The following is an 83,069-nucleotide window of genomic DNA, read 5'->3' as shown; positions in this document are numbered from 1 at the left end:
CCCGAGGGCACCGAGATGGTGATGCCGGGCGACAACATCGCGATGGAAGTCACGCTGATCGTTCCGATCGCCATGGAAGAGAAGCTGCGCTTCGCCATCCGCGAGGGCGGCCGCACCGTCGGTGCCGGCGTCGTCGCTCAGGTCATGGATTAATTAGAGGATCAAAGGAGCAGGCCGGTTTCGGCCGGTCTTCTCCCTTGCTGAACAGGTCAACCCATGAACGGTCAGAATATCCGAATTCGCCTTAAGGCGTTCGACCACCGGATCCTCGACGCTTCGACACGGGAAATCGTGTCGACCGCGAAGCGGACCGGCGCCCAGGTTCGCGGGCCTATCCCGCTGCCGACGCGCATCGAGCGCTTTACGGTTCTTCGCTCGCCTCACATCGACAAGAAGTCGCGTGAGCAGTTCGAGATGCGCACTCACAAGCGCGTTCTCGATATCGTGGACCCCACCCCCCAGACCGTGGACGCGCTGATGAAGCTCGACCTCGCGGCGGGCGTGGACGTGGAGATCAAGCTCTAAGCCCTCAAGGGTTTGGAGCTATCGGTAGACACGTCGAGAGGATACGCACATGCGCTCAGGCGTCATTGCACAGAAACTCGGGATGACCCGCATCTTCACGGATGCCGGTGAGCATGTCCCGGTCACGGTTCTTAAGGTCGACCAGTGCCAAGTGGTCGCCCATCGGACCAAGGATAAGAACGGCTACACCGCGCTGCAGGTCGGCGTCGGCAAGGCCAAGGTGAAGAACGTTTCGAAGGCCGAGCGCGGACGGTTCGCCGTCGCCAAGGTCGAGCCGAAGCAGAAGCTCGCGGAGTTCCGCGTCTCCGAGGATGCCGTCATCCCCGTGGGCGCCGAGATCACCGCCGATCACTTCGTCGCCGGTCAGTTCGTGGATGTCACGGGCACGACGACGGGTAAGGGCTTCGCCGGCGGTATGAAGCGCTGGAACTTCGGCGGTCTGCGCGCCACTCACGGCGTGTCGGTCTCGCACCGTTCGATCGGTTCGACCGGTGGTCGTCAGGATCCCGGCAAAACGTTCAAGAACAAGAAGATGCCTGGTCACCTCGGTGTCGAGCGCGTGACGACGCAGAACCTGCGCGTCGTGTCGACCGATGTCGAGCGCGGTCTGATCCTGGTCGAGGGCGCCGTTCCCGGCGTTGCCGGCGGATGGATCTACGTTCGCGACGCGGTGAAGCGCAAGCTGCCCAAGGAAGTGCCGATGCCCGGCGCATTCCGTTCGGGTGCGAACGATGCTGCGCCGGCCGTTCAGGCTGAGCAGGCCCAAGAGGAGAATGCGTGATGAAGCTCGAAGTCACCACGCTTGAGGGCAAGAAGGCCGGTTCGGTCGATCTGAACGAGACCATTTTCGGTCTCGATCCGCGCGCCGATCTTCTCGCCCGTTGCGTCCGCTGGCAGCTTGCCAAGCGCCAGGCCGGTACGCACGCCGTGAAGAATCGTTCGGATATCAACCGCACGACCAAGAAGCTCTACAAGCAGAAGGGCACCGGTAATGCCCGCCATGGCGCCGCGAGCGCTCCCCAGTTTCGGGGTGGCGGGCGTGCCTTCGGTCCGGTGGTGCGCAGCCATGCGCATGACCTGCCGAAGAAGGTGCGTGCGCTTGCTCTGAAGCACGCTCTGTCGTCCAAGGCCAAGGATGCTTCGCTCATCGTCGTCGACGAGGTGCAGCTCTCCGAGCCGAAGACGAAGGCGCTGATCGAGCGTTTCGGCAAGCTCGGGCTCGCGAATGCCCTGATCATCGGCGGCGCCGAGATCGAGGCGAACTTCCAGCGGGCTGCGCGCAACATCCCGAACATCGACGTCCTGCCGGTGCAGGGCATCAACGTCTATGACATTCTCCGTCGCGAGAAGCTCGTTCTCACGAAGGCGGCTGTCGATGCGCTGGAGGCGCGCTTCAAATGAGCCTGGACCCGCGCCATTACGATGTGATCGTAAGCCCGGTGATCACCGAGAAGGCCACGACCCTGTCCGATCAGAACAAGGTCGTCTTCAAGGTATCGCCGAATGCGACGAAGCCGCAGATCAAGGAAGCGGTTGAGAAGCTGTTCGATGTCAAGGTGAAGAGCGTCAACACGCTCGTCACCAAGGGCAAGGTGAAGTTGTTCCGCGGCACCCGCGGCCAGCGGTCGGACGTGAAGAAGGCGGTTGTGACCCTCGAAGAGGGCCAAACCATCGACGTCACGACGGGCCTCTGATCGGTTGAGAGAGTGATCCGATGGCTTTGAAGACTTTCAAACCAATCACCCCCGGCCTGCGCCAGCTGGTGATCGTCGACCGCAGCGAGCTCTACAAGGGCAAGCCGGTCAAGACGCTGACGGAGGGCAAGTCGTCCTCCGGCGGCCGTAACAATCTGGGCCGCGTGACCGTCCGCTTCCGTGGCGGTGGTCATAAGCGCACCCTGCGCAATGTCGATTTCAAACGCCGCGCGCGTCTGGGCGATGCCGCGACTGTGGAGCGGATCGAGTACGATCCCAACCGCACGGCCTTCATCGCGCTGATCCGCTACGCCGATGGCGAGCTGTCCTACATCCTGGCCCCGCAGCGTCTTGCGGTGGGCGATCGGGTGTCGGCGGGCGAGCAGGTTGACATTAAGCCCGGCAACGCCATGCCGATCGGCAACATGCCGGTGGGAACGATCATCCACAATATCGAGCTGAAGATCGGCCGTGGCGGCGCTATCGCCCGCTCCGCTGGCACCTACGCTCAGATCGTTGGTCGCGACCAGGGCTACGTCACCGTCCGCCTCAACTCGGGCGAGCAGCGCATGGTCCATGGCCTGTGCTTCGCCAGCGTCGGCGCCGTGTCGAACCCCGATCACATGAACACCTCGATCGGTAAGGCCGGTCGTAATCGCTGGCTCGGCAAGCGCCCGCATAACCGCGGTGTCGCCATGAACCCGATCGACCACCCGCACGGTGGTGGTGAGGGTCGCACCTCGGGCGGTCGCCATCCGGTGACGCCGTGGGGCATTCCGACCAAGGGCAAGAAAACCCGTTCGAACAAGCGGACCGACAAGTTCATCGTGTCGAGCCGCCACGCACGGAAAAAGTAAGGACAGAGGCACGTCATGGCACGTTCGCTTTGGAAGGGTCCGTTCGTCGACGGTTACCTCCTCAAGAAGGCCGAGGCTGCCCGTGGTGCGGGCCGCAGCGAGGTCATCAAGATCTGGAGCCGCCGCTCCACGATTCTCCCGCAGTTCGTGGGCCTCACTTTCGGGGTCTACAACGGTCAGAAGCACATTCCCGTCTACGTGAGCGAGGAAATGGTGGGTCACAAGTTCGGCGAGTTCTCGCCGACCCGCACTTTCCACGGTCACGCGGCGGACAAGAAGGCGAAGAGGAAGTAAGATGGGTAAGGCCGCGACTCCTCGCGCACTGAGCGACTCCGAGGCTCAAGCCGTCGCTCGCATGCTGCGCGTCAGCCCCCAGAAGCTCAATCTTGTTGCGGCCCTTATCCGCGGCAAGAAGGTTTCCAAGGCGCTCGCCGATCTCGAGTTCTCGCGCAAGCGGATTGCTCGTGATGTCAAGAAGTGCCTCGAAAGCGCCATTGCCAATGCCGAGAACAACCACAATCTCGATGTGGATGATCTCGTCGTCAGCCAGGCTTTCGTGGGCAAGGCGCTCGTCATGAAGCGCTTCCACGCCCGGGCTCGTGGCCGGGGCGCCCGTATCATGAAGCCGTTCTCGAACCTCACGATCGTGGTTCGGGAAGTCGCCGAACAGGCGTAAAGGAGAACCAGATGGGTCAGAAAGTTAACCCGATCGGTCTTCGGCTCGGCATCAACCGGACCTGGGACTCGCGCTGGTTCGCCGGCAAAGGCGAGTACGCCAAGCTGATGCATGAGGACATGGCGATCCGCGATGCTCTCATGAAGCAGCTGAAGCAGGCCGCCGTTTCGAAGATCGTGATCGAGCGTCCGCACAAGAAGTGCCGCGTCACCATTCACTCGGGTCGTCCGGGCGTGGTGATCGGCAAGAAGGGTGCCGACATCGAGAAGCTGCGCAAGCTCGTCAACAAGATGACGGACGCGGATGTGGCGATCAACATCGTCGAAGTCCGCAAGCCGGAAGTCGATGCGACGCTGGTGGCCGACTCGATCGCTCAGCAGCTCGAGCGCCGCGTGGCCTTCCGCCGCGCCATGAAGCGCGCCGTTCAGTCGGCGATGCGTCTGGGCGCCGAGGGCATCCGTATCAACTGCTCGGGCCGTCTCGGCGGCGCTGAAATTGCCCGTCTTGAATGGTACCGCGAAGGCCGCGTTCCGCTCCACACCCTGCGTGCGGATGTCGATTACGGCACGTCGACGGCCTTCACGACCTACGGCACTTGCGGCATCAAGGTCTGGATATTCAAGGGCGAAATCCTTGAGCACGACCCGATGGCGCAGGACAAGCGCATGAACGACGAGGGAGGCCGCTCGGGTGGCCGCCGCGAGCAGGCGGCGTAACCGAGAGGTCAGGAGAGGTTTGCCATGTTGCAACCGAAGAAAACCAAATTCCGTAAGCAGTTCAAGGGCCGCATCTCCGGCACCGCGAAGGGCGGCACGGATCTCAACTTCGGCCAGTTCGGCCTGAAGGCGATGGAACCCGAGCGTGTCAACGCTCGTCAGATCGAGGCGGCTCGCCGCGCGATCACCCGCGCCATGAAGCGTGCGGGCCGCGTATGGATCCGTATCTTCCCGGACGTGCCGGTGTCGTCGAAGCCGACCGAAGTGCGTATGGGTAAGGGCAAGGGCGCCCCGGAATTCTGGGCCGCCCGCGTCAAGCCGGGCCGTATCATGTTCGAGATCGACGGCGTGCCGGAGGATGTCGCCCGCGAGGCGCTCCGTCTCGGCGCTGCCAAGCTCCCGATCAAGGTGCGCTTCATCCAGCGCATTGCAGAGTAAGGAGGGAATCATGAAGTCGAATCAGAGAACCTCTGATCTCAAGGCGATGTCGACGGACCAGCTGTCGGATGAGTTGCTGAACCTGAAGAAGGAACAGTTCAACCTCCGCTTCCAGCGCGCGACGGGGCAGCTCGAAAACACAGGACGCGTCCGTGAGGTCCGCAAGGACATCGCCCGCGTCAAGACGCTGCAGCGCCAGAAGTCGGCGTCGGCGAAGGCTTAAAGGGGATCAAGATGCCGAAGCGCGTTTTGCAGGGCGTCGTTGTCAGCGACAAGCAGGACAAGACGGTCGTCGTGAAGGTGGAACGCCGTTTCACGCACCCGGTCATGAAGAAGACCGTGCGTAAGACGAAGAACTACCACGCTCACGACGAGAACAATGTAGCCAAGGTGGGCGACACGGTCTTCATCGAAGAATCGAAGCCGCTCTCCAAACTCAAGACCTGGGTGCTCGTCGACCAGTCGAAGGCCTAAGGGTTTTCGTTTGGGACTTGTCTAACGAGGGCGGCTCGTGTATACGGCCGCCTTTCTCGACATGAGGGCTGGGGACGTCAGATCCCCATCAGGCGTAGTCCGGGAAGGCAATCGTGCCTTGGCCCGGAAACCTGTCTGAAACAAAGGAAAGGATCAAAGCCATGATCCAGATGCAGACGAATCTTGACGTCGCCGATAATTCCGGCGCCCGTCGCGTGATGTGCATCAAGGTTCTCGGTGGTTCGAAGCGTAAATACGCTTCCGTCGGCGATATTATCGTCGTCTCCGTCAAAGAAGCCATTCCGCGCGGTCGCGTGAAGAAGGGTGATGTCATGAAGGCGGTCGTCGTTCGCACCGCCAAGGACATCCGTCGCGCCGACGGATCGGTCATCCGGTTCGACCGGAATGCCGCCGTTCTGATCAACAATCAGAAAGAGCCCGTGGGCACCCGTATCTTCGGCCCGGTTCCGCGTGAGCTGCGTGCAAAGAATCACATGAAAATCATTTCGCTGGCGCCGGAGGTGCTCTAATGGCCGCGAAGATCAAGAAGGGCGATAAGGTCGTCATTCTGGCCGGTCGCGACAAGGGCAAGACCGGCGAAGTCGTTCAGGTGATGCCGAAGGAGGAGCGCGCGCTCGTCCGTGGCGTGAACCTGGTGAAGCGTCATCAGCGCCAGACGGCAGCCCAAGAGGGCGGCATCATCTCGAAAGAGGCGCCGCTGCATCTGTCCAATCTGGCTTATGCGGACCCGAAGGACGGCAAGCCGACCCGGGTTGGTTTCAAGGTTCTGGAAGACGGCCGCAAGGTCCGTTTCGCCAAGCGTTCGGGAGACCTGATCGATGGCTAAGGCTCAGGTGGACGGCTACACGCCGCGTCTCCGGAAGCACTACGAGGAAGTGGTGCGTCCGAAGCTCATTGAAGAGTTCGGCTACAAGAACCCCATGGAAGTTCCGAAGATCGAGAAGATCGTTCTGAACATGGGTATTGGCGAGTCGACCGCCGATTCGAAGAAGGCCTCCGTGGCCGCTGCGGATCTGGCGCTCATCGCCGGTCAGAAGCCGGTGATCACGAAGGCCCGCAAGGCGATCTCGCAGTTCAAGGTCCGCGAGAACATGCCGATCGGCGCCAAGGTGACGCTCCGCAAGGCTCGCATGTACGAGTTCATGGACCGTCTCGTGACGATCGCTCTTCCCCGTGTCCGCGACTTCCGGGGCCTGAACCCGAAATCCTTCGACGGTCGCGGCAACTACGCTCTTGGCATCAAGGAGCACCTGGTGTTCCCTGAGATCAACTACGACAAGGTCGAGCAGGTTTGGGGTATGGACGTCGTCATCGCCACCACGGCGAAGACCGACGAAGAGGCCCGTGCACTCCTGCGTCACTTCAACTTCCCGTTCCGGCAGTGAGGACAGCAGTCCTCAAACGCGGACACTGGAGAAAATCGAATGGCTAAGAAAAGCGCTATTGAGAAGAACAAGCACCGTCGTGAGCTCGCGAAGAAGTACGCGGGCAAGCGCGCCCGCCTTCTGGCGACCGCGAGCGACGAGTCGAAGTCCATGGAGGAGCGCTTCGAGGCGCGCCTCAAGCTCGCCGAGCTGCCCCGCAACTCAAGCCCGACACGCATCCGCAATCGGTGCGAGGTGACGGGCCGTCCGCGGGCTTACTATCGCAAGCTCGGCATGTCGCGCATTGCTCTGCGCGAGCTCGGCTCCAACGGCCTGATCCCGGGCCTTGTGAAGTCCAGCTGGTAAGGGAGGGCGTTATATGATCAACGATCCGTTGGGCGATATGCTCACCCGTATCCGCAACGCGCAGATGCGCCGCCGCGGTACTGTCTCCACGCCCGGCTCGAAGCTTCGCGCCCGTGTTCTCGAGGTTCTCAAGACCGAGGGTTACATCCGCGACTATTCGCAGACTGAGTTCGGCAATGGCCGTACCGAGTTTTCGATCGAGCTGAAGTACTACGACGGCCAGCCGGTGATCCGCTCGATCGAGCGCGTCTCCAAGCCGGGCCGCCGCGTGTACGCGTCCGTCGACGCCATGCCCCGCGTGGCCGATGGCCTTGGCATCACCATTCTCTCGACGCCCCAGGGCGTGATGGCCGATCATGAGGCCCGGGAGAAGAACGTGGGCGGCGAAGTGCTCTGCAAGGTCTTCTAAGGCCGTAGCAACAGCACAGAACCACGGAGATCCAGAAAATGTCTCGAGTAGGCAAAAAGCCCGTCCCGGTTCCGTCAGGTGTGACGGCCTCGGTCGACGGCCAGACGGTGAAGATGAAGGGCGCGAAGGGCGAACTCTCGTTCCTTGTGCCTGAAGAAGTATCGGTTGTCCTTGAGAATGGCGCCGTGTCGGTGAACCCGCGCGACGATTCCAAGGCGGCCCGTTCGAAGTGGGGCATGTCCCGGGCTCAGGTGGCGAACCTGGCCGAGGGCGTGTCGAAGGGCTTCGAGAAGCGTCTTGAGATCAACGGCGTCGGTTACAAGGCAGCCGTTGCCGGCAAGGTGCTGAAGCTCTCGCTCGGCTACAGCCACGATATCGACTACGAAATCCCGGCCGGTGTCACGATCACGACCCCGAAGCCTACGGAAGTCATCGTTGTTGGCATCGACAAGCAAAAGGTCGGCCAAGCTGCTGCGGAAATCCGCGATTTCCGTGGTCCCGAGCCCTATAAGGGCAAGGGCGTCAAGTATGCCGGCGAATTCATCTTCCGCAAGGAAGGCAAGAAGAAGTAAGGACGACGTATCATGGCTGAGAAGAAGGGCGCTGAAGATCGCCGCAAGGCCCGTGTGCGCCGTGCGATCAAGAAGGCTGCGAATGGCCGTCCGCGTTTGTCGGTCTTCCGTTCGTCGAAGCAGATTTATGCACAGATCATCGATGACGAGCGCGGCGTGACCGTCGCGTCTGCATCGACGATCGAGAAGGACCTTCGGGGCAAGCTGAAGACCGGAGCCACCGTCGAGGCGGCGAAGGAGATCGGCAAACTCGTTGCCGAGCGCGCGACGAAAGCCGGCGTGAAGCAGGTTATCTTCGATCGTTCGGGCTACCTCTTCCACGGCCGCGTCAAGGCTCTGGCCGACGCTGCCCGTGAAGGCGGTCTCGATTTCTAAAAGCATGATCCGGACAAGTGGAAACCGGTTGTCCGACAAGATTATGCGGCTCTATAACGGCGGGTAGTTTAAAAACATCCTTAGCGAGCGGGCCCGCCGCCCGCGCAAGTGAGAGGTCTCATGGCGAGAGAACCTAGAGAACGTGCTGATCGCGAAGAGCGCGACAGCGAATTCGTCGATCGGTTGGTCCACATCAACCGCGTCGCGAAAGTCGTGAAGGGCGGCCGTCGCTTCGGCTTTGCCGCCCTGGTGGTCGTCGGCGACCAGAAGGGCCGCGTCGGCTTCGGCCACGGCAAGGCCCGCGAAGTGCCGGAGGCGATCCGCAAGGCTACGGACGCCGCAAAGCGTTCGATGATCCGCGTCGCCCTTCGTGAGGGCCGCACCCTGCACCACGACGTCAAAGGCCGTCATGGTGCCGGCAAGGTCATCCTTCGCTCCGCTCCGCAGGGTACCGGCATCATCGCCGGCGGCCCGATGCGCGCCGTCTTCGAGACGGTCGGCATGCAGGACGTGGTTGCCAAGTCGCTCGGCTCGTCGAACCCGTACAACCTCGTCCGCGCGACGTTCGACGCGCTGAAGAACGAGGATAGCCCGCGTTCGGTCGCCGCTCGTCGTGGCCTGAAGGTCTCGACCTTGCAGGCTCGCCGCCGCGACGCCTCCGACGCCGATGTCGGCGCTGAAGCGTAAGGGGGGCTGATCCATGGCGAAGAAGCCTGCCGCCGCTACGGCGAAAACCATCACCGTTGAGCAGGTCGGATCCCCGATCCGCCGCGAGGGCAAGCAGCGCGAGACGCTGATCGGCCTGAAGCTCAACAAGCTTCATCGGACCTCGACGCTTGTCGACACCCCTGCGGTGCGCGGCATGATCGAGAAGGTCAAGCACCTCGTGCGCGTTGTCGACGGGCAGTGAGGAGAGCGTCATGAAACTCAACGAAATTCGTGACAACGAAGGCGCTACCAAGAACCGGATGCGTGTCGGCCGTGGTATCGGCTCCGGCAAGGGCAAGACGGGCGGCCGTGGCGTGAAGGGTCAGACGTCCCGTTCGGGCGTCGCGATCAAGGGCTTCGAAGGCGGTCAGATGCCGTTGCATCGTCGTCTGCCGAAGCGCGGCTTCAACAAGCCGAACGCGATCGAGCTGAACGAGGTCAATATCGGCCGCATTCAGCAGGCCGTCGATGCGGGCAAGCTCGACAAGAGCGCGACCGTCACCAACGAGGCCCTGGTCGCAGCCGGAGTGATCTCCAAGCCGCGCGACGGCGTGAAGATCCTCGGTGTCGGCGAGCTCAAGGCCAAGCTCTCGTTCCAGGTAGCCGGTGCTTCCAAGTCGGCTGTCGAGGCGATCGAGAAGGCCGGTGGCTCGGTGACTCTTCTGAGTGCCGTTGCAGAGGCGTAAGCCAAGGCTTACATCGATAGAGATCCAAGCGGCGGCCCGCGTCTGATCGTGAGGCCGCCGTTTGCGTGATGACGATCACGTGTTCAGGTATTTCAGGGACGAGAACCATGGCTTCAGCAGCCGAGCAACTTGCCGCAAATATCAATTTCGGCGCGATCGCCAAAGCCGAGGAATTGAAGAAGCGCATTTGGTTTACTCTCGGTGCGCTGCTGATCTACCGGCTCGGCACCTATATCCCGCTCCCGGGCATCAATCCCGAGGCCCTGCGTCAGAGCTTCCAGAGCGCCAGCGGCGGCGTTCTCGGGCTGTTCAACATGTTCTCTGGCGGTGCCGTCGAGCGCATGGCGATTTTCGCCCTGAACATCATGCCCTACATCTCGGCCTCGATCATCGTGCAGCTGCTGACCTCGGTTCTGCCGTCGCTCGAAGCCTTGAAGAAGGAAGGCGAGGCGGGCCGCAAGATCCTCAACCAGTATACCCGCTATCTGACGGTCTTCCTGGCCGTGTTCCAGTCCTGGGGTATCGCGGTGGGCCTGCAGAGCTCAGGAGCCATCGTGCAGGCGCCGGGGCCGTTCTTCCTTATCTCGACCGTGATCACGCTGACCGGCGGCACCATGTTCCTGATGTGGTTGGGCGAGCAGATCACCTCGCGCGGCATCGGCAACGGCACTTCGCTCATCATTTTTGCCGGCATCGTGGCCAACCTGCCGCGGGCGATCGCTGGAACCCTTGAGCTCGGCCGTCAGGGCGCGATCTCGACCCCGATCATTCTCGGCGTCATCGTGATGGCCGTGGCCATCATCTATTTCGTCGTGTTCATGGAGCGTGCGCAGCGTCGCCTGCTGATCAATTATCCGAAGCGCCAGGTCGGCAACCGAATGTATGAGGGCCAGACCTCGTTCCTGCCGCTCAAGCTGAACACCTCGGGTGTCATCCCGCCGATCTTCGCCTCGTCGCTCCTGCTGCTGCCGGCGACCATCGCCAGCTTCCAGACCAGCACCGACGGCACGGGCTTCATTGCCATGCTCACCGCCTATCTGGGCCATGGGCGTCCGGCTTACATGTTCATGTATGCGGCGCTGATCGTGTTCTTTGCCTTCTTCTACACCGCCATCGTCTTCAATCCGCAGGAGACCGCGGACAACCTGAAGAAGCATGGCGGCTTCATACCGGGCATCCGTCCGGGCGAGCGGACGGCCGATTACATCGATCAGGTGCTGACGCGCATCACCGTTCTCGGCGCGGCTTACCTCGTTATCATCTGCTTGATACCGGAGCTTTTGGTTTCTTATGCGGCTTTGCCGTTCTATTTTGGCGGAACCTCGCTTCTGATCGTGGTATCCGTGACGATGGATACGGTGGCGCAGGTTCACGGCCATCTGCTGGCGCACCAATATGAAGGCCTCGTGAAGAAAGCGAAGCTCAAGGGCGCGCGCCGCCGTTAAAAATATAAATCCTCGCCGATAGGCGGGGATTCTCGACGAAGTCAGGGGGGACGTCGATGAGAATGATTCTGCTGGGGCCGCCGGGAGCCGGAAAGGGCACTCAGGCCGTGCGTCTGGTCGAGCGTTTGGGGATTCCCCAGCTTTCGACCGGCGACATGCTCCGCGCAGCCGTAACCGCCGGGACACCGGTTGGTGTGAAGGCGAAGGAACTCATGGACCGGGGCGATCTGGTGCCGGACGACGTGGTCGTCGGCATCATTGCCGACCGAATCGAGCTGCCGGACGCCAAGAGCGGCTTCATCCTCGATGGATTTCCGCGCACGGTGGCCCAGGCGGAGTCTTTCGATGCCATGCTGGCGGAGAAGGGCCTGAAGCTCGACGCTGTGATCGAGTTCAAGGTGAACGAAGCCGAGCTGGTCGACCGGATCGTCAAGCGCGCCAAGGAAACCGAGGCGCGAGGCGAGCCTGTCCGGAAGGACGACAACCCGGACGTGTTCAAGACCCGGCTTGAAGCCTACCGGAAGCAGACGGCCCCGCTTTCGGTCTACTATTCGGAAAAAGGCCAGCTGAAGACCGTGGATGGGATGAAACCCATCGACGAGGTCACTGAGGCGATCAAGGGCATTCTGGGGCGTTGACGGGCAGGGGCGTTCAGTCCCTGCCAATCATCCCTCGAAACTGGCATCGTCTCCGACAAGCATGTTTCGTGCATTCTTCGGCACCGGAAAGCCATAGCCGGACCCGGGCTTTTCAAAATAGATCTGGCCGGTCTTGTGATAATCGCTGAAGTAAATGCGCGCCGATCGTCTGAAGCGTCAAGATGAGGGCTTGCATCTGGTCGAGGCCATAGGCGGCGCTTTCTTGTATTCCGTCCGGCCAACCAATCGTGAAGCGGCAGCGCCAGTCCTGGCCGGTATCTTCAGGAGCATACAGACATATCGGGATCCGTATGACCGTTCCGTCGGTCGGTGCGTATTCAAGATCTCGCGTGGCGATGAGCATCTGTAGGCCTCAGTCATCAGGGGGCGTGATGGGGTTTTTCCCTTGCAATCCATATGGGTTCAAAACCTGCCTTGAGGTCTGATGGAAGCAGGCAGCGCCGCTTTCCGCCTCTTGCAAGGCCAAGCGCAAGAAGGCCGTCGACGGCATAAGGTCCATCGACGCGACGAAGAGATCAAAGGGATCGAGGCGGCAGAGGCATTGTCGCGATGCCGGCACGCCACGTTACCCATCGAATTCCTTATCGTAGCCTATGAGCAGGTCACGGGCGTTCTTGGTCACGGGAAAGCCATACCCGTTGTTGGGCTTTCCCCATTTGAGCCGGCCCGTCTTGTGGTAGTCGCTAAAGTAAAGGTCGTTTCCGATACTGTTGATGGCCAAGACCAATGCCTGCATCTGGTCAAATCCATAGGCCGCACCTGATTTGATCCCATTGGCCAGCCTATCGTGTAGCGGCAAGCCCAGCATCGATCATCTTCCTCCGGAGTAAAGAGCCGGATCGGAACTGACACGACGGTTCCGTCTTCTGCAGTATATTCAAGATCTCGTTGCGCGATCAGCATGACAACTCTCAATAGTTCAAGGGTGGAATGGGATGTCCCTTCTCGCAAGCGATCTTCCGGACGAAAGCTTGCGCTCAGCAAGGCTCACTTCTCAGAAGCTTGCACTGGAACCCATCACGTTTGTACTGTTCCTCGCACTCTGCGAGCGTTCGTAGCCCAGCCAAGGTCATCCGCCCCGCAGAGCTGCGTAACTTTGCGCGATCACCTTCCGGCAGGACCTCCTGATCGTATCTGACGTCGCCGTTCGTGGTCTCGCCCGTAGCCCACCGACCGCCGCCTGGGGTTCCGGCAGGAGCACGCGGTTGGTTTGGATCGTAGCGGCGCTCGAGAGCGCGGCGGGTGCGGATGTCTGCTACCTGCCTGCGAAGCGTATCCAGTTTCGAGTGAAGACGGAGAAGGCGTCTTCGGAAGTGAGTATCGTGTGGCATCGTGCTCCTCAGCAATCATCTCACGAAACAATGATGCATAAGGGAATAAAATCAAGAACAAAAAAGGAACAATTTTTGAGAATGCTTCACTTTTTGAAAGTGAGCACGAAAAAGGAGGAGGGCGCGGCGGCCCTGAAATGGCTTGACCTCGGGGCATCAATGCGCTAGGCAACCGTTTCTCGCAATGGAAGACGCGATCCGGAGGGCTTCGTCAGGGGCCGCTCCGTATTGTTGTGTTCATAAACCCGCGCAGGGGCCGGCCTCCACCGGACGCGCGACAGTATCACCTGAAGCGCAAGCTTCGCCACATGGAGATGGACGATGGCCCGTATAGCAGGCGTCAACATTCCGACCAACAAGCGCGTCGTGATCGCGCTTCAGTATATCCACGGCATCGGGCCCAAGAAGGCTCAGGAGATCGTGGAGAAGGTGAACATCCCGGCCGAGCGCCGTGTGAACCAGCTCACCGACGCCGAAGTGCTTCAGATCCGTGAGACGATCGACCGCGATTACATCGTGGAAGGCGACCTGCGTCGCGAAGTCTCCATGAACATCAAGCGCCTGATGGATCTTGGTTCGTACCGTGGTCTGCGTCATCGTCGCAGCCTGCCGGTTCGCGGTCAGCGGACGCACACCAATGCCCGCACCCGTAAGGGCAAGTCGAAGCCGATCGCCGGTAAGAAGAAGTAACCGCAGGGCGGTCTTCCGCCCAAGGTCATCCCCGGGTCTGGCCCGGGGATCTCGTGCCGAGTGCGGCACCTCAATTTGAATGCGCTGGCCGGGACCGACCCGGCCAGACACAACAAAATCTCCCGAGCGCCTGGCATCACGGGCGCGTTTGAAGGATCTGAAGAATGGCTAAAGAAGCTACCCGCGTTCGCCGTCGCGAACGCAAGAACATCGTGTCCGGCGTTGCGCATGTGAACGCCTCGTTCAACAACACGATGATCACCATCACCGACGCTCAGGGCAACACGATCTCGTGGTCGTCCGCCGGTGCGATGGGTTTCAAGGGTTCGCGTAAGTCGACCCCCTATGCGGCTCAGGTCGCTGCTGAAGACGCTGCCCGCAAGGCTTCCGAGCACGGCATGCGCACCCTCGAGGTCGAGGTTTCGGGTCCCGGCTCCGGTCGTGAATCCGCTCTGCGCGCGCTCCAGTCGGCCGGTTTCACCGTCACTTCGATCCGTGACGTGACCCCGATCCCGCACAATGGCTGCCGCCCGCGCAAGCGTCGTCGCGTCTAAGATCATCCAGCGCGTGGGCTCGCCCGCGCGCGTTCCGGTTTCAAGGGCTGGCTGAAGCTTCCCTTCAAGCCGTACCTTCGAGAGGTGTGGTTGTGATCCAAAAAAACTGGCAAGAGCTGATTAAGCCCAACAAGCTCGAAGTCGCCCCTGGTGACGATCCGAAGCGCGTTGCGACGGTCGTTGCCGAGCCGCTCGAGCGCGGGTTCGGTACGACGCTCGGAAACTCCCTGCGCCGCGTATTGCTGTCGTCCCTTCAGGGTGCGGCGGTGACGTCGATCCATATCGACGGCGTGCTGCATGAGTTCTCCTCCATCCCCGGTGTCCGCGAGGACGTGACCGACATCGTCCTCAACGTGAAGACGGTCGCCATCAAGATGCAGGGCGAAGGTCCGAAGCGCATGACGCTTCGCAAGACCGGCCCCGGCGCCGTGACGGCGGGCGACATCAACACGGTCGGTGATGTGCAGATCCTGAACCCCGAGCTCGTGCTCTGCACCCTCGACGAGGGCGCGGAAATCCGCATGGAGTTCACGGTCGATACCGGCAAGGGCTACGTTCCCGCCGAGCGCAACCGCGCCGAGGACGCCCCGATCGGCCTCATCCCGGTGGACTCGCTCTACAGCCCGGTGAAGAAGGTTTCGTACCGGATCGAGAACACCCGCGAGGGCCAGATTCTCGATTACGACAAGCTGATCATGACGGTCGAGACCAACGGCTCCGTGACCCCGGAAGACGCGGTGGCCTATGCCGCCCGCATCCTGCAGGACCAGCTCCAGGTCTTCGTCAACTTCGAAGAGCCCCGCAAGGAAGAGGCTGCCGCCGCCGCGCCGCAGCTGCCCTTCAACCCGGCTCTGCTCAAGAAGGTCGACGAGCTCGAATTGTCGGTCCGTTCGGCGAACTGCCTGAAGAACGACAACATCGTCTATATCGGCGACCTCATTCAGAAGTCGGAGGCGGAAATGCTCCGTACCCCGAACTTCGGCCGCAAGTCGCTCAACGAGATCAAGGAAGTTCTGGCCAGCATGGGCCTGCACCTCGGCATGGACGTGCCGGGCTGGCCGCCTGAGAACATCGAAGATCTCGCGAAGCGCTTCGAAGAGCACTACTAAGTTCAATCGGGGCCGTCTGCGTTCCACGCGGCGGCCCCGTCGTCTGCCCCGCCTCAAGAGCGGTTCATAAGAGAGACGGTCGTCCCTTGGCACGGCGGCCGGAAGATCAAGGAGAAAGCCATGCGTCATGGATTCCGCGGCCGTCGGTTCAACCGCACGTCCGAACACCGTAAAGCAATGTTCGCCAACATGGCGGCTGCGCTGATCAAGCACGAGCAGATCGTCACCACGCTCCCGAAGGCGAAGGACCTGCGTCCCGTCGTCGAGAAGCTGATCACCCTCGGCAAGCGCGGCGACCTGCACGCTCGCCGTCAGGCGATGTCGCAGATCCGCGACGAGGACATGGTGAAGAAGCTCTTCGCCGTTCTCGGTCCGCGCTACAAGGATCGCCAGGGCGGCTACACCCGCGTTCTCAAGGCCGGCTTCCGCTTCGGCGACAACGCTCCCATGGCCGTGATCGAGTTCGTCGATCGCGATATGGATGCGCGCGGTCAGGATTCCGGTCCGACCCAGAAGGAAGAGGTCGTCGAGGCGGCATAGCCGTCCGACCCATCCGGTTTCATCGAGGGCGGCCTTGGGCCGCCCTTTTTGTTTTCGCGTCCGTTCCCGGTTACGGAAGCGGGGCCACCTTACCCGGAATACGGTGCGGCATGGAGTTCGCGGAACGCGGCGGCGCCATGCGCATGTTCGTAGGCCCTGATCGCAGCTCCAGCGGCATGACGGGTTCGACCGGGCAATCGTGCAGCCAGAAATAGAGCGCCATGGCAAGCCACGCGTCTTCCAGTGCGCCATGCCTCTCGCCCAGGCGCCTGATGCCGATCCGTTCGCAGGCGGTTCCCAGTGAGGCGGAGCCGCCAATGCCACGCCCCCGGTATTCCTGCATGGTGCAGAACAAGGGGCGTCCGATGCGGGAGCATCCTGACGCCGACAGCTCCCGGTCGATGAACTTGGCATCGAAGCCGATATTGTGGCCGGCAATGACCGGTGCGCCATGCAGGAAATTCCACACCTGATCGGCGTGATCCTTGAATGGGTCCTGGCAGCGCAGGCTCCAGTCCGAGTAGCCATGCACCTGTTCCGCACGCGGATGGCTGTTGCGGCCCGGATCGAAAACCAGATGCATCCATTCGATATCGGGCGTCCCGGCTCGGACGGCGTCGACCGTCACGCGAATGGCTCCGATGGAAACGACACGATCCTCATGGCCGAGCCCTGTCGTCTCGACATCGGCAAAAACGATTTTGGCTGGGGTCATGAGGCCAAGTTCCGGAAAAGGGATGCAAACATGATTTTCGGGGTTGGAAAGTCCAGTCGACGGAAGGCCGGGATCATCCTCTCGTCGAGGTCCTTGTCTTATATGAAAACGAGATTATGCCAGTGCTATCAAATTTGAGCGGAAAGTCATGCGCATCACAATTCTTCGCTTAGCCTCCGTCGTCGCCGGCCTGTTTCTGGCCTGCGGGCTCGTCCAGGCGCAGACGCGGGCCGTTCCCGAGAGCAAAGCCCAGGTTCAGTTATCCTTCGCGCCCATCGTCCGCGAGACGTCGGGGGCGGTGGTGAATGTCTATGCCACCCGCTCCGAGCGCCGCCAGAACGCGGGCATGGAGGAGTTCTTCCGCCGCTTTTTCGGGGAGGGTGGGCCTAGCGTGCCGCCCGGCCGTTCGCAGAGCTCCCTCGGTTCCGGCGTGATCGTGGATCTGGCCGGTCTCGTGATCACGAACAACCACGTGATCGAGAACATGAACGAGGTGAAGGTGGCTCTTGCCGACCGGCGGGAATTCGAGGCGGAGATCGTGCTGCGCGACCCGCGCACCGACCTCGCCGTTCTCAAGCTCAAGAATGCCTCCGACCTCCAGGTGCTCCAGCTCGGCGATTCCGAGGCTCTGCAGGTCGGGGACCTGGTTCTGGCCATCGGCAACCCCTTTGGAGTCGGCCAGACAGTGACGCAGGGCATCGTCTCGGCGCTTGCCCGGACCCAGGTCGGGGTTTCGGATTATCAGTTCTTCATCCAGACGGACGCCGCCATCAATCCCGGCAATTCGGGTGGCGCTCTCATCGATATGAATGGCCGGCTGGTGGGCATCAACACGGCCATCTTCTCGCGCTCGGGCGGCAATATCGGCATCGGTTTCGCCGTGCCTTCGAGCATGGCGCAGGTGGTTCTCAATTCGGCGCGGAACGGCTCGCCCAATGTGGTCCGTCCCTGGCTCGGCGCCCGGCTGCAATCGGTGGATGGCGAAATCGCCGCGAGCCTGGGCCTTCCGCGCCCGACCGGCGTTCTCGTGACCTCGGTCTATGACAAGGGGCCCGCGATCGAGGCCGGATTGAAGCGTGGCGATGCGATCCTCGCCGTGGATGGGCAGCCGGTCGATAATCCGGATGCCTTCGGCTATCGCTTTACCTTGAAGGGAACGCACGGGCAGACGCCGCTCACTGTTCTGCGGAGCGGCAAGCAGATCCCCATTCAGGTCAAGCTTATGCCGCCGCCGGAAACTCCCGCCCGGAATCCGGTGCGCGTCAGCACCCGCTCGCCGCTTTCCGGCGCAACGCTTGTGAACATGTCCCCGGCGGTCGCCGAGGAGCTGCAGGTCGATATTTCGGATGATGGTGTCGTCGTGGCAGATTTGGACGAGAACAGCGTGGCGGCCAGCGTCGGCTTCCGGAAGGGCGACCAGATCGTCGCCGTCAACGGGGAGCGCCTGGCCTCCACCAAGGATGTCGAGCGACTGGTTCAGCGTGGGGGCGGCTATTGGGAAATGACCATCAACAGGGGCGGGCGGGTCTTCACGACGGTCCTCGGCCGATGAGCGCCTGGACCGTCTCGAACGAGCTGTCGCGTGAGGATGCCGATACCGCCTATCGCTGGATAGGGACAGAAAGCTATTGGGCGAAAGGCTTGCCGCGCCCGCTTTTCGATAAGTCGCTCGCCAATTCCCTGTGCTTCGCCCTGCGGGATGGTGGGGAAGCCTTGCGGGGTTTCGCACGCGTCATCACCGACAAGGCCACCTTCGCCTATCTCGGCGATGTGTTCATATGTCCCTCTGTGCGCGGGCAGGGGGCGGGAAAGGCGTTGATGCAGGCGATCATGGACCACTCGGATCTGCAATGCCTACGCCGCTGGATGCTGGTGACGCGGGACGCTCACGGGCTTTATGCCCAGTTCGGCTTCGAGCCGCCAGCCAACCCGGAGCGGATGATGGTTCGTGTCGACCCGGATCTCTATGCGCGCCTGAATGCGCAAGATATGGCGTCGTGAACGAGCATGAGCGACCTTTTTTCATCTGCAGGTCTCGATCGGAGCGCACCGCGGCCGCTGGCCGACCGGATGCGGCCGACGAAGCTGTCCGAAGTCGTGGGCCAGGATCATCTGGTCGGGGATGACGGCATCCTGACGAGGCTCATCGCCTCCAGATCCCTTGGCTCGTTGATCTTCTGGGGCCCTCCCGGTACCGGCAAGACGACGGTCGCGCGGCTTCTGGCCCATGAGACGGACCTGCATTTCGAGCAGATCTCGGCCATCTTTTCCGGCGTCGCCGATCTCAAGAAGGTGTTCGAGACCGCGCGGGGCCGCCGGTCCACCGGCAAGGGCACGCTTCTCTTCGTGGACGAGATTCACCGCTTCAACCGCGCGCAGCTCGATGCCTTCCTCCCCGTTATGGAAGACGGCACGATCACCCTGGTCGGCGCCACGACGGAGAACCCGTCCTTCGAGCTGAACGCGGCGCTTCTCTCCCGCGCGCGGGTGCTCATCTTCAAGTCGCTCGATGAGCAAGCGATTCAGAAGATCCTGCTAAGGGCTGAGGAAATCTCGGAAAAGCCTCTACCGCTTGACGATGAGGCGCGGGCCTCCCTCGTCCGCATGGCGGATGGGGATGGGCGCGCGGCCCTGACCCTGGCGGAGGAGGTGTGGCGCTCGGCCAAGCCCGGCGAGATCTTCGATGCAAGGCAATTGCAGGAGATCATTCAGCGCCGCGCTCCCATCTACGACAAGGGGCAGGAGGGACATTACAACCTCATCTCCGCCCTGCATAAGACCATCCGGGGCTCCGATCCTGACGCGGCGCTCTATTATCTGGCCCGCATGCTCGATGCCGGCGAGGACCGGCTCTTCATTGCGCGCCGGCTGGTGCGCATGGCGGTGGAAGATATCGGTCTTGCCGATCCGCAGGCCTTAGTCGTCGCCAACGCCGCCAAGGACGCCTTCGACTTCCTCGGTTCGCCGGAGGGCGAGCTGGCCCTGGCCCAGGCGGCGGTCTATCTGGCGACCGCGCCGAAATCGAATGCGGTCTACACCGCCTACAAGGCCGCGACGGGCGTGGCGAAGGAGCACGGCTCCCTGATGCCCCCGAAGACCATTCTCAATGCGCCGACGAAGCTGATGAAAAACATCGGCTACGGCGCGACCTACCGCTACGACCACGATGAGCCCGATGCCTTCTCGGGGCAGGATTACTGGCCGGAAAAACTCGAGCCGCAGAGGTTCTACGAGCCGGTGGATCGCGGGTTCGAGCGGGAGATCAGGAAGCGGCTCGATTGGTGGGCGCGACTGAGGGTAGAGCGTCGGAGTGATTAAGCCCTTCCGCAGCAGCGCTGTCCGAAAGTAAGTTGATCCAATGAAATCCTATCTTCTCGTCTTCATCGGCGCGGGCATCGGCGGCGCTCTCCGTCATGGAGTGAATCTCGGGTGCGCCCGCTATTGCGGGATTGGATTTCCATGGGGCACGCTGACGGTGAACGTCGTCGGCTCGTTCATCATGGGGGTGCTCGCCGGGTGGCTGGCATTCAAGGCTGGGGCAGGCTGGAGCCAGCCTTTGCGCCTGTTCCTCACGACAGGCGTTCTCGGCGGATTCACGACCTTTTCCGCCTTCTCCCTCGACGCCATCCTCATCTGGGAGCGCGGGGAGGCCGGTCTCGCCGCCGGTTATGTCGCGGCCTCGGTCCTGCTTTCCCTAGCCGGGCTCGTGTCGGGACTGGCGCTCATCCGCACGATGGCAGCCTAAAGCCTCGGATCCAGAAGGGGCCTCCACTTCTGGAACCATCCGATGCTTTCTTCCTTCGAGAGCGCATCGTTCGGCGTGAACCGAAGGTCTGCGTCAGCGAAAAAGCAGGGACCGTTTCCGCACGATGCTCCAGCGTCACGATGTCCCGTCCCTGAATAATTCATCGTCAGAAGTGTTCTTCGAGGCAACGTCAGGACGGCCTGATCGGAGGATATGATTATGATCTTCGCATCCCAATCTAAGACCAAATTCAAGGCTTTTCTTGCCGCTACTGTGCTCTGCGCCGGCACCATCGCGCTTGCAGCGCCGGCGGACGCGCGCATGGGCATGGGAGGTGGGTTCCACGGCGGCATGGGCATGGGCGGATTCCATGGTGGCATGGGAGGGTTCGGCGGGTTCCATGGCGGAATGGGAGGTGGTTTCCGTCCGCCGATTTTCCATCAGGGATTCCGCGGAGGCTTCGGAGGCTTCCACCCGGGCTTTGCGGGGCGCCCCTTCGTTACAAACCGGGCGTTCTTCAATAACCGGGGAGCCTTCAACAACAGGGCGTTCTTCTTCCGCCGGAACCACTTCTTCAATAACAACGCATTTGCGACCGGGCTTTTCGTCGGTGGTTTGGGTGGTCTGGCCTATGGCTATCCCTATTATGACTACGGATACGACTACGGATACCCCTATTACAGCACCGCCTACTATGGCGGGGATTGCTATTACGTGCGACGTCGGGTCGTGAATCCGTGGGGACACATCGTCGTGCGCCGCGTGGCGGTTTGCGGCTATTGAATGGAGAGGCCCTAAAGCGGGTCACCGGGCATCTTGCGTGGTGCCCAGTCTCGGTCTTCCTCACATCCGCGCGGCCTTTTCATCGCCCGGCGCTTTCCTTTGCGCCGGGCGAACTTCATAGCGGCTTCCGGTTTTCTGGCCGGAGAAGTTGGAAAGATCCCCGTCGCTTGATTGCCGCCCGCGCGGCGCTCTGTTACCCACTAGCGCATGAGACAAAGCGGTTCAGGACGAAATGGCGCCCGTGGCGGGCGGGCGGGATCACGGCAGGGCTTTCGCTCCCGTGACGATAAGCCCGTGCGCCAGAGCGAAACGACGAAGCAGCGGGCTCCGAATAAGCCTGCCTCAGCCAAAGCGCGTCCGGCTTCACCGCCGCGCGTGAAGCCGCCGACGGACGCACCGCGCCAGCCGACGCGGGCCCAGGCCAAGGCGGCGGCGCAGGAGACGCTTGCGACTGGCGTGCAGACCCTGGTGGTCGAGCCGGATGAAGCGGATATGCGCATCGACCGGTTTCTCGTCGCGCGCTTTCCGCAACTGGCCTTCACCCATATCCAGCGCATCGTCCGGAAAGGCGAATTGCGCGTCGACGGCAAGCGGGCGAAGCCGAACGAGCGGCTGGTGGCGGGCCAGAAGGTCCGCGTTCCGCCCCTGAAGCTCGATCAGCCGCGGCCTGTCGCGCGCTCTTCCGCCAAGGACCAGGACGATCGCGATTTCTTGAAATCGATCACGCTCTACGAGGACAAGGACGTTCTCGTCATCAACAAGCCGATGGGCCTTGCGGTCCAGGGTGGTTCGGGCACCACGCGCCACGTGGACGGCCTGCTCGAGGCCCTGCGTGACGACGAGGGGCAGAAGCCGCGTCTCGTGCACCGCCTGGACAAGGATACGGCGGGCTGTCTCGTCATCGCCAAGACGCGGTTTGCCGCCTCCACGTTGGCCAAGTCCTTCCGCTCCCGCACCACGCGCAAGATCTACTGGGCGCTCGTGGCCGGTGTGCCACGCGTGCGCCAGGGGCGCATCTCGACCTATCTCGCCAAGGAGGAGGGCGGAGAGGGCGATTCCCGCATGAAGGTCGCCCGTCACGGGGACGAGGGCGCCAGCCATGCGCTGACCTATTACGCCACCGTCGATACGGCAGCCCACAAGCTCGCCTGGCTCTCGTTGAAGCCGGTGACGGGACGCACCCACCAACTGCGTGCCCATGCCGCACATATCGGACATCCGATCGTCGGCGATCCGAAATATTTCGATATCGAGAACTGGGAATTGCCCGGTGGGATTCAGAACAAGCTGCATCTTCTTGCTCGGCGCATCGTCATCGCGCATCCGCGAACCGGCAAACCCATCGACATCACCGCGCCATTGCCGCCGCACATGCAGCAGAGCTTCAACCTTCTGGGCTTCGACACCAGTCGCTACGACCCCATCGTCGATGCGCCCGAGGCTTAAAGACGGCCCATCACAATTTTCGAATTCTTCCTTGTAGAAGTCGCACTTTTGCCGCTCCGTGAGCGTAGCATCGGTCGTCTCGGCAAGTCTTTGTGGCAGGCCGGGCCATTGCAAGGAGAAAGATCAATGGAACATAAGCATCTTGATCAGCTCCGTAGCGTAGCCGATGTGCAGCCGAGGTCTATGACCCGGCAGGAGCGTCTTCAGCGTTGGGTCGAGCTTCTTGAGCGCAACCCTACGCGTCGTCTCAATTCCCTTGGCGAAATCGAATACAAGCCGCCGGCAGAGCGGGCGTTGATCCGCGTCGACGACTCGCCGCTTTCTGTCGCTTACGAAGATCCGGTCCTTCGGGCTGAGGGTCTGGCGAGCGACAAGCTTGGCGATGCCATGAACTTCTTCGAGCTCTCGGACGGTCAGGCGCACTATGCGTTGTGCTCTTGCCTTAGCGGACGCACGATGGAAGCGGCTTCTTTCGCCCAGCGTCTTCGCAACACGACGGACGGCACCGGCTGGCGGCCGGTTGCTGGGGCTTGGGCCTTGGCCGGCTTGGCAATGACCCTGCCTGGATTCGTCTACCTGTTCACTTAAGACAGAAGACGTCTTCGCCGCCGAAAAGACATGATCAGGAGACCTCCGGGTCTCCTGATCGGAGCCTTTGACTGTTGCATCGTGACCGTCGATATCCGATGAAGATCACGCAGCAGATCATAAGGCAGCAGCACTATGCTTCATATCGCGCCGGTTACGCTTGCGACCGACCGTCTCGTCTTGCGTCCCATGAGCCTTGACGATGTGCCCGCCTTCGCAGAGGCGGCAAAGGACGGCGCGTTGTGGGAGAAAAAGACCACGACCGTACCCCGCCCGGAGGATTTCGACTCTTATGTGAGCAAGGCCCTCGATCTTCAGGCGGCGGGCCTCGCGCTTCCGTTCACCACGGTGGTCCGGGACGGCGACAAAGTCGTCGGTTCGACGCGCTACATGAATATCGACGCCACAAATCACCGGGTCGAGATCGGCACGACCTGGATCGCGCGTTCCTGGCAGCGCAGTTTCGTCAACTCCCATGCCAAGTTTCTCATGCTCCGGCATGCCTTCGAGGAGCTGGATTGCAACGCCGTCGAGCTGCGGACGCACGTCCTCAACGATCAGTCCCGCGCCGCCATCGAGCGCCTGGGAGCCAAGCTTGACGGCATCCTGCGCCGGCACATGATCATGCCCGACGGGCATATCCGCGACACGGTCGTCTACAGCATCATCCGCGAGGAATGGCCCGCCGTGAAAGCCCGCCTCGAAGACCGGATCGCCGGGACGAGCGTTGGAGCCGCGTGAAACGCGCCCTTTTCGCCGCCCACCGCATAACGGTCAAGAACCGCAACAGGTAGCATGGGCCGATTGCAAGAGCCGTTGCGGCGGGAGTCCAATCCTGCCGCAGATCTGGGCGGCCCTCACGCCGCCCGTGCCGTCTCGAGGAATTGGTCGATGTCGTGCCGCAAGCGGTAGAGTTGCTGATCCAGGGCATGCTTGGTGCTCGAAACATGTTGCGCTGCCGCCGCGGCCGAAGCCGTTGATCCGTTCAAGGTCTCGATGCTTCGCACTACGGCCTGCGTGTGGCCGCTGGTCTGCTGAACGTTCATCGCGATCTCGGAGGTGACCGCGGCCTGTTGCTCGACCGCCGCTGCAATCGCGGTAGCGATGCTGCTCACCTCCTCGACAATGTGAGCGATATCCTCGATTTCGATTGCACTCTTCCGGGTCGCCTCCTGGATCGCCCCGATGCGGGAGCCGATTTCCATCGTCGCCTTGGCCGTCTGGGTCGCAAGGGTTTTGACCTCCTGGGCCACCACGGCGAACCCCTTGCCTGCCTCGCCAGCATGGGCCGCCTCGATGGTGGCGTTCAAGGCCAGAAGATTGGTCTGGGAAGCGATCTGATCGATCAGATCCACCACGTCCCCGATCTGTTTGGCCTGCTCGGCCAGACCTGCGACGGAAGCCTTCGTATGTTGCGCACTCTCGAAGGCGCGCCGCGCCACGTTCGCCGAACGGCTGGCCTGCTCTCCGATATCCCGAACGGACGCGGCAAGCTCCTCGGTTGCCGCTGCACCGGACTGCATGTTGAAAGCGGTCTTCTCTGCAGTGCTCGCCACTTCGCCGGCGAGCATACTCGCCGCACCCGTTGCCGTATCGAGTGTGGTCGCGCTTTCCGACAGCGCGTCACTGGCCTCGCCAGAAATGCGCAGGCTCGCCTGAACGGCACCGGAAAAGGAGGAAATCGCGTCGGCCAGCACCTTGCCCCGTCTCTGACGCTCTTTCACGAGGGCTTCCTGATAGACTGAAATTGCGTAGTCCATGTCGAGCATGACGGCCTTGTTCATCGCCGCGATCTTACGGGCAAGGGCCGCGCCGCTGAACCGGTGCTTGGCCGAGAGAACGAGCACAAGCTCGTTCAGGACAAAGGAATAGCCTCCGATATACCACCGAGGCTCCAGGCCGATCTTGTTGTGGATGAGGCCGATGCGACGGATGCCTTCCACGTAGGCCGCATCGAACTTGCCGCTGAAGAGCCTGCTCCAGTGCTGCGACTGTGCCGAGACGAGCCGGGATTGTTGCGAGCCGATCAGGCTGGACAGGGTGGGCACCTGATGAAGATGGGCGTAGAAACGCTCCAGGATTTGAGGCAGGGCAGGGGAAATGACCTGCCACACGGATTGAAGCTCCCGGCACACATCCCCGTCGATACCGAGAAAACGGAGCCGTTCGGCGAGCGCAGCATCGTCCTGCATGGTTATCCCCCAAGTCTTGAATCTTCGGGGACATCTAGAACCGTAAGGTTAACCTGGGCTTACGCCATCCTTGTATCGACGGGATCTGTCAGATGCCTTTGAGTTAGGAGTGTCATGGATGTCGCTAATACTCATGCCGTGTCGGAGAAAGGCGCTTTCGATATTGACGGTGACCGTTTCACGTAGGGTTCATCTCGATTAAGTTCTGTGTGGGGAGCCCCATCAGGGCCCTCGTGCTTTGCCTTGCAAGCTTTCGGCGGTGCCTATCGACAGCACCGGACCATTGTCCGCCGACGGTGCCGCTCGACGATGAGATGAATGCCGAGGGCATGAATGCGAATTTTTTAGATCGATGACAGGGGGAACGTGCAATGACCGGTCGCGCAGCACAGCACAACGGCGCCCCGTGCGGATTGATAGGGCCGAAAGCCGAAAAGTCCGTGTCCCTGGCCCTGCAGGGCGGTGGGGCGCATGGTGCGTTCACCTGGGGCGTTCTCGATTATCTTCTCGAGGATGGCCGGCTCGCCATCGAAGCGATCACGGGCACGAGCGCCGGAGCCTTGAATGCGGTGGTGCTCTTCGAAGGCTGGCTGGAAGGTGGAATAGACGGAGCGCGTGCGCAGCTGCGCCAGTTCTGGAAGCGGGTCAGCCTCGACGGCAGCCTTTCGCCGCTTCAGCGCACGCTTTTCGATCGTTTCCTGAGTTACTGGAGCGCAGATGGCTCTGCGGCGCCTTCCTGGCTCGATGCCTGGTCGCGGATGGCGAGCCCTTACGATCTGAATCCGCTCGATATCAACCCGCTTAAGGATGCGCTCGATGGGTTGATCAACTTCGAGCGGGTGCGGGCGTGCGTGGACGCGAAGCTCTTCGTCGCGGCCACGAATGTCTGGTCCGGGAAGATCCGGATCTTCAAGGGCCCGGAACTCACCGTCGACCACGTCCTGGCATCCGCCTGCCTGCCCATGATCTTCAAGGCGGTCGAGATCGACGGCGAGCCTTACTGGGATGGCGGCTATACCAGCAATCCAGCGCTCTTTCCGCTTTTCTACGAGACCCGGACGGACGATATTCTTCTGGTTCAGATCAATCCGATCGAGCGCCGCTCGACGCCGCGCACGGCTCAGGAGATCCAGAACCGCATGACGGAAATCACGTTCAACGCGAATCTGCTGCATGAGCTCAGGACAATCGAGTTCGTCACGCGACTCATCGACGACGGCAAGCTTTCGACCAAGGATTACAAGCGGGTCCTGATGCACCGGATCCATGGCGGCCGGAAGCTCGACGAGTTCACCGCTTCATCCCGTCTCAATGCAAGGTGGGAGTTCTTCAAGGAGTTGAAGGATCTGGGCCGTGCGACAGCACGGCAATGGCTCTCCGACAATTATCAGGCTATCGGACGAGAGAGCACGCTCGATCTGCGCGCGGCCTATTCTTGACCGCATCGGCGGCGCTCGTGCATGAATGCCCGGCATATCCAGGGCCGCTGCATCGAAGCGTTCGAACGATTCCGGCTGAAATCGTCTTTCCGAACCGGATCGAGAACGCGAGCATCTGCCTCGCCGGGTCCGGATCAGTACTTAGATGTGGGAAAAGCTTTGAAACTCGTGCTCTTCGATGTCGATGGAACGTTGGTCGACAGCCAGAATATCATCGTCGCCGCGCAGCACATGGCTTTCGCCGCTTTCGGACTCGAGCCGCCGAGCCGGGAGCGGGCGCTTTCCATCGTCGGCCTCTCTCTCTTCGAGGCCTTCACGGTTCTTGTCGGCCCCAAGGCCCCTATCGAAGGGCTGGTCCAGGCCTACAAGGATGCTTTCGGAGCCCTGCGCCTGGACCCCGCCAATGCCGAGCCGCTGTTTCCCGGCGCGCTCCATTGCCTTGACTGGTTGAGCGGCCGCGACGACGTTCTCCTTGGCATTGCGACCGGGAAGTCCCGCCGTGGTGTAGCGCATCTTCTCGAGAGCCATGACTGGCACAGCCGGTTCGCCACGATCCAGACGGCGGACGATGCCCCGTCCAAGCCCCATCCGGCGATGATCCGACAGGCCATGGAAGAGGTTGGCGCCTTGCCGCACGAGACGGTGATGATCGGCGATTCCAGCTACGACATGGCCATGGCCCGGGCGGCCGGGGTGCTGCCGGTCGGCGTTTCATGGGGGTTCCAGCCAATAGAGTTACTGACCGAGGCAGGAGCCGAGCATATCGCCGATTCCTATGCGGAGCTTCAGTCGGTCTTGAGAAAATTCCTGACCCAGCTCTCGCCTACGGCGGCCCGACCGACTATCTGATGCCCATGAGCGATAACGATTGGTTCCCCTCGGCGGATGAGCCGACCCCGATGCGTGCGGCCCAGGCCGGCATGAAACCTGCCTTGCCGAAGCGTTTCTACAAGGAGGCAGGCGTCGAGGAGCGGGATGGACTTCATTTCCTGACCCTTGACGGCAGAACCGCCAAGACGCCGAACCGGCAGACGCTTGCCGTCCCATCCCGCGATCTCGCCCAGGCTCTGGCGGATGAATGGGCTAGGCAGGGGGCGCAGATCGATCCCTCGACCATGCCGATCACCCGGATCGTCAATTCCGCCATCGATGGCGTCACGCCCCGGCGGGCGGAAGTGGTCGACGACCTGGTCCGCTATGCGGGCTCGGACCTGCTTCATTACCGGGTGAGCGAGCCGGAGCGTCTGGCGCAGGCGCAGGGCGCCGCCTGGAATCCGATCCTCGATTGGGCGAGGGACAGCCACGGGGCGCGCTTCGTTCTAGGGGAGGGTGTGATGCACGTGGCGCAGCCGGAAGAGGCTATCGACGCAATCCACCAGGCGGTGGAGCGGATTCAATCACCGATCGCGCTAGCGGCCCTGCATGTGATGACCACCCTGTCCGGATCGGTGCTGATCGCCCTGGCTCACGCATCGGGGCGGATCGAAGCGGATGAGGCCTGGAAGGCCGCCCATGTGGATGAGCTTTTCCAGGAAAGCATCTGGGGCGAGGACTACGAAGCCTCGGAACGCCGCAAGCGCCGCGAGGGCGATTTCCTGGCCGCCTCGAAGGTTTTCAGGCTCTCGCAGCCATGAAAAATCGCCGGGGCGAAACCCCGGCGATTTCACGAGCGGGCACTCGCCCTGTCAGGCGCGCCGGAAGCTGATCCCGCATTTCTTCTGGACCGAGGCGCTCTCGATGGCCTGCATATGGCCTTTCAGGCGCGCGAGTTCCGCCGTCTGGGCGTTGTTGCCGCCGACGAAGAAAGCGGCCGGCCAGAAGATGACGACGGCGGCGGTAGTCGCCACCGCATCCTTCGTGCGCTGGGAATCCTGGGCGCCCGCAGCGGCAGCCGCTGCGCTGCTGACCCGCTGCGCTTCCTGGCTCAGTTCCTTGCAGCTATAGCCCTGATAGGCATTCGCCGACACATAGGACGCCGCAACGTCTTCCGAGCGGCTGGCGCAGCCGGCGGCTGTGAACGATGCAATGACGGCGACAGCCGCGAGTTTGGAGGGTTGCTTCATAGTCCGCCTCAACGAATGTTGTTTCGTTCCGTTGTCTATCCGTTGATCGGGCCCGTGGGAAGTGATGTAAAGCACATCAAAAGGGGGATTTTTCGTCCTCTTCCGGCTATGCTAAGCGAAATGACCTTTTTCGACGTCCAGAGTACCCCTCCATGAAAGATATGCTCGAACGGCTTGAAGATCGGCGCGCGCAGGCGCGGCTCGGTGGCGGCGTGAAGCGCATCGAGGCGCAGCACGGCCGCGGCAAGCTCACGGCGCGGGAGCGCATCGAGCTTCTGCTCGATACCGGCTCGTTCGAGGAATTCGACATGTTCGTCGAGCATCGCTCGACCGATTTCGGCATGGAGAAGGCCAAGATCCCCGGCGACGGCGTGGTGACCGGCTGGGGCACGGTCAATGGCCGCACAATCTTCGTCTTCGCCAAGGACTTCACCGTCTTCGGCGGCTCGCTGTCCGAGGCGCATGCCCAGAAGATCATCAAGATCCAGGACATGGCGCTCAAGATGCGCGCGCCCATCATCGGCCTGTTCGATGCCGGCGGGGCCCGCATCCAGGAGGGCGTGGCGGCCCTTGGCGGCTATGGCGAGGTGTTCAAGCGCAACGTGATCGCCTCCGGCGTGATCCCGCAGATTTCCGTCATCATGGGTCCCTGCGCGGGCGGCGACGTCTATTCGCCGGCCATGACCGATTTCATCTTCATGGTGCGCGACCGCTCCTACATGTTCGTCACCGGGCCGGAGGTGGTGAAGACCGTCACCAACGAGACCGTGACCTCGGAGGAACTCGGCGGTGCCAAGATCCACACCACCAAGTCGTCGGTGGCGGACGGCGCCTACGACAACGATGTCGAGGCGCTGCTGCAGGTGCGCCGCCTGATCGACTTCCTGCCCGCGAACAACATGGACGGCGCGCCGGAATGGCCGAGCTACGACGATCCGAACCGGGTCGACGACAGTCTCGACACCCTGATCCCGGACAATCCCAACAAGCCCTACGACATGAAGGAGCTGATCCTGAAAGTCGTGGACGAGGGCGACTTCTTCGAGATCCAGGAAGCCTACGCGCGGAACATCATCACCGGCTTTGCCCGCATCGAGGGCCGCAGCGTCGGCATCGTCGCCAACCAGCCGATGGTGCTGGCGGGCGTGCTCGATTCGGATGCCTCCCGCAAGGCGGCCCGCTTCATCCGGTTTTGCGACGCCTTCAACATCCCGGTCGTCACCTTCGAGGACGTGCCCGGCTTCCTGCCCGGCACGGCGCAGGAATATGGCGGCCTGATCAAGCACGGCGCGAAGCTGCTCTTCGCCTATTCCGAAGCCACTGTGCCGCTGGTGACGGTGATCACGCGCAAAGCCTTCGGTGGCGCTTACGACGTGATGGCCTCCAAGCATGTGGGCGGGGATGTGAACTATGCCTGGCCGACCGCGCAGATCGCGGTGATGGGCGCCAAGGGCGCGGTCGAGATCATCTTCCGGCAGGATATCGGGGATGCCGATAAGATCGCCGCCCGCACCAAGGAATACGAGGACCGCTTCATGTCGCCCTTCGTGGCCGCCGAGCGGGGCTATATCGACGAGGTGATCATGCCGCACTCGACAAGGCGGCGCATCGCCCGGGCGCTCGCCATGCTGCGCGCCAAGGAAGTCGAGCGTCCCTGGAAGAAGCACGACAACATTCCGTTGTAGGTATGAGGTTAGGCCTGCCCGCCATGAACATACCCTGCAACCGCTCCTGGGTCTCCACCGCCATCCAGATCATCGAGGCGGATTTCAACCGGTCGTCGGATACGCATCTTCTGACGGTGCCGCTGCCGGCCGTTTCGGGTATCGCGCTCTATCTCAAGGACGAGTCGACCCATCCTTCGGGCAGCCTCAAGCATCGGCTGGCGCGCTCGCTGTTTCTCTACGGATTGTGCAACGGCTGGATCGGGCCGAGCACGACGATCATTGAGGCATCGAGCGGATCGACGGCGGTGTCGGAGGCCTATTTCGCCCGGATGCTGGGGCTTCGTTTCATCGCCGTGATGCCGCGCTCCACCTCGGCGGAAAAAATCGCGCAGATCGCCTTTTATGGGGGCGAGAGCCACTTCGTCGACAGCCCGGCCGAAATGTACACGGAAAGCGCGCGGCTCGCGGCGGAACTGGGAGGCCATTACATGGACCAGTTCACCTATGCGGAGCGGGCTACGGACTGGCGCGGCAACAACAACATCGCCGAGTCCATCTTCAGCCAGATGGCGCACGAGGAACACCCCGTCCCGAGCTGGATCGTGGTCGGGGCCGGCACCGGCGGAACCTCGGCGACCCTAGGGCGCTATATCCGCTACCGGCGCATGCCGACGCGGCTGTGCCTGGCCGATCCGGAGGCGTCCGTCTTTCACCGCCACTTGATGGACCGGAATGTGTGCACCGTGTCCTGCGCGCCATCGGTGGTCGAGGGTATCGGCCGCCCCCGGTGCGAGCCCTCATTCGTTCCCGACCTCATCGATCACGCCTACGCGGTGCCGGACGCGGCCAGCATTGCGGCCGCGCGAGTCCTGTCCCGCCGCATCGGACGTTCGTGCGGTGGCTCGACGGGGACCAATCTGTGGGCTGCGGCCCAGATCACCGCCGGGATGGCGCAGCGCCGGGAAAAGGGGTCCATCGTCACCCTCCTGTGCGATTCAGGAGATCGCTATCGCAGCACGCTTCTCGACGATGCATGGCTTCGCGAGCGCAAGATCGACATCAGGGCGGCCGAAGACACCATGGAGCGCTTCTTCGAAAGCGGCGTCTTCAGCCCGCCCGTCTAGAGCATGATCCGGACAAGTGGAAACCGGTTGTCCGTCAAGATCATGCAAAGACAAGGAACCTAGGGTCTGATCATGTTTCAAACCGACATGATCAGACCCTAGGATTGTCCGCAGTGGCCCTGTCTTCGGCCAGCCACTTGGTGAGCCCTTGGAGGTCCATCTGCGACAATCCATGGCCGACGGGCAGGGTCCGATGTTCGATCAGGGCGCCGGATGCCGTCAGGCCGGTGGCAAGCCGCGCCGCATTCTCCGCCGGGATGATCGGATCCATCGCGCCCGATAGCATCAGCACGCGCTTGCCCGCCAGATCCACCTTCGGCATCTCGCTCAAGGGCACCATCGCACGCAGCAAGGCCGCGCCCGCCAGCGCTTCCGGACGCAGCAGGAGCATGGCGGCGGCGATGTTCGCACCGTTGGAGAATCCGACCGCGATGGGGGCTTCGAGCCCATAGGCCTTGCGCGCCTCGGCGACGAAATCAGCGAGCTCGTTGGCGCGCTTCCTCACATCCGCCTCGTCGAACACGCCCTCCGCCAGACGGCGGAAGAAGCGGGGCATGCCGTTTTCGAGCACCTTGCCGCGCGGGGAGAGCAGGGCGGAGCCGGGGGAGATCGCCTTTCCCAGAGGCAGGAGATCGTCCTCGTTGCCGCCCGTGCCGTGAAGCAGCAGCAGGGGAGGTCGGCCCGGCTCGGTGGCGGGGATATAGCGATGGACGAAGGAAAACTCGGTCATGATTTCAACTTTCTCCCTCTCCCGCAGAGGGGAGAGGGTCAGCGGTGGCTTATACAAGCTCGGGCAACGTGGCCTCGATCTCGCCGCGGTGAGATTCGAGGAAGGGCGGCAGCTTCAGATCGTGCCCCAGCGCATCCACGGTTTCGTCCGTCGCGAAGCCGGGAATGTCGGTGGCGATCTCGAAGAGGATGCCGCCCGGCTCGCGGAAGTAGACCGAGCGGAAATAGTTGCGATCGCGCTGCTCCGTGGTGTGGATGCCGTGGTTTTTTGCCAGGCGTTTCACCATCTCGGCCTGCGCGTCATCGTCCGCGGCGCGGAACGCCACGTGATGGACCGACCCGCCGCCGAGGTGCCCCGGCAGGAAGCCTTTCGCGCTGCGAATATCGACCGTTCCGCCGATCGTGGCATCGCCCTTGTAACGGATGAGCGAACCGTCCCGCGCCGCTTCCTGGAAACCGAAGACATCGGTGAGGATGGCGCCCGTCCGCTCGGCATCCTCCACGAGGAGCGTAACGCCCTCCAGACCCTGGATGGTTGCATCCGCAGGAATGTCGCCTTGGGTCGAAGCCGGCCCGGCACCGATTTCCGGCACTCCGACAAGGGCGAGGCTCGTCCCATCCGGATCCTTGAAGGTCAGGACGCTTTGCCCAAAACGCTTCTCGGGCGCGCCATGCACCACGCCCTTCTCGATCAGGCGATGGGTCCAGTAACCGATGGAAGCCTCGGGAACGCGAAAGGCGGTTTCCTGGGGCGAGCCGACCCCGGCGCGACCGGGCGCGGCATGCTCCCAGGGAAAGAAGGTCAGGATCGAGCCGGGCTCGCCGGATTCGTTGCCGTAGTAGAAATGATAGGTGCCCGGATCGTCGAAGTTGACGGTCTTCTTGACGAGCCGCAGGCCGAGAACCCGTGTGTAGAAATCGACATTGCGGCGCGCCGGGCCGGCAATGGCGGTGACGTGATGAATGCCGTGATGCTGCATGATGTTTTCCTCCGTAAGGGAAGGCGGGCCCATGCCCTGTCTTGCCGGAAGATAAGAATGCCGCCGGTCAAACCCAGGCCGGAAAGGGTGAGCTTGCGGGAATGCAAAGCCGATGCTGTCGGAGAGAGATGGCCCTGGCGCTCATGTGAAAAAATTCTCCGTCAAGATTCCGGCAACCAAAGAGTCTCAACATCGCTTAACCTCAACGGCGATTCAGAATTTCCCGTTAACTTTTTAGGCCCTGCCCCCGTGTGAAGGTCGTCCCCGGATAAGAGATCAACCGGCATTCGAAAAAGCCGGGGGAGTCAAACGGATGATTAACGCTAAGCTTCGCGAATTCATCGAGAGCGTGATCGATAGTAAGTCTATCTCGGCCGATGACGTGAAAAGACTTCAGCGGGATGTTCTGGCGGACGGTATCGCGAGCAAGTCCGAAGCCGAGGCGCTTCTGGCTCTCGACCGCTCTGCCGAAGCGGATGCGACCTGGGGCCCGGCGCTGACCGCGCTGATCGTCGATTTCGTGGTATGGGGCCGGCGGCCGACCGGTACGGTCGACAACGACGAAGCGCATTGGCTCGCCACGGCGCTCGACGTGGTCGGCCCCACCGGGACTGCCTTAGCCATCGCCTATGCCGTTCTCGATGAAATGCGGCACGTGGACGCCGCGCTCCTCGATTTCATCATGCGGGGAAGGCAACAGGAGCGGCAACAACGCATTGCCGCGTGATTTTTCCTTTACGGCACAAAAACTAAATGCTGAATCAGCCTCGCTTCCCGAATGCGCCGATGTGCAGTAACGGAGGTAGGGCTTAATTTTTGGGTGGAAGCGTTCGAGGGCTCATGTTCGACAAGATCCTGATTGCCAACCGGGGCGAGATCGCCTGCCGCGTCATCAAGACCGCCAAGCGCATGGGCATCAAGACGGTCGCCGTCTATTCCGATGCCGACCGTGACGCGCTCCACGTGGCGATGGCCGACGAGGCGGTGCATATCGGGCCTGCCGCTGCCGCCCAATCCTATCTCGACATCGACAAGATCGTCGCCGCCTGCAAACAGACCGGTGCCCAGGCGGTCCATCCCGGCTACGGCTTCCTGTCCGAGCGCGAGGCTTTTCCAAAGGCGCTCGCCGCAGCCGGCATCGTCTTCATCGGCCCCAATCCGGGGGCGATTGCCGCCATGGGCGACAAGATCGAGTCGAAGAAGGCGGCCGCCGCCGCCAAGGTCTCCACTGTCCCCGGCTTTCTCGGCGTCATCGAGAACCCGCATCAGGCGGTGAAGATCGCCGACGAGATCGGCTATCCGGTCATGATCAAGGCCTCCGCCGGGGGCGGCGGCAAGGGCATGCGCATTGCGTATTCCGCCGACGAGGTGGCGGAAGGCTTTGCCCGTGCCAAGTCCGAGGCCGCCTCCTCTTTCGGGGACGACCGGGTCTTCATCGAGAAGTTCATTACCGATCCGCGCCACATCGAGATCCAGGTGCTCGGCGACAAGCACGGCAACGTGATCTATCTCGGCGAGCGCGAATGCTCGATCCAGCGCCGCAACCAGAAGGTCATCGAGGAGGCACCAAGCCCGTTGCTCGACGAGGCGACCCGCAGGCTGATGGGCGAGCAGGCCGTCGCACTTGCCAAGGCGGTGGGCTACGACAGCGCCGGAACGGTGGAATTCGTTGCCGGGCAGGACAAGTCCTTCTTCTTCCTCGAGATGAATACCCGCCTGCAGGTCGAGCACCCGGTCACTGAGATGATCACCGGCATCGACCTCGTCGAGGAGATGATCCGGGTCGCTGCCGGCGAGCGCTTGAGGCTCAAGCAGGCGGATGTGAAGCTCAACGGCTGGTCGGTGGAAAGCCGCATCTATGCCGAGGATCCGGTGCGCAACTTCCTGCCCTCCACCGGGCGGCTCGTTACCTATCGCCCGCCGCAGGAAGGCGGGCAGGGTGGCGTGAGCGTGCGCAACGATACCGGCGTCTACGAGGGCGGCGAGATCTCGATCTATTACGATCCGATGATCGCCAAGCTCGTGACCCACGCCCCGACCCGCGAGAAGGCGATTGCGGCGCAGGCCAAGGCCCTCGATGCCTTCGCCATCGAGGGCATCCGCCACAACATCCCGTTCCTGTCGGCGCTGATGCAGCATCCGCGCTGGCAATCTGGCAAACTCTCGACCGGTTTCATCGCCGAGGAGTTTCCGCAAGGCTTCAAGGCTCCCGCACCGCAGGGCGAGATCGCGCGGCGCATCGTGGCCGTGGGCGCTGCCATCGATCATCTGTTCAACGAGCGCAAGCGCCAGGTCTCCGGCCAGATGCGACCGGCTTCCGCCGTGAAGTTCGATCGCGAGCGGGTCGTCATGCTGGGCACGGAGCGGCATGACGTGGTGATCGAGGACATCGACGGCGGCATTACGGTTCTCATCGACGGGCAGGCTTGGCCGGTCTCGTCGTCCTGGAAGCCCGGCGAGCCGGTCTGGACCGGCGAGGTCGGCGGCGAGATCATCGCGGTGCAGGTGCGGCCGATCCTCAACGGCGTGTCCCTGGCCCATGCGGGCGCTTCCGCCGAGGTGCGGGTCTATACCCATCGGGAGGCGGAACTGGTCGCCCTGATGCCGGCGAAGATCGAGGCCGATACCGGCAAGAAGCTGCTCTGCCCGATGCCTGGCCTGGTGAAGGCCGTCAACGTGAAGGTCGGGCAGGAGGTGAAGGCGGGCGAGCCGCTCTGCATCGTCGAGGCGATGAAGATGGAAAACGTGCTACGCGCCGAGCGCGATGCCACAATTTCCAAGATCCACGCCAAAGAGGGCGACAGCCTCGCCGTCGATGCGATTATCATGGAATTCGCTTAAGCTCCGGATCTCCAGGCGCAGACCTCATCCATGCCCCTCTATTTCGCCTATGGTTCGAACATGGATCGAGCCGCCATGGCCCAGCGCTGCCCGGCTACGAAACCGATCGGTGTGGGGCGGCTCATGCGCCACCGCTTCTTCATTTCCAGCGACGGCTATGCATCGGTGATGCGCGACCCGCGCGGCATGGTGTGGGGCCTCCTGTGGGATCTGGCCCTGGCAGACGTACCGGCTCTCGACCGCTATGAGAGCTTGTCGACGGGCCTCTATACCAAGGTCATCCAGCCCATCCTTACGGATAAGGGGCCGCGCCGGGCGATGGTCTATATCGGCCGAAGCACCAAACCCGGTCTCCCCAAGCCGGGATATATGGAGGGCGTGCTGGAAGCTGCGAGCGGTATCGGCCTGCCGAAGGATTACGTGCAGGGCATGGGGATCTGGCTGCCGCAGGCGAAAACTGCGGCGCAGGCTCCCGTCGAGCGGCCCGCCGTCCGCCCGCGCTGGAGCGCTCCCGGCGGTTCCTTCATCCCGATCCGGCGAACCTGATCGTCCCATTCCCGACGCTCTCGATCTCTTTGCCGGGTGGAACCGGGAAAACTGGCAGGATTTGGCTCTGGCGCATCGTGCGGAAAAGTGGACCCGGTTTTCCGCATCGGACGATGCGCCGCTTATAGGGTTGAGCATCGGATCAATCCCAAAAGTGGAAGCCACTTTGGGGTCCGATGCTCTAAGCATGAAGGCGGGATCCGTCTATGATGCGATATCCTGCGGCCAGGAGATGTTCGATGAGTTCAAGCCGGAGCGTTCATGTCATCATCCACGGGCGTGTCCAGGGTGTAGGCTTTCGCGCCTGGGCACATCATCAGGCTCAGCTGCACGGGTTGCAGGGCTGGGTTCGCAATCGCCGTGACGGCAGAGTGGAAGCGGTCTTCGCCGGTCCCGGTGAACTCGTCGAGGTGATGCTGAGGGCCTGCTGGCAGGGACCACGCGGGGCATCCGTGGAGTGTATCGAGGCCGTCAGCGACCCGGACAATCCGGAGGGCGCTGAAGGCGAGGGTTTCCAGGTCCTGCCGACGGTCTGAATATGTTTCCTGCCCCATTCGGCATATCGATCGATGCGGAACCGTCCGGTTCGGCGTGGCGTTCCGTCCCGGTGAACGGAGGCATCGATGGCAACATCTCGCAAGACGGAACGGCGCATTCTGAGCCGCGACGAGTTTGAAGTCGTCCAGAATACGCATCATCCGACCCTCGGCAAGTTGGACAAGCAGGAGTTCGATCAGGTTACCAAGCTCCTTCGGGAGCGCCGCGATCGTGCCCGGGACATCCTCAACCGGCAACGGCGGGAGATCCGCGCGAAAGGGCTCGGGCGGACGACATTCGCGGACGAGGAACGGGGCATGCGCCGAAGGAAGGCGGTTCTGCGCGAGGCGCTCGGACGCGTCAGCAAGGAGCAGTCGAGGCGAAACGCGAAGGACAACCTCAGGCGGAGCGCCCGCAAGGCCCTTGAAATGAAGCAGTCCGCATCCTCTCCGAAACCGCCCTCTCAGCGGACGCCGCGCAAGGGGATGCAGCCGAAGGAGAGCACGAAGTCTGATCAGATCGGCAGCCCGATGGATGCCGGCCGCATCTCACAGCGGACCAAGGTGGCGCAAGCCAAGCGCGATAACCGCTGATCGTCAGGTGACCGACGGGCTCCCGCTGCGTCCATGTCCATAGGCAGCGGTCCTTCGCTCCTGGGAGAGGAGAAGGTCTAAGACTGTTTCGGCGGCTGGGTTTCCACCGGTCCACCTGCAGCCTTCCAGGCCGTAAAGCCGCCCTCGATATGGGCGACCGGCTTCAGGCCCATATCCTGCGCCGTCGCGGCCGAGAGGGCGGAACGCCAGCCTGCGGCGCAGAAGAAGATGAAGGTCTTGTTCTGAGCGAAGGCAGGCTTGTGATAGGGGCTTTCTGGATCTATCCAGAACTCCAGCATGCCGCGCGGGCAGTGGAGGGCACCGGGAATTCGGCCTTCCCGTTCAAGTTCCCGTGGATCGCGCAGGTCGACGAAGACCATGTCGTCCCGACCCTGCCTGGCGATGGCTTCTTCGGCGGAGAGGGTTTCGATCTTCGCATTCGCCTCATCGAGCATGGCCTTGTAACCGCGGGTGATTGTCTGGGCCATTGCCATTCCTTCCTTTGAGGTTGCGTCAAAACTGGGCATGATGGGGGAAGAGTCAACCGGAGATAACGGTGCTGGGTTTCACCATTCTCGACATTGTGGCGATGGGTTTCTTCCTCGTGGCGTGGCTGGGCTATTACGCTGCCGTCGAGCTCACCCATGCGGGGGAGAAGACCCTGAATACGGTGATGAACCGCTATCGCTATCTCTGGATGGAGCAGACGGTGGTGCGCGAGAACCGAATCGTCGACACCACGATTCTCGGCGCGCTCATGAACGGCACGGCGTTCTTCGCTTCCACGTCGCTCATTGCGATCGGCGGCGTGCTGGCGCTGTTCCGGTCGGCCGATGCCGTTCTGCCGATTTTCGCCACTCTGCCGTTCGGGCCTGCAACGACCCCGCTGATGTGGGAGATCAAGGTGATGGGGCTGGCGGTGATCTTCGTCTATGCTTTCTTCAAGTTCGCCTGGTCCTATCGCCTGTTCAATTACATGGCGATCATCGTCGGGTCGATTCCTGTCCTGAGGGAAGGAAACCGGGAGGAGGCCGCAGCCGTCGCGCGGCAGGCGGCGGCGATGAATGTCGTCGCGGGCAAGCATTTCAACCGCGGCCAAAGAGCCTTCTTCTTCTCTCTCGCCTATCTCGGATGGTTCGTGAACGCCTATCTCTTCATGGCGGCGACGGCTTGCGTGCTTTATGTGATGTGGCGCCGTCAGTTCATATCGGATGCCCGACTGGCGGCGTTGGGCAAGAATAACGTAGAGGAATGATGTCGAAGAGCGCAACGCCGGAAGAGCTTGAAACCACTATGCTGGCGCTTGTCGCCGAGCGCGGCGCGGGCAAAACCCTCGACCCAACAGAGGTCGCACGCGCTCTTGGAGGTGATCACCCCGACGGCTGGGGACCTTTAATGCAGCCTGTCCGGCAGATGGCGGTGCGCTTGATGAAGGAGGGCCGCGTCCTCATTCTGCGCAAGGGCCGTCCGGTCGATCCGGACGATTTCAAAGGCATTTATCGCCTGACGCTGCCGCCGAAGCCCGAAAATTAAGGTGCCGGAAGAAGCTCCGTCGTGCGGCCTGCCGCGTAATAGCCGATCAAACCGGCCCATTCCTTCGTGGCCACATCGAGCCGCCGCAAGCCGTCCGAGATGAAGGCGAAGAGGCGCTGCGTCTCCGAGCGCGCGCTCGTGCGGAAATCCACCGGGTAGGGCAGCACGGTCAGTCCGACCTTTCGGAAAGCGCCCATGGCGCGGGGCATGTGCCAAGCGGAGGTCACGAGAAGCCAGCGGCCGCCCTTCTCGGGATCGATCAGCTCGCGTGAGAAGGTCGCGTTCTCGGCGGTGGTCCGCGAACGGTCCTCGATGATGATCCGTTGAGGATCGATGCCGACGGTCTTCAGGAAGTTTGCGATGATCGGCGCTTCCGCGGTCCCGTCCCCGAAGACGTTTCCGCCGCCGCCGGAAATCAGGATGCGGGCATCGGGATAGCGATGGGCGAGGGCTATCGTATCGAGCAGGCGCTCCGCTGACTCATTGGCGACGATGCGGCCCCGGGACGCAGATTCCGACGCTTCGACGGCCCCGCCGAGCAGAATGATGCCGTCGACGGGTTTTCCATCATCGCGGAACGGTGGGAAACGCTCCTCCAGCGGCATCATGATGTAGCTGGAGATCGGAAGCAGCCCGAGCCCGGCGGTGGCAAGCGTCGTCACCAGGGCGAGCCCGAGGCCGATGCGCCGCCAGCGTCGGGTGAGCGCAAGAACGAGGCCGAGGAGAATGAGGCTGATCAGCAGGTTCGACGGCGTTGCGAAAAACCAGACGAACTTCGATGCGTAATAGAACAAGAGCCGTCTTCTCCCCGATCAGGTCTTACGGTTTGCCGGTTTCAGCCTCGTACCGGGCCTTGGTTTCCGCGTTGGGCGGATAGAGGCCGGGGAGGGGGACGCCTTTCTCGACTTCGCGCATGATCCAGAGTTCGAGCCGCTCCTGCTCGACCGCCGCCTTGGCGACCTCTTCGACCAGGGCTGCCGGGATCACGACGACGCCGTCTCCATCGGCCACGATCACGTCGTCAGGATAGACGGCGACGCCGCCGCACCCGACGGGCTCCTGCCAGCCGACGAAGGTAAGACCCGCCACCGAGGGCGGGGCCGCGACGCCGGAGCACCACACGGGAAGCTCCGTGCCTTCGACACCGGACCCGTCCCGCACGACGCCGTCCGTGATGAGGGCCGTGACGCCGCGCTTCTTCATGCGCGCAGTGAGGATGTCGCCGAAGATGCCCGCATCGGTAACGCCCATGGCATCGACCACGACCATGCAATCCTCGGGCATATCTTCGATGGCGGCGCGGGTGGAGCGTGGAGACGACCAGGATTCAGGCGTTGCCAGATCCTCTCGCGCCGGCACGAAACGCATCGTGAAGGCACGCCCGACGAGCCGCTCGGCAGCGTTGAACATGGGCACGGGACCCTGCATCCAGCAACGCCGGATCCCCTTCTTCAGGAGGACTGTGGTGAGCGTTGCTGTGGTCGACGCGCGCAGGGCGTCGGCGATGGCTTTGTCGAGGGTCATGGCGGCCTCACTGGTGTTGAGCTTAGATCTCATACCCTCCGAAGAGTTTGTTTGCCAGCAGGCAATGGCGCACACGGATACGTTGCTGAAGCCGCCGATCCGTCACTAAACTGATATCGCCCGCTCGCTAGAAGCGGTCATGAATGTTGGAGGAAGATCGATGCGCCGAGTTTCCAAATGTCTGATTGCACTCGCCATTACCGCAATGGCTCCAGCCGCCGTGGCTGCGGATAGCAACCGCGATGTCCTTGCCGAGCGGGTGACGAAGCTCTCCCGCGGCACGCAGTGGAAACCCGTTTCGGCCGTACAGATCAACTTTCTCACTCATCATCCTCAGGGCATGGTGAAGATCGGGGACATGCTCTTCGTATCCTCCGTCGAGATCAAAGTGCCGACCAAGCGCTTTCCACAGCCGGTGGATGGGTATGACCGGGATACGGGCGAAGGGGTTGGCCATCTGTTCAAGGTCGACATGAAGGGAAATCTCGTCGCCGAAATTACCTTGGGCGAAGGGTCGATCTATCATCCGGGCGGCATCGATTATGACGGCCGCTATATCTGGGTTCCCGTTGCGGAGTATCGCCCGAATAGCCGCTCCATTGTCTACAGGGTCGATCCCGAGACCATGCAGGCGACCGAGATGTTCCGCTTCGGCGATCACGTCGGCGGTCTCGTTCGCAATACCGACGACAATTCCCTGCACGGAGTCAGCTGGGGCTCCCGCCGGTTCTATCACTGGCCCTTGGGGCAGGATGGAAAGCCGACGAATGCCGGCGAGGCTCCCGAGAAACTGAGGGCGCTCAACACCTCGCATTACCTCGACTATCAGGACTGCAAATATGCAGGCAGCCATCGCATGCTGTGCTCGGGCGTAACCGAGATGCGCGTAACCCCGGATGCGCCCCTGTTCCGGCTCGGAGGTCTCGACCTTATCAGCCTCAAGGATGGCCGTCCGCTCTTCCAGACCCCAGTGCTGCTATGGACGGCAACCGGGTTCGACATGACCCACAACCCGGTTTGGATGGAGGCGAGCGAAGCCGGATTGCGCGGCTATTTCATTCCGGAAGACGACAAGTCGACGTTGTATATCTATGAGACCGAAGTGAAGTAGCGCCACATAAGAGAGATGGAGGGGGCGGTCAAAACCCGGTTTTGACCGCGCTCTTTAGGGCTTGGTCATGTCTCCTTGAGGCATGACCAGGCCCTCAGTTTTGGTGCCGCACGATCATTGCGGACAACCGGATTCCACGTGTCCTGACCATGCTCTAGCGTCACGCCGTCTTCTCGGAACAGCTTGTACCCGATCAGCTTGCGCTTGGCCGCGCTTAAGCCGGCTCTGGTCTCGTAGAGCTTCGCATCCGCAGGAGGGGGCCTGTCGGATAGTCATTGCTAGATCCGTTGACGCCCAGAAGCTGGGTGACACACATTGACGCTGCAACTTTGGCCCATATAGGCCCAGCCGACCGACTCGAATATAACTTTATTTCATCAACGAGACGCTCCCCCAAAAAGCGAGACTGCGACGTGACCGCAACGCAAAGCATCGGCCGCACCGCGCCGCTTCCTGCCGAGAAAAAGTCCGAACACCCCTTGGCGGTGGTCTGGCAGACAGGTCTCGTCGCGGCGCTGATCGTGCTGCCCCTGATCTATACGCTCGTTCCGCCGCTGGAGGACTATCCCAATCACCTGGCGAGGACGTTCGCCCTGTCGAGCCTGCCGGGAAACGCGTTCCTGTCCCGATTCTATGAAACCGAGTGGGCGGCAATTCCAAACCTCATCATGGATCTGGTGGTGCCGCTGCTGACGCCACTTTTCGGCATCTATGCGGCGGGGCGCACCTTCATCGGCATGACGCTCCTGCTCATGCTGCTCGGCCCCATGCTGCTGCAGCGCGCCCTGTATGGACGCTGGTCCGCCTGGCCGCTGGTGGGGGGATTGTTCGTCTATAACGGATTCCTGTTCGTCGGCTTGATGAACTACCTGTTCGGTGTCGGCCTTGCGGTCTTCGGCCTCGCCGCATGGATCGCATTGTCCGGACGGAATACTCTTCTGAAAGCGTTCGTAAGCCTTGTCTTCTGCGCGGCGCTCTATGTCTGCCATCTCTCCGCGCTCGGCCTCTACGGCCTTGGCCTCGCGAGCTTCGAGGCCTGGCGCCTGTGGACGCAAAAGTCATGGCGCCCATCGGCCCTCATCGGCCGCGCCCTGGTGCTGGCCTTGCCCTTCCTGCCTTTCCTGTACCTCCTCGTCAAAAGCCCGACTTGGGGCCTGTCGCATGATTTCGACTGGCAGTCCCAGGGCAAGCTCGAAGCCGTGACGATGATGGTCTCGGTCTATTCGGATCTCACCGACATTCCCTTTCTCGTCCTGCTCGCGGCGGCCGTCTATTTCGGTGTTCATCGCAAGCTCGTGCGGATCCATCCGGCCGGTGTCGTCGTCGCCATCGTCCTGTCCGCCGCCTTCCTGGCGATGCCTCGCCTCGCCTTCGGCTCCTGGATGGCGGATCAGCGGCTCGTGATCGGCATCTTCTTCATGACCCTGGGGTTCATTTCGGTGGATCTCAGAAAGCTGGAGCACAACCATGCTTTCTTCGTCATCTGCCTCGTGGCCGTTGCCTTCCGCGTGGTCGACGTGTCGGTCAACTGGGCGGCGATCTCGCAGCCGCTCATGGAACTGAGAAGTGCCGTTCGCTCGATGGCGCCGGGGTCACGCCTGCTCGTGGCACAGGCGGATGAGACGGATCAGGGCAGGGTGATCGAGGCGGCCCTGGCCCATGCGCCCAACCTCGCGGTCATCGAGCGCTCGGCGCTCGTCTCGCGCCTGTTCGTCGTGCCCGGAAAGCAGATCCTGCATGCCCGGCCAGGGTTTCGCGAGCATGTCGATACGGAAGACGGCGATACGCCGACCGTCAGCCGCATCCTGACGGCCAGCGACGAGCCGGAGCCTGGTGGGGCGCATTACTGGGACAATTGGCCCGAGAACTACGATTACCTGATCGTCCTCGGCACGAATCCGGACGAGTCTGCGAACCCCGACCCCGATCAGCTGCGCCTTGTGCATAACGGGCGGGCGTTCCAGCTCTACAGGATCAGGAAACCCGCTCCTTAAGGAGGCCTATCATTGCCCTCCCGCAGGGTTCAGGCCGATTTCTCGAACAGCTCGCGCCCGATCAGCATGCGCCGGATTTCGCTCGTGCCGGCTCCGATTTCGTAGAGCTTCGCATCGCGCAGGAGGCGGCCGGTCGGATAGTCGTTGATATAGCCATTGCCGCCCAGGAGCTGGATGGCGTCGAGGGCGCATTGGGTCGCCTTCTCGGCGGCGTAGAGGATGGCGCCGGCCGCGTCCTCGCGAGTGGTCTCAGCCCGGTCGCAGGCCTTGGCGACGGCATAGACATAGGCCTTGCAGGCATTCATCGTCACATACATGTCGGCGACCTTGGCCTGCACGAGCTGGAAGTTGCCGATGGCCTGGCCGAACTGCTTGCGCTCATGGATGTAGGGCATGACGATATCCATGCAGGCCTGCATGATGCCGAGGGGCCCGGCGGCTAGCACGGCGCGCTCGTAGTCGAGGCCCGACATGAGCACGTTCACGCCCCTGCCGACCTCACCGAGCACGTTCTCCTCCGGCACCTCGCAATCCTCGAACTTCAATTCGCAGGTATCGGAGCCGCGCATGCCGATCTTGTCGAGTTTCTGGTGCGTGGAGAAGCCCTTGAAGCCTTTCTCGATGATGAAGGCCGTCATGCCGCGGGAGCCCGCTTCCGGATCCGTTTTGGCATAAACCACCAGGACATCCGCTGTCGGGCCGTTGGTGATCCACATCTTGTTGCCGTTGACGATATAGCGGTCGCCACGTTTCTCCGCGCGGGTGCGCATGGACACCACGTCGGAGCCGGAACCGGGTTCGGACATGGCGAGCGCCCCCAGATGCTCGCCGGAGATCAGCTTCGGCAGATAGCGGCGCTTCTGCTCCTCGCTGCCGTTGCGGCGGATCTGATTGATGCAGAGATTCGAATGGGCCCCGTAGGACAGGCCGACGGCTGCCGAGCCGCGGGAGATTTCCTCCATCGCAATCACGTGCTCGAGATAGCCGAGCCCGATGCCGCCATATTCTTCCTCGACCGTGATTCCATGGACGCCGATCTCGCCCATCTTGGGCCAGAGGTCGCGCGGAAACTCGTTGGTCTGGTCGATTTCCTGTGCGCGAGGCACGATGTTGTCCTGCGTGAAATCACGCACGGTTGCCCGAATAGCCTCGGCGGTCTCGCCGAGGTCGAAATTGAAGACTTTGGCGGTATTCCGGAACATGCCTTCCTCCAACCTCCGCACGTCGATCCGGAAGGGGCGGGATCGCGACGGATGCTTTGTTGTTATGTCTGTCCATTTTGGTCAGCATTGCTGCCCTTTTCAAGCGGGGTTCAAAGGAAAAATTTGGTGCGGCATGCCTCCCGCGCATAGTGAAAAGCCCGCCGGTGCAAGCATCACCGGCGGGCTTCGCAAAGGGATGGCCGCGGACAGTCTCCGCCCCGAGCGTTTCGTTCCCAGGCGTGCGGGGAGCGGGGACCTCTCCTCGCGCGACCGATCAGAGAATGAAATCGCTGAGCTTGAGGGCAGCGGGCTTGTTCTTGAGATGGATCTCAAGTTCCGCCGCCGCGTCCTTGTCGGTGTTGCCGTAGAGGATGCCCTTCTTGGCGTCGTAGCGCAGTTGCCCGGCGGCCGTGAACTTCTCTTTGGCGGACAAAAGGGTGGCGAAGGCGTCGTGCCCCTTCTTCCTCGTGTTGGCGTCGATCCCGCTGAGGTCGATCCGGTCGACTCCCACCGCGAAATCAAGGATGACGTCGCGGTTCTTGCCGGGGCTGGTTTCGCCCTTGCCGCCGAAGCGGAAGACGTCGGCACCTGTGCCGCCCACCAGCGTGTCCTTGCCCACGCCGCCGTCGAGCAAGTCGTCACCGTCGTCGCCAAAGAGCTTGTCATTGTCCCGGCCGCCAAGGATACGATCGTCGCCGCTGCCGCCGCGCAGGACATCATTGCCCTTGCCGCCGTCGAGCGTGTCGTTGCCAACTCCGCCGACGAGAACATCCTTGCCCTTGCTGCCGGTGATGATCTTGTCCGGTTCGGTAGGCATCGGCGGATCGCGGTCCAGCGCCGCGAGGACTTTCGCGAGGTTCCAGGACTCCCCATCGGAGAAGGTTATCGTTTCGATATGCCCCGCCTCGTCGTCCTGTGCTTCGGCGGTGACGAAGTACTTGTTGATCTTCAGCCGGGCTTCGCCCTGCGAGATCACCAGCGTATCCGTATCGCCCGTATCGCGCGTCAGGACCACTGACGTCGAGGCGGCCTTCACGATGACCGTATCGTTGCCCTGGTGATCGACGATCAAATCCTCGCCGCCATCCGGAGTCCAGATGAAGGTGTCGTTGCCGTGGCCGCCGATGAGCAGGTCGTTGCCCTTGCCGCCGTCCAGGGTATCGTTGCCGCCCTTGCCGTCGAGCACATCGTCGGCGTCGGTTCCCTGCAGCGAGTCGTTTCCTTCCGTTCCCACCGGGGGAGGCGGGTTCTCTGGTGGCGTGTGCGGCAACCGTTCCAAGACGTCTTTGCGGGTCAGGATGTCACCATTTGAGAATGCGAAACGCTGGATGCTGCTCGCTGCATCGAAGAAGCCCTTGACGGTGAGGTAGTCGCCGTTGTCAGCAGCAAGGAAGAGATCGTCGGATCCGACTTGGTACGACCAGGTGATGTGATCGTCGAAATCTATTCGGATCGTATCGTCGCCACTGCTGTCATCGATCGTATCGTTGCCGCCGTTCCAATGGTAGGTGTCGTTACCGGCACCTCCCAGAAGCAGATCGTTACCGGCGCCGCCATCGAGCGTATCATTGCCAGCGCCGCCGTGGAGAGTGTCATTACCGTCCTTGCCGTCGATAAGTTCGCTTCCAGCCGAACCCGTGAGGACATCGTTGCCGTCCGTTCCGACGATAATGGGGCTCGGACCGGGATCCGGTTCGGGCTTGGGCTCCGGATCGCGCGTCTCGAGCGCGTGCAGCACGTCGTTCCGAGTCCAGACGGTACCATCTGAGAAAACGATGTGCTCGATACGACCATAGTCCGTCTCGCTGAAATAGTCGCGGACCGCGACGCCGCTATCGCCGAGACGGATTAAGAGATACTGGCCGCTCACTTCGAAGGTGACTTCGCTTGAGAGCGCATCGATGACGATAGCGTCATCGTCCCCACCCGCATCGAAGATTTCGCTATGGCGGGTATCGCGGCCGAAAATGTAAACGTCGCTGCCGCTGCCGCCGAAGAGCTTATTGCGCCCGCCGCCGCCGTCGAGTGTGTCGTTGCCCGCGCCGCCGATCAGCTCGTCGTTGTTGGCGCCGCCAAGGATCGAGTCGTTGCCGCCGCCACCGTTCAGGTTGTCGGTGCCACCATTGCCGATAATGGTGTCGTTCCCGGCTCCGCCGGCGAGGGTTTCGCTATCGCCCGTGCCTTCGATCAGCCGGCCTTCCGTGTCCAGAGTCGCGCTCATTGGTCCTGCCCCCAGGTTTCGGCGGCTGCGGGCTTCGAGGCCTCCTCAGGCGCACTGGCCACGCAGCGAGCCGATAATGCGTTTCGTTATATAATAACATATAACGTAGCGCAATCGGTTGCAAGGAATTGTGTCAACGGCTCAGGGTTGTCCTGGCGGGTGAGCCTTTCGGGAGGCGAGGGCCCGTATCAGAGGAGGCCGGCGCCTCTTCTCACTCGTCGACGCTCGCCGTCTGCACAGGATCGAGCGCCCCGCAGACACCCACGGATTGAAGACGCCTGTGGTCGCGCGGGTCGCAGGCGCTTTGCACGAACATGCGCCACTGGTTCTCGGTGCCGTAGAAGGTGTTGCGGTCCACGTCGCCGCTCACGCCCGGTACCCGGCCCGTCGTGGTAAACTGCCAGAAGGTCCAGCGGCGGTCGGCGTAGCGCTCGTGCGGCTCGGCGGCGACGCTGCGGATCCAGTAGGGGTAATCGTTGAACTCGCCTTCCAGGATTTCCTTATGGAAGGTGATGTCGGTGTAGATGATCGGCCGCTTGCCCGTATGGGCCTGCATCTCGCGCAGGAGCACCTCGATCATCGCCAGGGCCTGCTCGCGCGGTACCTTCCTCGGGCAATTGACCGATTCCCCGTTCCATTCCACGTCGAGAACCGGGGGGAGGGCCTCCGGGTCCTGAGGGACGTTCTTCTTGAACCATGCGGCCTGCTCGTGGGCCGAGCGGCACCAATAGACGAAATGGTAGGCGCCGCGCGGGACGCCGGCGCTCTTTGCGCCCCACCAGTTTTCCAGGAACCGGTTGTCCACATGGTCGCCGCCTTCGGTCGCCTTGATGAAGGCGAACTTGGTGCCCGCCTGGCGCAGGGCCGCCCAATCGACCTTGCCCTGCCACTTGGAAATATCCACGCCGTGGATCGGAAGCCGGTGAGCCGAGGCGACGCCGGCGTGAGGTTTGATATCGCTCTTTGCGGGATAGCGGCTCGTGGGAGCGATGGCGCAGGAGGCCAATCCCATGGCCAGGGCGGTGACTGCGGCGAACCGGACGGTGCGAAGGAGCCGTGGGAGCGCGGAGGTTTTCGAGCGGCGGTTGGGGCGGCGGCGGGACATCGGCTTCACTGTAAGGACACGTTACCTATCAGATCACCGATGCCCCAATGCCCTTAACAGATCATTGCGAAAACGGATCCGAAACGAGATTTACAGACGAAACCAAAGCGTAGCTATACCCAAGAAGGAGAAAAATCCGACGATATCGGTGATGCTCGTCACGAAGGGGCCTGAGGAGACGGCCGGATCGACGCCAAGTCGGTCCAGGGCGAGCGGTACGAAAATCCCGCCGAGCGCTGCAAAGAGCAGCACGCTGATCATTGCCAGCCCGATCACGAAGCCGATCTGGGCGGTCTGGAACCAGATTGCGGCGATCATTCCCATGATGAGCGCAAAGACCACCCCGTTGAGCAGGCCGACCACCGCCTCGCGGCGGATGATGCGCCAGGCATTCGCGCGCCCGAGTTCGCGGGTGGCCAGCGCGCGGACGGCGACCGTCATGGTTTGCGTGCCCGCATTGCCGCCCATGGAAGCGACGATCGGCATTAGGATCGCGAGCGCCACCATCCGTTCGAGCGATTCCTCGAACAGGCCGATGACATTGGCGGCGACAAGCGCGGTGCACATGTTGGCGAAGAGCCAGGGAAAGCGGCTCCGCTGGGTATAGAGGACGGTGTCCGAGAGTTCTTCCTCCGAGTTCACGCCGCCGAGCGCCTTGATGTCCGCGTCGGCCTCTTCCTCGAGAACGTCGACGATGTCGTCGACCATCATGACGCCGACGAGCCGGTTGGCCTCGTCGACCACGGCGGCGGAGACGAGGTTGTAGCGCTCGAACAGGCGCGCCACCTCTTCCTGGTGCTGCGTCGCCTCGACCCGGTCGGGCTCGTCGTCCATGATCTCCTGGATCGTGACCGGGCGCTTGCTGCGCAAGAGTCTGTCGAGAGCGACCGCGCCGAGGAGATGGCCGGCCGGGTCGATGACGAAAATCTCGTAGAAGGTTTCCGGCAGATCTGCCGTGTCGCGCATGAAGTCGATCGTCTGCCCCACGGTCCAGAAAGGGGGCACGGCGATGAACTCGGTCTGCATGCGCCGGCCGGCGCTGTCTCCCGGATAATCGAGGGAGCGCTGGAGCGCGACGCGCTCTATGGCCGGAAGCTGGTCGAGAACCTCCGCCTTTTCCTCTTCGTCGAGACTTTCGAGAATCGTGACCGCATCGTCCGAATCGAGCTCGCGGACGCCCTCGGCCACGGTCGAGGTTTCGAGCTCTTCGAGAATCTCCTCGCGGACGGCGTCATCGACCTCGGTGAGGGCGGTGAAGTCGAAGGCGGAGCCGAGAAGCTCGATCAGGCGCGGACGGTATTCCGCCGCCAGGGCCTCGAGGAGGTCGCCGAGATCGGATTCGTGAAAATCCTCGACAAGATGCTGAAGCCGATCCGAGTCCGATGCCTCGATGGCATCGGTCATGGCTTCCAGGAAGTGCGGGTTGATGTCGCCGCTCTCGTCCCTGAAGTGCAGAAGCTCGACCTCTGTGCCATGGGGCGGCGTCTGGTTTTCGACGTCCTGCATGAGCCTGTCCTCAGAAGCGATCCGGGGCCTTTTAGGCGTGCGCCGCGACCAGCACAATGCGCCGTAAAGACGAGATGGATGAGTCGGTTAGGAGCAGTTTCTGCGAAGCTGATTCAGTCTTTTCAGGAAGCTGCGCCGGCGGGCGAGAGATTCGGGTGAAGCGATTGTGAATGCTAGAGCATCGTGCGCAAAAGTGGACCCGGTTTTGTGGCCACACGATACTCTCATCAAAGGAGAAAGCATCGGATGATCCTAAAAGTGGAAGCCACTTTCAGGTCCGAGGCTTTAGTGAAGCGGCTTCACGCCAAGATGACAACCGCGCACAGGCAACAAAAAAGGCCCCGCTTGCGGGGCCTTTTTTGTTGTGCCCTAAGGCATCTTGAAGGTTTGGTGCGGTCGAGAGGACTCGAACCTCCACGGGTCTCCCCGCTACCACCTCAAGGTAGTGCGTCTACCAATTCCGCCACGACCGCGAAACCTTCAAGGCCAAGGTTATTTCCCTGGCGAGGCGGTGGCTATACAAGATCGGTTGCGCCACCGCAAGTCCATCCGGCGAAGACTTTCAGCACTATCGAAGACTGGCTCCGAGAGGCCGTGCTGCGCCGAGCGAACGGGGTCCCTATAGCTTCCCGATTTCGTTTCGTCCACCGGGAAAGGCATGGTTGACCCCAATGTGGTTCCGGGACCAAAACGTTCTTAATTTATCGTTGACGATGAGGGGTGTTTTTACGTGTCGAGCCTTCGCGACAATCTGGCCGATGCCTTCCTGGCCGAGAGCGGTTCCGAGCCGGTGGACTGGGTCGTCGCGGAGGGTCTGACGGGCTACGAGGAGGCCGTTGCCTTCATGGAGGCCCGCGCGGCCGCGATCGCCGAGGGGCAGGCCCGCGAGCTGGTCTGGCTCGTGGAGCATCCGCCGCTCTATACGGCGGGCACCTCGGCCAAGGGGAGCGATCTCGTCGAGCCCGATCGGTTCCCAGTGTTCCAGTCGGGGCGCGGCGGACAATACACCTATCATGGGCCGGGCCAGCGGGTGGCCTATGTGATGCTCGACCTCAAGCGCCGACAGCCGGACCTGCGCCGCTTCGTGGCGGCGCTGGAGGCTTGGCTGATCGCAACGCTGGCCGAGTTCAACATCCGCGGCGAGCGGCGTGACGACCGGGTCGGCGTATGGGTGCGGCGACCGGACAAGGGCGAATCCGTCGAAGACAAGATCGCCGCCATCGGCATCCGAGTCCGCCGCTGGGTCAGCTTTCACGGCATCAGCCTCAACGTGGAGCCCGATCTCTCGCATTTTTCGGGAATCGTACCTTGCGGGGTGCGTCAGCACGGGGTCACGAGCCTCGTCGATCTCGGGATTCCGGTGACCATGCCGGAGGTCGATGCAGTGATGCGCAAGACCTTCGAAGGCATCTTCGGGCCGACCGAAAGAGCGGGTGCCCCGTTGCTTTCGGGCAACTGACGCCCGGTTTTCCACTCCCGATGTTACATGGCTTCTCGTCAAAGCCGCTTCGTGCTCTAAGCTTGTCCAAAGGGTGACAATCGGCGGACAACGACATGCATCGCGCAATCCTTGCTTCTCTCCTCGCTCTGGCCGCCTCGGCCTGCTCCTTCAACCCAAGTCCGGCCGAGCGCGTTCTCATCGTCGATTCTCCGGCTGATGTGCGTCACTGTACCCGCCTTGGCGAGGTGAGCCCCACTACTCCCACCGTTCCCGGTTTCGGCTCCGCCCTGGAGGGCATGCTGGAAACCACTTTCGTGATGAACGGCACCCATCTTTATCTGGAGAAGCGCTCAAACGATTGGCTGCTCGTGCGCGGCATCGCCTATGCATGCGGGAAGAAGGTCGTTCGCGAGCCGGTGATCCGCGCAAAGGGGTAAGGCCCCCGGAGCCGGGCATGCTCCACGTGCCTCGGGCCGTGATTGTCCATTCGTGCCCTTGGAATGAACCAGGGTTTCAGCGCCAGGGAGCCTGACGACGTGCCTGTCATCGCTACATCCGCCGATCTCGCATCGGAAGCCGCCCGGGCGAACCGGGACGCCTGGGCCGACCTGTCCCGCGAACTCGCCGCCAAACGCGCGGCGGTGGCGGAAGGCGGTCCCGCGAAAGCGCGGGAGCGGCATCTCGCGCGGGGCAAGCTCCTGCCGCGGGAGCGCGTGACACGGCTTCTCGATCCCGGCGCTCCGTTCCTCGAACTCGGCGGACTTGCCGCCCACGGCATGTATGACGACGCGATCCACGGGGCCGGCATCATCACCGGCATCGGGCGCGTTTCCGGCCGCGAGGTCATGATCGTCTGCAACGATTCGACCATCAAGGGCGGCACCTACTATCCGATGACGGTGAAGAAACACCTCCGTGCTCAGGAGATCGCCCGGGAGAACCGTCTGCCCTGCATCTACCTGGTCGATTCGGGCGGCGCGAACCTGCCGCACCAGACCGAGGTTTTTCCAGATCGGGAGCATTTCGGGCGCATCTTCTACAATCAGGCGACCCTGTCCTCGATGGGCATCCCGCAGATCGCCTGCGTCATGGGCTCTTGCACGGCGGGCGGGGCCTATGTGCCCGCCATGTCGGACGAGACGATCATCGTCAGGCGGCAGGGCACCATCTTTCTCGGCGGGCCACCCCTCGTGAAGGCCGCCACCGGGGAGGTGGTCTCAGCCGAGGATCTCGGCGGGGCCGACGTTCACGCCCGCCAATCCGGCGTGGCGGATCATTATGCGACGGACGATGTCCATGCGCTGGCCATCGTGCGTCGCATCGTCGGAACGCTGAACACGCGAAAGACGGTTGATCTCGATCTCTCAGAACCGGTCAAGCCGAAATATGCGATCGAGGATCTTGACGCCATCGTCCCGACCGACCTCAAGAAGCAATACGATATCCGCGAGGTCATCGCGCGCCTCGTGGACGGCTCCGAGTTCGACGAGTTCAAGCGCCTCTACGGCACGACGCTGGTTACGGGCTTCGCGCGTCTCTGGGGCATGCCGGTCGGCATCATCGCCAATAACGGCATCCTGTTCTCGGAGAGCGCGCTGAAAGGTGCGCATTTCATCGAGCTGTGCTGCCAGCGGCGCATCCCGCTGCTCTTCCTGCAGAACATCTCCGGCTTCATGGTTGGCCGCCAATACGAGGCGGGCGGCATCGCCAAGGATGGCGCGAAGCTCGTCACGGCAGTGGCCTGCGCCCAGGTGCCGAAGATCACGCTGCTCGTCGGCGGCTCCTTCGGCGCAGGCAATTACGGCATGTGCGGCCGGGCCTATTCCCCGCGTTTCCTCTTCACATGGCCGAATTCGCGCATCTCGGTGATGGGCGGGGAGCAGGCGGCGAGCGTTCTCGCTACCGTGCGGCGCGACAATATCGAGGCCGAGGGCAAGACCTGGAGCGCGGAAGAAGAGGAGGCCTTCAAGGCGCCCATCCGCGAGAGATACGAGGAGGAGGGCAGTCCCTATCACGCCACGGCCCGCCTTTGGGACGACGGCATTATCCTGCCCTCCGAGACCCGGCGCGTCCTGGCGCTGGCCTTCTCGGCCACGCTCAACGCACCCGTGCCGGAGACGAAATTCGGCGTGTTCAGGATGTAAGCACCCTCCTTACGCAAGGGCTTGGGCGCGTTCGGAACAAGCTGGGCCGGGCGGGCTTTTCATGGAATGGCCACGACGTTGCCCGACAGCACCCGTCTTCGCTACGCCGAGCGGATCACGCGGATGGGCGGGTGTGATGATCCCCGTATCGAGCAGGCTTTCGCCGCGGTGCCTCGCGAGAACTTCCTCCCACCGCCGCCCTGGACCCTCATCTGCGCCGGCACCGCGATTCAATCGGCCGAGCTGGCGGATGTCTACGAAAACGTCCTCGTCGCCATCTCCCGCGAGCGCGGTATCAATAACGGCGAGCCGGCGCTCCATGCCGCATGGCTTTCGGCCGTCAGCCCGCAACCGGGCGATACCGTGATCCATGTCGGGGCGGGCACGGGCTATTACACCGCCATTCTCTCGCTGCTTGTCCAGCCCGGCGGCCGTGTGGAGGCTTACGAATACCAGCAGGACCTCGCTGACGCCGCCGCTCGTAACCTTAAGGCTCATGCCGATATCACTGTTCATGCCGCATCCGCTCTCGGGAGAACGATGCCGGATGCGGATGTCATCTATGTCAATGCGGGCGTGGTGGCGCCCGATCCTGAATGGCTGAAGGCGCTCAGGCCGGGCGGACGCCTGATCTTTCCTTGGCAGCCGCATGGCGGGTGGGGGCCGGCCATACTTGTAATTCGCAAGCCGAACGGCTTTACGGTGAGCCGCCTGATGAATGTGGGTTTCATATCGTCCAGCGGCCAAAAGAAGATCCCGGTCAAGGGGTACGGCCCGATGGAAGGGGACATCGCCAGGACGCGATCGGTCTGGCTCACGGCCGATCGGCAGCCCGACCACTCGGCGACGGCAGTTTATGACGCCGTCTGGTTTTCATCTGAAAGTATTGATTAGAAGACGGTTTCGTCTCGACAAAAATGTTGCTTGTCGGCAACACCTTCAAACCTTCCACATCATGCCGCTCTTGGCCCGAGCTCTGCCAAGATGCCGCCATAAACGAAGCTCAACCCAAGAGCCTGATTAAACTGCTTCCAGTCCAACGCTTTAGAGCAAGGCGACCCGAGAAAGCAGAGCATTAAGCCTGATCGGCTTTTGCTTTTGTGAGTCGTTGCGTCGATGGCGTGGCACGTGGCAGATCACGATGGTTCCGTAACCTTTCGAAACCAACGTAAAAGGCCTGGTGGGGAAGAGCTTAAGTCTATGGATGCGCGCCTGATCGACAAGTCGAGATTGCCCAGCCGTCATGTGACGGAAGGGCCGGCTCGTGCGCCGCATCGCTCCTACCTCTATGCGATGGGTCTCACGAAGGAGCAGATCGGCCAGCCGCTCGTCGGCGTCGCCACCTGCTGGAACGAGGCCGCGCCCTGCAACATCTCCCTCATGCGTCAGGCCCAGGCCGTGAAGCAGGGGGTCGCCGCCGCCCGTGGCACACCGCGCGAATTCTGCACCATCACGGTGACCGACGGCATCGCCATGGGGCACCAGGGCATGAAGTCGTCGCTCCCGTCCCGCGAGGTGATCGCGGATTCGGTCGAGCTGACCATGCGCGGCCACTCCTACGACGCGCTGGTCGGCATGGCCGGCTGCGACAAGTCCCTTCCCGCCATGATGATGGCGATGGTGCGCCTCAACGTACCGTCGATCTTCATCTATGGCGGATCGATTCTTCCCGGCTCCTTCCGCGGACGCCCGGTGACCGTGCAGGATCTGTTCGAGGCCGTCGGCAAGCATTCGGTCGGCGAGATGTCGGACGAGGATCTGACGGAACTCGAGCAGGTCGCCTGTCCCTCTGCCGGCGCCTGCGGTGCGCAGTTCACCGCCAACACCATGGCGACGGTGTCCGAGGCCATCGGCCTCGCGCTGCCCTATTCGGCCGGTGCGCCCGCGCCCTATGAAATCCGCGACCGGTTCTGCTTCACGGCCGGCGAGATGATCATGGGACTCCTCGCCAGGAACATCCGCCCGCGCGATATCGTGACTCGCAAGGCGCTGGAGAACGCGGCGACGGTGGTCGCAGCCTCCGGCGGTTCCACCAACGCGGCCCTGCATCTTCCCGCCATCGCCCACGAGGCGGGCATCAAGTTCGACCTCTTCGACGTGGCCGAGATCTTCAGGCGCACGCCTTATGTGGCCGACCTGAAACCGGGCGGACGCTATGTGGCGAAGGATATGTTCGAGGTCGGCGGCATTCCGCTCCTCATGAAGACCCTGCTCGACAACGGCTATATGCACGGCGACGTGATGACCGTGACCGGCCGCACCATGGCGGAGAATCTCGCCTCCGTGAAATGGAACCCGGACCAGGACGTCGTCCGGCCCGCGAACAAGCCGATCACCCCGACCGGCGGCGTCGTCGGCCTGAAAGGAAACCTTGCTCCCGAGGGCGCGATCGTGAAGGTCGCGGGGATGCCCGTCGAGAAGCAGACTTTCCGCGGTCCGGCTCGCGTCTTCGATGGGGAGGAGGCTTGTTTCGAGGCCGTGTCCAAGCGCCGATACAAGGAAGGCGAGATTCTTGTGATCCGCTACGAGGGTCCGCGCGGCGGGCCCGGCATGCGCGAGATGCTGTCCACCACCGCGGCGCTCTATGGCCAGGGCATGGGTGACAAGGTTGCTCTCATCACCGATGGCCGTTTCTCGGGTGCAACCCGTGGCTTCTGCATCGGCCATGTGGGGCCGGAAGCGGCTGTCGGCGGGCCGATCGGCCTCCTGAAGGATGGGGACATCATCGTTCTCGACGCGATCAAGGGCACGATCGACGTCGAACTCTCTGAAGAGGAAGTGGCCCGTCGCCGCGCCGCATGGCAGCCGCGCGAAACGAGCTCGACCTCCGGCTACCTTTGGAAATATGCGCAAACCGTGGGGTCCGCGCGGGATGGGGCCGTAACCCATCCGGGCGGCGCCGCAGAAAAAGAAACCTATGCGGACGTCTAGACTCATCGCCGCCGTCTTTGGCGTGGCCGTCTTCGGCCCGGGCGCGGCCTTCGCGCTCGATGCCGCGCCGCGTCCGCAGCCACTGACGCCGGCCACCAAATACGGTTCGGCGCGCGAGGCGCTGCGCAACGGCATGCGCGACTACAATGCCGGAGACAAGCGGGGCGCGGCCCTGGCGCTGGAATACGCAGCCGGGCAGGGGCATACGCTCGCCTTGTGGAAACTCGGTCGCATGTATGCCGACGGCGACGGCGTTCAGCACGACGATCTGAAGGCCTTCGAGTATTTCTCCAAGCTCGCGGATCAGAACGCGGAAGAGAGCCCCGATTCCCCGAACGCTTCGGTGATATCGAGCGCTTTCGTGGCGCTCGGCACCTATTTCCTGGATGGCATCAAGGGCACCTACGTGAGCGCCAATCCGGTTCGCGCCGTCGAGATGTTCAACTACGCGGCCTCCTATTTCAGCGATTCGAACGCCCAGTACAATCTCGCACGGCTGTATCTCGAAGGGACCGGCGTCGATAAGGATGTCCGCCTCGCGGCCCGGTGGTTCAACCTTGCGGCGGAAAAGGGCCATCACGCATCCCAGGCGCTGTTGGGGCACTTGCTGATGAACGGCCAGGGCGTTCCGCGCCAGCGCGCCCGCGGCCTGATGTGGCTGACGCTTGCGCGCGAATCCATCGATCCCTCAAAGGACCAATGGATCGTGAAGCTCTATGACGAAGCTTTCGAGAATGCCGGGGAGAATGACCGTAAGCTCGCCCTTGCGCTGCTCGAGCAATATATGCAGTCCCGCCACTAGCGCATCGTGCGGAAAAGTGGACCCGGTTTTGTGGCCACACGATGCTCTCATCTGATGCTTTGGACTTCACGGCTGCCGGTCCCCAGCGGACCGGCTCCTAACAAAGCCCCCGGGCGGATCCGTCAGTCGATGTCGAGATCGACCATTACCGGCACATGGTCCGACGGCTTGTCCCAACCGCGCAATTCCTTGCGGATCGAAGCGGTCTTGAGCTTATCCTGAGCCTGCGGGGAAAGCAGGAGGTGGTCGATGCGGATGCCGTTGTTCCTCTGGAAGGCGCCAGCCTGATAATCCCAGAATGAATAGAGGCCGGGCTGGTCGTTGCAGGCGCGGACGGCGTCGCCCAGACCCAGATTCAGGAGTTCGCGAAACTTCGCCCGGCTTTCGGGCTGGTAGAGAGCATCGTTGAGCCATGCCGCCGGATCGGCCGCATCCTTCGGCTCGGGAATGACATTGTAATCGCCGCAGAGAACGAGCGGCTCTTCCAGGGCGAGGAGGCGGCGCGCATGGGCCTCGAGCCGATCCATCCAGGCAAGCTTGTAATGGAATTTCGGCGTGCCGATGGGGTTGCCGTTCGGCAGGTAGATCGATGCCACCCGCACCACGCCCGTCTCCGTCGAGACGACGCCTTCGAGATAACGGGCCTGCTCGTCGGTATCGTCTCCGGGCAGGCCGCGGCGGATGTCTTCGAGCGGACGCTTGGAAAGGATCGCGACGCCGTTATAGGCCTTCTGGCCATGGGTGGTGACGTTGTAGCCGAGCGCTTCGATCTCGCCACGCGGAAAGGCCTCGTCGACGCATTTCAGCTCCTGCAGGCAGACGACATCGGGCTCGGCGCTCTTCACGAAGGTGACAAGATGGTCCAGTCTCTGCTTGATAGAATTTACGTTCCAGGTCGCGATCCGCATCTTCTCTCGCTCTCGTTTTCAGACTCTCCTGTTTCATCGGACGTTCGCCAAAGACTGGCAAGGTGAAACCCGGATTCATCCCCACGGTTGCTCACATGGCCACCTCCTGGTTCTCGCCTGTCGACAATTACTGCGAGCGAATCGATGCCAGTTTCTGGTCCGAGCCGCTGAACGCCCTGACCAACGCCGCCTTCCTGATCGCCGCGGCTTTTGCCTTCGTGCAATGGCGACGAGCGGGCGCAAGGGATTGGCCGGCCCTGTGGCTGATCGCCGTCACAACCATCGTCGGCATCGGCAGCTTCCTCTTTCACACCTTTGCCGAGCGCTGGGCGCTTCTGGCCGATGTGCTGCCGATCGCCGTATTCATCTACAGCTATTTCTTCCTCGCCATGCGCCGATATTTGCGCCTTGGGGCGATTGCTGCGATTGCGGTGACGGTTCTGTTCGTTGCCTTGAACATATCTTTCGACCGCCTGTGGTTCGGCCTATTCCCGGCCTTCACCCTCAACGGTTCCGTCGGTTATCTTCCTGCCGCCCTTGCCCTGCTGGCGGTCGGAATGCTGTGCCTGATGAAAGGTGTCCTGGACGCTGGGAAGGCCCTTCTTCTGGCGGCGGGCGTATTTGCCGGATCTCTGGTTTTCCGCTCCGTCGACAGCGCCATCTGTTCCACGCTGCCGATGGGAACGCATTTTCTCTGGCATATGCTCAACGCCCTGGTTCTTTGGATTCTCATGAACGCTGCCATCGCTCACCGCCCCGGACACGACAGATGATCGAGGTTCACGGCTACGCCATCGTCTCCGATGACGACCGCATCGCCGATGAAAGCGGGCGGACGCCGGACATCCTGCGCAACGATGCCGACTGGGCCTATTTCCAGAAAGAGCTCGACAAGGCGGCCGTGACGGTGCTCGGGCGGCTCGGACATGAGGCCAATCCAAATCCGAGGGGACGCCGTCGCCTTATCCTGTCGTCCTCTTCATCCGGGCTGGAACAGCGCAGCGACGGTTGGTGGTGGAATCCGCAGGCCCTGTCGTGGAACGAGGCGATCGGCACCGTTCTTCCTGAAGGCGGGCGGGTCGCCGTGCCCGGGGGGCGAAGGGTCTTCGACCTCTTTCTCGATATCGGCTACGAGGCTTTTCACCTCTCGCGTGCCGAGGGCGTGAGGATTCCCTCTGGCGTCGCCGTTTTCTCCGCCTGCGAGCAGGGCTTGAGCGCCGACGCAGTGCTGTCGGGGAGGGGGCTGAAACCTAGCGCACGCGAGGTCCTGGATCCGAAAGTTCCGATCAGCTTGACCATATGGCGGCGCTGACCGGAAACCCTCGGCAAGTTTCGGGCGTTGACCCCTGCAATCCGATGTCGGGAGGGGTTATGCGATATCTCGCGATTTCAGCTGCGCTTGCGGCCAGTCTCATCGCAGGTGTGGCGCTTGCACAGTCCGGCGGGGGATCCGGAGGCGCTGCCGGAGGTGCCTCTTCCGGCGCAGGCTCGCCTTCATCCTCCGGTCAGTCCATGTCTCCAAGCCAGCCCATGTCCCCAGGCCAGTCCATGGCGCCGGGCTCCTCCGGCACGACGCCGCTTCCCCCTCCCGGAACCCAAGGAAGCAGCGGCCGCGCGATGGGCCCCGGCGCTACCGGGTCGGTAGCTCCCGGCACCAATAATCGCCCGACGGATCCTTCTGCCCTCGGTCCGACTGCTCGCGAGGATGAGATGGCCCGTCGCAATCAGGAGATCGATCGCCGGATCAAGCGTGGAATCTGCGTCGGCTGCTGAATTCACTCCGCGCTTGCCCGGTTGAGCTGCTCGATCGCGGAAGCGTCGAGCTTCAGCCGTGTGGCGGCAATCAGATCGTTCAATTGTTCGAGCCGGGTCGCGCTCGCGATGGGGGCGGTGATGCTCGGGCGCGCCATGAGCCAGGCCAGGGCGACCTGTGCGGGGCTGGCGTTGTAATGCAGGGCAACCTCATCGAGCGCCGCCAGGATGCGGTGCCCACGATCGGTAAGGTACTTGGTCATTCTGGCCCCGCGGACACTTTTCCCGAAATCCTTTTCCGAACGGTATTTTCCGGTCAGGAAGCCGCTGGCGAGGGAATAATAGGGAATGACATCGATTTTGTTTTCGACACAGACCGGCTCAAGCTCCTGCTCGTATTCGGCGCGGTCGAAGAGGTTGTAGAGGGGTTGCAGGCTATCGTAGCGCGGCAATCCCATCTTCGCGCTGATGGCGAGCGCTTCCTTCATTCGTGCGGCGCTGAAATTCGAAGCGCCGATCACGCGCACCTTGCCGGCGGCGATGAGATCCGCATAAGCACTCAAGGTTTCCTCCTGAGGCGTCTCGGAATCGTCCCGGTGGGACTGATAGAGATCGATATAGGAGGTCTGGAGGCGCTTCAGGGAATCTTCCACCGCTGCCTTGATACGGTCTTTCGACAGGCCTTTCTTGCTGGGGCCCATCTCCGAGCCGACCTTGGTTGCGATCACCACCTGATCCCGGTTGCCGCGGGCCTTCATCCACTTGCCGATGATGGTTTCCGACTCGCCGCCCTCGTGACCGGGGACCCAGCGGGAATAGACGTCCGCCGTATCGATGAAATTGCACCCCGCTTCGACGAAAGCATCGAGAATCTTGAACGAGGTAGGCTCGTCCGCCGTCCAGCCGAAGACGTTTCCGCCCAGGCAGAGGGGTGAAACCATGAGGTTCGAGCGGCCCAAACGACGCTTGTCCATTGTGATCTCCTGTTCGCAGCCGATCTGTATCAGGGGGAGAATATCTCAAGTGGGTATGAACTTGAGCAGCTTGGAACCCATGTTCTCTCAACCATTCGCGAATGCGCAATGACTCATTCCGGCCCGTCGTCGAAATCTGTGGGTTGTTGCCGGCGGCGTTTTCGAGCGGGGCCCTTCAGAAATCACCCTTGGAGAGGGCGAAGGAATGGGCGTCGGTCAATCACTGGGCCTGCTGTTGATCCCCAGCATAACGCCGAGCGCGGGTGGTAACGAGGCGACGGCGATTTCATGCGCGGAATGAACGGCATCACGAAGCAGAACGAGATTGCTGCGCTCTTTCGGATCGGCAGCGGCCTTACCGATGTCGGCAGGTGCGTGCTCTGCCAGCACGCGCGCGGTATGAAGCGCAAGGATGAGCGAAGCCCCCCTATCGCTTTGCGGGTTGACCATGAGCTGCCCCATGGCTTCCGCAGCTTTGAGATTGACGGCGATGGCCCGCATGGCACGTCCGCTGCGCCAGTCCTCCGCAAGAGTGGGGCGCACTTTGTCGATGCTCTTGCCCATGACGAGCCCGAGCTTCTGATTGTCGATGGTTTCGAACAGGGAGATGTAGTCCGTCGCGAGGCGGGTGAGAGCTTCGTCGACCTTTTTGGCATCGCCCTTCTCCAACTGGACGAGGGTGCCGTCCGGGCGATCCCATTCGTCCAGAACCTGGGCGCTGATGCGGGCAAGATTGCCCGCAATGGCCATGGCAAGGTTACAGCGATGCTTGGCCTCGTTCGATCCGCCCATGAAGGCGTGTACGGAATCGGGATCGTAGAGCAGCCGCTCCAGAGCCGAGAGGCCTTGCACGGCAGCGCTTGTCTGGGCGAAGTGCTCCGGTATCAGATCGTCGCTGCCTCTTCGCGACAGCAGAATGAACAACCCTCGTCCGACGACATTCCTGCGCTCGGGCCAGTGGGCCATGCGCTCGGCGCGTAAGTCCATGCCGATCGGGCCATAGTGCACGAATTCGACCCCCGACCAAGCGTCCGACGCCTTCTGATAGGCGATTTTCAGATTGCCGACCGCGCTCATGCGGGGCGCGGCACAGAAGCCGTTCCAGAGATCCTGTTCGGCCTTGGTTGTCATCCTCAGGTTTTCGTAACCGGGAACGATGAAGTCCTGTGCGACACGCATAAGCGTATCGTGCTGGCTGGAGTTGTCTTGGGCCAGGGCAGGACACGTGAGAGACAGGCAGAACACAGTGACGATTATCGGCAGACGCATGGCGCTTCTCACAACGTTTGCAGGAACTCGGTTTGCAGGAACTCGACCGTTTTATTCCTCTCCGCCCCAGACAAAGACAGAAAATTGTCCTTGATAGGGCGGCTTCTCCTTCATGAAAGCGGACAGCCTGGTTCATTCACGCAAGGAGGCTTGAGCTCTCGGCCGTTATGCCAAAGCCTTCCAATCATCCATGCTGTCGGAAAGGTATCATGCACCCTCTCCGGATCGCGCAGGATGAGGCCGAGCGTCGCTCGCCTACAAGCTCGCCATGGAAGAGCCTGGATGCTTCAAAAGGGCTGCGCTGAAACGGGGGGCACAAACGCCTCTGGGATCACGTCTTTTCCTCCGCGGGATACGTTTGAGAGTAGAACGGCGCGGAAGGCCAGCGGTGCTTCAGCAGAGCTCATGATATGATCGTCGAACCGGCAATGTCTTAAACAGTCAGGTGTCCAGTTGGAGATGACGATGCCAGAACTGGTTCGCGAGTGGCCCCGCCTGCTGGAGCGCGTCTTGACTCAGATTCGTCCAGTCGCCGGCTGTGCGGGCCGTTATATGGCTGAGGTCGATTTGTCGGAGGACGAGTTGCGGGCGCTGAACTTGTTCGAAGCCAGCGCCCGCCATGAGCACGTCTCTTTCAAGGATCCACTCACCTCCGAGGAATATTTCGCCTATCTCAACACGCCGATTGGTCTGGGCAAACCTCAGAATGAGGGTGGCTGCATCGCCCGTGTGCGCATATCGTTCACGGCGGTGCAACGCATCAGGCCGGTGGAGGCACGTTCGGACGTTCTGCGCGAGTCCTGACGAGGTAGGGCCTCCACGGCCTGTCCATCAGATTATTGGACAATTTCGATCACCTGCCGGGTCTGCGGATCGACCAGGACAGTCTGCCCGTTCACGATGGTATAGCTGTAAGGGGTTTGCAGGCCGACGCTGGCCGGCACGGGATAGACCCTCACGCGGGTCGGCAATGCTTGGCCGATTGCCACCGGTTCCTCGACGCGGATCGAGGGGCGGCGTTGAGCGACCACAAGAGTGCGGACCCGCGTAGACTCCTCGGCGCTGAGAACTCCGCCCGCCGTTGCGCCCGCGACACCGCCCACGACAGCACCGACAGGGCCGCCGACGACGGCGCCTGCCACCGCACCGCCTGCTGCGCCCGTAGTGGGGCCCGATTGGCAAGCAGCCAGGGGAAGAGTGAGAATGGCGAGCGTCGCGGCCGCGTGTAGGACATGATGGCGCATGGCGGATTCCTTTCCGATTGGCACGGGGCGAACGCCCCGTGATGAGGTCGGTTCCGCCGCCGTGAAAAGAGGAGATTCCCTGAAGAGTGCGCTTCTGCCCGCTCTGAGGTATGATGAGGGGCAATCCGATGCTGAGGCTGCATGTCGTCCGGTCATGCGCCTGAGCCGAGCATGGAGGCGGCCATGGGACGGAAATTCATCGATTGCCGTGAAGTACCCAGCGACGTGAAATGCAGCCTCGCTCTTGTGGCGGATACGGAGGGCGAATTGCTGGAGGCGGCGGTTCAGCATGCGGTGACCGTGCATCACCACCAGGATACGCCCGAATTGCGCAGCCAGATCAGAAGCGCCATGCATGACGGTTCGCCTCCGGCAGCAGCGCCGCGTCGCTCCGCTTGAGCCGGGAAGAACGATTCCAGGCGTTCTCGATTGGCCTCACGTCCGCCGAGCGTCCCCTTCGATGGCGGCGGTCATGACCGCCACCATCGCAGTGATGGGTCTGCTTATGTGATGACGTCGGGCGCAGTGCGGCCGGTGCGCTCGCGGATGCCGGCGATGGCATCGGCCGCGGCGATCACGTCGGAGAGCATCTCTTGCGGGTCGTGGTCGTGGCGTGAGGGATCGGACTCGAATGTCTCGAGATACACACGCAGTGTCGCACCTTCCGTCCCAGTGCCGGACAGGCGGAATACCGCCCGCGCGCCGTTGGCGAACAGCACCCGCACGCCCTGCTGGCGGGTCACCGATTGGTCGGTCGGATCCTGATAGGCGAAGTCGTCTGCTGCCTTTACGGTCAGGCCGGCGAAGGTCTTTCCGGGCAGGCTCGCCAGGCTGGTACGCAGATCCGCCATGAGCCTGTCGCCGGTGGCAATGTCGATGCCCTCGTAATCGTGGCGTGTGTAATAGTCCCGCCCATAAGTCTTCCAATGTTCCTTCAGAATCGCGGCGATCGGCTCGCCGCGCGCGGCGATGATATCGAGCCAGAGCAGGATAGCCCAGAGCCCGTCCTTCTCGCGCACATGGGCCGAGCCGGTACCGGCGCTCTCTTCGCCGCAGATCGTGACGCGGCCGGCATCGAGGAGGTTGCCGAAGAACTTCCAGCCGGTCGGAGTCTCGAACAATTCGACCCCGCGCTTCTCCGCCACCCGGTCGGCGGCGCGGCTGGTCGGCATCGAGCGGGCAATGCCCTTGAGGCCGCCCGCATAACCCTTGGTATGATGGATGTTGGCCGCGAGCACGGCAAGGCTGTCGGAGGGCGAGACCGAGATGCCGCGGCCCAGCACGATATTGCGGTCGCCGTCGCCATCCGAGGCTGCGCCCATATCGGGCGCCTCGGCCGAGAACATGAGGCGAAACAGCTCCGCGGCATGGACCGGATTGGGATCGGGATGATGGCCGCCGAAATCGGGCAGGGGAGTGGCGTTGATCACGGTGCCTGCGGGGGCGCCGAGCGCGCCCTCGAGGATCGCCTTGGCGTAGGGGCCGGTGACCGCATGCATGGCGTCGAAGCGGAGCGTGAAGCCGGAGGCGAACAGCTTGCTGATCCGGTCGAAATCGACCAGTGTCTGCATCAGGGTGACGTAATCGGCGACCGGATCGACGATCTCGACGATCATGCCGCCGAGCCTGCTTTCGCCGAGCGTGCCGAGCGCGGGCGCGTTCTCGTCGAGGATGCGATATTCTGTGAGCGCCGTGGTGCGGGCGAAGATTGCATCGGTGGTGGATTCCGGCGCCGGTCCGCCATTGGCGATGTTGAACTTGAGGCCGAAATCGCCGTCTTCGCCGCCGGGATTGTGGCTCGCCGACAGGACGAGGCCACCGAAGGCTTTGCGCTTGCGGATCAGGTTCGAGGCCGCCGGCGTGGAGAGCATGCCGTTCTGGCCGACGATGGCGCGTTCGGCGCCATTGGCGGCGAGCATGCGCAGGATGATGGCGATGGCCTGATCGTTGAAGAAGCGGCCGTCGCCGCCGACCACGAGGGTGCGGCCCTCGACCCCGCCGACGCCCTCGATCACGGCCTGGACGTAGTTCTCGAGATAGCCCGGCTGCCTGAACACGGCGGTCTTCTTGCGAAGGCCGGAGGTACCGGGCTTCTGACCTGCGATCGGCGCCGTGGAAACAGTCGCGACACTCATTCCTCGTATCCTTCCCATCGGCCTCTCGCAGGCCCGTTCGATATATGATCCGCCGAAAAGGTTACGGCTCGGCGACAAAAATCATATGCTCCTTCAATAAGTGAGAGCGGGACCGGACGCAAAACCGGATTCCTCTTTTCCAAGGATCCCGTCGCCCGTCTTCCTCGCTATGGTTTACGGCTCGGCCGAGGGCGATCCTCTCAGGTCCAATTCAGCCGGCCACCGGGAAAAGCACTGTCATGGTGAATGCCGCTCGCCCCTGTCCACCTCGCTCATCAACCGCGTGACTTCCGCGTCGGAAAGCTGGTGGAATTCCTGATAGAAGGGGCTGAGAGCATAGAACACTTCAGGCACGGCGAGGCATATCAGGTCGTCGACGAGAGGCTCCAGGGCTGCGACCGTCTCGGCGGGAGCCACCGGCACCGCCAGCACGAGGCGAGCGGGGTTGCGCCGTCGCAGGGCCGTAAGGGCCGCTCGCATGGTCGTGCCGGTGGCAATGCCGTCATCGACCACGATGGCGGTTCGCCCCTCTACCGAAACCGGGGCGCGATTCTGCAGATAGGCATGTCGGCGCCGCTCGATTTCCCAGAGTTCCGGCTGGGCCAGATCGTCGATCTGGTCCTCGGTCAGGCCGACGAGAGAAATCACTTCCCTGTTCAGGACGAGGTCGGGGTGCTCGCCATCGACGATGGCGGCTGCGGCAAGCTCCGACTGCCCTGGGACGCCAATCTTCCGCACGAGAAGGAGGTCGAGCGGTGCCCGTAGCGCGTCCGCAATGTGACGAGCGACTGGAATTCCACCGCGGGGAAGGGCGAGCACCACCGGATCGGCGAAATGCATGGAGGCGAGCCGGGCTGCGAGTTGCGCGCCCGCATCATCGCGATCTCTGAAGAGAACGGTTCGCATCATGCCGCCCTCCCATCGCGATAGAGATGACCATTCCGGCCAGCCCATTTCCATGCAAGGCGCAAGTAGGCATTATGCGGAGCATCATACCATACCAGGCTCCCAATGTATGGTCGGGTACTCCGGATAGGTACGAGGTCTCTGCAGGAGATCTGTCACGGGCCTTTCCCATGGCGGCCGGGACGGGGATCGGATAACCTTTTCCTGTTGCAACGACGGGCCCCGCGCGAGGAGGCTGCTCAGATGCGACCCGGGTTCTTCGCTTTCGCCGTCGCGTGTGCCTTCGTCGGTGCTGCGCTCTATATCAATGTCGTCGAGCAGCCGGCCCGGCTGATGCTCGATGCCCGCTCGATGATTCAGGAATGGTTGGATAGCAACCGGCGCGGTTTCCTGATGCTGGCAACACTCGCGATCCTTTCGGCAATCCTGGCCTATGTGGATTTCGGCCATTCCGGCGATGTGCGCTGGCTCATCGGCGGAACGATCATCCTCGCGACGGGGCTTTACGCCTATTTCGTGGTCGTGCCCGTGAATGTCTGGTTATGGACGCTTCCGCCGGATGCGGAGGGCTCGCCGGTTCGCGAGCTTGTTCGCGATTGGGGTTTGCTCGAATGGGGACAGACGGCCATCGGCTTTGCCGGATGCTGGATCCTCGGCTGGGCTGTCGTCTTGCCTGTATAAGAGCCGTGCAAGCCCTTGCCGGGTCGATGTCCGGCAAGGGTTCGGCAATCGGAATTTATCAGAAGCTTCAGGCGGCCCGGGCGGTCCGCGTCTCCTTGAGAAGATGATCGAGGTGCTTTGCGATGGTGAGCATGCCGAATAAACCGGCGCGCGCCTCCGCATCCGGGTTGTAGTTCGTGTTCGTGTTCACGTCGTAGGTATAGATGCGGCCGTCCTGGTCGGCGATCACCTCGATCCCGGCAATGCCGATTCCGTTCGCCGCGAGGAACTTCTCATAGGTCGGGATCAGCGGGTTTTCATAACCCTCGACGATGCGGAACTTCTCGGAAGGAGCAACCGCAGGGCAGGCAGCCGAACCAATCGCCACCGCGTCCACCTGACAGGCATCGGCCGGGCAGAGTTCAAAGCCCTGGCTCGTATCGACGCGAACCGCATAGACGAAGCGTCCACCGATGAATTCGAGCCGCGTGATGAACGGCTCGGGTGCCTGGATGTAGCGCTGCACAAGGGTGATCCCGTCGACGGGATCTTCGAACTCGGGCGAGGTCAGATGCTCGTCCAGTGCCGCGCTGCTCAGGAAGAGGCGCACGCCGAGGCCCTTGCCGCCCCGGTTGTGCTTGAGGATAAGAGGATATCCCAGCTCCTTCGCGGCCTCAGCGATATTGTCCTTGCCGACCACGGCGATGGTATCCGGCGTGCGGATACCGAACGCGGCCAGAGCCTCGTACTGGGCGACCTTGCTGATCTCCAGCCGAAGAGCGCGGCTGTCGTTCACGATCGTGCGGCCGTGCCGTTCGAGCCATGCGAGAACGGCGCCTGTGTACTCGGCCGCGTAACGGTGATCCCGCGTGTGAGAGGAGGCGCTCATGCGGTTGTAGAACACGCCTTCCGGCGGCGGCGCGCGGAGATTCAACACACCCTGGTCGAGAAACCACTCTTCATAGGGTGTCTTGAGCTCGGCGAAGGCAGTCCGAAGCGGTTCGACCCAGATGCTGTTTTCGTGAATGACAAAGACTTTGGACATGTGCTTCTCCGCTGCGGCCCCACCTTTATAGTCCGAGTCAAATGTGGTTCAACGTATTTCACATCAATATTGAATAAATAGAGTTTTATTTACATATTTTAACGTGAATAAGCTTCCCTTAAATCACGCCGGGAAGCAGCAAATGTGAATTCTCCGTCTTTCGTAAGGGCGATCGAGGCGGCTGTTGCCGCCCTCGATCCGGAGGCGGTGAAAGAAGGGCTCGTCACCATCCGCGAGTTGGCGGAGGAGGGGATGACCTGCCTTCTCGTCACCCATGAAATGGGCTTTGCGCGCGAAGGTGCGGGCCAAGTCTATTTCACCGGCGTCTATTTCACCGACCGCGGTGTGATCGTCGAACACGGTCCGCCGGAGGAAATCCTCACCCGTCCGCACGAGGCGCACACGGGAATTTCTGGGTCAGGTCCTTTAGAGACGGATGGCCGTCTCTTCATGCGCTCACACCGATAACCGTCCCGGCTGTTCCCGCGCACTCGGCAGAGCGACGGGATGAACCAGGGCAATGGCATCGGCCACCTCGTCCAGATGCTCCGTGAGGAGGCTGGTCGCAACGCGGATGTGGTGGCTGTCCGTGAGGGTGCATTTCTTGCCCGGCAGAACTGCGATCCCGCGCGCTGCGAGGGTCACGAGAGCATATTGCTCCGACCTCACCGGGATCCAGACACATAGTCCATCACGATCCGGCATCTGCACGCCGCGCAGGCGCAGTGCATCGATCAGCGCCTGACGCCGCGCGGCATAGACGTTCCTTGCCTTCTCCACCATCGCATTGGTTTGCGGGTCGTTGATCAGCCAGGCGGCGGCTTCCTGAAGGATGCGGCTCGTCCAACCCGCGCCGAAACTGCGATAGGACTGGATCTGATTGACGATGTCCGCCGAGCCGGAGAGGACGGCGAGGCGCAGGTCGGGGCCGAGCGACTTGGAATATGACAGGATGCGTACGGTCTGCTGCGGATAATATTGCCCGAGGCTGGCGGGGGCTTGGCTCGATATGTCGCCGACGCCGTCATCCTCGATGATGAGGGTGTCGCTGCCCTTCAGCACGCCGGCAAGTTCCTTCATCCTCGCTGCACTGACCCGGTGGCCGGTGATGGCATGGGTGCGCGGCTGATAGATGAAGGCCGCCGGTTTTTTCCGAAGCGCATTGGCCAGAGAGGCCGGGTCCGGCCCTTCCTCGTCGCATGCGACAGGGACCACATGCGCATTGATGTTGTCGAGAATGTCCAGGAGCCTCATGGCCGTGGGGTCTTCGATGGCGATGACCGAGCCAGGCATGACCAGAGCCTGAAGCGTCACATAGACAGCCTCGTAGCCGCCATTGGCCGCGAGATATGCCTCCGGAGCATAAGGCCACCGCGCCTGCACGGCGCGCTGCAGCGAGTCCAGGATCGGCACGCGCAGATAGCTGTTCAGTTTCTCTGCTGCCGCACCGCGCGCGAGAGCCTCGCCGAGAGGCGGCAGCAAGGCTGGGTCCGGAACCGCCACCGTAAGGTCGATCACGTGTTCGCCGAAATTCCCGATGTTCTCGAAACGTGAGGGACGCGGCGCGATCTTGTCTCCGCAGACCCAGACCCCGTTGCGCCCGCGGCCGCCGATCACCTTGTGCCGCCGCAACTCGCCCCAGGCGGCGGAAATCGTCGCAGGACTCACGTTCAAGGCATGAGCGAGATCGCGAACCGGGGGGAGCTGCGTTCCGATGGGAATGGCCCCCGAGCGGATCAGGGCGCTGGTCTCAAGAGCGATTCCCCGCATGGTCCGGTCCCCGAGATGGGCGGCCAGCCACTCCGCTTCTAATGTTTCGGTCATTGGAACTTTCTTTGTTCAGTAACGAAGATGGCATTGTACAGGCATATGTAAACATTTACGTTGCGTTAATTGAGGTGGCTAGTCGCTTTTGCCGCCCGTCCGATCTTTCTAGGGAAGCGCAGGGGAAGCGTTTGAGTATCAAGATCAAATTGGCAGTCCGCGATTGGGACTACATCGTCCCTCTCGCGCTGGGCGACGTCAGGGCGAAGGAGATCGACCTGGAAGTCGATCGTGTCGGGACGCTCCCCGAGGACCTCGCAACCGATCCTCGTTACGATGCAGGCGAGATGTCGATGAGCCGCTATGCACTGGGCCGAGCCCGGGGCGAGGATTCCATCATCGGCGTGCCTCACTTCCTGATGCGCGCGTTCCGCCATCGCTGCATCATCGCCTCCAAGTGCAGCGACATCACCGAATTGCACCAGCTCGCAGGCAAAAAGATCGGCCTGACAGGCTGGCAGGATTCCGGCAATACCTGGACCCGCGCCCTGTTGCGGCGGGTCGGGGTCGGCATCGAGGATGCCCAGTGGTTCGTCGGCCGTCTGACGGCGGCCCATCCCATCGTCGACAGGCTCGGTGGCTATGGCCGCCCAGGCCGCATCGAGGCCACGCCCGGCGAGCGCCCGATGATGGAGATGCTGCAGACGGGCGATCTCGACGCGGTTTTCACGCCCTTCATGCCGCCCGGCTTCTTCGATGCCGATTCCGAGTTCCGGCAATTGCTGCCCGATTTCCGGCAGGCCGAGGTCGAGTACTTCCGGGATGTCGGCTACGTGCCGGGCATTCACCTTCTGGGCATCAAGCCCGCCATCGTCGAAGCCAATCCCTGGTTGCCGCAGGCGCTGAGCGAACTGCTCGACGAGTCGGCGCGGGTCTGGCTCGAGAAGCGCGCCAAATACGCCGACACCACGCCCTGGATCATCGACGAGATCCGGCAGGTGGCGCGCGATCTGCCCGCATCCTGGGATCGCAACGGCCTGGAAGCCAATGAGCGGATGCTCACCGATTTCGGCATCGAGCTTCAGGCTCAGAACCTTACGGAAAAGCGCCTCACGCCGCAGGACCTTTTCCCAGCATTCGCGAACTAGGCGGCCGGCCATGAATCAGGAACAAGGAAAACCCGTCATGAAAGTTGCGCTCGGTCAGTTCGTCGTGAGCCGGGAATGGCAGGAAAACGCCAATACGTGCCTGCGTCTGATGAAAGAGGCCAAGGCTGGCGGTGCGGATCTGCTGGTGCTGCCGGAAGGCATCCTGGCCCGCGACATCGCCGATCCGGATATCGTGCTCAAATCGGCGCAGCCGCTGGACGGTCCTTTCGCGACGCAGCTGCTCGATGCCAGTCGTGGCAGCGACATGACGATCATCATGACCGTGCATACGCCCGACGGTAACGGCCGCGTCTGGAACGTTCTGATCGCGATCCGCGATGGCGAGATCCTGACGCAATACCGCAAACTCCATCTTTATGACGCTTTCTCCGCCAAGGAATCCACGAACGTCACCCCCGGAGAGGACGTGCCGGAGCTGGTTGACGTGGCCGGTCTCAAGGTCGGTCTGATGACCTGCTACGACGTGCGCTTCCCCGAGTTGGCGCGCCGCCTCGTGCTCGACGGCGCCGATCTGCTGGTGCTGCCGGCTGCCTGGGTCAAGGGCCCGCTCAAGGAGGCGCATTGGGAAGTGCTGGTCACCGCCCGCGCGCTCGAGAATACCAGCTACGTGGTGGCGGTCGGCGAATGTGGCGAGCGCAATATCGGCAACAGCTTGGTGGTGGATCCGCTCGGCGTGGCCGTGGCGCGCGCGGCCGAGGGACCGGCGCTGGTCTTCGCCGATATCGATCCGGCCCGGATCGCCCATGCCCGGCGGATACTGCCGGTTCTTGAGAACCGTCGCTTCGCCAAGCCCGAACTCAACAAGGCCAGCGCCTGAACAGCTGTGCCGGAACCAAGGGAAGTCAATCATGAAACCCAGTAAACTTGCCTATGCCGCGCTACTCGCCGGTGCTCTTTTCTCCGGTTCGGCTCTGGCCGAAGAGGTGAAGATTCCCGCGCAGAAGCTCGATTCCGCGCTGCAGGCCAAGCTGCCGAAGGAAATCCTGACCGCCGGGGAGATGATCTCCGTCAATAGCGGCTCCTTCCCTCCCTATGAGATCGTGAGCGACACGCGCACCATGACCGGTGCAAGCTCCGACCTCACCGATGCTTTGGGTCAGTTGCTGGGCGTGAAGATCCACCACGAATCCGTCAGCGGATTGTCGAGCATCCTGAGCGGCATCAAGTCGGGTCGCTATCAGTTCGCCATGGGCCCGATCGGCGATTTCGCCGATCGCGAGAAGAGCAACGATTTCGTCGACTGGGTGCAGGAATACGTGGTCTTCGCCGTGCAGAACGGCAACCCGAAAGGCATCAAGGGTCTCTCCGACACCTGCGGTCTTCGGATCGCGGTCCAGTCGGGCGGATCGGCCGAAAAGGTGATCAAGCAGCAGGCCAATGTCTGCGCGGAGACCGGCAAGCCTGCGCTCGAAGTGCAGTCCTTCCCCGATCAGCCGACGTCGATCCTTGCCGTTCGCTCCAAGCGGTCCGACGCTTTCTTCTCGTCGCAGGCGCCGCTGACCTACTTCGTTCAGCAATCCAACGGCCAGCTTGAATTGGCCGGCGTCGGCCAGGCCAATGGCTTCGACGACCTGTTCCAGGGCGCTGTGGTGCCCAAGGATTCTCCGCTCGGCCCAGTTCTGCTCGAAGGACTTCAGAAGCTTTATGAGAACGGCACCTACGCCGCCATCATGAAGAAGTGGGGTTTGGAGAACAACATTCTGAAGACGCCAGGCCTCAACCTGGCCGGGAAGAATGCGAAGTGACGGGGCGCACGCTCAATCCAGCATCCGTGCCTTTCGACGACGCCGCGGAGCTCAAGCTCCGCGATGTCGCCCATGCCCGCCAGCCGCTCAATTACGGGCGCTGGCTTCTGTGGGCGGTGACGCTCGCCATCGGGATCAAGTTCGCCTGGATGGTTGCCCACAACAAGAACTTCGAGTGGGGCGTCGTCGCACAATGGTTCACGGCGCAATCGATCCTGCGCGGCCTGTCGGTCACGCTGGGTCTCACCGTGGTGTCGATGGTGATCGGCGTTGCGATCGGGCTTCTGATGGCGATCGCCCGGATGTCCGACAACAGGCTGTTGCAGATCCTGTCCGGCCTCTACATCTGGTTCTTCCGCGGCACGCCGCTGCTCGTGCAGCTGATCTTCTGGTACAACCTCTCCACCCTGTTCCCGGTGGTGTCGATCGGCATTCCATTCGGGCCGGAGCTGGTCAGCTGGAACGCCAACGACCTCATCACGCCCCTGACCGCGGCCATCGCGGGTCTTGCCCTCAATGAGGCGGCCTACATGGCCGAGATCATTCGCGGCGGCCTTCTGTCCGTCGATGCGGGGCAGGTGGAGACGACCCAGGCATTCGGCATGACCCGGGCCCGTGCCCTGCGGCGCATCATCATCCCGCAGGCCATGCGGGCCATTATCCCGCCGACAGGCAACCAGCTCATCAGCATGATCAAGGCGACCTCCCTGGTCAGTGTCATTGCGATGGGCGATCTCCTGTATTCGGTCCAGGCCGTCTACAACCGGACCTTCGAGGTGGTTCCGCTGCTGATGGTCGCGGTCCTGTGGTATCTGCTCGTGACCTCGATCCTCAATGTCGGACAATCCGCCATCGAGCGCTATTATGCGCGTGGCGAGAAAGGCTCCACTGCCCCTGCAAAGGGCCGGCGCGGCAAGCCGGATGACGGCGGAAGCCTCTCCTTCGATACGGGGGAAGCGCGATGACGATCACAGTCCTTCCTGAAACCGTCGCCGCATCGACGCCGCTGGTCCGTGCACGCAACGTGCACAAGTCCTTCGGCGAGAACGAAGTCCTGAAAGGCATCGATCTCGATGTGAAGCCCGGCGAGGTGGTGGTGATCCTCGGGCCTTCCGGCTCGGGCAAGTCCACCTTCCTGCGGTGCATCAACCATCTCGAGACCATGGATCGCGGCTCCATCGAAGTGGCGGGCGAGCAGATCGGCTATGAGCTGCGCGGCCAGCGGCTGCACAGGTTGTCTGATCGGGCCATCGCCCGCCAGCGCCGGCAGATCGGTATGGTGTTCCAGCAGTTCAACCTCTATCCGCATATGACGGTGCTGCAGAACATCGTCGAGGCGCCCATCGGCATTCACGGACAGAGCCGGCAACAGGCCGAGAAATACGCGTTGGAGTTGCTCGAACGGGTCGGCCTCACGGACAAGGCGCAAGCCTACCCGCGGCAATTGTCCGGCGGGCAGCAGCAGCGCGTTGCCATCGCCCGGGCGCTGGCGATCCGGCCCAAGCTCATGCTGTTCGACGAGCCGACCTCCGCGCTCGATCCGGAGTTGGTGGGCGAGGTCCTGAACACCATGCGCGATCTGGCGGACCAGGGTCTCACCATGGTCGTGGTCACCCACGAAATCGGCTTCGCCAAGGAAGCGGCGGACCGGGTGGTGTTCATGGATGGCGGCGGCGTCGTCGAGCAGGGCAGGCCGGAGGATGTTCTGGTGAACCCGCAGCACCCGCGCACCCGCGCCTTCCTGGCCCGGTTCATCTGACTTTCGGCATGGCGCAGCGACCCTGCGCCATGCCGAACTTTCATGGAATTTGATCGCTCCCCGTCGCAGAGCGCCTTATCGTTCGCGTGCAAGGTTCACGACAGCTAGGATCGATAATCCTGGCTAGTGCCTTTGCATTCGCGCGAATCCCCTCGGCCAAAGCCGTGGACGAACTGCGGGGAAAGCGGGGGCGCGACAGGCATGGCGCCGCTCGTTAATATTTCGTTGACTATACGGGCGCACGCTTGCCTCCCTGTAAAGGGGGTTTCCATGATTGCCTTGCTCGTTAGTCTGGTGGTCGGATCGTTTATCTGCCTCATCGCCCCGCCAGCCGTGCGGATGGTAGTCCTGAGACGCGAGATCAGGGGATCGACACGGGCCAAGCCTATCGCCTTCGGCTGACATCTGACGGGCCATGCATGACCTGCATGCCTGCTTTCGAAATGCAGGTATGTCCGGGCGCGTGGTTTACCCCCACATTGAACTCATGGCGCCGCATTGATGGCGACGTTATCCCTCCAAAGTTTCTTCCCTGACTCAGGGCCGCTGTTACAGGCGGCCCTTTTCTTTGACGCGGGCGCGGTGAAAATTTTTCTCCGCATGAAACTTAACGAGGTTACACCGATGTTCGGACGGTACTATTCGACGGCTGAAAACAGAATGATCGCCGTGACGACGAACCCGCCCGCCATCACCAGGCTGATCCAGCGGAGAACCCGTGCCGTTCGATCATTTGCCGGGGTGGTTTCCGGCACTTCGAGCATATCCTTGGGCTCGTTCTCGTCCATAGGCGCAAACCCGATCGCACGCTGCAACGTGATGGCGCATGAAAACATGACTGCTATTGGGGAGTTCAGTCCTCCTTGGTCGGTCATTACGATTGAGTAAGATGAAATTCTGGGTGGCGAAACGGATGGATCTTCAGGAGCTGCGGCAATGTGCGCGCTCGCTCGTCGGGTCGAGGGCACAGAAACGAATGGCCCCGCTTCGAGAGGGTGTCGGCGGACCGCCTGGCTTCATGCCCGCGGCCCGCGATAGATCCCGGGTGAAATCAGCGCCACAATCCAAACTTTTCCCACTGATCTTCCGGTATCGCTTCGCCGACATGGTAGGTGAAGGAGAGGGCCGACATATTGTCTTTGGCAAGGATGCATTTGAACTGAAATTGATGCCATTGCCCCTTCAGGCGGAAAGCGCCCCCATCGCCCGAGATGACATGTTCATCGAAACTCGGAGTCGACATCGCGTCGACGACGACACGATCGAGACGTGAAAATTCTTTCTCCTTAGAAATTTCCCGCGAGCCCTTGTTGTTGCAAATCTGCAGGCTTCTCGTTCTCGGCTCCATCTTCAGAAAGCCACGTGAAAGATGGGAATTGGCGGGATAAGCGGGACCGAGGGCAAGGAGGGAGGTTGAAATCAGAATTAGGATTTTGGTCGTCAGCTTAGTCATTTCTAAGCATGTCTCCGGAGAAAAAGAGGTAATGATCTATGAGGAACGACCGAAGTTGGCTCGGTCCTGCCGACCCACCGCGACGGTGGCCTTCTAGGCAGCATGGGTCGATTTATTTCATCCAGGCGCCGAGACAAGGGTTATCCATGCAGGGCCGGTCGGCAACCTATGCGCTGCCGGCGGATCGTGTTGGAGGACGGCGCAAATGAGCGTGATGGTGAAATTTATCGCTGCCGAAATTTCGTCTTGAGGATGGCTATGGCGGGTCCGACGCTGTAATTTGGAATCTCTCTTGTCGCGAAGATGAGTCGGCGCCATGCCAACCGCGCTCCGTTGAGGAGCGCTTCGCTATGGAGTGCAATCCTGTCACATATCCTGTCATTCGGACTGGCCTCATGAGAAGAGTTTCGAGCGCGTTTCTTGCGATGATGTTCGTGTCCTCCGGAGCGCTTGCGGATGGCGAGAGCCTTGCCGGATCGATGTGGACATGCGCCCGCGCGCGGGATGGTTCGCAGTTCATCATCACATTCTACCCCAGCGGTGGAGTTGGTGGAGGTGAATTGGATGGTGGAGAGGTAAGCCCTTACGTCTTCGACGCCTCAAAGACGAAGAAGGGGAGTTGGCCCGGGCAGTGGAAGCAAACGGGAACGAACTTCACTTGGGATTTCCCTGATCAGCATATGGTGATCGAGGGCAGGATCGGTTCGCCGGAACGAAAAAGAGACCAGTTGACCGGCACCGAGAACGCATTGGGGCTCACATCTGCCATCGAGTGCCGTATCCGGCGCGATCTTCCAAAGATCGGCGCGGGTCTCGTCATTCCCAAGGACGGTCATTTCATGGATGAGGATGACACGGAGGGCGAGCTGAAGGTCCCGACTGGCGTCTCGCTCCAATCTCCGGGCGCTGTGCGTTAGCGGCAACCTCTTCGAATGTTCCCTAGCGCATCGTGCGGAAAAGTGGACCCGGTTTTGCGGCCACACGATGCTCTCATTAAAGGAGAAAGCATCGGATGATCCTAAAAGTGGAATCCACTTTTAGGTCCGATGCTTCAGAGTCCGCTCGATGAGGAGTTTCTGTCGTGGTAAAACGAATTGGATCGATGGCTTGGCGGGTCGATGTGGCGGCCGACGGCAACCTGTTTTCGCTCGGCGTCCGGAACGATGCCGGCCGCGAATATGAAGTGCTTCTCGGAACGGTCGATTCGACCCCGATCCTGTCGGATCTGCTGAGTGAAATGGCCCGCGTCCATCGAAGTCTGCCCCCTAGGACCTTTGCCGAGGGCGCGGGTCCCCGTCATCCAAAGAGTCTGCCCCTTCAGCCCTTGAGCACCCACATTCAGCAGCACGACGGCGTTCCCGTACTCGTTCTCGATTTCGGCGGCACCGTGTTGAAAGTCAGGATCGATCCCGACGAATTGCAGAGGAGCCTTGCCGCTTCAGGAGCCGGTGCTTGAATTCGCATTCACCTGATGCACGAGCTGGAGTTGCTTCACGGGCAGCGGCTTCACCGCGGGGCCGCTGAAACGCACTGTGCTGAGATCGTTCTCGAGCTGGGATGAGAATCCGAGGTCGAGGAAAGCCGTGCGGGGGTCGAAAAGGGCCCGCACCGAGGCCTTCCTGTCGGGGCCGAGGATCGGCTCGATCGACGGAACAGGAGGCCTTGCTGCCACAGCCGCAACGATCATGCGGTCAGGCCGTGCCGGCGGAGGCTCGATGCCGGTGGCCAGAAGCCTATCTTTTGGACGGTTCGGGGGAATGGGAGCAAGCGCCAGAGCCGTATCCGGGATCACCGGCGAAGCAGGTGCGACCTGTGCCGCGACAGGCTTTGATGTCTGATCCGCCTGCGCCGGACGCGGCGGGTCCTTCCGACCGAGAAGAGCTGTCATCATATTGCCGATAGGGCTGCCGCCCATGGAGGCCTGCGCGGCGAGGGCGGCATTCCTGGGCAGGATCTCGGCCTTGGCCTCCGCATATCCCGGAAGCGGTTTGCCGCTGGGAGGCAGGTGGAGGGTCTTGCCGTTGGGGAACAAGCGGGCAAGCTGATCCTGCGACATGCGTGGCCATGCGCGCACGCTGCCCGTGTCGACATGGACGAATTCCGAGGATGGGTAATAACCGACGCCGCCATATTGCATCTTCATGGCGATGGCGCGCAGGCGGCCCGTATCGACGTCCGGCAGGCGGATGTCCATCGCCTTGCCCAGCATGTGCTGGCTATGTTCTGAAACGCCGCTGGAGCGGCGGCGCAACATGCTGTTGGTGGCGGGCGAGCGATAGGCGGAGATGATGTTGATGGACTCCCGCGATCCGCTCTCGCGATAGACTTCCCAGAGAATGTCGAAGAGCCGCGGATCCATCTTGGCCGGCTCGTCCGTGCGCCAGTCGCGCAGGAACCAATTCAGCTGGGATAGCGCCTGCTCGTCGTATCGGCCGTTCTTTCGGAACGTGATCGTCGCGCTGTCGCGCCTGTGGGTATGGAAGAAGGAGAGGGTGCGGGTCTCCCCGTCGGCAATGGCGTCCTGCGTGCCGGCAACGGCCGCGAAAAGGGCAACCGCCGCAGCGGCGGAGCAGACAGCAAGGCGCAAAAGCCGTCCCGCGCCAGCGCGGCGGCTAGAGCATCGGACCCAAAAGTGGCTTCCACTTTTGGGATCGATCCGATGCTCTCTTATTAAATGAGCGCATCGTTCTTTACGGAAAACCGGATCCACTTTTCCGCACGATGCGCTAGTCGATGCAAGGACCACGAAGCATCCCCCCCAGGCGCCGGACGTATCGAGAAATCCCCTTGATGTCTTTGTGTCCGTCCGGTCTATCGGACCGCTCTCTGGAGACAAACCATGGCAAAATTGGAACGCGCCGTGTTCCGATGCCCGGGTCGATGGAGCGAAGTGTTTTGAACGGAACCTGACGCATGGACATAGTCTGCCGCCGAGCTTTTAACCGAGCGTTAGCGACGACATGAATTTCCAGCGCGCGGAAGCCTCGCCCCGCTTGACTGCCAAGCTTTCATCCGCCTGACGAAGTTCCTATTCCGCTGGGATATCGATCCAACGTCTGGTTCGCCGCTTCCGTGGCGACAGCACGACGACCCTCGTCCCGACCGGGGTGCGGTCGTAGAGATCCATCGCGTCCTGATTGATCATCCGGATGCACCCGGACGAGGCGTTCGTCCCGATGGTCCACGGCTCGAATGTGCCGTGGATGCGATAGAGCGTGTCCTTCCTACCCTGCCAGAGATACATCGCACGGGCTCCCAGGGGATTGCCGGGACCGCCGGGCATGCCGAGCCCCCCGGGCAGGTCGCCCATCTGCTCCAACAGGTCGGGCCTGCGACCGAACATTTCCTTCGGGGGATACCAATCCGGCCATTCCTGCTTGTCATGGACGGTGGCTTCACCCGACCAGGCAAAGCCCGCGCGCCCAACGCCGACCCCATAGCGCATGGCCGTGCCACCCTCCTGCACGTGGTACAGATAGCGGGCGCCGGGATCGATCACGATCGTGCCCGGCTGCTCGGGCGTATCATAGGCCACCTCCCTTCGCAGGAAGGCGGGATTGATCCTTGAGAGCTCGATTCCGGGAATCGGGTAGAGATCGTTGTCGACGGGAGCATAGATTGCCGCATAGGCGGATCGGCTCCACAGGGCCTGAGCGAAGCTTTCCTGCCCCGAAAACGCATAGCTCGCGAGGAAAGTAGGGGTACCCCATAGGAATTGTCGGCGGCTAGGATTCATCGCTCATCTCCTTCAGAACGACGCTTTCTCAAGGAATCTAAGCGGAGAAAGGGGCTGGACTAGGACGCCCGAGCGCAAGGTGGCAGGGCTACCGGGGAGGAACTGGAACCGCTACGCTTCGTTGTCCTGCATAATGTTCCACAAGGTGGGCGACCATGACGGAAACGGGCGAAAAAACCCTGAATGCAAGAAGCAACCGGCCTCCGCTGCCACGACCGATTCAGGAATATCTCGGCCAGAAGCTCAGGGCCCAGTTCCACGAGCTCGGCGACAAGCCGCGATATCTCGGCGATCCGATGCTGCCGCGGGAGTTCGATCCCTTGATCGAGAAAATCGAGGACGGGGAGCGGATGCGGAGGGAGATGAGGATCGGACAGATCGCTCATCAGGCCGTCGCGAAGGCGCTGATGGACTTCATGGATGGGCAGGCCGCAGCTGGCAGGAAGAAGGCGGGCTCTTAGCGCATCGTGCGGAAAAGTGGACCCGGTTTTCCGCATACACCGATGCGCCGCTTAAGGAAATGAGCATCGGATTGATCCCAAAAGTGGAGTCCACTTTTGGGTCCGAGGCTCTAGAATTTGATGCCATCCAATCCATACAGATAATGGGATTCCCTTGTCCTGGTCACGCTCCAAGAGGCGTGACCAGGGCTCCTATCCGAGGCATCGGCGCGGGCTCTCGCGAGCTTGGCCGCAAGACTTTCGCTGGCCAGAGTCCGAGTGTGTGATTTCTGGGGACTGACCATTGTGAGGCGTCCGGCAGGTCAGGGCCCTAACCCTCTTTTTACCTGTCGCGGCGACATTGCGAGCACTTATCAGCTGAGGGCTGATCCATGTTGCTCCAACGTTGCGATAACCATGCAATCAACCCAAAAACCGCCATTTTATCCGTCCCTGCATGCCGATTCGAAGGATGCCGACCAGGCGCACCAAGCCGAGAGAGCCAATATTCTTTCATTGCGCCGTGCGGCGGGCTCGGAAGGGGTTTCGAAGCCCGTTGCGGCATTGCAAAGCCTGCCCTCATCCGGCTTCGATGAGCGGGATGAAGCACCCTTGAACGGGTCTGCCGGCAAGCGGGAGGCCGCCGAACCGGCATGGAGCCGGGCCTTCGTCACCTCGGACGGTGCCCGATTCACACGGACACCCGACCGGGTCTTGCGGAAGCGTAACGGGAAAACGGAGAGCGGGGTGATCGGGGTGATCGGTCAGGACAATGCGGCCATCGCGCCATTGGCCCTGTCCGCATCGCCGGCTACTGGCGCCCGTCCGTCTTCCGGTCAGGTCCAGCGGGATGATTCTGTGCAGCAAAAGAAGCAGGCCGTAGCCCAGATCGCCAGATTGCGGGCAGAGTTCGCCTCCCGCATCGCCAATCCGGCGGCAGCCGGCGAGGCTGAAACCGCTGTAGAGCCGACTGAAGCAGGCGCGCAATCGGACGCTCCCGTCGTCCAGGCCTCCACGGCCCGTCCGACGCAAAATCGGCCATCTCGAAAAACTGCGGTTTCCGCAGCTTCGGGTGATCCCGAGCCCGCGACGGAAATTGCTTCTCCGCCGGCGCATGACGTGCAGTCGCCTTTCGGGGCTTTCAAGTCGGTGGCCTATCGCTTCGGATATTCGGACCAATACCGTCTTGAGCCGGCATCCTTGACGGTATCGGCGGGTTTTGCCGCTCCCTCGAACGAGCCTGTCGCTGCGGTCGCAGTTGAGGATGCGGATCTTGACGCCTCGGCGCAACAGCGTTCGGACGATGTGGAGTCGGATAGCGTCGATATCGGCTATCTCGCTCTCTATGAGAGCAAGGATGTCATCCGGGAGCGGCAACCGCAGAAAGGGGAGGGGGCATCGGTTCCGTCGCGCATGTCTGCGGCGATGCGTCATGCTCGTTCGACAGCGCTCGGACTGGATGTCGCCTCAGGCGAGCGCACATTGCCGGCCGGCGGCTCCGTTGAAAAGTCCCTGCCGCCACAGAACATTTTCGCATCGGACTCATCCTTTGAGGAAAGCCGTCCCGGCAGCGTATCCTCGCTCGTATACGACAGTTCGTATGAGTTGCCGTCGCTGAATTTCTTGGCAGAGCCGCCTCCATCGGAGGATCCCTCTCCGACGGATGATGTCCTCGAGGAGACGGCCGGGCGCGTTGAAAAGGTGATCCGCGATTTCGGCGTGAAGGGGGATGTGATCCACGTTCATCCGGGTCCCGTGGTGACGCTCTACGAACTGGAGCCTGCGCCGGGCACCAAGTCCTCCCGGGTCATGGCACTCTCCGACGACATCGCCCGCTCGATGAGCGCGGTCTCGGCCCGCGTCGCGGTCATCCCCGGCAGAAATGCCATCGGCATCGAATTGCCCAATCCCAAGCGCGAGACGGTTTACCTGCGCGAATTGCTGGCGTCTCAGGATTTCGAGACCTCGAAGCAGAAGCTGCCTCTGTGTCTGGGCAAGACCATCGGCGGCGAGCCGGTGATCGCGGATCTCGCCCGCATGCCGCACCTGCTCGTCGCCGGCACCACCGGCTCGGGCAAGTCGGTCGCCATCAACACCATGATCCTGTCTTTGCTGTATCGGTTCACACCGGAGCAGTGCCGCCTGATCATGGTCGATCCGAAGATGCTCGAACTCTCCGTCTATGACGGCATTCCGCACCTGCTCACGCCCGTCGTCACCGACCCCAAGAAGGCGATCATCGCCTTGCGCTGGGCGGTGCGGGAGATGGAGGACCGCTACAAGAAGATGTCGAAGCTCGGCGTGCGCAACATCGACGGCTTCAACGCCCGCGTCTCGGAAGCGAAAGCCAAGGGCGAGGTCATCACCCGCACGGTGCAGACCGGCTTCGACCGCGAGAC

The 83,069-nt window shown here is 62.2% G+C and carries 96 protein-coding genes, 1 tRNA gene and 4 pseudogenes; 75 read left to right on the top strand and 26 right to left on the bottom strand.

The genetic code is table 11. The features are described from left to right. The 24 genes and pseudogenes from tuf to AB4Y97_RS17450 all read left to right on the top strand — a co-directional run. Positions 1–153, top strand: a pseudogene (gene tuf / locus AB4Y97_RS17565) (elongation factor Tu); the annotation flags it as partial. 63 nt (positions 154–216) lie between these two features. Further along, positions 217–525: a 30S ribosomal protein S10 gene (gene rpsJ, locus AB4Y97_RS17560; RefSeq protein WP_009764298.1), complete on the top strand. Its 309-nt coding sequence runs from the start codon at positions 217–219 to the stop codon at positions 523–525. A 49-nt stretch (positions 526–574) separates the two neighbouring features. Next, positions 575–1,306, top strand: coding sequence for a 50S ribosomal protein L3 (gene rplC / locus AB4Y97_RS17555; RefSeq protein ID WP_442000334.1), 732 nt, complete (start codon positions 575–577; stop codon positions 1,304–1,306). Continuing rightward, positions 1,306–1,926, top strand: coding sequence for a 50S ribosomal protein L4 (gene rplD, locus AB4Y97_RS17550; protein WP_442000333.1), 621 nt, complete (start codon positions 1,306–1,308; stop codon positions 1,924–1,926). Before rplC ends, rplD begins: the two co-directional genes overlap by 1 nt. After that, positions 1,923–2,219, top strand: coding sequence for a 50S ribosomal protein L23 (locus tag AB4Y97_RS17545; protein ID WP_442000332.1), 297 nt, complete (start codon positions 1,923–1,925; stop codon positions 2,217–2,219). The genes rplD and AB4Y97_RS17545 overlap by 4 nt, the downstream gene beginning before the upstream one ends. Before the next feature lie 20 nt (positions 2,220–2,239). Then, positions 2,240–3,076, top strand: coding sequence for a 50S ribosomal protein L2 (gene rplB / locus AB4Y97_RS17540; protein WP_442000331.1), 837 nt, complete (start codon positions 2,240–2,242; stop codon positions 3,074–3,076). A gap of 15 nt (positions 3,077–3,091) precedes the next feature. Next, positions 3,092–3,370: a 30S ribosomal protein S19 gene (gene rpsS, locus AB4Y97_RS17535; protein WP_114187985.1), complete on the top strand. Its 279-nt coding sequence runs from the start codon at positions 3,092–3,094 to the stop codon at positions 3,368–3,370. 1 nt (position 3,371) lies between these two features. After that, complete coding sequence (rplV, locus tag AB4Y97_RS17530) at positions 3,372–3,752, top strand: 50S ribosomal protein L22 (protein ID WP_442000330.1); 381 nt, start codon at positions 3,372–3,374, stop codon at positions 3,750–3,752. 11 nt (positions 3,753–3,763) lie between these two features. Next, positions 3,764–4,468, top strand: coding sequence for a 30S ribosomal protein S3 (rpsC, locus tag AB4Y97_RS17525; protein WP_442000329.1), 705 nt, complete (start codon positions 3,764–3,766; stop codon positions 4,466–4,468). Positions 4,469–4,492: 24 nt separating this feature from the next. Next, on the top strand, positions 4,493–4,906 hold the full coding sequence (rplP, locus tag AB4Y97_RS17520) for a 50S ribosomal protein L16 (protein ID WP_210484412.1): 414 nt from the start codon (positions 4,493–4,495) through the stop codon (positions 4,904–4,906). A gap of 10 nt (positions 4,907–4,916) precedes the next feature. Further along, on the top strand, positions 4,917–5,129 hold the full coding sequence (rpmC, locus tag AB4Y97_RS17515) for a 50S ribosomal protein L29 (RefSeq protein ID WP_442000328.1): 213 nt from the start codon (positions 4,917–4,919) through the stop codon (positions 5,127–5,129). 11 nt (positions 5,130–5,140) lie between these two features. Continuing rightward, the gene (gene rpsQ, locus AB4Y97_RS17510; RefSeq protein ID WP_442000327.1) at positions 5,141–5,380 is read left to right on the top strand and encodes a 30S ribosomal protein S17; all 240 of its coding nucleotides are present in this window, start codon (positions 5,141–5,143) and stop codon (positions 5,378–5,380) included. Positions 5,381–5,541: 161 nt separating this feature from the next. Next, positions 5,542–5,910, top strand: coding sequence for a 50S ribosomal protein L14 (rplN, locus tag AB4Y97_RS17505; RefSeq protein WP_009764309.1), 369 nt, complete (start codon positions 5,542–5,544; stop codon positions 5,908–5,910). After that, positions 5,910–6,227, top strand: a complete 318-nt coding sequence (gene rplX / locus AB4Y97_RS17500; protein ID WP_442000326.1) for a 50S ribosomal protein L24 — start codon at positions 5,910–5,912, stop codon at positions 6,225–6,227. The genes rplN and rplX overlap by 1 nt, the downstream gene beginning before the upstream one ends. After that, positions 6,220–6,786, top strand: coding sequence for a 50S ribosomal protein L5 (rplE, locus tag AB4Y97_RS17495; protein ID WP_442000325.1), 567 nt, complete (start codon positions 6,220–6,222; stop codon positions 6,784–6,786). Before rplX ends, rplE begins: the two co-directional genes overlap by 8 nt. Positions 6,787–6,825: 39 nt before the next feature. Then, the gene (gene rpsN, locus AB4Y97_RS17490; RefSeq protein ID WP_442000324.1) at positions 6,826–7,131 is read left to right on the top strand and encodes a 30S ribosomal protein S14; all 306 of its coding nucleotides are present in this window, start codon (positions 6,826–6,828) and stop codon (positions 7,129–7,131) included. Between the two features lie 13 nt (positions 7,132–7,144). Continuing rightward, a complete protein-coding gene (gene rpsH / locus AB4Y97_RS17485; RefSeq protein WP_442000323.1) occupies positions 7,145–7,540 on the top strand; it encodes a 30S ribosomal protein S8 in 396 nt (131 codons plus the stop codon). 38 nt (positions 7,541–7,578) lie between these two features. Further along, complete coding sequence (rplF, locus tag AB4Y97_RS17480) at positions 7,579–8,112, top strand: 50S ribosomal protein L6 (protein ID WP_442000322.1); 534 nt, start codon at positions 7,579–7,581, stop codon at positions 8,110–8,112. 12 nt (positions 8,113–8,124) lie between these two features. Beyond that, positions 8,125–8,487: a 50S ribosomal protein L18 gene (rplR, locus tag AB4Y97_RS17475; protein WP_442000321.1), complete on the top strand. Its 363-nt coding sequence runs from the start codon at positions 8,125–8,127 to the stop codon at positions 8,485–8,487. Between the two features lie 120 nt (positions 8,488–8,607). After that, a complete protein-coding gene (rpsE, locus tag AB4Y97_RS17470) occupies positions 8,608–9,174 on the top strand; it encodes a 30S ribosomal protein S5 (RefSeq protein ID WP_442000320.1) in 567 nt (188 codons plus the stop codon). 13 nt (positions 9,175–9,187) lie between these two features. Beyond that, a complete protein-coding gene (rpmD, locus tag AB4Y97_RS17465; protein WP_442000319.1) occupies positions 9,188–9,397 on the top strand; it encodes a 50S ribosomal protein L30 in 210 nt (69 codons plus the stop codon). A gap of 10 nt (positions 9,398–9,407) precedes the next feature. Beyond that, entirely contained in the window at positions 9,408–9,881 is a 474-nt protein-coding gene (rplO, locus tag AB4Y97_RS17460) for a 50S ribosomal protein L15 (protein ID WP_442000318.1), read from the top strand. Positions 9,882–9,988: 107 nt separating this feature from the next. Next, positions 9,989–11,326: a preprotein translocase subunit SecY gene (gene secY / locus AB4Y97_RS17455; RefSeq protein ID WP_442000317.1), complete on the top strand. Its 1,338-nt coding sequence runs from the start codon at positions 9,989–9,991 to the stop codon at positions 11,324–11,326. Positions 11,327–11,382: 56 nt separating this feature from the next. Next, entirely contained in the window at positions 11,383–11,964 is a 582-nt protein-coding gene (locus tag AB4Y97_RS17450; protein ID WP_442000316.1) for an adenylate kinase, read from the top strand. A gap of 112 nt (positions 11,965–12,076) precedes the next feature. Here the strand turns inward: AB4Y97_RS17450 and AB4Y97_RS17445 are convergent, their stop codons facing one another. Together AB4Y97_RS17445 and AB4Y97_RS17440 are read right to left on the bottom strand one after the other, a co-directional pair. Then, positions 12,077–12,328, bottom strand: a complete 252-nt coding sequence (locus AB4Y97_RS17445) for a DUF6968 family protein (protein ID WP_442000315.1) — start codon at positions 12,326–12,328, stop codon at positions 12,077–12,079. Positions 12,329–12,550: 222 nt separating this feature from the next. Then, a pseudogene (locus AB4Y97_RS17440) lies at positions 12,551–12,888 on the bottom strand (DUF6968 family protein). Positions 12,889–13,190: 302 nt separating this feature from the next. On the opposite strand from AB4Y97_RS17440, the gene AB4Y97_RS17435 reads away from it, so the two are divergent. From AB4Y97_RS17435 to rplQ, 5 genes are all read left to right on the top strand, one after another. Then, positions 13,191–13,484, top strand: a complete 294-nt coding sequence (locus AB4Y97_RS17435; RefSeq protein WP_442000314.1) for a hypothetical protein — start codon at positions 13,191–13,193, stop codon at positions 13,482–13,484. Between the two features lie 153 nt (positions 13,485–13,637). Then, positions 13,638–14,006: a 30S ribosomal protein S13 gene (rpsM, locus tag AB4Y97_RS17430; protein ID WP_442000312.1), complete on the top strand. Its 369-nt coding sequence runs from the start codon at positions 13,638–13,640 to the stop codon at positions 14,004–14,006. Between the two features lie 164 nt (positions 14,007–14,170). Beyond that, positions 14,171–14,560 (top strand): 30S ribosomal protein S11, encoded by a 390-nt coding sequence (gene rpsK, locus AB4Y97_RS17425; RefSeq protein ID WP_047186967.1) that lies wholly within the window; start codon positions 14,171–14,173, stop codon positions 14,558–14,560. 86 nt (positions 14,561–14,646) lie between these two features. After that, positions 14,647–15,669: a DNA-directed RNA polymerase subunit alpha gene (locus AB4Y97_RS17420; protein ID WP_442000311.1), complete on the top strand. Its 1,023-nt coding sequence runs from the start codon at positions 14,647–14,649 to the stop codon at positions 15,667–15,669. A gap of 120 nt (positions 15,670–15,789) precedes the next feature. After that, positions 15,790–16,209 (top strand): 50S ribosomal protein L17, encoded by a 420-nt coding sequence (rplQ, locus tag AB4Y97_RS17415; RefSeq protein WP_442000310.1) that lies wholly within the window; start codon positions 15,790–15,792, stop codon positions 16,207–16,209. 70 nt (positions 16,210–16,279) lie between these two features. On the opposite strand, the gene AB4Y97_RS17410 is transcribed toward rplQ, so the two are convergent. Beyond that, positions 16,280–16,924, bottom strand: a complete 645-nt coding sequence (locus AB4Y97_RS17410) for a 3'-5' exonuclease (protein WP_442000309.1) — start codon at positions 16,922–16,924, stop codon at positions 16,280–16,282. 148 nt (positions 16,925–17,072) lie between these two features. Here AB4Y97_RS17410 and AB4Y97_RS17405 point away from each other — a divergent pair, with 148 nt between their 5' ends. From AB4Y97_RS17405 to AB4Y97_RS17370, 8 genes are all read left to right on the top strand, one after another. Further along, positions 17,073–18,476, top strand: coding sequence for a Do family serine endopeptidase (locus AB4Y97_RS17405; protein WP_442000308.1), 1,404 nt, complete (start codon positions 17,073–17,075; stop codon positions 18,474–18,476). Continuing rightward, a complete protein-coding gene (locus AB4Y97_RS17400) occupies positions 18,473–18,925 on the top strand; it encodes a GNAT family N-acetyltransferase (RefSeq protein ID WP_442000307.1) in 453 nt (150 codons plus the stop codon). The genes AB4Y97_RS17405 and AB4Y97_RS17400 overlap by 4 nt, the downstream gene beginning before the upstream one ends. Before the next feature lie 6 nt (positions 18,926–18,931). Further along, on the top strand, positions 18,932–20,242 hold the full coding sequence (locus AB4Y97_RS17395; RefSeq protein ID WP_442000306.1) for a replication-associated recombination protein A: 1,311 nt from the start codon (positions 18,932–18,934) through the stop codon (positions 20,240–20,242). A gap of 40 nt (positions 20,243–20,282) precedes the next feature. After that, positions 20,283–20,669, top strand: coding sequence for a fluoride efflux transporter CrcB (crcB, locus tag AB4Y97_RS17390; protein WP_442000305.1), 387 nt, complete (start codon positions 20,283–20,285; stop codon positions 20,667–20,669). A 219-nt stretch (positions 20,670–20,888) separates the two neighbouring features. After that, positions 20,889–21,452 (top strand): hypothetical protein, encoded by a 564-nt coding sequence (locus tag AB4Y97_RS17385; RefSeq protein ID WP_442000304.1) that lies wholly within the window; start codon positions 20,889–20,891, stop codon positions 21,450–21,452. Positions 21,453–21,659: 207 nt separating this feature from the next. Further along, a complete protein-coding gene (locus tag AB4Y97_RS17380; RefSeq protein WP_442000303.1) occupies positions 21,660–22,898 on the top strand; it encodes an RluA family pseudouridine synthase in 1,239 nt (412 codons plus the stop codon). Positions 22,899–23,024: 126 nt separating this feature from the next. Beyond that, positions 23,025–23,486 carry a hypothetical protein gene (locus tag AB4Y97_RS17375; RefSeq protein WP_442000302.1) on the top strand — a complete coding sequence of 154 codons (462 nt, stop codon included), beginning with the start codon at positions 23,025–23,027 and terminating at the stop codon, positions 23,484–23,486. A 135-nt stretch (positions 23,487–23,621) separates the two neighbouring features. Next, positions 23,622–24,227 carry a GNAT family N-acetyltransferase gene (locus AB4Y97_RS17370; protein WP_442000300.1) on the top strand — a complete coding sequence of 202 codons (606 nt, stop codon included), beginning with the start codon at positions 23,622–23,624 and terminating at the stop codon, positions 24,225–24,227. 116 nt (positions 24,228–24,343) lie between these two features. Here the strand turns inward: AB4Y97_RS17370 and AB4Y97_RS17365 are convergent, their stop codons facing one another. Then, entirely contained in the window at positions 24,344–25,678 is a 1,335-nt protein-coding gene (locus AB4Y97_RS17365) for a protoglobin domain-containing protein (RefSeq protein WP_442000299.1), read from the bottom strand. Positions 25,679–26,049: 371 nt separating this feature from the next. Here AB4Y97_RS17365 and AB4Y97_RS17360 point away from each other — a divergent pair, with 371 nt between their 5' ends. The 3 genes from AB4Y97_RS17360 (at position 26,050) to AB4Y97_RS17350 (ending at position 28,751) form a co-directional block, all read left to right on the top strand. Further along, positions 26,050–27,117, top strand: coding sequence for a patatin-like phospholipase family protein (locus AB4Y97_RS17360; RefSeq protein ID WP_442000298.1), 1,068 nt, complete (start codon positions 26,050–26,052; stop codon positions 27,115–27,117). A gap of 159 nt (positions 27,118–27,276) precedes the next feature. Beyond that, complete coding sequence (locus tag AB4Y97_RS17355) at positions 27,277–27,966, top strand: HAD-IA family hydrolase (RefSeq protein WP_442000297.1); 690 nt, start codon at positions 27,277–27,279, stop codon at positions 27,964–27,966. Positions 27,967–27,971: 5 nt separating this feature from the next. Then, on the top strand, positions 27,972–28,751 hold the full coding sequence (locus AB4Y97_RS17350; protein ID WP_442000295.1) for an ATP12 family chaperone protein: 780 nt from the start codon (positions 27,972–27,974) through the stop codon (positions 28,749–28,751). A 51-nt stretch (positions 28,752–28,802) separates the two neighbouring features. Here the strand turns inward: AB4Y97_RS17350 and AB4Y97_RS17345 are convergent, their stop codons facing one another. After that, on the bottom strand, positions 28,803–29,180 hold the full coding sequence (locus AB4Y97_RS17345; RefSeq protein ID WP_442000294.1) for a hypothetical protein: 378 nt from the start codon (positions 29,178–29,180) through the stop codon (positions 28,803–28,805). Between the two features lie 152 nt (positions 29,181–29,332). Between AB4Y97_RS17345 and AB4Y97_RS17340 the strand changes: the two genes are divergently transcribed. Both AB4Y97_RS17340 and AB4Y97_RS17335 read left to right on the top strand, forming a co-directional pair. Then, on the top strand, positions 29,333–30,865 hold the full coding sequence (locus tag AB4Y97_RS17340) for an acyl-CoA carboxylase subunit beta (protein ID WP_442000293.1): 1,533 nt from the start codon (positions 29,333–29,335) through the stop codon (positions 30,863–30,865). 23 nt (positions 30,866–30,888) lie between these two features. Continuing rightward, on the top strand, positions 30,889–31,971 hold the full coding sequence (locus AB4Y97_RS17335) for a PLP-dependent cysteine synthase family protein (protein WP_442000292.1): 1,083 nt from the start codon (positions 30,889–30,891) through the stop codon (positions 31,969–31,971). A gap of 91 nt (positions 31,972–32,062) precedes the next feature. On the opposite strand, the gene AB4Y97_RS17330 is transcribed toward AB4Y97_RS17335, so the two are convergent. Together AB4Y97_RS17330 and AB4Y97_RS17325 are read right to left on the bottom strand one after the other, a co-directional pair. Next, positions 32,063–32,701 (bottom strand): alpha/beta hydrolase, encoded by a 639-nt coding sequence (locus tag AB4Y97_RS17330; RefSeq protein ID WP_442000291.1) that lies wholly within the window; start codon positions 32,699–32,701, stop codon positions 32,063–32,065. Positions 32,702–32,750: 49 nt separating this feature from the next. After that, entirely contained in the window at positions 32,751–33,680 is a 930-nt protein-coding gene (locus AB4Y97_RS17325) for a ring-cleaving dioxygenase (RefSeq protein ID WP_442000290.1), read from the bottom strand. Between the two features lie 313 nt (positions 33,681–33,993). Here AB4Y97_RS17325 and AB4Y97_RS17320 point away from each other — a divergent pair, with 313 nt between their 5' ends. The 5 genes and pseudogenes from AB4Y97_RS17320 to AB4Y97_RS17300 all read left to right on the top strand — a co-directional run bounded on the left by AB4Y97_RS17320 (position 33,994) and on the right by AB4Y97_RS17300 (position 38,197). Next, positions 33,994–34,407, top strand: a complete 414-nt coding sequence (locus tag AB4Y97_RS17320; RefSeq protein ID WP_442000289.1) for a hypothetical protein — start codon at positions 33,994–33,996, stop codon at positions 34,405–34,407. Between the two features lie 113 nt (positions 34,408–34,520). Next, positions 34,521–36,521, top strand: a complete 2,001-nt coding sequence (locus AB4Y97_RS17315) for an acetyl-CoA carboxylase biotin carboxylase subunit (protein WP_442000288.1) — start codon at positions 34,521–34,523, stop codon at positions 36,519–36,521. Positions 36,522–36,551: 30 nt separating this feature from the next. Continuing rightward, positions 36,552–36,962, top strand: a pseudogene (locus AB4Y97_RS17310) (gamma-glutamylcyclotransferase family protein); the annotation flags it as partial. A 344-nt stretch (positions 36,963–37,306) separates the two neighbouring features. Continuing rightward, a complete protein-coding gene (locus AB4Y97_RS17305) occupies positions 37,307–37,603 on the top strand; it encodes an acylphosphatase (protein ID WP_442000287.1) in 297 nt (98 codons plus the stop codon). An 87-nt stretch (positions 37,604–37,690) separates the two neighbouring features. Continuing rightward, positions 37,691–38,197 (top strand): hypothetical protein, encoded by a 507-nt coding sequence (locus tag AB4Y97_RS17300; RefSeq protein WP_442000286.1) that lies wholly within the window; start codon positions 37,691–37,693, stop codon positions 38,195–38,197. 77 nt (positions 38,198–38,274) lie between these two features. On the opposite strand, the gene AB4Y97_RS17295 is transcribed toward AB4Y97_RS17300, so the two are convergent. Beyond that, the gene (locus AB4Y97_RS17295; RefSeq protein ID WP_442000285.1) at positions 38,275–38,685 is read right to left on the bottom strand and encodes a rhodanese-like domain-containing protein; all 411 of its coding nucleotides are present in this window, start codon (positions 38,683–38,685) and stop codon (positions 38,275–38,277) included. 101 nt (positions 38,686–38,786) lie between these two features. Here AB4Y97_RS17295 and AB4Y97_RS17290 point away from each other — a divergent pair, with 101 nt between their 5' ends. Then, entirely contained in the window at positions 38,787–39,452 is a 666-nt protein-coding gene (locus AB4Y97_RS17290; RefSeq protein ID WP_442000339.1) for a DUF599 domain-containing protein, read from the top strand. Beyond that, the gene (locus AB4Y97_RS17285; protein WP_442000338.1) at positions 39,452–39,730 is read left to right on the top strand and encodes a DUF3253 domain-containing protein; all 279 of its coding nucleotides are present in this window, start codon (positions 39,452–39,454) and stop codon (positions 39,728–39,730) included. The genes AB4Y97_RS17290 and AB4Y97_RS17285 overlap by 1 nt, the downstream gene beginning before the upstream one ends. Here the strand turns inward: AB4Y97_RS17285 and AB4Y97_RS17280 are convergent. Both AB4Y97_RS17280 and AB4Y97_RS17275 read right to left on the bottom strand, forming a co-directional pair. Beyond that, the gene (locus tag AB4Y97_RS17280) at positions 39,727–40,524 is read right to left on the bottom strand and encodes a YdcF family protein (protein ID WP_442000284.1); all 798 of its coding nucleotides are present in this window, start codon (positions 40,522–40,524) and stop codon (positions 39,727–39,729) included. The two genes, AB4Y97_RS17285 and AB4Y97_RS17280, sit on opposite strands and share 4 nt — an antisense overlap. A gap of 25 nt (positions 40,525–40,549) precedes the next feature. Then, positions 40,550–41,254 (bottom strand): ribonuclease activity regulator RraA, encoded by a 705-nt coding sequence (locus tag AB4Y97_RS17275; RefSeq protein WP_442000282.1) that lies wholly within the window; start codon positions 41,252–41,254, stop codon positions 40,550–40,552. A gap of 160 nt (positions 41,255–41,414) precedes the next feature. Between AB4Y97_RS17275 and AB4Y97_RS17270 the strand changes: the two genes are divergently transcribed. Both AB4Y97_RS17270 and AB4Y97_RS17265 read left to right on the top strand, forming a co-directional pair. After that, a complete protein-coding gene (locus AB4Y97_RS17270; protein WP_442000281.1) occupies positions 41,415–42,365 on the top strand; it encodes a DUF6454 family protein in 951 nt (316 codons plus the stop codon). Between the two features lie 413 nt (positions 42,366–42,778). Next, complete coding sequence (locus tag AB4Y97_RS17265; RefSeq protein ID WP_442000280.1) at positions 42,779–44,359, top strand: hypothetical protein; 1,581 nt, start codon at positions 42,779–42,781, stop codon at positions 44,357–44,359. Positions 44,360–44,388: 29 nt separating this feature from the next. On the opposite strand, the gene AB4Y97_RS17260 is transcribed toward AB4Y97_RS17265, so the two are convergent. From AB4Y97_RS17260 to AB4Y97_RS17240, 5 genes are all read right to left on the bottom strand, one after another. Next, complete coding sequence (locus AB4Y97_RS17260) at positions 44,389–45,561, bottom strand: isovaleryl-CoA dehydrogenase (RefSeq protein ID WP_442000279.1); 1,173 nt, start codon at positions 45,559–45,561, stop codon at positions 44,389–44,391. Between the two features lie 274 nt (positions 45,562–45,835). After that, positions 45,836–47,782, bottom strand: a complete 1,947-nt coding sequence (locus AB4Y97_RS17255) for a calcium-binding protein (protein WP_442000278.1) — start codon at positions 47,780–47,782, stop codon at positions 45,836–45,838. 211 nt (positions 47,783–47,993) lie between these two features. Further along, the gene (locus tag AB4Y97_RS17250) at positions 47,994–48,794 is read right to left on the bottom strand and encodes a glycoside hydrolase family 25 protein (protein ID WP_442000337.1); all 801 of its coding nucleotides are present in this window, start codon (positions 48,792–48,794) and stop codon (positions 47,994–47,996) included. A 183-nt stretch (positions 48,795–48,977) separates the two neighbouring features. After that, complete coding sequence (gene mgtE, locus AB4Y97_RS17245) at positions 48,978–50,393, bottom strand: magnesium transporter (RefSeq protein ID WP_442000277.1); 1,416 nt, start codon at positions 50,391–50,393, stop codon at positions 48,978–48,980. 388 nt (positions 50,394–50,781) lie between these two features. Next, positions 50,782–50,866 (bottom strand) — tRNA-Leu (locus AB4Y97_RS17240). Between the two features lie 257 nt (positions 50,867–51,123). Between AB4Y97_RS17240 and lipB the strand changes: the two genes are divergently transcribed. The 6 genes from lipB (at position 51,124) to AB4Y97_RS17210 (ending at position 57,711) form a co-directional block, all read left to right on the top strand. Next, positions 51,124–51,852, top strand: coding sequence for a lipoyl(octanoyl) transferase LipB (gene lipB / locus AB4Y97_RS17235; protein ID WP_442000276.1), 729 nt, complete (start codon positions 51,124–51,126; stop codon positions 51,850–51,852). Positions 51,853–51,947: 95 nt separating this feature from the next. Then, positions 51,948–52,271, top strand: coding sequence for a hypothetical protein (locus tag AB4Y97_RS17230; RefSeq protein WP_442000275.1), 324 nt, complete (start codon positions 51,948–51,950; stop codon positions 52,269–52,271). Between the two features lie 99 nt (positions 52,272–52,370). Next, the gene (locus tag AB4Y97_RS17225; protein ID WP_442000274.1) at positions 52,371–53,978 is read left to right on the top strand and encodes a carboxyl transferase domain-containing protein; all 1,608 of its coding nucleotides are present in this window, start codon (positions 52,371–52,373) and stop codon (positions 53,976–53,978) included. Between the two features lie 66 nt (positions 53,979–54,044). Then, positions 54,045–54,872, top strand: coding sequence for a protein-L-isoaspartate O-methyltransferase family protein (locus tag AB4Y97_RS17220; RefSeq protein ID WP_442000273.1), 828 nt, complete (start codon positions 54,045–54,047; stop codon positions 54,870–54,872). A 306-nt stretch (positions 54,873–55,178) separates the two neighbouring features. Next, on the top strand, positions 55,179–56,909 hold the full coding sequence (gene ilvD, locus AB4Y97_RS17215) for a dihydroxy-acid dehydratase (protein ID WP_442000272.1): 1,731 nt from the start codon (positions 55,179–55,181) through the stop codon (positions 56,907–56,909). Next, positions 56,896–57,711, top strand: a complete 816-nt coding sequence (locus AB4Y97_RS17210; RefSeq protein WP_442000271.1) for a tetratricopeptide repeat protein — start codon at positions 56,896–56,898, stop codon at positions 57,709–57,711. Before ilvD ends, AB4Y97_RS17210 begins: the two co-directional genes overlap by 14 nt. A gap of 122 nt (positions 57,712–57,833) precedes the next feature. Here the strand turns inward: AB4Y97_RS17210 and xth are convergent, their stop codons facing one another. After that, the gene (gene xth / locus AB4Y97_RS17205; protein ID WP_442000270.1) at positions 57,834–58,619 is read right to left on the bottom strand and encodes an exodeoxyribonuclease III; all 786 of its coding nucleotides are present in this window, start codon (positions 58,617–58,619) and stop codon (positions 57,834–57,836) included. Positions 58,620–58,714: 95 nt separating this feature from the next. On the opposite strand from xth, the gene AB4Y97_RS17200 reads away from it, so the two are divergent. The 3 genes from AB4Y97_RS17200 to AB4Y97_RS17190 are packed head-to-tail and all read left to right on the top strand — an operon-like array spanning position 58,715 to position 60,392. Further along, on the top strand, positions 58,715–59,392 hold the full coding sequence (locus AB4Y97_RS17200) for a ceramidase domain-containing protein (RefSeq protein ID WP_442000269.1): 678 nt from the start codon (positions 58,715–58,717) through the stop codon (positions 59,390–59,392). After that, positions 59,389–59,931 (top strand): hypothetical protein, encoded by a 543-nt coding sequence (locus tag AB4Y97_RS17195; protein ID WP_442000268.1) that lies wholly within the window; start codon positions 59,389–59,391, stop codon positions 59,929–59,931. The genes AB4Y97_RS17200 and AB4Y97_RS17195 overlap by 4 nt, the downstream gene beginning before the upstream one ends. A gap of 59 nt (positions 59,932–59,990) precedes the next feature. Beyond that, positions 59,991–60,392: a hypothetical protein gene (locus AB4Y97_RS17190; RefSeq protein WP_442000267.1), complete on the top strand. Its 402-nt coding sequence runs from the start codon at positions 59,991–59,993 to the stop codon at positions 60,390–60,392. 2 nt (positions 60,393–60,394) lie between these two features. Here the strand turns inward: AB4Y97_RS17190 and AB4Y97_RS17185 are convergent, their stop codons facing one another. Beyond that, on the bottom strand, positions 60,395–61,345 hold the full coding sequence (locus tag AB4Y97_RS17185) for an aldo/keto reductase (RefSeq protein WP_442000266.1): 951 nt from the start codon (positions 61,343–61,345) through the stop codon (positions 60,395–60,397). Between the two features lie 216 nt (positions 61,346–61,561). Further along, entirely contained in the window at positions 61,562–62,614 is a 1,053-nt protein-coding gene (locus AB4Y97_RS17180) for an imelysin family protein (RefSeq protein WP_442000265.1), read from the bottom strand. 465 nt (positions 62,615–63,079) lie between these two features. Here AB4Y97_RS17180 and AB4Y97_RS17175 point away from each other — a divergent pair, with 465 nt between their 5' ends. Then, positions 63,080–63,418, top strand: coding sequence for a hypothetical protein (locus AB4Y97_RS17175; protein WP_442000264.1), 339 nt, complete (start codon positions 63,080–63,082; stop codon positions 63,416–63,418). A gap of 32 nt (positions 63,419–63,450) precedes the next feature. On the opposite strand, the gene AB4Y97_RS17170 is transcribed toward AB4Y97_RS17175, so the two are convergent. Continuing rightward, positions 63,451–63,858 (bottom strand): DUF1236 domain-containing protein, encoded by a 408-nt coding sequence (locus AB4Y97_RS17170; protein WP_442000263.1) that lies wholly within the window; start codon positions 63,856–63,858, stop codon positions 63,451–63,453. A 183-nt stretch (positions 63,859–64,041) separates the two neighbouring features. Between AB4Y97_RS17170 and AB4Y97_RS17165 the strand changes: the two genes are divergently transcribed. Further along, positions 64,042–64,257: a DUF1059 domain-containing protein gene (locus AB4Y97_RS17165; RefSeq protein WP_442000262.1), complete on the top strand. Its 216-nt coding sequence runs from the start codon at positions 64,042–64,044 to the stop codon at positions 64,255–64,257. Between the two features lie 104 nt (positions 64,258–64,361). Here AB4Y97_RS17165 and AB4Y97_RS17160 read toward each other — a convergent pair whose 3' ends face one another. Both AB4Y97_RS17160 and AB4Y97_RS17155 read right to left on the bottom strand, forming a co-directional pair. Next, the gene (locus AB4Y97_RS17160; protein ID WP_442000261.1) at positions 64,362–65,993 is read right to left on the bottom strand and encodes an alpha-D-glucose phosphate-specific phosphoglucomutase; all 1,632 of its coding nucleotides are present in this window, start codon (positions 65,991–65,993) and stop codon (positions 64,362–64,364) included. A 237-nt stretch (positions 65,994–66,230) separates the two neighbouring features. Next, the gene (locus AB4Y97_RS17155; protein WP_442000260.1) at positions 66,231–66,902 is read right to left on the bottom strand and encodes a phosphoribosyltransferase; all 672 of its coding nucleotides are present in this window, start codon (positions 66,900–66,902) and stop codon (positions 66,231–66,233) included. Between the two features lie 240 nt (positions 66,903–67,142). Between AB4Y97_RS17155 and AB4Y97_RS17150 the strand changes: the two genes are divergently transcribed. After that, positions 67,143–67,580, top strand: a complete 438-nt coding sequence (locus AB4Y97_RS17150; protein ID WP_442000259.1) for an anthrone oxygenase family protein — start codon at positions 67,143–67,145, stop codon at positions 67,578–67,580. 67 nt (positions 67,581–67,647) lie between these two features. Here AB4Y97_RS17150 and AB4Y97_RS17145 read toward each other — a convergent pair whose 3' ends face one another. Then, the gene (locus AB4Y97_RS17145) at positions 67,648–68,604 is read right to left on the bottom strand and encodes an ATP-grasp domain-containing protein (protein WP_442000258.1); all 957 of its coding nucleotides are present in this window, start codon (positions 68,602–68,604) and stop codon (positions 67,648–67,650) included. Positions 68,605–68,766: 162 nt separating this feature from the next. Between AB4Y97_RS17145 and AB4Y97_RS17140 the strand changes: the two are divergent. Beyond that, positions 68,767–69,034, top strand: a pseudogene (locus AB4Y97_RS17140) (peptide ABC transporter ATP-binding protein); the annotation flags it as partial. A gap of 26 nt (positions 69,035–69,060) precedes the next feature. Here AB4Y97_RS17140 and AB4Y97_RS17135 read toward each other — a convergent pair. Next, positions 69,061–70,428 (bottom strand): aminotransferase-like domain-containing protein, encoded by a 1,368-nt coding sequence (locus AB4Y97_RS17135; protein ID WP_442000257.1) that lies wholly within the window; start codon positions 70,426–70,428, stop codon positions 69,061–69,063. 131 nt (positions 70,429–70,559) lie between these two features. Here AB4Y97_RS17135 and AB4Y97_RS17130 point away from each other — a divergent pair, with 131 nt between their 5' ends. From AB4Y97_RS17130 to AB4Y97_RS17100, 7 genes are all read left to right on the top strand, one after another. Continuing rightward, complete coding sequence (locus AB4Y97_RS17130; protein WP_442000256.1) at positions 70,560–71,516, top strand: nitrate ABC transporter substrate-binding protein; 957 nt, start codon at positions 70,560–70,562, stop codon at positions 71,514–71,516. A 37-nt stretch (positions 71,517–71,553) separates the two neighbouring features. After that, on the top strand, positions 71,554–72,354 hold the full coding sequence (locus AB4Y97_RS17125; protein WP_442000255.1) for a deaminated glutathione amidase: 801 nt from the start codon (positions 71,554–71,556) through the stop codon (positions 72,352–72,354). A gap of 31 nt (positions 72,355–72,385) precedes the next feature. Continuing rightward, entirely contained in the window at positions 72,386–73,282 is an 897-nt protein-coding gene (locus AB4Y97_RS17120) for an ABC transporter substrate-binding protein (RefSeq protein WP_442000254.1), read from the top strand. A 26-nt stretch (positions 73,283–73,308) separates the two neighbouring features. Continuing rightward, positions 73,309–74,247: an amino acid ABC transporter permease gene (locus AB4Y97_RS17115; protein ID WP_442000335.1), complete on the top strand. Its 939-nt coding sequence runs from the start codon at positions 73,309–73,311 to the stop codon at positions 74,245–74,247. Continuing rightward, entirely contained in the window at positions 74,244–75,041 is a 798-nt protein-coding gene (locus AB4Y97_RS17110; RefSeq protein ID WP_442000253.1) for an amino acid ABC transporter ATP-binding protein, read from the top strand. Before AB4Y97_RS17115 ends, AB4Y97_RS17110 begins: the two co-directional genes overlap by 4 nt. A 270-nt stretch (positions 75,042–75,311) precedes the next feature. Next, complete coding sequence (locus AB4Y97_RS17105) at positions 75,312–75,443, top strand: hypothetical protein (protein WP_442000252.1); 132 nt, start codon at positions 75,312–75,314, stop codon at positions 75,441–75,443. A 99-nt stretch (positions 75,444–75,542) separates the two neighbouring features. Continuing rightward, positions 75,543–75,929, top strand: coding sequence for a hypothetical protein (locus AB4Y97_RS17100; RefSeq protein ID WP_442000251.1), 387 nt, complete (start codon positions 75,543–75,545; stop codon positions 75,927–75,929). Positions 75,930–76,092: 163 nt separating this feature from the next. On the opposite strand, the gene AB4Y97_RS17095 is transcribed toward AB4Y97_RS17100, so the two are convergent. Further along, positions 76,093–76,494, bottom strand: coding sequence for a DUF930 domain-containing protein (locus AB4Y97_RS17095; RefSeq protein WP_442000250.1), 402 nt, complete (start codon positions 76,492–76,494; stop codon positions 76,093–76,095). 395 nt (positions 76,495–76,889) lie between these two features. On the opposite strand from AB4Y97_RS17095, the gene AB4Y97_RS17090 reads away from it, so the two are divergent. Both AB4Y97_RS17090 and AB4Y97_RS17085 read left to right on the top strand, forming a co-directional pair. Beyond that, on the top strand, positions 76,890–77,411 hold the full coding sequence (locus AB4Y97_RS17090) for a hypothetical protein (RefSeq protein ID WP_442000249.1): 522 nt from the start codon (positions 76,890–76,892) through the stop codon (positions 77,409–77,411). Positions 77,412–77,596: 185 nt separating this feature from the next. Continuing rightward, entirely contained in the window at positions 77,597–77,950 is a 354-nt protein-coding gene (locus AB4Y97_RS17085) for a hypothetical protein (RefSeq protein ID WP_442000248.1), read from the top strand. Here the strand turns inward: AB4Y97_RS17085 and AB4Y97_RS17080 are convergent. Both AB4Y97_RS17080 and AB4Y97_RS17075 read right to left on the bottom strand, forming a co-directional pair. Beyond that, entirely contained in the window at positions 77,933–79,081 is a 1,149-nt protein-coding gene (locus tag AB4Y97_RS17080; RefSeq protein WP_442000247.1) for a DUF882 domain-containing protein, read from the bottom strand. The two genes, AB4Y97_RS17085 and AB4Y97_RS17080, sit on opposite strands and share 18 nt — an antisense overlap. 441 nt (positions 79,082–79,522) lie before the next feature. Next, positions 79,523–80,230, bottom strand: coding sequence for a L,D-transpeptidase (locus AB4Y97_RS17075; protein WP_442000246.1), 708 nt, complete (start codon positions 80,228–80,230; stop codon positions 79,523–79,525). Positions 80,231–80,385: 155 nt separating this feature from the next. Here AB4Y97_RS17075 and AB4Y97_RS17070 point away from each other — a divergent pair, with 155 nt between their 5' ends. After that, positions 80,386–80,691, top strand: a complete 306-nt coding sequence (locus AB4Y97_RS17070) for a hypothetical protein (protein ID WP_442000245.1) — start codon at positions 80,386–80,388, stop codon at positions 80,689–80,691. Positions 80,692–81,087: 396 nt separating this feature from the next. Beyond that, the coding region (locus AB4Y97_RS17065) for a DNA translocase FtsK (RefSeq protein ID WP_442000244.1) at positions 81,088–83,069 on the top strand (1,982 nt) is incomplete at its 3' end.

It is taken from the genome of Microvirga sp. 2TAF3, from assembly GCF_052114965.1.
Lineage (GTDB): Bacteria > Pseudomonadota > Alphaproteobacteria > Rhizobiales > Beijerinckiaceae > Microvirga.
This window is presented reverse-complemented; position numbering and strand designations above follow the sequence as displayed.

Coding starts and splice junctions, on each gene's coding strand:
- secY (WP_442000317.1), top strand. CDS start 9,989: ATGGCTTCAGCAGCCGAGCAACTTGCCGCAAATATCAATTTCGGCGCG.
- mgtE (WP_442000277.1), bottom strand. CDS start 50,393: ATGCAGGACGTCGAAAACCAGACGCCGCCCCATGGCACAGAGGTCGAG.
- rplV (WP_442000330.1), top strand. CDS start 3,372: ATGGGTAAGGCCGCGACTCCTCGCGCACTGAGCGACTCCGAGGCTCAA.
- AB4Y97_RS17395 (WP_442000306.1), top strand. CDS start 18,932: ATGAGCGACCTTTTTTCATCTGCAGGTCTCGATCGGAGCGCACCGCGG.
- AB4Y97_RS17545 (WP_442000332.1), top strand. CDS start 1,923: ATGAGCCTGGACCCGCGCCATTACGATGTGATCGTAAGCCCGGTGATC.
- AB4Y97_RS17340 (WP_442000293.1), top strand. CDS start 29,333: ATGAAAGATATGCTCGAACGGCTTGAAGATCGGCGCGCGCAGGCGCGG.
- rpsJ (WP_009764298.1), top strand. CDS start 217: ATGAACGGTCAGAATATCCGAATTCGCCTTAAGGCGTTCGACCACCGG.
- AB4Y97_RS17295 (WP_442000285.1), bottom strand. CDS start 38,685: ATGGCCCAGACAATCACCCGCGGTTACAAGGCCATGCTCGATGAGGCG.
- rplP (WP_210484412.1), top strand. CDS start 4,493: ATGTTGCAACCGAAGAAAACCAAATTCCGTAAGCAGTTCAAGGGCCGC.
- AB4Y97_RS17350 (WP_442000295.1), top strand. CDS start 27,972: ATGAGCGATAACGATTGGTTCCCCTCGGCGGATGAGCCGACCCCGATG.
- rplR (WP_442000321.1), top strand. CDS start 8,125: ATGGCTGAGAAGAAGGGCGCTGAAGATCGCCGCAAGGCCCGTGTGCGC.
- rpsC (WP_442000329.1), top strand. CDS start 3,764: ATGGGTCAGAAAGTTAACCCGATCGGTCTTCGGCTCGGCATCAACCGG.
- AB4Y97_RS17125 (WP_442000255.1), top strand. CDS start 71,554: ATGAAAGTTGCGCTCGGTCAGTTCGTCGTGAGCCGGGAATGGCAGGAA.
- rpsE (WP_442000320.1), top strand. CDS start 8,608: ATGGCGAGAGAACCTAGAGAACGTGCTGATCGCGAAGAGCGCGACAGC.
- AB4Y97_RS17335 (WP_442000292.1), top strand. CDS start 30,889: ATGAACATACCCTGCAACCGCTCCTGGGTCTCCACCGCCATCCAGATC.
- rpsN (WP_442000324.1), top strand. CDS start 6,826: ATGGCTAAGAAAAGCGCTATTGAGAAGAACAAGCACCGTCGTGAGCTC.
- rplE (WP_442000325.1), top strand. CDS start 6,220: ATGGCTAAGGCTCAGGTGGACGGCTACACGCCGCGTCTCCGGAAGCAC.
- AB4Y97_RS17085 (WP_442000248.1), top strand. CDS start 77,597: ATGGCTTGGCGGGTCGATGTGGCGGCCGACGGCAACCTGTTTTCGCTC.
- AB4Y97_RS17380 (WP_442000303.1), top strand. CDS start 21,660: ATGAGACAAAGCGGTTCAGGACGAAATGGCGCCCGTGGCGGGCGGGCG.
- AB4Y97_RS17410 (WP_442000309.1), bottom strand. CDS start 16,924: ATGACCCCAGCCAAAATCGTTTTTGCCGATGTCGAGACGACAGGGCTC.
- AB4Y97_RS17095 (WP_442000250.1), bottom strand. CDS start 76,494: ATGACTAAGCTGACGACCAAAATCCTAATTCTGATTTCAACCTCCCTC.
- AB4Y97_RS17175 (WP_442000264.1), top strand. CDS start 63,080: ATGCCAGAACTGGTTCGCGAGTGGCCCCGCCTGCTGGAGCGCGTCTTG.
- AB4Y97_RS17170 (WP_442000263.1), bottom strand. CDS start 63,858: ATGCGCCATCATGTCCTACACGCGGCCGCGACGCTCGCCATTCTCACT.
- AB4Y97_RS17100 (WP_442000251.1), top strand. CDS start 75,543: ATGGCGACGTTATCCCTCCAAAGTTTCTTCCCTGACTCAGGGCCGCTG.
- AB4Y97_RS17135 (WP_442000257.1), bottom strand. CDS start 70,428: ATGACCGAAACATTAGAAGCGGAGTGGCTGGCCGCCCATCTCGGGGAC.
- rpmD (WP_442000319.1), top strand. CDS start 9,188: ATGGCGAAGAAGCCTGCCGCCGCTACGGCGAAAACCATCACCGTTGAG.
- AB4Y97_RS17250 (WP_442000337.1), bottom strand. CDS start 48,794: ATGGGATTGGCCTCCTGCGCCATCGCTCCCACGAGCCGCTATCCCGCA.
- AB4Y97_RS17375 (WP_442000302.1), top strand. CDS start 23,025: ATGGAACATAAGCATCTTGATCAGCTCCGTAGCGTAGCCGATGTGCAG.
- AB4Y97_RS17110 (WP_442000253.1), top strand. CDS start 74,244: ATGACGATCACAGTCCTTCCTGAAACCGTCGCCGCATCGACGCCGCTG.
- AB4Y97_RS17075 (WP_442000246.1), bottom strand. CDS start 80,230: ATGAATCCTAGCCGCCGACAATTCCTATGGGGTACCCCTACTTTCCTC.
- AB4Y97_RS17445 (WP_442000315.1), bottom strand. CDS start 12,328: ATGCTCATCGCCACGCGAGATCTTGAATACGCACCGACCGACGGAACG.
- AB4Y97_RS17090 (WP_442000249.1), top strand. CDS start 76,890: ATGAGAAGAGTTTCGAGCGCGTTTCTTGCGATGATGTTCGTGTCCTCC.
- AB4Y97_RS17185 (WP_442000266.1), bottom strand. CDS start 61,345: ATGGACAAGCGTCGTTTGGGCCGCTCGAACCTCATGGTTTCACCCCTC.
- rplF (WP_442000322.1), top strand. CDS start 7,579: ATGTCTCGAGTAGGCAAAAAGCCCGTCCCGGTTCCGTCAGGTGTGACG.
- AB4Y97_RS17155 (WP_442000260.1), bottom strand. CDS start 66,902: ATGATGCGAACCGTTCTCTTCAGAGATCGCGATGATGCGGGCGCGCAA.
- AB4Y97_RS17360 (WP_442000298.1), top strand. CDS start 26,050: ATGACCGGTCGCGCAGCACAGCACAACGGCGCCCCGTGCGGATTGATA.
- AB4Y97_RS17275 (WP_442000282.1), bottom strand. CDS start 41,254: ATGACCCTCGACAAAGCCATCGCCGACGCCCTGCGCGCGTCGACCACA.
- AB4Y97_RS17180 (WP_442000265.1), bottom strand. CDS start 62,614: ATGCGTCTGCCGATAATCGTCACTGTGTTCTGCCTGTCTCTCACGTGT.
- AB4Y97_RS17160 (WP_442000261.1), bottom strand. CDS start 65,993: ATGAGTGTCGCGACTGTTTCCACGGCGCCGATCGCAGGTCAGAAGCCC.
- AB4Y97_RS17450 (WP_442000316.1), top strand. CDS start 11,383: ATGAGAATGATTCTGCTGGGGCCGCCGGGAGCCGGAAAGGGCACTCAG.
- AB4Y97_RS17145 (WP_442000258.1), bottom strand. CDS start 68,604: ATGTCCAAAGTCTTTGTCATTCACGAAAACAGCATCTGGGTCGAACCG.
- AB4Y97_RS17285 (WP_442000338.1), top strand. CDS start 39,452: ATGTCGAAGAGCGCAACGCCGGAAGAGCTTGAAACCACTATGCTGGCG.
- rpsQ (WP_442000327.1), top strand. CDS start 5,141: ATGCCGAAGCGCGTTTTGCAGGGCGTCGTTGTCAGCGACAAGCAGGAC.
- AB4Y97_RS17370 (WP_442000300.1), top strand. CDS start 23,622: ATGCTTCATATCGCGCCGGTTACGCTTGCGACCGACCGTCTCGTCTTG.
- rpsH (WP_442000323.1), top strand. CDS start 7,145: ATGATCAACGATCCGTTGGGCGATATGCTCACCCGTATCCGCAACGCG.
- AB4Y97_RS17320 (WP_442000289.1), top strand. CDS start 33,994: ATGATTAACGCTAAGCTTCGCGAATTCATCGAGAGCGTGATCGATAGT.
- rplO (WP_442000318.1), top strand. CDS start 9,408: ATGAAACTCAACGAAATTCGTGACAACGAAGGCGCTACCAAGAACCGG.
- AB4Y97_RS17150 (WP_442000259.1), top strand. CDS start 67,143: ATGCGACCCGGGTTCTTCGCTTTCGCCGTCGCGTGTGCCTTCGTCGGT.
- rpsM (WP_442000312.1), top strand. CDS start 13,638: ATGGCCCGTATAGCAGGCGTCAACATTCCGACCAACAAGCGCGTCGTG.
- AB4Y97_RS17305 (WP_442000287.1), top strand. CDS start 37,307: ATGAGTTCAAGCCGGAGCGTTCATGTCATCATCCACGGGCGTGTCCAG.
- AB4Y97_RS17200 (WP_442000269.1), top strand. CDS start 58,715: ATGGCCACCTCCTGGTTCTCGCCTGTCGACAATTACTGCGAGCGAATC.
- AB4Y97_RS17230 (WP_442000275.1), top strand. CDS start 51,948: ATGCATCGCGCAATCCTTGCTTCTCTCCTCGCTCTGGCCGCCTCGGCC.
- rplC (WP_442000334.1), top strand. CDS start 575: ATGCGCTCAGGCGTCATTGCACAGAAACTCGGGATGACCCGCATCTTC.
- rplQ (WP_442000310.1), top strand. CDS start 15,790: ATGCGTCATGGATTCCGCGGCCGTCGGTTCAACCGCACGTCCGAACAC.
- crcB (WP_442000305.1), top strand. CDS start 20,283: ATGAAATCCTATCTTCTCGTCTTCATCGGCGCGGGCATCGGCGGCGCT.
- rplX (WP_442000326.1), top strand. CDS start 5,910: ATGGCCGCGAAGATCAAGAAGGGCGATAAGGTCGTCATTCTGGCCGGT.
- AB4Y97_RS17270 (WP_442000281.1), top strand. CDS start 41,415: ATGCGCCGAGTTTCCAAATGTCTGATTGCACTCGCCATTACCGCAATG.
- AB4Y97_RS17365 (WP_442000299.1), bottom strand. CDS start 25,678: ATGCAGGACGATGCTGCGCTCGCCGAACGGCTCCGTTTTCTCGGTATC.
- AB4Y97_RS17220 (WP_442000273.1), top strand. CDS start 54,045: ATGGCCACGACGTTGCCCGACAGCACCCGTCTTCGCTACGCCGAGCGG.
- xth (WP_442000270.1), bottom strand. CDS start 58,619: ATGCGGATCGCGACCTGGAACGTAAATTCTATCAAGCAGAGACTGGAC.
- rplB (WP_442000331.1), top strand. CDS start 2,240: ATGGCTTTGAAGACTTTCAAACCAATCACCCCCGGCCTGCGCCAGCTG.
- ilvD (WP_442000272.1), top strand. CDS start 55,179: ATGGATGCGCGCCTGATCGACAAGTCGAGATTGCCCAGCCGTCATGTG.
- AB4Y97_RS17290 (WP_442000339.1), top strand. CDS start 38,787: ATGGGTTTCTTCCTCGTGGCGTGGCTGGGCTATTACGCTGCCGTCGAG.
- AB4Y97_RS17405 (WP_442000308.1), top strand. CDS start 17,073: ATGCGCATCACAATTCTTCGCTTAGCCTCCGTCGTCGCCGGCCTGTTT.
- AB4Y97_RS17400 (WP_442000307.1), top strand. CDS start 18,473: ATGAGCGCCTGGACCGTCTCGAACGAGCTGTCGCGTGAGGATGCCGAT.
- AB4Y97_RS17385 (WP_442000304.1), top strand. CDS start 20,889: ATGATCTTCGCATCCCAATCTAAGACCAAATTCAAGGCTTTTCTTGCC.
- AB4Y97_RS17070 (WP_442000245.1), top strand. CDS start 80,386: ATGACGGAAACGGGCGAAAAAACCCTGAATGCAAGAAGCAACCGGCCT.
- AB4Y97_RS17195 (WP_442000268.1), top strand. CDS start 59,389: ATGATCGAGGTTCACGGCTACGCCATCGTCTCCGATGACGACCGCATC.
- AB4Y97_RS17330 (WP_442000291.1), bottom strand. CDS start 32,701: ATGACCGAGTTTTCCTTCGTCCATCGCTATATCCCCGCCACCGAGCCG.
- rpmC (WP_442000328.1), top strand. CDS start 4,917: ATGAAGTCGAATCAGAGAACCTCTGATCTCAAGGCGATGTCGACGGAC.
- AB4Y97_RS17190 (WP_442000267.1), top strand. CDS start 59,991: ATGCGATATCTCGCGATTTCAGCTGCGCTTGCGGCCAGTCTCATCGCA.
- AB4Y97_RS17315 (WP_442000288.1), top strand. CDS start 34,521: ATGTTCGACAAGATCCTGATTGCCAACCGGGGCGAGATCGCCTGCCGC.
- rplN (WP_009764309.1), top strand. CDS start 5,542: ATGATCCAGATGCAGACGAATCTTGACGTCGCCGATAATTCCGGCGCC.
- rplD (WP_442000333.1), top strand. CDS start 1,306: ATGAAGCTCGAAGTCACCACGCTTGAGGGCAAGAAGGCCGGTTCGGTC.
- AB4Y97_RS17105 (WP_442000252.1), top strand. CDS start 75,312: ATGATTGCCTTGCTCGTTAGTCTGGTGGTCGGATCGTTTATCTGCCTC.
- AB4Y97_RS17345 (WP_442000294.1), bottom strand. CDS start 29,180: ATGAAGCAACCCTCCAAACTCGCGGCTGTCGCCGTCATTGCATCGTTC.
- AB4Y97_RS17255 (WP_442000278.1), bottom strand. CDS start 47,782: ATGAGCGCGACTCTGGACACGGAAGGCCGGCTGATCGAAGGCACGGGC.
- AB4Y97_RS17325 (WP_442000290.1), bottom strand. CDS start 33,680: ATGCAGCATCACGGCATTCATCACGTCACCGCCATTGCCGGCCCGGCG.
- AB4Y97_RS17300 (WP_442000286.1), top strand. CDS start 37,691: ATGGCAACATCTCGCAAGACGGAACGGCGCATTCTGAGCCGCGACGAG.
- rpsK (WP_047186967.1), top strand. CDS start 14,171: ATGGCTAAAGAAGCTACCCGCGTTCGCCGTCGCGAACGCAAGAACATC.
- AB4Y97_RS17210 (WP_442000271.1), top strand. CDS start 56,896: ATGCGGACGTCTAGACTCATCGCCGCCGTCTTTGGCGTGGCCGTCTTC.
- AB4Y97_RS17260 (WP_442000279.1), bottom strand. CDS start 45,561: ATGTTCCGGAATACCGCCAAAGTCTTCAATTTCGACCTCGGCGAGACC.
- AB4Y97_RS17165 (WP_442000262.1), top strand. CDS start 64,042: ATGGGACGGAAATTCATCGATTGCCGTGAAGTACCCAGCGACGTGAAA.
- rpsS (WP_114187985.1), top strand. CDS start 3,092: ATGGCACGTTCGCTTTGGAAGGGTCCGTTCGTCGACGGTTACCTCCTC.
- AB4Y97_RS17120 (WP_442000254.1), top strand. CDS start 72,386: ATGAAACCCAGTAAACTTGCCTATGCCGCGCTACTCGCCGGTGCTCTT.